The 114,084-nt window shown below is 52.6% G+C and carries 107 protein-coding genes, 16 tRNA genes, 1 rRNA gene and 1 pseudogene (1 of these 125 running past the window's edge); 98 read left to right on the forward strand and 27 right to left on the reverse strand.

Features of this window, described 5'->3' with window-relative positions; genetic code table 11:
* Positions 1-1,211, reverse strand: the 5' portion of a protein-coding gene (locus tag QY311_02160) for a CCA tRNA nucleotidyltransferase (protein WKZ26927.1). Its footprint begins 265 nt before the window's first position; only the first 1,211 of its 1,476 coding nucleotides appear in the window; its start codon is at positions 1,209-1,211; its stop codon lies beyond the left edge, outside the window.
* Positions 1,212-1,219: 8 nt separating this feature from the next.
* Positions 1,220-1,291 (reverse strand) — tRNA-Arg (locus QY311_02165).
* Positions 1,292-1,364: 73 nt separating this feature from the next.
* Here QY311_02165 and QY311_02170 point away from each other — a divergent pair.
* From QY311_02170 to QY311_02195, 6 genes are all read left to right on the forward strand, one after another.
* Positions 1,365-1,437, forward strand: a tRNA-Ala gene (locus QY311_02170).
* 45 nt (positions 1,438-1,482) lie between these two features.
* Complete coding sequence (locus QY311_02175) at positions 1,483-2,184, forward strand: TIGR00730 family Rossman fold protein (protein WKZ26928.1); 702 nt, start codon at positions 1,483-1,485, stop codon at positions 2,182-2,184.
* 140 nt (positions 2,185-2,324) lie between these two features.
* Positions 2,325-2,408, forward strand: a tRNA-Ser gene (locus QY311_02180).
* A gap of 14 nt (positions 2,409-2,422) precedes the next feature.
* A tRNA-Ser gene (locus tag QY311_02185) sits at positions 2,423-2,512 on the forward strand.
* 199 nt (positions 2,513-2,711) lie between these two features.
* Positions 2,712-3,341: a hypothetical protein gene (locus QY311_02190; GenBank protein WKZ26929.1), complete on the forward strand. Its 630-nt coding sequence runs from the start codon at positions 2,712-2,714 to the stop codon at positions 3,339-3,341.
* Between the two features lie 4 nt (positions 3,342-3,345).
* Positions 3,346-3,420 (forward strand) — tRNA-Arg (locus QY311_02195).
* A 54-nt stretch (positions 3,421-3,474) separates the two neighbouring features.
* On the opposite strand, the gene QY311_02200 is transcribed toward QY311_02195, so the two are convergent.
* Both QY311_02200 and QY311_02205 read right to left on the reverse strand, forming a co-directional pair.
* Complete coding sequence (locus QY311_02200) at positions 3,475-3,633, reverse strand: hypothetical protein (GenBank protein WKZ26930.1); 159 nt, start codon at positions 3,631-3,633, stop codon at positions 3,475-3,477.
* A gap of 53 nt (positions 3,634-3,686) precedes the next feature.
* Positions 3,687-4,610, reverse strand: coding sequence for a tyrosine-type recombinase/integrase (locus QY311_02205; GenBank protein WKZ26931.1), 924 nt, complete (start codon positions 4,608-4,610; stop codon positions 3,687-3,689).
* 150 nt (positions 4,611-4,760) lie between these two features.
* Between QY311_02205 and rpsO the strand changes: the two genes are divergently transcribed.
* The 6 genes and pseudogenes from rpsO to QY311_02235 all read left to right on the forward strand — a co-directional run bounded on the left by rpsO (position 4,761) and on the right by QY311_02235 (position 12,007).
* Positions 4,761-5,030, forward strand: coding sequence for a 30S ribosomal protein S15 (gene rpsO, locus QY311_02210; GenBank protein ID WKZ26932.1), 270 nt, complete (start codon positions 4,761-4,763; stop codon positions 5,028-5,030).
* A 49-nt stretch (positions 5,031-5,079) separates the two neighbouring features.
* A pseudogene (locus tag QY311_02215) lies at positions 5,080-5,565 on the forward strand (NYN domain-containing protein).
* 474 nt (positions 5,566-6,039) lie between these two features.
* A complete protein-coding gene (locus tag QY311_02220; protein WKZ26933.1) occupies positions 6,040-8,241 on the forward strand; it encodes a polyribonucleotide nucleotidyltransferase in 2,202 nt (733 codons plus the stop codon).
* Between the two features lie 59 nt (positions 8,242-8,300).
* Positions 8,301-9,641 (forward strand): hypothetical protein, encoded by a 1,341-nt coding sequence (locus tag QY311_02225; protein ID WKZ26934.1) that lies wholly within the window; start codon positions 8,301-8,303, stop codon positions 9,639-9,641.
* 457 nt (positions 9,642-10,098) lie between these two features.
* Positions 10,099-10,458, forward strand: a complete 360-nt coding sequence (locus QY311_02230) for a TraR/DksA C4-type zinc finger protein (protein WKZ26935.1) — start codon at positions 10,099-10,101, stop codon at positions 10,456-10,458.
* A 25-nt stretch (positions 10,459-10,483) separates the two neighbouring features.
* The gene (locus QY311_02235) at positions 10,484-12,007 is read left to right on the forward strand and encodes a YifB family Mg chelatase-like AAA ATPase (GenBank protein ID WKZ26936.1); all 1,524 of its coding nucleotides are present in this window, start codon (positions 10,484-10,486) and stop codon (positions 12,005-12,007) included.
* Positions 12,008-12,264: 257 nt separating this feature from the next.
* Here QY311_02235 and QY311_02240 read toward each other — a convergent pair whose 3' ends face one another.
* Positions 12,265-13,455 (reverse strand): peptidoglycan DD-metalloendopeptidase family protein, encoded by a 1,191-nt coding sequence (locus QY311_02240; protein ID WKZ26937.1) that lies wholly within the window; start codon positions 13,453-13,455, stop codon positions 12,265-12,267.
* 69 nt (positions 13,456-13,524) lie between these two features.
* Here QY311_02240 and QY311_02245 point away from each other — a divergent pair, with 69 nt between their 5' ends.
* The 9 genes from QY311_02245 to QY311_02285 all read left to right on the forward strand — a co-directional run bounded on the left by QY311_02245 (position 13,525) and on the right by QY311_02285 (position 22,987).
* Entirely contained in the window at positions 13,525-13,938 is a 414-nt protein-coding gene (locus QY311_02245; GenBank protein WKZ26938.1) for a YraN family protein, read from the forward strand.
* A 248-nt stretch (positions 13,939-14,186) separates the two neighbouring features.
* A complete protein-coding gene (locus tag QY311_02250) occupies positions 14,187-15,032 on the forward strand; it encodes a deoxyribonuclease IV (GenBank protein WKZ26939.1) in 846 nt (281 codons plus the stop codon).
* A 140-nt stretch (positions 15,033-15,172) separates the two neighbouring features.
* Positions 15,173-15,805: a hypothetical protein gene (locus QY311_02255; protein ID WKZ26940.1), complete on the forward strand. Its 633-nt coding sequence runs from the start codon at positions 15,173-15,175 to the stop codon at positions 15,803-15,805.
* Positions 15,806-15,829: 24 nt separating this feature from the next.
* Positions 15,830-16,252 (forward strand): hypothetical protein, encoded by a 423-nt coding sequence (locus QY311_02260; GenBank protein WKZ26941.1) that lies wholly within the window; start codon positions 15,830-15,832, stop codon positions 16,250-16,252.
* Positions 16,253-16,383: 131 nt separating this feature from the next.
* Complete coding sequence (gene tsaE, locus QY311_02265; protein WKZ26942.1) at positions 16,384-16,854, forward strand: tRNA (adenosine(37)-N6)-threonylcarbamoyltransferase complex ATPase subunit type 1 TsaE; 471 nt, start codon at positions 16,384-16,386, stop codon at positions 16,852-16,854.
* Between the two features lie 6 nt (positions 16,855-16,860).
* Complete coding sequence (gene polA / locus QY311_02270; GenBank protein ID WKZ26943.1) at positions 16,861-19,461, forward strand: DNA polymerase I; 2,601 nt, start codon at positions 16,861-16,863, stop codon at positions 19,459-19,461.
* 4 nt (positions 19,462-19,465) lie between these two features.
* Positions 19,466-20,464, forward strand: coding sequence for a DUF3048 domain-containing protein (locus QY311_02275; protein ID WKZ26944.1), 999 nt, complete (start codon positions 19,466-19,468; stop codon positions 20,462-20,464).
* Entirely contained in the window at positions 20,461-21,462 is a 1,002-nt protein-coding gene (gene holA / locus QY311_02280; GenBank protein ID WKZ26945.1) for a DNA polymerase III subunit delta, read from the forward strand. The genes QY311_02275 and holA overlap by 4 nt, the downstream gene beginning before the upstream one ends.
* Complete coding sequence (locus QY311_02285; protein WKZ26946.1) at positions 21,413-22,987, forward strand: glycosyltransferase family 2 protein; 1,575 nt, start codon at positions 21,413-21,415, stop codon at positions 22,985-22,987. The genes holA and QY311_02285 overlap by 50 nt, the downstream gene beginning before the upstream one ends.
* Here the strand turns inward: QY311_02285 and QY311_02290 are convergent.
* The 13 genes from QY311_02290 to QY311_02350 all read right to left on the reverse strand — a co-directional run bounded on the left by QY311_02290 (position 22,971) and on the right by QY311_02350 (position 40,344).
* Positions 22,971-25,100, reverse strand: coding sequence for an ATP-dependent DNA helicase RecG (locus QY311_02290; GenBank protein WKZ26947.1), 2,130 nt, complete (start codon positions 25,098-25,100; stop codon positions 22,971-22,973). The two genes, QY311_02285 and QY311_02290, sit on opposite strands and share 17 nt — an antisense overlap.
* Positions 25,101-25,121: 21 nt before the next feature.
* Complete coding sequence (locus tag QY311_02295) at positions 25,122-25,496, reverse strand: hypothetical protein (protein ID WKZ26948.1); 375 nt, start codon at positions 25,494-25,496, stop codon at positions 25,122-25,124.
* A gap of 4 nt (positions 25,497-25,500) precedes the next feature.
* Positions 25,501-26,133 carry a hypothetical protein gene (locus QY311_02300; GenBank protein ID WKZ26949.1) on the reverse strand — a complete coding sequence of 211 codons (633 nt, stop codon included), beginning with the start codon at positions 26,131-26,133 and terminating at the stop codon, positions 25,501-25,503.
* The gene (locus tag QY311_02305; GenBank protein WKZ26950.1) at positions 26,130-28,775 is read right to left on the reverse strand and encodes a hypothetical protein; all 2,646 of its coding nucleotides are present in this window, start codon (positions 28,773-28,775) and stop codon (positions 26,130-26,132) included. The genes QY311_02300 and QY311_02305 overlap by 4 nt, the downstream gene beginning before the upstream one ends.
* Positions 28,772-29,215: a hypothetical protein gene (locus QY311_02310; GenBank protein WKZ26951.1), complete on the reverse strand. Its 444-nt coding sequence runs from the start codon at positions 29,213-29,215 to the stop codon at positions 28,772-28,774. The genes QY311_02305 and QY311_02310 overlap by 4 nt, the downstream gene beginning before the upstream one ends.
* Entirely contained in the window at positions 29,188-33,225 is a 4,038-nt protein-coding gene (locus QY311_02315; protein ID WKZ26952.1) for a hypothetical protein, read from the reverse strand. Before QY311_02315 ends, QY311_02310 begins: the two co-directional genes overlap by 28 nt.
* 53 nt (positions 33,226-33,278) lie before the next feature.
* Positions 33,279-33,941, reverse strand: a complete 663-nt coding sequence (locus QY311_02320; GenBank protein ID WKZ26953.1) for a sortase — start codon at positions 33,939-33,941, stop codon at positions 33,279-33,281.
* Positions 33,942-33,989: 48 nt separating this feature from the next.
* Positions 33,990-36,767: a hypothetical protein gene (locus QY311_02325; protein ID WKZ26954.1), complete on the reverse strand. Its 2,778-nt coding sequence runs from the start codon at positions 36,765-36,767 to the stop codon at positions 33,990-33,992.
* Positions 36,768-36,855: 88 nt separating this feature from the next.
* Positions 36,856-36,930 (reverse strand) — tRNA-Arg (locus QY311_02330).
* A gap of 69 nt (positions 36,931-36,999) precedes the next feature.
* A tRNA-Leu gene (locus QY311_02335) sits at positions 37,000-37,086 on the reverse strand.
* Between the two features lie 529 nt (positions 37,087-37,615).
* A tRNA-Cys gene (locus tag QY311_02340) sits at positions 37,616-37,687 on the reverse strand.
* A 9-nt stretch (positions 37,688-37,696) separates the two neighbouring features.
* A complete protein-coding gene (gene infB, locus QY311_02345) occupies positions 37,697-39,262 on the reverse strand; it encodes a translation initiation factor IF-2 (protein WKZ26955.1) in 1,566 nt (521 codons plus the stop codon).
* Positions 39,263-39,303: 41 nt separating this feature from the next.
* Positions 39,304-40,344, reverse strand: coding sequence for a hypothetical protein (locus tag QY311_02350; GenBank protein WKZ26956.1), 1,041 nt, complete (start codon positions 40,342-40,344; stop codon positions 39,304-39,306).
* Between the two features lie 93 nt (positions 40,345-40,437).
* Here QY311_02350 and QY311_02355 point away from each other — a divergent pair, with 93 nt between their 5' ends.
* The 3 genes from QY311_02355 to QY311_02365 all read left to right on the forward strand — a co-directional run bounded on the left by QY311_02355 (position 40,438) and on the right by QY311_02365 (position 41,477).
* Entirely contained in the window at positions 40,438-41,106 is a 669-nt protein-coding gene (locus tag QY311_02355; protein ID WKZ26957.1) for a hypothetical protein, read from the forward strand.
* A gap of 107 nt (positions 41,107-41,213) precedes the next feature.
* Positions 41,214-41,305 (forward strand) — tRNA-Ser (locus QY311_02360).
* 85 nt (positions 41,306-41,390) lie between these two features.
* Positions 41,391-41,477, forward strand: a tRNA-Ser gene (locus QY311_02365).
* A gap of 187 nt (positions 41,478-41,664) precedes the next feature.
* Here the strand turns inward: QY311_02365 and QY311_02370 are convergent.
* Entirely contained in the window at positions 41,665-42,396 is a 732-nt protein-coding gene (locus QY311_02370; protein ID WKZ26958.1) for a double zinc ribbon domain-containing protein, read from the reverse strand.
* Between the two features lie 23 nt (positions 42,397-42,419).
* Between QY311_02370 and pilM the strand changes: the two genes are divergently transcribed.
* The 23 genes from pilM to QY311_02485 all read left to right on the forward strand — a co-directional run bounded on the left by pilM (position 42,420) and on the right by QY311_02485 (position 62,640).
* On the forward strand, positions 42,420-43,469 hold the full coding sequence (pilM, locus tag QY311_02375) for a type IV pilus assembly protein PilM (GenBank protein WKZ26959.1): 1,050 nt from the start codon (positions 42,420-42,422) through the stop codon (positions 43,467-43,469).
* Positions 43,470-43,510: 41 nt separating this feature from the next.
* On the forward strand, positions 43,511-44,140 hold the full coding sequence (locus QY311_02380) for a hypothetical protein (protein ID WKZ26960.1): 630 nt from the start codon (positions 43,511-43,513) through the stop codon (positions 44,138-44,140).
* Entirely contained in the window at positions 44,137-44,724 is a 588-nt protein-coding gene (gene pilO, locus QY311_02385) for a type 4a pilus biogenesis protein PilO (GenBank protein ID WKZ26961.1), read from the forward strand. The genes QY311_02380 and pilO overlap by 4 nt, the downstream gene beginning before the upstream one ends.
* Positions 44,725-44,739: 15 nt before the next feature.
* Positions 44,740-45,024: a hypothetical protein gene (locus QY311_02390; GenBank protein ID WKZ26962.1), complete on the forward strand. Its 285-nt coding sequence runs from the start codon at positions 44,740-44,742 to the stop codon at positions 45,022-45,024.
* Between the two features lie 6 nt (positions 45,025-45,030).
* The gene (locus QY311_02395; GenBank protein ID WKZ26963.1) at positions 45,031-46,791 is read left to right on the forward strand and encodes an ATPase, T2SS/T4P/T4SS family; all 1,761 of its coding nucleotides are present in this window, start codon (positions 45,031-45,033) and stop codon (positions 46,789-46,791) included.
* Positions 46,788-47,858 (forward strand): PilT/PilU family type 4a pilus ATPase, encoded by a 1,071-nt coding sequence (locus QY311_02400; GenBank protein ID WKZ26964.1) that lies wholly within the window; start codon positions 46,788-46,790, stop codon positions 47,856-47,858. Before QY311_02395 ends, QY311_02400 begins: the two co-directional genes overlap by 4 nt.
* Before the next feature lie 2 nt (positions 47,859-47,860).
* A complete protein-coding gene (locus QY311_02405) occupies positions 47,861-49,069 on the forward strand; it encodes a type II secretion system F family protein (protein WKZ26965.1) in 1,209 nt (402 codons plus the stop codon).
* Between the two features lie 62 nt (positions 49,070-49,131).
* Positions 49,132-49,644, forward strand: a complete 513-nt coding sequence (locus tag QY311_02410) for a type II secretion system protein (GenBank protein WKZ26966.1) — start codon at positions 49,132-49,134, stop codon at positions 49,642-49,644.
* A 74-nt stretch (positions 49,645-49,718) separates the two neighbouring features.
* Positions 49,719-50,219 carry a type II secretion system protein gene (locus QY311_02415; GenBank protein ID WKZ26967.1) on the forward strand — a complete coding sequence of 167 codons (501 nt, stop codon included), beginning with the start codon at positions 49,719-49,721 and terminating at the stop codon, positions 50,217-50,219.
* 62 nt (positions 50,220-50,281) lie between these two features.
* On the forward strand, positions 50,282-51,037 hold the full coding sequence (locus tag QY311_02420) for a prepilin peptidase (protein WKZ26968.1): 756 nt from the start codon (positions 50,282-50,284) through the stop codon (positions 51,035-51,037).
* Positions 51,009-51,473: a hypothetical protein gene (locus QY311_02425; GenBank protein WKZ26969.1), complete on the forward strand. Its 465-nt coding sequence runs from the start codon at positions 51,009-51,011 to the stop codon at positions 51,471-51,473. The genes QY311_02420 and QY311_02425 overlap by 29 nt, the downstream gene beginning before the upstream one ends.
* Positions 51,466-52,692: a prepilin-type N-terminal cleavage/methylation domain-containing protein gene (locus tag QY311_02430; GenBank protein ID WKZ26970.1), complete on the forward strand. Its 1,227-nt coding sequence runs from the start codon at positions 51,466-51,468 to the stop codon at positions 52,690-52,692. Before QY311_02425 ends, QY311_02430 begins: the two co-directional genes overlap by 8 nt.
* Positions 52,683-53,165 carry a hypothetical protein gene (locus tag QY311_02435; GenBank protein WKZ26971.1) on the forward strand — a complete coding sequence of 161 codons (483 nt, stop codon included), beginning with the start codon at positions 52,683-52,685 and terminating at the stop codon, positions 53,163-53,165. The genes QY311_02430 and QY311_02435 overlap by 10 nt, the downstream gene beginning before the upstream one ends.
* Positions 53,152-53,670: a prepilin-type N-terminal cleavage/methylation domain-containing protein gene (locus QY311_02440; protein WKZ26972.1), complete on the forward strand. Its 519-nt coding sequence runs from the start codon at positions 53,152-53,154 to the stop codon at positions 53,668-53,670. The genes QY311_02435 and QY311_02440 overlap by 14 nt, the downstream gene beginning before the upstream one ends.
* A complete protein-coding gene (locus QY311_02445) occupies positions 53,657-54,013 on the forward strand; it encodes a hypothetical protein (protein ID WKZ26973.1) in 357 nt (118 codons plus the stop codon). The genes QY311_02440 and QY311_02445 overlap by 14 nt, the downstream gene beginning before the upstream one ends.
* 24 nt (positions 54,014-54,037) lie before the next feature.
* Positions 54,038-56,074, forward strand: a complete 2,037-nt coding sequence (gene ligA / locus QY311_02450; GenBank protein WKZ26974.1) for an NAD-dependent DNA ligase LigA — start codon at positions 54,038-54,040, stop codon at positions 56,072-56,074.
* A 30-nt stretch (positions 56,075-56,104) separates the two neighbouring features.
* Positions 56,105-56,395 (forward strand): Asp-tRNA(Asn)/Glu-tRNA(Gln) amidotransferase subunit GatC, encoded by a 291-nt coding sequence (gatC, locus tag QY311_02455; protein ID WKZ26975.1) that lies wholly within the window; start codon positions 56,105-56,107, stop codon positions 56,393-56,395.
* A gap of 3 nt (positions 56,396-56,398) precedes the next feature.
* Positions 56,399-57,778 carry an Asp-tRNA(Asn)/Glu-tRNA(Gln) amidotransferase subunit GatA gene (gene gatA / locus QY311_02460; GenBank protein WKZ26976.1) on the forward strand — a complete coding sequence of 460 codons (1,380 nt, stop codon included), beginning with the start codon at positions 56,399-56,401 and terminating at the stop codon, positions 57,776-57,778.
* Positions 57,779-57,787: 9 nt separating this feature from the next.
* The gene (locus QY311_02465) at positions 57,788-58,429 is read left to right on the forward strand and encodes a hypothetical protein (GenBank protein WKZ26977.1); all 642 of its coding nucleotides are present in this window, start codon (positions 57,788-57,790) and stop codon (positions 58,427-58,429) included.
* On the forward strand, positions 58,426-60,213 hold the full coding sequence (locus tag QY311_02470; GenBank protein WKZ26978.1) for a VanW family protein: 1,788 nt from the start codon (positions 58,426-58,428) through the stop codon (positions 60,211-60,213). Before QY311_02465 ends, QY311_02470 begins: the two co-directional genes overlap by 4 nt.
* A 135-nt stretch (positions 60,214-60,348) precedes the next feature.
* Positions 60,349-60,849 carry a hypothetical protein gene (locus tag QY311_02475; protein ID WKZ26979.1) on the forward strand — a complete coding sequence of 167 codons (501 nt, stop codon included), beginning with the start codon at positions 60,349-60,351 and terminating at the stop codon, positions 60,847-60,849.
* A gap of 812 nt (positions 60,850-61,661) precedes the next feature.
* A tRNA-His gene (locus QY311_02480) sits at positions 61,662-61,733 on the forward strand.
* Position 61,734: 1 nt separating this feature from the next.
* Positions 61,735-62,640 carry a hypothetical protein gene (locus tag QY311_02485; protein WKZ26980.1) on the forward strand — a complete coding sequence of 302 codons (906 nt, stop codon included), beginning with the start codon at positions 61,735-61,737 and terminating at the stop codon, positions 62,638-62,640.
* Between the two features lie 154 nt (positions 62,641-62,794).
* Here the strand turns inward: QY311_02485 and QY311_02490 are convergent.
* Positions 62,795-62,866 (reverse strand) — tRNA-Met (locus QY311_02490).
* A 96-nt stretch (positions 62,867-62,962) separates the two neighbouring features.
* Between QY311_02490 and QY311_02495 the strand changes: the two genes are divergently transcribed.
* The 5 genes from QY311_02495 to QY311_02515 all read left to right on the forward strand — a co-directional run bounded on the left by QY311_02495 (position 62,963) and on the right by QY311_02515 (position 67,632).
* Positions 62,963-63,038, forward strand: a tRNA-Met gene (locus tag QY311_02495).
* Positions 63,039-63,042: 4 nt separating this feature from the next.
* A complete protein-coding gene (locus QY311_02500; protein ID WKZ26981.1) occupies positions 63,043-64,329 on the forward strand; it encodes a pitrilysin family protein in 1,287 nt (428 codons plus the stop codon).
* Positions 64,316-65,368 carry an AI-2E family transporter gene (locus QY311_02505; GenBank protein ID WKZ26982.1) on the forward strand — a complete coding sequence of 351 codons (1,053 nt, stop codon included), beginning with the start codon at positions 64,316-64,318 and terminating at the stop codon, positions 65,366-65,368. Before QY311_02500 ends, QY311_02505 begins: the two co-directional genes overlap by 14 nt.
* A 1-nt stretch (position 65,369) precedes the next feature.
* Positions 65,370-66,107, forward strand: a complete 738-nt coding sequence (rsmI, locus tag QY311_02510; protein ID WKZ26983.1) for a 16S rRNA (cytidine(1402)-2'-O)-methyltransferase — start codon at positions 65,370-65,372, stop codon at positions 66,105-66,107.
* Positions 66,097-67,632, forward strand: a complete 1,536-nt coding sequence (locus QY311_02515) for a class I tRNA ligase family protein (GenBank protein WKZ26984.1) — start codon at positions 66,097-66,099, stop codon at positions 67,630-67,632. Before rsmI ends, QY311_02515 begins: the two co-directional genes overlap by 11 nt.
* On the opposite strand, the gene QY311_02520 is transcribed toward QY311_02515, so the two are convergent.
* Entirely contained in the window at positions 67,610-67,942 is a 333-nt protein-coding gene (locus QY311_02520) for a hypothetical protein (GenBank protein WKZ26985.1), read from the reverse strand. The two genes, QY311_02515 and QY311_02520, sit on opposite strands and share 23 nt — an antisense overlap.
* 42 nt (positions 67,943-67,984) lie before the next feature.
* Between QY311_02520 and QY311_02525 the strand changes: the two genes are divergently transcribed.
* The 10 genes from QY311_02525 to QY311_02570 all read left to right on the forward strand — a co-directional run bounded on the left by QY311_02525 (position 67,985) and on the right by QY311_02570 (position 76,612).
* Entirely contained in the window at positions 67,985-68,782 is a 798-nt protein-coding gene (locus QY311_02525; GenBank protein WKZ26986.1) for a TatD family hydrolase, read from the forward strand.
* Between the two features lie 13 nt (positions 68,783-68,795).
* Complete coding sequence (locus tag QY311_02530) at positions 68,796-71,135, forward strand: leucine--tRNA ligase (protein ID WKZ26987.1); 2,340 nt, start codon at positions 68,796-68,798, stop codon at positions 71,133-71,135.
* Between the two features lie 105 nt (positions 71,136-71,240).
* On the forward strand, positions 71,241-71,552 hold the full coding sequence (locus QY311_02535; protein ID WKZ26988.1) for a KH domain-containing protein: 312 nt from the start codon (positions 71,241-71,243) through the stop codon (positions 71,550-71,552).
* A gap of 92 nt (positions 71,553-71,644) precedes the next feature.
* On the forward strand, positions 71,645-71,914 hold the full coding sequence (locus QY311_02540) for a hypothetical protein (protein WKZ26989.1): 270 nt from the start codon (positions 71,645-71,647) through the stop codon (positions 71,912-71,914).
* 271 nt (positions 71,915-72,185) lie between these two features.
* On the forward strand, positions 72,186-72,887 hold the full coding sequence (gene trmD / locus QY311_02545) for a tRNA (guanosine(37)-N1)-methyltransferase TrmD (protein WKZ26990.1): 702 nt from the start codon (positions 72,186-72,188) through the stop codon (positions 72,885-72,887).
* 97 nt (positions 72,888-72,984) lie between these two features.
* Positions 72,985-74,468: ribosomal RNA gene (locus QY311_02550) — 16S ribosomal RNA — on the forward strand.
* A 257-nt stretch (positions 74,469-74,725) separates the two neighbouring features.
* Positions 74,726-75,001 (forward strand): hypothetical protein, encoded by a 276-nt coding sequence (locus QY311_02555; GenBank protein ID WKZ26991.1) that lies wholly within the window; start codon positions 74,726-74,728, stop codon positions 74,999-75,001.
* Positions 74,998-75,570 (forward strand): PH domain-containing protein, encoded by a 573-nt coding sequence (locus QY311_02560; protein ID WKZ26992.1) that lies wholly within the window; start codon positions 74,998-75,000, stop codon positions 75,568-75,570. Before QY311_02555 ends, QY311_02560 begins: the two co-directional genes overlap by 4 nt.
* Before the next feature lie 162 nt (positions 75,571-75,732).
* Positions 75,733-76,065, forward strand: coding sequence for a hypothetical protein (locus tag QY311_02565; GenBank protein ID WKZ26993.1), 333 nt, complete (start codon positions 75,733-75,735; stop codon positions 76,063-76,065).
* A gap of 184 nt (positions 76,066-76,249) precedes the next feature.
* Positions 76,250-76,612 carry a hypothetical protein gene (locus tag QY311_02570; protein WKZ26994.1) on the forward strand — a complete coding sequence of 121 codons (363 nt, stop codon included), beginning with the start codon at positions 76,250-76,252 and terminating at the stop codon, positions 76,610-76,612.
* 59 nt (positions 76,613-76,671) lie between these two features.
* Here QY311_02570 and QY311_02575 read toward each other — a convergent pair whose 3' ends face one another.
* Positions 76,672-77,412 carry an SIMPL domain-containing protein gene (locus tag QY311_02575; protein WKZ26995.1) on the reverse strand — a complete coding sequence of 247 codons (741 nt, stop codon included), beginning with the start codon at positions 77,410-77,412 and terminating at the stop codon, positions 76,672-76,674.
* Between the two features lie 86 nt (positions 77,413-77,498).
* On the opposite strand from QY311_02575, the gene QY311_02580 reads away from it, so the two are divergent.
* From QY311_02580 to QY311_02615, 8 genes are all read left to right on the forward strand, one after another.
* A complete protein-coding gene (locus QY311_02580) occupies positions 77,499-79,250 on the forward strand; it encodes a hypothetical protein (GenBank protein ID WKZ26996.1) in 1,752 nt (583 codons plus the stop codon).
* Positions 79,247-79,873 carry a ribonuclease HII gene (locus tag QY311_02585; GenBank protein WKZ26997.1) on the forward strand — a complete coding sequence of 209 codons (627 nt, stop codon included), beginning with the start codon at positions 79,247-79,249 and terminating at the stop codon, positions 79,871-79,873. Before QY311_02580 ends, QY311_02585 begins: the two co-directional genes overlap by 4 nt.
* Positions 79,874-79,880: 7 nt before the next feature.
* On the forward strand, positions 79,881-80,915 hold the full coding sequence (locus tag QY311_02590) for a glyceraldehyde 3-phosphate dehydrogenase NAD-binding domain-containing protein (protein WKZ26998.1): 1,035 nt from the start codon (positions 79,881-79,883) through the stop codon (positions 80,913-80,915).
* Positions 80,915-81,169, forward strand: a complete 255-nt coding sequence (locus tag QY311_02595) for a hypothetical protein (GenBank protein ID WKZ26999.1) — start codon at positions 80,915-80,917, stop codon at positions 81,167-81,169. The genes QY311_02590 and QY311_02595 overlap by 1 nt, the downstream gene beginning before the upstream one ends.
* A complete protein-coding gene (locus QY311_02600) occupies positions 81,166-82,026 on the forward strand; it encodes a transketolase (GenBank protein ID WKZ27000.1) in 861 nt (286 codons plus the stop codon). Before QY311_02595 ends, QY311_02600 begins: the two co-directional genes overlap by 4 nt.
* A 353-nt stretch (positions 82,027-82,379) precedes the next feature.
* The gene (locus QY311_02605) at positions 82,380-83,348 is read left to right on the forward strand and encodes a transketolase C-terminal domain-containing protein (protein ID WKZ27001.1); all 969 of its coding nucleotides are present in this window, start codon (positions 82,380-82,382) and stop codon (positions 83,346-83,348) included.
* 60 nt (positions 83,349-83,408) lie between these two features.
* Complete coding sequence (locus QY311_02610; GenBank protein WKZ27002.1) at positions 83,409-85,433, forward strand: MopE-related protein; 2,025 nt, start codon at positions 83,409-83,411, stop codon at positions 85,431-85,433.
* Between the two features lie 9 nt (positions 85,434-85,442).
* Positions 85,443-85,955 carry a hypothetical protein gene (locus QY311_02615; GenBank protein ID WKZ27003.1) on the forward strand — a complete coding sequence of 171 codons (513 nt, stop codon included), beginning with the start codon at positions 85,443-85,445 and terminating at the stop codon, positions 85,953-85,955.
* A 63-nt stretch (positions 85,956-86,018) separates the two neighbouring features.
* On the opposite strand, the gene QY311_02620 is transcribed toward QY311_02615, so the two are convergent.
* Positions 86,019-86,564, reverse strand: coding sequence for a uracil-DNA glycosylase (locus QY311_02620; protein ID WKZ27004.1), 546 nt, complete (start codon positions 86,562-86,564; stop codon positions 86,019-86,021).
* 219 nt (positions 86,565-86,783) lie between these two features.
* Between QY311_02620 and QY311_02625 the strand changes: the two genes are divergently transcribed.
* The 5 genes from QY311_02625 (at position 86,784) to QY311_02645 (ending at position 90,799) form a co-directional block, all read left to right on the forward strand.
* Positions 86,784-86,855, forward strand: a tRNA-Ile gene (locus QY311_02625).
* A gap of 251 nt (positions 86,856-87,106) precedes the next feature.
* Positions 87,107-87,179 (forward strand) — tRNA-Ala (locus QY311_02630).
* Between the two features lie 56 nt (positions 87,180-87,235).
* Positions 87,236-87,646 (forward strand): DUF1761 domain-containing protein, encoded by a 411-nt coding sequence (locus QY311_02635; protein WKZ27005.1) that lies wholly within the window; start codon positions 87,236-87,238, stop codon positions 87,644-87,646.
* Positions 87,647-87,720: 74 nt separating this feature from the next.
* A complete protein-coding gene (locus QY311_02640) occupies positions 87,721-88,746 on the forward strand; it encodes a DNA recombination protein RmuC (GenBank protein WKZ27006.1) in 1,026 nt (341 codons plus the stop codon).
* Between the two features lie 43 nt (positions 88,747-88,789).
* On the forward strand, positions 88,790-90,799 hold the full coding sequence (locus tag QY311_02645; protein WKZ27007.1) for a sodium-translocating pyrophosphatase: 2,010 nt from the start codon (positions 88,790-88,792) through the stop codon (positions 90,797-90,799).
* Between the two features lie 123 nt (positions 90,800-90,922).
* Here the strand turns inward: QY311_02645 and QY311_02650 are convergent, their stop codons facing one another.
* From QY311_02650 to avd, 3 genes are all read right to left on the reverse strand, one after another.
* Positions 90,923-91,819 carry a hypothetical protein gene (locus QY311_02650; GenBank protein WKZ27008.1) on the reverse strand — a complete coding sequence of 299 codons (897 nt, stop codon included), beginning with the start codon at positions 91,817-91,819 and terminating at the stop codon, positions 90,923-90,925.
* Between the two features lie 343 nt (positions 91,820-92,162).
* The gene (locus QY311_02655; protein ID WKZ27009.1) at positions 92,163-92,438 is read right to left on the reverse strand and encodes a hypothetical protein; all 276 of its coding nucleotides are present in this window, start codon (positions 92,436-92,438) and stop codon (positions 92,163-92,165) included.
* A gap of 17 nt (positions 92,439-92,455) precedes the next feature.
* Entirely contained in the window at positions 92,456-92,806 is a 351-nt protein-coding gene (gene avd / locus QY311_02660; GenBank protein WKZ27010.1) for a diversity-generating retroelement protein Avd, read from the reverse strand.
* A gap of 4 nt (positions 92,807-92,810) precedes the next feature.
* Here avd and QY311_02665 point away from each other — a divergent pair, with 4 nt between their 5' ends.
* The 3 genes from QY311_02665 to QY311_02675 all read left to right on the forward strand — a co-directional run bounded on the left by QY311_02665 (position 92,811) and on the right by QY311_02675 (position 95,384).
* A complete protein-coding gene (locus QY311_02665; protein ID WKZ27011.1) occupies positions 92,811-93,860 on the forward strand; it encodes a reverse transcriptase/maturase family protein in 1,050 nt (349 codons plus the stop codon).
* A gap of 50 nt (positions 93,861-93,910) precedes the next feature.
* Complete coding sequence (locus tag QY311_02670; protein WKZ27012.1) at positions 93,911-94,642, forward strand: CBS domain-containing protein; 732 nt, start codon at positions 93,911-93,913, stop codon at positions 94,640-94,642.
* A 61-nt stretch (positions 94,643-94,703) separates the two neighbouring features.
* Complete coding sequence (locus tag QY311_02675) at positions 94,704-95,384, forward strand: hypothetical protein (GenBank protein ID WKZ27013.1); 681 nt, start codon at positions 94,704-94,706, stop codon at positions 95,382-95,384.
* 43 nt (positions 95,385-95,427) lie between these two features.
* Here the strand turns inward: QY311_02675 and pth are convergent, their stop codons facing one another.
* The gene (pth, locus tag QY311_02680; protein ID WKZ27014.1) at positions 95,428-96,015 is read right to left on the reverse strand and encodes an aminoacyl-tRNA hydrolase; all 588 of its coding nucleotides are present in this window, start codon (positions 96,013-96,015) and stop codon (positions 95,428-95,430) included.
* A 75-nt stretch (positions 96,016-96,090) separates the two neighbouring features.
* Between pth and lepB the strand changes: the two genes are divergently transcribed.
* The 20 genes from lepB to QY311_02780 all read left to right on the forward strand — a co-directional run bounded on the left by lepB (position 96,091) and on the right by QY311_02780 (position 113,980).
* Entirely contained in the window at positions 96,091-96,732 is a 642-nt protein-coding gene (gene lepB, locus QY311_02685) for a signal peptidase I (GenBank protein ID WKZ27015.1), read from the forward strand.
* Positions 96,733-96,747: 15 nt separating this feature from the next.
* Positions 96,748-98,046, forward strand: coding sequence for a histidine--tRNA ligase (gene hisS / locus QY311_02690; protein WKZ27016.1), 1,299 nt, complete (start codon positions 96,748-96,750; stop codon positions 98,044-98,046).
* A gap of 2 nt (positions 98,047-98,048) precedes the next feature.
* Positions 98,049-98,396: an HIT domain-containing protein gene (locus QY311_02695; GenBank protein WKZ27017.1), complete on the forward strand. Its 348-nt coding sequence runs from the start codon at positions 98,049-98,051 to the stop codon at positions 98,394-98,396.
* A 70-nt stretch (positions 98,397-98,466) separates the two neighbouring features.
* Positions 98,467-98,733 carry a hypothetical protein gene (locus QY311_02700; GenBank protein ID WKZ27018.1) on the forward strand — a complete coding sequence of 89 codons (267 nt, stop codon included), beginning with the start codon at positions 98,467-98,469 and terminating at the stop codon, positions 98,731-98,733.
* A complete protein-coding gene (locus QY311_02705; protein WKZ27019.1) occupies positions 98,733-99,278 on the forward strand; it encodes a GatB/YqeY domain-containing protein in 546 nt (181 codons plus the stop codon). The genes QY311_02700 and QY311_02705 overlap by 1 nt, the downstream gene beginning before the upstream one ends.
* Before the next feature lie 3 nt (positions 99,279-99,281).
* Positions 99,282-99,728, forward strand: coding sequence for an rRNA maturation RNase YbeY (gene ybeY / locus QY311_02710; GenBank protein ID WKZ27020.1), 447 nt, complete (start codon positions 99,282-99,284; stop codon positions 99,726-99,728).
* Positions 99,728-100,975, forward strand: a complete 1,248-nt coding sequence (ftsA, locus tag QY311_02715) for a cell division protein FtsA (GenBank protein ID WKZ27021.1) — start codon at positions 99,728-99,730, stop codon at positions 100,973-100,975. The genes ybeY and ftsA overlap by 1 nt, the downstream gene beginning before the upstream one ends.
* A gap of 107 nt (positions 100,976-101,082) precedes the next feature.
* Complete coding sequence (gene ftsZ / locus QY311_02720) at positions 101,083-102,258, forward strand: cell division protein FtsZ (protein WKZ27022.1); 1,176 nt, start codon at positions 101,083-101,085, stop codon at positions 102,256-102,258.
* A 212-nt stretch (positions 102,259-102,470) separates the two neighbouring features.
* On the forward strand, positions 102,471-105,305 hold the full coding sequence (locus QY311_02725; protein ID WKZ27023.1) for a vitamin B12-dependent ribonucleotide reductase: 2,835 nt from the start codon (positions 102,471-102,473) through the stop codon (positions 105,303-105,305).
* A gap of 140 nt (positions 105,306-105,445) precedes the next feature.
* Positions 105,446-106,921: a ComEC/Rec2 family competence protein gene (locus QY311_02730; GenBank protein ID WKZ27024.1), complete on the forward strand. Its 1,476-nt coding sequence runs from the start codon at positions 105,446-105,448 to the stop codon at positions 106,919-106,921.
* A complete protein-coding gene (locus tag QY311_02735; GenBank protein ID WKZ27025.1) occupies positions 106,899-107,768 on the forward strand; it encodes a ComEC/Rec2 family competence protein in 870 nt (289 codons plus the stop codon). The genes QY311_02730 and QY311_02735 overlap by 23 nt, the downstream gene beginning before the upstream one ends.
* A gap of 5 nt (positions 107,769-107,773) precedes the next feature.
* A complete protein-coding gene (locus tag QY311_02740) occupies positions 107,774-108,289 on the forward strand; it encodes a nucleoside-diphosphate kinase (GenBank protein ID WKZ27026.1) in 516 nt (171 codons plus the stop codon).
* 277 nt (positions 108,290-108,566) lie between these two features.
* Positions 108,567-108,854, forward strand: a complete 288-nt coding sequence (locus QY311_02745; protein ID WKZ27027.1) for a hypothetical protein — start codon at positions 108,567-108,569, stop codon at positions 108,852-108,854.
* A gap of 72 nt (positions 108,855-108,926) precedes the next feature.
* Positions 108,927-108,997: transfer RNA gene (locus QY311_02750), tRNA-Pro, on the forward strand.
* A 543-nt stretch (positions 108,998-109,540) separates the two neighbouring features.
* Complete coding sequence (locus tag QY311_02755) at positions 109,541-110,155, forward strand: site-2 protease family protein (GenBank protein WKZ27028.1); 615 nt, start codon at positions 109,541-109,543, stop codon at positions 110,153-110,155.
* Positions 110,156-110,229: 74 nt separating this feature from the next.
* Positions 110,230-110,640, forward strand: coding sequence for a 30S ribosomal protein S12 (rpsL, locus tag QY311_02760; protein WKZ27029.1), 411 nt, complete (start codon positions 110,230-110,232; stop codon positions 110,638-110,640).
* 12 nt (positions 110,641-110,652) lie between these two features.
* Positions 110,653-111,120 (forward strand): 30S ribosomal protein S7, encoded by a 468-nt coding sequence (gene rpsG / locus QY311_02765; protein WKZ27030.1) that lies wholly within the window; start codon positions 110,653-110,655, stop codon positions 111,118-111,120.
* Positions 111,121-111,188: 68 nt separating this feature from the next.
* Positions 111,189-113,294 (forward strand): elongation factor G, encoded by a 2,106-nt coding sequence (gene fusA, locus QY311_02770; protein ID WKZ27031.1) that lies wholly within the window; start codon positions 111,189-111,191, stop codon positions 113,292-113,294.
* Between the two features lie 105 nt (positions 113,295-113,399).
* Positions 113,400-113,609: a hypothetical protein gene (locus QY311_02775; protein ID WKZ27032.1), complete on the forward strand. Its 210-nt coding sequence runs from the start codon at positions 113,400-113,402 to the stop codon at positions 113,607-113,609.
* Positions 113,610-113,686: 77 nt separating this feature from the next.
* Positions 113,687-113,980 carry a hypothetical protein gene (locus QY311_02780; protein WKZ27033.1) on the forward strand — a complete coding sequence of 98 codons (294 nt, stop codon included), beginning with the start codon at positions 113,687-113,689 and terminating at the stop codon, positions 113,978-113,980.
* The last annotated feature ends 104 nt before the right edge of the window (positions 113,981-114,084 follow it).

The following is a 114,084-nucleotide window of genomic DNA, read 5'->3' on the forward strand; positions in this document are numbered from 1 at the left end:
ATAAGCGTTTCCCCGTTTACCGCAAGCATTTTTACTGAGATGGGATCGCTTGATACTTTGTCGATCATGTACTTGAGGTGGCGCAGCTTATAGGGCACCGCCTTGGGTGTGCCCGAGCCAATACGATCTCCCTCCCGTACGCGCAACAGGTCGTCCATGTTTTCTTTCCCCACTTTCGCAAGGAGGCGGCGGACCGAAGACTCGGTGACCTCTCCCACGTTGTAGTAGAACAAGTGATAGCGCACCAGTGTGGTGACGCGCTCAACGATCTCTTTTGAATACTTCAAGCGAGAGAGGATTGCTTTTGTCATGCGTCCACCAACAACGTCATGGCCATAGAACGTGGAGCGTGTCCCCTCCCCCCGTTTTGTGCGGGGCTTGCCAACATCATGAAGAAGACACGCGAGACGCACGACAAGTGAATAGTTTTGCTCCGCTGCGTACTTCAGTGCTCGCGCATTATGTTCCCAGACGGTATAAATGTGATGCAGGTTCTGGGAAACGCCGACCCCCTCAAGGAGCTCCGGTATGATGTGGCGAAGGAGACCGACCTCTTGAAGGAACGCTACCCCTTCATAGGCGCGGGGCGATACGACAATTTTTGTGAATTCATCTCGGATGCGCTCTACAGAGATAGCATCGAGCGTTGACCCAAGCGCCCGCATTGCGGCAAGTGTCTCTGGTGCAATACTAAAACCGAGCTCTGCGCCAAGGCGTGCTGCGCGCAAAATACGCAATGCATCTTCCGAAAAGCGCTCATGCGGGTCTCCGACCGTGCGGATGGTGCCGTCTCGAATATCTTGGGCGCCATGGAATGGGTCAATAATTTCTCCACTCTCACTCAGTGCGATGGCATTGATAGTGAAATCTCGCCGCGACAGATCCTCCGCAAGCGTTTTTGCGAACGTAATTTCATCCGGATGGCGTCGATCAGAATACTTTCCCTCGATGCGGTATGGAGTGACTTCAACGAGTGCTAGAGTTGGTTCTTCTGATCCAGTTTTAACGCTCACGGTGCCAAACGTGTTTTCGTAGACGTGTTCCGGGAATAGTTTTTGGATTTCCTCTGGTCGAGCGTTTGTGGTGACGTCCCAATCTTTTGGCGCCACGCCGCGGAGCATGTCGCGCACCGATCCGCCTACAACGAATGCCTCAAAGCCAGCGCTTTTGAGCGTGGTGAGAACATTCTGAATGGGAGAAGGAATATTCATGCATGGTGTGCCCTCGGTAGGAATTGAACCCACATCAACGCCTTAGGACGGCGCTGCTCTATCCGTTGAGCTACAAGGGCTCGGTGCCTGCGTGGGCGTTGCGCGAAATCGTTGCTATCCTAGCACTTTTGTGGTACTTTTTCAAACGTTTTCGGGCCGTTAGCTCAGCTGGTAGAGCGCCTCCATGGCATGGAGGAGGCCACCGGTTCAAGTCCGGTACGGTCCACACATTGCTTGTCGTTCCCGCGGCCTCACGTGATATACTGCGTGTATGCCAAATGGAAATCTCAACGTTCCCGTTCAGAAGCTCCCCCACCAAGAATCAGCTCCAGATTTTCGCTCGTCATTCCAGTGGCGCGTGTTTCGTATCATGGCAGAGTTTGTCGATGGGTTTCAGTTTATTGCAGATTTTAAAAAATCGATCACTATTTTTGGATCAGCACGAACGCTCCCCGGCACGAAGTGGTATGAAGAGGCGCGGAAACTTGGGAGCATGCTCGCGAATGCTGGATTTGGTGTTGTGACCGGCGGCGGCCCAGGCATTATGGAGGCCGGGAATCGGGGCGCGGCTGAAGCGAACGGAGAATCGATTGGTATAAACATCAAACTTCCCTACGAGCAGCGCATTAATCCGTTCGTGCGTAAGGCAGGGAGCTTTCATTACTTTTTCGTGCGTAAAGTTATTATGTCGTATTCTGCGTGGGCATACGTTTACTTTCCAGGCGGCTTTGGTACGCTCGACGAATTTTTTGAGCTCGTAACGCTTATTCAGACCCGAAAAATCTCAACTCGTATTCCTCTTGTACTCGTGGGGCGTGAATTCTGGGAGCCGTTTGCCACATGGATTGATGAGGTGCTCTATAAAGAGTATGGGTCTATTGATAAAGACGACATGAGTATTTACCGTATCGTGGATACCGCAGAAGAGGCCTTCGAGATTCTCAAAGATGCTCCAGAGCGGCGAGAGTTCTAGCCCTCCCCTTTCTCTGAGACCTGTGGTACACTGGCACAGTTTTATTGGAGGGTTGGCCGAGTGGGCCCATTCCGAATACTTGGAGGAATGGGCGGGCCCTAAACAAGGGCCCAGGAACCACGAAGGCTCGCAGTTTTATTGGAGGGTTGGCCGAGTGGTTTAAGGCGCCTGTCTTGAAAACAGGTGGGCGAAAGCCCTCGTAGGTTCGAATCCTACACCCTCCGCAGTATGTAATCACGGAAGCGTGGCTGAGTGGTTGAAGGCACCACACTCGAAATGTGGCATGGGGGTAACCCCATCGGAGGTTCGAATCCTCCCGCTTCCGCCAGACAAAAAGAGACTGCCGTTTGGCAGTCTCTTTTTGTGCTGTGTTACTAGGGCGGAGGATTCGAAGGGCGGACTGATATGTCATCAGTAGATGACATCAGGAGCCCTGGGGCCCAGAACCGAGATGCCGCGGCGGCGGCATCGAGAGTGGCGGGCGAATCCTCCCGCTTCCGCCGTTGGGTTGTGTGGTATGATGGGGTATGGCTCGAGTTGTTAATCTACGTCGGCAGCAACAAGAGGGGGCGCAAAAAAAAGACGCTCACCGCCCTCGTCCACTTCGTGCTCCCATGCGCCAGTGGGCTGGCGTGCCACATGCGCGCGCACCAGAAGCTCCAAAACTACCCCAACAAGAGCAGCTCTCGTCTCAAGAGGCCTTAGGGGGACAAGAGCTTCTTTCGTGGAGCGTTCCTGCGCGCATCGCTGGGCCACGTGCGCTTTTGCTGCCCGGCGGTCTTTCTGCCGGAGCTCTCGCGTCGTGGCTTGCGCTCGGTGACCCTGCGCTTGCGATGCTTTGCGGCGCTTCGGCGGCCACTACGTTTTTAGTGGGGCGCGAGGGCTCGCGCCTTATTGTCCAGCTTTCCGACACAGCGATCATCTTAAGAGATCGCGTTATCCCATTTACATCACTGGTCGGGTTTTGGGTCCACTACATTCCCGGCGGAGAGAAGGAGTTGATTTTTCACCCAAAACAGTGGTATGCTCCCCTATTAGTCGTGCCCCTAGGCGACGCTGATCCGGTGGCGGTGAGGACGTTTCTCGCCGAACGGTTAATCGAAAAAGAAGTAGAGCCATCTCTGTCCGCGGCAATTGCAAGGCGGCTTGGATGGTAGTGCAGCCCTCGTCGTTCAACGGATAGGACACAAGATTGCGGATCTTGTAATTGAGGTTCGATTCCTCACGAGGGCACCAAAACACAACACTCCCGGATTTCGGGAGTGTTGTGGCATAAAGAGCTACGAAAGACTACATTGCTGGCTGTTCTGGTGCGGGAGCTGGCACTTCTTCAGATGCGCCGCAAGACGCGCAAGTCATCTTACAGGTTGCCGCGTGCTCACCTTCGTGTGCTGGTTCGCACTTCATTTCCATTGTTCCACCGCATGATGCGCAAAGTTTGTTTTCCATAGGGCACCCCCTTTCTAATATAGAGGGACCATATCACACATTAGCAGATATGCCTACCCTTTTTTTCTATTATGAAAGCGTTCGTGCACTTCGCGAAGCTGGCGATCCGTAACGTGGGTGTAAATTTGCGTTGTGGTAACGGATGCGTGTCCGAGCATCGCTTGTACCGAGCGGATGTCCGCCCCGTTGCGCAAAAGGTCGGTTGCATATGAGTGGCGCATGGTGTGCGGGCTTACATGCTTCCCTACGATGCCGGCCGCAACCGCATGTTTCTGTACGATGCGTTGCACGCTGCGTGGCGTGATGCGAAGGCGCTCATTCTTGCCGTAACCATTTTTCGGTATGCGGATAAAAAGGGCTGGGTCGACATCCTTGCGCGCAGCGAGATATGCTTTGATGTTTTGTTGAGCGTCCGAAGAGAGAAATACGAGTCGGATCTTCCCCCCTTTACCCCTTACGGGCACTTCACCGCGGGCTACATCAATGCGGTCTCGCTCTAGGGAGCATAGCTCTGACACGCGCATGCCGGTGCTGAAAAGCGTTGCGAGCATTGCCCGGTCACGTAAGGCCGCAAGCCCATCCCCCTTCGGAGCAGACATGAGGCGAGCGACCTCGTCACCCTCAAGAAATGTTACCTGCCGCTCTTCCTGCTTTCCTAATTCAATCCTTTCAGGTGCTACAGACTGTACGTTTCGTTTTACGAGATAGGTTAAAAAATTACGAATAGCAATGATGTGATAGTTTTGTGTTACGCGCTTGAGCGGTTTTCCGTCAGCATCAGCTAAGCGGTTGAGGTGGAGACGGTATTTTCGGATAAGATCTTCGGAGACGTCAGAGATGTCGTTTGTGTTCGCGAAGCGCACGAATCGCTCAAGATAGCGTCCATAATTTTCGACAGTTTTAGGTGACCGATTGCGCTCGATCTCAAGGTACTCAAGATATTCGTTTTTGAGGTCTTTAAGACGCTCTTTGGCCATATGTGGGTAGTATACACGCTTTTATGGCGCTCGTCTGGGCGCGCTTGCAGCACTGCCCCTTTTATTGTATAATGGACGGGTACTGATTGTCCCTCGAGTGGTCTGGCCCGCAGAACGCGCCTTACTCCTCCTGTGGCATGCATGTGTAGCATGGCATTATCAACACAACAGAAATCGAAGATCGTTTCCAAACATCAGACGCACGGCAAAGATACGGGCTCCCCTGACATTCAGGTCGCCCTTTTTTCATCGGAAATTGACCGCCTCGTGAAGCACCTTCGCAAGCATGCGAAGGATAACAGTTCCCGAGTTGGGCTTTTAAAAATGGTTGCTAAGCGCCGCCGCCTTCTTGAATATCTCAAGCGCACAGAACCAAAGCGCTACGAGAAGCTCATTAAGGATCTCGATTTGAAGAAGTAACAACGGGCGCGGACGGCACTGCCGTCCGCTGTTCGTTTCTATCACAATTATGAATCATAAACTTTCAGTTCCCCAGCGAAAAACGCACCGCGTTGGGGTGTTTGTGGATGTGCAGAACATGTATCATTCCGCAAAGCATTTGCACGGTGCGCGAGTAAACTTTAAAGAACTCCTCTCCATTGCCACAGCTGGCCGAGACCTCATTCGAGCTGTTGCATACGTGGTAAAATCAGATACAGAAGAAGAGCGTGCTTTTTTCGATGCACTCGAAAAGTCGGGCTTTGAACTCAAAATGAAGGACCTCCAAGTGTTCGCCGGTGGCATGAAGAAAGCCGACTGGGATGTGGGTCTTGCTATCGACGCTATTTCCCTGTCGCGACAGCTCGATGTGGTCGTTATTATTTCTGGAGATGGAGACTTTGAGCCGCTGGTAAATTATTTGAAACACCAAGGCCTCATTGTGGAGGCAGTTGCATTCCGTCGTTCAACGAGCTCTCGTCTCGTAGATGCTGTACACAACTTTATCGATCTCGATGAGACTGCAGCCCTCATGCGCTCTCGCCGAGCTTTGGCGCGTGGCCGTCGTAGCACGCGCACAGAGCGTCCGGAGCGGGAGGCGTCCGAGCCCCGCGCTGTAGGTACTGATACTGATGGTCTCGACGATGCTATCTCATAGATTTTACGCAATTCTTGCTGTTGTTGTGGGCGTTGCCGCGCTCCTTTTGGGAGCGCGGCTTGCCCTCCGCGATGCGCACCAAGATGGCGCCGCGTCACCTACCCCTGGGTGCTACTACCAACAGGTGCAATGTATTCGCGCTCCATGTGATCCGGTGCTTGTGTGTCCAACGCCAAGCTACTAGTAATTCTCTTATTGTTTCGGTATAGTCTCTTTGTATACCGCTTGTCGCACCTCCGCCATTGTCCGCATGGGGCGCTAGCCTTTTTTGTCCTCTTTGCGAGGACTAAGGTGGCCAGCTTCCGATGGGAGTGTGTGTGATCGCGGCAGCATATGCAGGAAAAAACATATACACGCACAATTGCCGGGAGAACGCTCTCTGTGCAACTGGGAAAACTCGCACAGCAGGCGAACGGATCTTGTTTAGTTCAGTACGGTGAAACCACAGTCCTTGTGACTGCGGTCATGGGGGCGGACGCTAAGGACGTTGACTACCTCCCCCTTTCTGTAGATTACGAAGAACGCTACTACGCTGCGGGAAAGATGAAGGAGTCTAAGTGGATGAAGCGCGAAGGGCGTCCGCCAGAAGAGGCCATTCTCACGGGGCGACTCATTGATCGTGCAATTCGACCCCGCTTTAACCATGATATGCGCAACGAAATTCAAGTCGTTGCGACGGTTCTTTCATTTGATCGTGAAAACGACCCCGATATGGTTGCAATGTTCGGCGCTTCGCTCGCGCTCCTCATCTCCGACATCCCCTGGGACGGGCCGATCGCCGGCGTTCGCGTAAGTCGCGATGGGTCTCGCATGATCGCTCACCCAACCTATTCGGAGCGCACTGCCGGTGATTTCGATATCGCAATAGCTGGGACAAAAAACCGCATCAATATGATCGAGGGTGGTGCGCGCATTGTCCCTGAAGCGCAGATTAGTGAAGCTGTTGCCTTTGGATTCCAGGCAATGCAAGAGCTTATCGCTTTTCAAGAGGAAATCGCCGCGGAGGTGTCCGTCAAAAAGCGTCAGGGCGCCCTCGCTTCTATCCCCGACGATGTGTCTGCGCTTGTTGCTGGGGTGGCGACGCCGCTTTTAGATAGGGCGGAGGGTGGGCTCTACGCAAAAACTAAAGAGGCGTTTTACACAAACGTTGCCGATGCGCGGGCAGAGGTGAAAAACGCAATTGACACCGCATATGCTGGCCGCGCTGACATCGCGAAGGTACACGAGCAGGCTATGGTTGCCTTTGAGCGCGTTGCGGATGCTGTCGTGCATAAAAATGTACTTGATCGCGATATGCGACCCGACGGGAGGTCTCTCACTGAGGTGAGGGATCTTTCTGTACAAGTTGGCGTCTTGCCGCGTGTACATGGCAGTGCCCTATTTCAGCGGGGGCAAACGCAGGCCCTATCAGTACTAACACTTGCGGCGCCCGGTATGGAACAGTGGATTGAGACAATGGAGATCGAGCTTACGAAAAAGCACTTCATGCACCACTATGTGTTCCCGCCGTTTTCAGTTGGAGAAACGGGGCGCATGGGATCTCCTGGGCGTCGTGAGATAGGCCATGGTGCTCTTGCCGAGCGTTCGCTTGAGCCCATCATCCCCTCTCGAGACACGTTCCCGTACACTATCCGTGTAGTCTCTGAAATTCTCGGCTCAAACGGATCGTCGTCTATGGCATCGGTCTGTGGGTCCTCTCTTGCTCTTATGGAGGGTGGCGTTCCTATTGTTGCGCCAGCCGCCGGTATCGCGATGGGCATTATGTTTGATGGTGCTGGAGAAAAATATAAAATCCTCACCGATATTCAGGGGCCCGAAGATCACTATGGCGACATGGATCTTAAAATTGCAGGCACGCGCACCGGCGTTACCGGCATGCAGATGGACGTAAAAGTTGAGGGGATCACGCCGGCCATCTTTACAGAAACCCTTGCTCAGGCTCGCGAGGCCAGAATTCATATTCTTGACGCTATGGAGCGCGTGATTGCTGCGCCCCGTGCCGAGCTCTCGCCCCTTGCGCCACGCGTTCATACGCTGCACATTGACCCCAAGAAGATCGGCATGGTTATTGGATCTCAAGGAAAGACTATTAACGAGATTACTGAAACCACTGGTGCATCCATTGATATTGAGGATGATGGGACCATCTTCGTGGCGTCACCAGATGCGAGTAAGGCAAAGCAGGCAATTGATTGGATTGAGGCCATAACCTATGAGCCAAAGCCAGGAGATGCTTTTCAGGGAACAGTGACTCGCATTCTCGATTTTGGCGCCTTTGTTGAGTTTATGCCTGGCAAGGAGGGCATGGTGCATATCAGTGAGATTAATGGCGAGCAGCTTGATCATCCGAGCAAGGTCCTCCGTGAGGGACAATCAGTCTCCGTCACCGTAAAAGAGGTGGATGCCATGGGAAGAATTAATCTCACGATGCTCCCCCCAGGAGTCGCGCCTGCAGAGCGCCCCGCTCGACACAGTAGTGGGCCCCGCAGAGATGGCGGCCGTAGTCGCCCACCGCACCAAAAGAAGCGATACTAAGACATACACACACCGCGCAAAAGCGCGGTGTGGTTTTCTCGTGGTACAATGCAGGTGCTATGGCAGATGCATCTTCAACGGGAAGTCTCGATGAACTCCTCCGCTCTCTTCAGGAAGAGCAAAAAAAGCAACCACCGGTTGCGGCTATGCCGCCCGCCCGCGAGCAATCTGCCGCCCCGGCGAACACCTCTCAGATCCCCCCTGTGCCAGTGAGCGTTGGGCAAGACCAGCTCGCCGCCCGTCGTACTCAAAAAAGCGATGTCCCCTTTCAGCGTAAAAAAATTGATATTGCATCTCTTCCGCCGCTTGGGGGCAAGGCTTCCGCTCCGCAACAGAAACAGCCGTCCCAAGCAAGTGGAGCCCTTGAAGTAAAGGAGGAAAGCATCCCTGTTCCTCAGGGCCAAAAGACGATCATTCGTACTATGGCGCAAGATATCGCGAGCGCTGGCTCGGGGGGTGTCCTCTCCACAGGGACTCCCATGGAGGCACCAGTCGTTCTCCCTACACCTTCACGCCCGAAGCCTCAGGAGGCGGCTCAGTCGCCCAGCGAGCCCTCTTTGACCGCGCCAGCGCCACAAGTGCCGCCCGCGTCTACGCATCACGGCCGCGTTGGTTCAAGGACAATTGCATACGTTGTCGTTACAGCTATCGCCCTCGGCGCTGGCGCGGCATATTGGATCTCCCAATCGCCAGAAGCTTCTCGCATGATTCCGCGTGAATCAAAAATCCCAGAGACACTCCCCATCCCCTCGGGAGAGCGACAACAACTCTCTGTTTTGTTGGGCGGTGCGCTGGAAACTGTGACGCTTTCAGGCGAAGTTTCCGGCACATCAATACACGACGCCGCATCGTCACTATTGCCAGCTCCACAGCGTCTACGAAGGTTCCAAATCGCGGGGCTCGGGAACGAGGCGCCCGTAAGTCACCCGCGGGATATTTTTGATGCGCTTGGCGTCGTGCGTCCTAGCGAGATTGATACTATGTGGGGAGAAGAGGGGGCGATCCTAGTGTTTGGCCAGCCATCGATTTTTAATTCCCGTGGGGTGCTTGTCTCCCCTCCTCCTACACAGGAGACGCGCCTTATTTTAATCGGAGAAGTACTCGATGTGGCACAAGCATCTGCAGCTATGGATGTGTGGCGCGCGACGGGCGTAGACAAGTCGCTCGCAGATCTTCTGCGCTACGACATACTTAAGGCGAGCACGCCCGATATTCAAACTGGGACCTATAAGTCATACACAATTCACTACAAAAACTTCCCCTATAGCGACCGAGCTCTCGACTACGCGCTTGCGGATGGTCCCGATGGCCGAGCATATCTTCTCTTTGCAAGCTCAAAAGAGGCAATGAGCGCGGCGCTCGACCTTTTCCACGCACAGGCCGGCGAGACTGCTCTCTAGGATGTTGGTGACACAGTTGGTGACACAGTTGGTGACACGTGTCATGGCACTAGTGTCACGAAAACCACGTGACACTATATTTCGTGACACCATGAAAAAGTCATTATATTTTGGCCGTTTCTCCATACAATCGTCAGGGAGATGACACCAAAGGTGTCATGGTGTCACTAAATATATTGAGGTGTCACACATGGTGTCGCGTGACACCATGTCACCTATCGTGACGCTGACATATCCACATTTTTGTGTTGACGCTATATTTCCGTCGCGTATACTGGCATTAGTTCCTTGTAGTTGATACGCGTTCGTTTTGTTCCTTCTGGCCGCGCGCAGCGTGCGCCGGTCGGTATATTCCCCCTACACAGGGGCCCGCCCACTTGGAGAATCAATCCTTATTGTTTCCGGGGCTCGAGGCCCCTGTTTTTGTTTTTTATTATTTCGTATATAATCCATTTCTATGGACCACGCATCGCTAAAGGCGTTACAGCAAAAACTCGAAGCAGAAAGGGGCGTACTCAAAGAGCGCCTGCGTGAGGTTGGAGTTGAAAATCCAGCGGTTCCCGGCGATTTCGAGCCAACGCTTCCTAATTATGGCGATGAATACGACGACACAGTAAACGAATCCACTGATTTAGACGCAAATATAGCCGTTGTTTCCGAGCTTGAGCGGCGATTAAAAGAAATAGAGATTGCACTTGGGAGAATCGAGAACGGTACCTATGGGGCGTGCACGACCTGTTCGACAAAAATAGCAGAAGAAAGGCTCCACGCGGTCCCTACCGCTGCGCTCTGCAGCACGTGCGCCCAGAAGCTTTAAAAGCCCCAATGCGGGGCTTTTGTGTATGCCAACACGTATTCGATCAGCTGGCATTGTAGGCATAGAAGCATCTCCTATCGATGTCGAGGTAGACGCTGTCCCAGGAATACACTCTTTCCTTCTCGTTGGATTGCCCGATAAAGCAGTGCAAGAATCGAAAGATCGAATAAGCGCGGCTGTGCGCAATAGCTCTTTCGCTCCGCCAAGCGCAAAGCACAAGCGTATTACGATCAGCCTAGCTCCAGCTGATTTACGAAAAGAAGGGCCCGCCTTCGATCTTCCCATTGCCCTTGGATACCTCGCAGAAACCAAGCAAATACAAGGAGATTGGAGTAACACGCTTTTTGCTGGGGAGCTTGGACTTGATGGCTCACTGCGCCCTATCCGCGGAGCGCTTCCGCTTGCCCTGTGTGCTCGGGCGGAGGGCGCTCAAGAAGTTGTATTGCCCGTCGAAAATGCTCGCGAATGTGCGTGGATTGAAGGGATCTCCATAGTTGGCGCCAGGTCGTTGGGGGAAGTTGTTGCGCACATTATGCAAACAGTACGATTAACAAAATGCACGGCGACTATCCGTGATGAGGTAGACGTACATGATCCCTTTGAACATATTGTAGGCCAGGATTCTGCAAAGCGCGCGCTCGTTGTCGCGGCGGCAGGAGGGCACAACGTGCTGATGTTCGGAGCTCCAGGGTCCGGGAAGACGCTCCTTGCGCGGGCTCTTGCGAGCCTTCTTCCTCCGCTTGAACACCAAGAAATGCTGGACGTAGCACGCATTTATAGCGCCGCAGGCCTACTCTCCGGAGACGCTGTTCCACGAAGGCGCCCATTTCGTAATCCGCACCACACCGCCTCGGCAACTGCTATTATTGGCGGCGGAGCCATCCCCCGCCCTGGGGAAATTAGCTTAGCGCACCGAGGAGTCCTGTTTCTTGATGAACTGCCCGAGTTTCCCCGCTCGGTTTTAGAAAGCCTACGCCAACCACTCGAAGATGGTGTTGTGACAATCGCGAGAGCTTCTGGGTCAGCAACGCTTCCCGCCCAATGCATGCTCGTTGCTGCGATGAATCCATGCCCTTGCGGCAACGCTGGGGATCCAGAGCTTGAGTGCGTGTGCTCTGGTGCGCACATTGCGCGGTACGCAAAGAAAGTTTCAGGACCGCTACTGGACCGACTGGATATTCAGGTGCGCGTTCCCCGAGAAGTGCGCGCATCATTTAAAAAGGACGTAGCGCCTAATGCTGTGATAAATATGCGCGCGAGGGTTGCGCTTGCGTGGCAGATGCAAAAGGAAAGGAACGCTCATTTCGGTATTTTGCGAAACAGCGACATTCGCCACGGTTTTATTCACGATGTATGCGCACTTTCTGATGGCGCCGAGCGACTACTTGAGTCTTCTGCGAGGGCATTTAAGCTCTCGATGCGGAGCATTCACCGGATTCAAAAAATTGCTAGAACTGTCGCTGATTTAGACGGCAAGGCGTGTGTTGAAGAGGGGCATGTAGCCGAGGCGGTGCAATTGCGCACATCCGACATGGTGTCAGCAACCTGACTAGTGTCACGATAGGTGACACTAGTGACACCGTGTCACCACAGAGATGACACCTATAGTGTCACCAATGACACCAATCGTGACACCATGAAAAAATAGAGCAAATAAGCCATATTTTGCATCGGTGAGTGGTGCCAAAAATGTTGGTGTCACCTACCGTGACACCCATCGTGACACTAGTGACACCGTGACACCCATTGTGACACTTATGGTGACACCTAACATTGGTGACACAAAAATAACCGCCAAGGTGGCGGTTATTTTTGTGCGAGCGGGTTCTTCGCTCCATGGACCTCAAAGTGTAAGTGGCATCCTGTCGACTTTCCCGTTGTTCCCATAAGGGCTATGACATCCCCCTTCTCTACAGTATCGCCAACAGCCACTAGGAGTCGCTGAGCGTGAGCATAAAGCGTCTCTGTTCCGTTGTTGTGCTGCACCTTAATATATTGGCCAAAACCACCATTATACCCCTCTGCGTCGCTGACAGATACGGTACCGCTTGCTGCCGCATGGATGGGGGTGCCACAGGTATTCGCTATATCAACGCCATTGCGTCCATGAACTCTCCCCCAATTGAATCCTATAGTCGGAAGTTTGAAAAATGAGCCTAAGTCGGGCAGGTATCCAAAACGATTCGTTGCTGAGGCAACGTTTCTCTGTGCACTCATCTTGCCGTCCGGAACGGCAATTTCTTTACCTATCTGAAGCCTTCCATCACGGGGGATGCCATTAAATGTTATGACAGCGTCCTCAGTAACGCCGTACTTCTTTGCAATGGAGGCGATCGAATCCCCTTTCTTTACCGTATGCAATACACCAGAAATAGGAGGAATGCGTAGTGTTTGATTTGGCTTTATACTATCGGCATCGCGGAGGTTGTTTGCCCACAAGATTGATTCTGTAGAGACGCCGAAATCAGAGGCGATGAAAGAAAGAGTGTCCCCCTTTTGGACGCGATATGTAACGGTTCCACTACGTTTTTCAGTGATAAGAGCTGCGGCATTTTCGTCGGCTGGCGCGACGGTAAGAATTGCGCTCTCGCTAATCATGGCAAGGCTTGGCGATGTGGCGGCCTGCCCACCCCAGCCAGGAATCGCCCCAATAGACGATACTGGAGTTTCCTGGGTGACCGTGTGCTCTGGGGACCCAACGAGCGCGGCAAGGTGCGCTTGCGCAAGGCGCAGGGGCTCTTGAGGGACAAGCGCAAAGCGCTCGCCCTGTGCACTAACCCCCGCGAATGAAAACAGAAGAGCGCTTGCGCCCATAAGTGCAAGAATGGCCTCTTTTTTTGTACCGGATGGCACACGAATATCTCGTGTTACGCCCTGGTCCGGCGTGGCGTGCTCAAACGACGAATTGTCGGTGTGAGTATAAATAGTACGTGCGTTACCCTCTCCCTCTTCGCGTTCTGGTCTGTCGTTTCGTTCATGTGTGGGAAAGAGGCGCATCTCCCCTAGGAAAACAAAAGCCCCCGTGGGGGGAGAATTGCTCCCGCCATGGTAGCATATAGGGAGGGTATGCGTCAACGACCTTCGTCCACACGCGGCTTGAGTGAAAATGGGCAAAAAACGAGCGCTTTTGGCAACTACGCAGAAGATATGGCGGCGCAATTTTTGGTACGCAGGGGCTATGAGGTACTTGCACGCAATTGGCGCCGACCGTGGGGTGAATTGGACATCGTTGCGCGTGTTCGTGGGCTTCTTGTGTTTGTAGAGGTGAAGGCAGGAAAGGGTGGGGGAGCTGCTTTTGAGCCAGAGCTGCACGTAACTAGAGAAAAGATACAGAAACTACTGCGAACCGCGCGCACCTACCTTGCGGCACATAACTATAGCCCCGAACAGGAGTGGCAGATTGACGTCATTTCAGTAATGGTAGATGCGCCAGCGCAGAAGGCGCACATTCGGCACTATAAAAATATAGAAGTAGGGTAGGAGGGCTGGGTGGGTTCGTGAATGCTCGCGCTCCTACTCGCCCTCACCTTATACTAAGGAGCAATCCTTACCGTTCGGGCTGCGGGAGGGTAGGATCGGGGGCATGCACAACACTGCGAGAACTAGCTGCGCCGCCAGTAGGGTGGCGACGGCGTGCTGAATCTTGGGGTGGGGTTTTGCAGAATATACGTTCTACGTGCGCGTTACACACATAGTAAGGCTGACATATATCGTGTACGCTAGGGGATATGGCAAAGAATGCTATTGGTGTACACGTATCAATTGCAGGGGGCATAGAAAATGCTCCTAGTCGTGCGGCAGAAGAAGGGTGCGAAACGTTTCAATGCTTTACGCGCTCTCCTCAAGGCGGCCCGGTAGCTGAACTCACCAAAGAAACAATTACAGCTTTCCAATCTGCAATGCGCGAGCACGGCTTTTCTCGGTTTGTGGTCCACGCTCCATACATTATTAATCTCGCATCTGATACTCCGCGTACGCGCCATGGGTCGGTAAGTATCCTTCGGAAAGAACTTGAGCGCGCCAGCGTACTCGGTGCGCAGTATGTCATGTTCCACCCCGGATCCTACGGAGAAGCAACGCTTGAAGAGGGGATGGAGCGAGTAAAAAAGTCGCTCCATGAAATTCTCGATGGCTATACCGGAATGACACAACTCCTCATAGAGATCTCGGCTGGTGCGGGACATGTGATGGGCAGCACGTTCCAAGAGGTAGGGGAGATGGTGCGCTCTGTTTCCCGGTTCGATGCATTTGGCGGCGTCTGTTTTGATACGTGCCACGCGTTCGCATCGGGGTATGACTTTCGGACGTCAGAAGGCGCAGCGGCAATGCTTTCAGATTTTGATACTCACATTGGATTGCGCTTTTTAAAGATGAGCCACGTGAACGATTCACAAACGCCGCTTGGCGGAAAGAAGGATCGGCACGAACACATAGGCGCCGGGCACGTGGGGGAGGATGGAATAAAGACCATTCTTACAACTCCCGCATTCTCTGCGATAGATTGGATTCTCGAAACAGAGCCAGGGGGGAGAGAGGGAGATCTCAAAAAGCTCAAAGAAATGCGCGAAAAATAAGGGTTTTAGGCGCTTTTGAGGGCCTTGACTTTTCATACAGTTTTGCTATAATATACACATGCTGAGTGAGTTCACTTGGCCGCAATTTTAAAACCAATTCCCGCCATTCCGAGAGGGGTGGTACAGCCCAGGAGGGCGCAATGGAGAAGATGCTGAAGTTGTTCGCGGCCGCGCTGGTCGCGATCCTCTGCGCCCCCGTCTGGGCGCAGGAGGTGTACCCCCGCCACCGCACGGAAGTGCGCGTTGGCGCCGACGTCCGCGTCGGCGACGCTCGGTTCCGTGTCGAAGTTCGGCGCGGTGACCGCGATCGTCGCTATGGCTCTCGCTACGAGCGTCGTTCGTGGGAGCGATCCCACTACGATGACCGTTATGGCCGCGGCTACTACCCGCCGCCGGAAGTCCGGGTGCTTCGTGCGCCCGTGACGTTCGGTGTCGGGCGGCCGGACGACCGCCGTGAGGTGGTCAGCGTTCCGCAGCCCACCGCCCCCCGCACCCCACGCGTCGAAGAAGCGCGAGAGCAGGACGCTCCCCGCTACAAGATGAAGGCGGGGGAGGTGTTCCTCACCAACGAGACGTCGTGTCTCGTGGTGGTGAAGAACAACAGGCTCCAGGTCTCGAGAACGTTCGAATCGGGCGCCGGGACCATCGTCGTTGGGTGGGAGCTTGCGGACCTGTCCGCGTTCGCCTACGACGGAGAGACGAAGAAGTACTATCCGATGGAGATCATCTTCTCGGATTCCGGTCCGGCGAAGTACCGGATCGTGGCGCAGTAGATAGGGCTAGGGAGGCCTGAGATCATGAGCGATTCGACCCGTAACATTCTGATCGCCGTTGCCGTCGGTTTGCTGGTTCTGGCGATCGCGTTCTGGTTCTTCGGGGGCTCCAGCTGCCCGGAGAAGGGATGCAGGGACTACGGTGGCCTGTCCATTGCCCGCATCCAGCCCGTCAACGACGGCGAGGCACTGGCCGTGGCCGCTGCTCAGCTGGCAACCGCCGAAGATCGCCACGCGAAGGCGATTGCCGTCGAGACCGCGAAGGCTCGCGCCGAAGCGGATCGCGACAAGGCGGCGTTCCTCCTGCGCTTCATGGAGAAGCAGCAGGAAGCCGCCGAGCAGTCCGCGAGGAGGGCGGACGAGGCGATCGCCATCTCGGCGGGTGGACTGGCTGGCCGTCGCCGCGGCATCCCCTGCGGGCAGGATCGTTTTCTGCCCTGCAGGTAGCACTGACCCCTCCTTCGCACACATACGTTGTGTAGCGGAGGAGGGACGAAGGTCCCGTGTGAGCTGAGTGGTTTTACCACCGCGCTCCACGGGCCTTTTATTTTTTTTCATACTCATGCCACAATGCATACATGCAGATAACGACCCACTCAGCGCAGGAAACACAAGCGGTGGCGGCGCGTATTCTTGCCTCTCTTGATGCACTTCCTTCTTCTGGCAGTGCCCTGGTGATTCGCTTGGAAGGGGATTTGGGTGCTGGAAAGACGACCTTTGTGCAGGGGCTTGTGCGTGCCATGGGCGTTACCGATGCGGTGCGAAGCCCTACGTTTGTACTTATGAAGCGCTACCCACGCCAGGGTGCGCGTGATGTGGTGCACATGGACTGCTATCGCATTCATCGTCCTGATGAAGTTGCTTCGCTCGATTTGCCCAGTCTTTTTACCGACCCTGATGTCCTCATGCTCATTGAGTGGCCAGAGCGCATCGCCGATATATTGCCATCATCGACGCTTACCATTTCACTTGCCCATGCAGGGGGAGATGCACGCACTATCACTATTCCCGACGAGCTCTCCCAAGGCATGGAAAATAGTGTAAGCTAGCCATATATGCGAAAGCTTGTTCTCATTGATGGAAATGCTCTGGTGCACCGAGCATTTCATGCGCTTCCGCCTCTTACGGCGCCCGACGGCCGCGTGACCAATGCGGTGTTTGGGGTTGCTTCTATTTTGATCCGTATGATTGCGGATGTGCGCCCTACGCACATCATCGCCACGTTCGACCGCCCAGAGCCGACATTCCGCCACGAGCAGTTTACGGAATATAAAGCACATCGAGAGAAGGCTCCTGACGAACTTTACGCGCAGATCCCGCTCGTGCAGGAACTGATGGAGGCTATGGGCATTCCCGTGCTCCAAGCCCCCGGGTTTGAGGCTGACGACATCATCGGAACTCTCGTGCATCAACTCGAGAATGAAGAGGACATGCAGATTGTGATTGCGACAGGAGACTTAGATACTCTTCAGCTAGTGAAGGGGGAGCGTGTTGTAGTGCTTACACCTAAAAAGGGTCTTGGTGAAACGGCGCAGTATGACGAAAAGGCTGTACACGCTCGATTCGGCATTACCCCTGACCAAGTCCCTGATTTTAAAGGATTAAAAGGGGACCCTTCAGATAACATTCCCGGCGTGCCGGGTATCGGAGACAAAACCGCGTCAGCGCTCTTGGGAGCGTATGAAACGGTTGAGGGTGTCATTGAGGCGGCGACCACATTTGAGAAGGGGGCTAAAAAGGAGAAGAAAAAAGGCATCCTGACAGAGAAGCTGGCTGAGAAACTGGTGCTCCACGCAGATGAAGCTCGCTTTTCGCGAGAACTCGCGACGATTCGCACCGACGCACCCGTGTCGTGCTCGCTCGAGAGCGCCTTGTGGCGGGAGCGAGCAGATGCCGCAAAGGCCCGCGCGCTTGTTGAGGGGCTTGGGTTCCGTTCGCTCGTGCGACGCGTCGAAGAGCTCTTCCAAGATCCAACAGAAGCAGTAGATGAGCAGCCTGCAGAGGCGTTAGAGCTTTTTCCGGCGCAGGCATCGGGAAGCCTTTCTGATCTCACGCTTGGTAGTGTGATTGCGGTGATGCCAGGGGGTCCTGACGTGTGGGCTATGACAGAGGACGGTATTCCTGTGCGTGTCCCAGAAGAAAAAGTTGGGGAGCTTACTCCCTTTCTGGAAAAGGCGCCGCGTATTGTAGGGTACGACATTAAAGAGATACTCCATCGAGTGCGTGCAGCTGGTCTTAAAGCGCTCCCCCGTGCGCCTCTCTTTGATACGCATATTGCGGCGTGGCTATGCGCTCCTGATGTGCGCGCCCACGATCTCCCGAGTGTTCTTCGTACACATCTCCGCAAAGAAGTCGGGGAGGAGGCGCTGAGCGAACAGTGTGCGTTGCTTTTTGACCTTTCTCTAGCGCTTGAGCGCGCGCTCGCCACTGCAAAGATAGAGCATATCTACACAGATCTGGAAGCCCCACTCATTCCCGTGCTTGAGCACATGGAGGAGCGGGGCATTTTGGTGGACAAAGCGGTAGTTGAATTGTTGCGCAAAAAATCCCAGAAAGAACGGGATGATCTTTCAAGAGATATTTTTAAACTCGCAGGAGAAGAATTTAATATTAATTCGTCACAGCAGATGGCGAAAATCTTGTATGAAAAACTGGCGCTGGGAGGAAAGATTAAAAAAACGAGCACGGGACGCGCCTCAACTGCAGCGGGGGAGCTTGAGAAACTTCTCGGGAGTCACCCTATTATCGAAAAGATTCTCGACTATCGAGAACTTGAAAAACTCATTTCGACATACATTGAGCCATTTCCAGCGCTCATAGCTGCCGATGGCCGCATCCATACGACGTATAATCAAACTGTGGCGGCAACGGGAAGGCTTTCGTCGCAAGACCCCAACCTGCAGAACATTCCCACGCGCACTGCGCTTGGCCGCGAATTCCGAAAAGCTTTTGTTCCCGCCCCGGGGAGCGTATTGGTTTCGTGTGACTACTCACAGCTTGAGCTGCGCCTGGCGGCACACATTGCCGAAGATCCGGTCATGATCGAAGCCTTCCGCACTGGACAAGACATTCATGCCCGCACTGCGGCAACTATTTTTAAAGTTCCCCTTGAAGAAGTAACAAAAGACATGCGTCGCCAGGCAAAAGTGCTCAACTTTGGCATTCTCTACGGTATGGGTTCTCTTGGGTTTGCGCGCGCCGCGGGGGTCGACCGCGCAACCGCAACCGCGTTTATTGAGCAGTATTTTAAGGAATTTGCCGGCGTTGCGCGTTATGTAGAGCGCATGCATACCCAGGCACGCGAAGAGGGGTACGTTGCGACACTCTGGGGGCGCAAGCGCTTTACGCCAGATGCGCGTGCAACATTTCCTCAGATGCGCGCTCAAGCCGAACGCATTGCGGTGAACCATCCGCTCCAGGGGACAAATGCAGACCTTATTAAAAAGGCAATGATTCAAATAGAGAGCGAGCTTCCAGGATACATGCTTCTCCAGGTGCATGATGAGCTCGTCTTTGAGCTCCCGAGGGATCGCGTTCTCGAGCTGGCGGGCCGCGCACGCACTATTATGGAATCAGTGGCCAAGCTCTCGGTACCTTTGGTTGTTGATGTATCCAGCGGCTCTTCGTGGGGCGACCTTGAACCGCTTTCGTTGTAATCCCATGTATACGTTCTTACCTCCATGGATTCGGGGCTGGAAAGGCATTGCGCTCTTGGGCTGCCTTTTCGCCGTTGGTATATTTTTCTTGTTTTTCAACTCTACCGCCATTCCTATTTTGGGGGGAGGAGGGGGTGGCACTGTGCGCTCAGAGAGCACTGCGTGCACTACCGCGCGGCCATGGGCGGTGATGCTTTCAGGCGATGTGATAACGCGACCCCTCTCGGGCATTGCGTCAGCGAGTATGGTCTTTGAAATGCCGGTAACACCAAATGGCGTTACGCGAACGATGGCAATTTTTTGCAACCTTCCAGAGCGCATCGGCTCGGTGCGCTCGGTGCGTGCCGAGTTCGTGCCGCTTGTGGCGGCGACGCACAGCATTCTCGTACACTGGGGAGGTGAGGCGGGGGCTTTAGAGCTGGTGCGCGAGCAGAAGCTCGATCGGGTTGATGGGATGCTCTATGATGGGACATATTTTACGCGCTCAAAGAGCGTGCCGGCGCCCCACAATGGCTTTACGGGCAGGACGCTTCTGGTGAAGGCGGTAGAGCGGCTAGGGGTACCTACATTAGGGGCTCTTAAAGATTTCCCGCGTGGGGACGTTGCCCCTACAAAGAAGCTGGGAAGTATTGTGTCGCGTATCGATATTCCGTTTCTCCCGCCCTTTGACGTCTCTTGGACATATGACCCACAGACGCAACGCTACGCGCGCATGCGCAACGGGACCCCAGAGATTGATGTGCGCAACAACGCCGCCGTCTCCGCAGATGTTGTAGTAGTGGTGCGTGCTCCCGCAGAGCAATTGCGTGACCAGTATCTCTCCATCGCTCTTTCTGGGGAGCGTCAGGCGACGATATATCAAAAGGGGGCAGTCATGAGCGCGACATGGAGCTTGCGTGATGGGGCGCTTGTGTTGCAGGGTGCGAGTGGCGACCCTATTACCATCCAGCACGGAGTCGTCTGGGTGCATATTGTACCCGAAGGCATTGCGAGCACGCTATGATTATTGCATTCTTTGGAACTGATAGTTATCGAATCACCCGTGCGGTAGGCGATGTGATTCGTGCGCATGAGAAAAAGCATCCACATCACGGTGGAGTTCTGACTTGCGATTTTTCATCAGAAGAGGGGGTCCGTCTTGCGCACGATGCGCTACAGACAACCTCGCTTTTTGGGGGCGTTCGCTTGGTGCGTTTTCCTCCGGTGGCAGGGAAAAAAGACCTCGTTCATGTGGCCACTAAGCTTTTGAGTGATTTCCGCCTAAGCGAGGTGCGTGATGTTGTTGTGATCATAGCCGAGCAATCGGAAGAGGCTGCACTGCGCAAAGAACATCCTGCGTATGCAGCAGCGCTCAAGGGGGCGCAGCTGGTAAAGACGTTCGCATTACCTCCTGCAGCACGCATGGAGACGTGGGTGCGTCAGGAGTGTGCCATACGCGGGCTGCAGATAGGTCCTGATGCGGCGCGAGCCCTCATCGAGCGTCGGGGAGTTGATCCATGGGCTCTTGCACACGAGATTGACAAATTGCAGAATTATGTCAATAATAGTGAGGTTTTGCGGGCGGATATTGACGCCCTCATTTCCCCTTCGGTATCAGAAAATGCCTTTGCACTCCTTGACGATGTAGCCGATGGGAGAGTCGATAGCGCCCTTGCACGCTGTACGCGTCTTTTATCTGGCGGCGAGGACCCGCTTCGACTCTTAGGGTTACTTGCGCATCATGTGCGCACAACGATCATTATTGGAGACCTTGCTCGTCGAGGGAGTCCTCCGGAGCGCATTGCTCGTGATGCTGGGATTCATCCATTTGTAGTGCGTAAATCCTACGCACGAGCTACGCGTATTCCGCAGGAGTACGGCGCCCGTTTGATGGAATTACTTGCTCGAGTAGATCGGGCGTTGAAAGAGGGGGGAGGAGCAGGGGTTGATGAGCTCGCTCGTATTACATTGCATGCTGCCACATTATCTCCACATCGGAAGCGCGCAGGATCTTTCGCATAATCGTCGCGCGTATTGGACGTATCGCGCCCTGGAAATGCTCCCGGGCTTTTTAGCGTGGGGGACGCTTCTTGCAACGTTAGTTTTGCCGTTTTTTGCACCAACCCCCATAGCTCTCTTCATTATTGCGTTCGATGTGTACTGGCTCCTGAAAGCGATGTATCTCTCGGCGCACATGCGCGCCACATTTAAAACGATGCGTGGGTATGTGCATCGCGACTGGGACGCTGAGGTGCGCACCATAGTTGCCCAAGGACCCGAGCTCAAAGGGGCGCGATGGGAGGACATATATCATCTTGTTATTCTCCCAATGTATACAGAGCCCCATGCACTTGTTCGCGAGAGTTTTCTTGGTTTATTACGCTCTACATACCCACGAGAAAAAATGATTGTAGTGCTTGCGACAGAGGAGCGGGCCGGCGCTCCTGCTCAAGAAACGGCGGCGCGCATTGTCGCAGAGTTTGGATCTGCATTTCATGCATTGCTCGTCACAACCCACCCCGCCAATCTTCCAGGTGAAATCCCCGGGAAGGGTTCGAATGATGCGTGGGCGGCTCGAAAGGTGGTTGCTGAATACATCGATCCGCATCATATCCCACACGAACGCGTCCTCGTTTCTGTTTTCGACGTTGATTCTATAGTGCATCCCAGCTTCTTTTCAATGCTTACTTGGCACTACCTTACCGCAGAGAAGCCAACGAGATCATCATTCCAGCCCGTGCCGCTTTTTACTAATAATATCTGGGAAGCTCCAGCATTTGCGCGCGTCTTTGCCTTTGCGACGACGTTTTGGCAAATGATCCAACAGGCTCGGCCAGAGCATCTGGTAACCTTTTCCTCGCACTCAATGAGCCTGGCACCACTCGTAGATATAGGGTATTGGCAAACAAATGTTGTTTCTGAGGACTCGCGTGTATTCTGGCAGTGTTTACTGAGATTTGATGGCGACTGGCGCACAGTTCCACTCGCTTTTCCTATCGCCATGGACGCAAACGTGGCGCCTACCTTCTGGCAAACACTCGTAAACCAATACAAACAGATTCGGCGCTGGATGTTCGGCGTTGAAAACAACCCATATTTTATGTATGGGTTTCTCCACAATAAACGAATTCCAATTCGCACAAAGCTCCGCGCTCTTTTCTTTATGATCGAGAGCTCTCATTCGGCAGCAACTCACTCACTTGTCATTTTTCTTCTTGGGTGGCTTCCTGTTATCGTCGGCGGGAGTGCATTTGCGAGCACGGTTCTTTCGTATAATTTGCCACAAATTACTCGTTTTATTATGACGCTTGCCGCGGTCGGACTTGTGGCAAACGTGGCAATTAGCATCGCTCTTCTCCCGCCGCGCCCACCGCAGTATGGCAAGCGGGCATTTCTATGGATGGCCCTGCAGTGGCTTCTCCTGCCCATTAATCTCATGGCATTCGGAGCGCTTCCGGCCCTTGAGTCACAAACAAGACTTATGCTCGGCAAATATCTTGGGTTCTGGGTGACTCCAAAAGCACGACACACTACTGCGGGTGAGTAATTGCGCGCACTTCTGCGACGCGGGCCTTGAGTTCCGGATAGCGTGAGAGGCGCGAGTCTTCATGGAGAAGTATTCGAGCGACATTTCGTGCGCGAGTGACCGTGCGGGATGATGCGCTGAGTGCGAGGCGCAGATCAGAGGTTCCTGACTGCTTAAAGCCGAAGAATTGGCCAGCGCCACGGAGCTCGAGGTCGTGTTCCGCGAGCTTGAATCCATCGTCGCAAGACGCAAGCAGCGCGAGGCGCTCATGCTCTGTTTTTTCTGGGGATGAGGCAAAGAGAAAGCAGTGTGACTGCCCTTCGCCACGACCCACGCGTCCACGAAGCTGGTGTAGTTGGGCGAGACCGAAGTGGTCGGCGTGTTCAATTGCGATAATGCGTGCATTGGGGACATCAATACCGACTTCAATAAGCGTTGTTGCAACGAGTACGTGGTGCCAGCCATCGCGAAAGCCAGCCATCGCGGCGGAGCGCTCTGCCGGCCTCATGCGTCCGTGGATGAGCGAGACTGAAAATTCTGGGAATACGTCTTGAGCGAGGACCGCGTGTGCCTTCTTTGCTGCTCGGAGATCATAAAGTGCCGATTCAAGTGGCGCATCGTCGGCCTCCTCATGAATGCGCGGAGATATAAAAAATGCCTGGGCTCCATCGCGGATAAGCGTGCGCATATGCTCCATTGCTTTTGCCCGATCTTTTGGCGCGACAATGTGGGTGATAATTGGATTGCGCCCCGCAGGCTTGGTGCGAATTGTTGAAATGTCCAAATCGCCAAGGATAGTGAGAGCTAGCGTGCGTGGAATGGGAGTCGCGGTGAGGGCAAGGAGGTGGGGCGCCTGTTTTGCTGTTGCGATTAGGGCGCGGCGCTGGTCTACACCAAAACGATGCTGCTCATCAATGATGGCAAGTCCTATGTGGGGGAGTGTGACCCCTTTTGCCATAAGCGCATGCGTCCCAATAATAAGATACGGAGCCTTTCCTTTGATGGCTGAACGGGCGCGAGCTTTCGGGACGGTGCGTCCATCAAGGCTCGTTTCTTGCGCAGTAATGAGCGCAACATGAATATTGAGGATGTTCCTGAGTCGCTCTGCGCTTTGTGCGTGTTGACGTGCTAGGGCATCTGTTGGCGCCAAGAAAACCGCGTGATGGCCCGCGTGAACGGCGTGTGCAGCTGCAAGAAGTGCAACGATTGTTTTTCCACTTCCCACATCTCCCTGTAAGAGTCGGTTCATGGGGAATGGCCGCTCCATGTCAGTAATAATTTCGAAAAGCGCCACACGTTGGTCGTCGGTGAGTTTCATTGGGAGTTTATTGATGCGCGCCTTGAGAAACGCATGGTCCTGCGGGACTGGTATCCCTGGTATCGCGTGAGTAATGCGACGTTGCTGGAGTGCACCGATATGCAGTGCGAGGACGTCATCGAAAGCGAGTCGTTCTTTGCCTCGCTTTGCTTCGCTTACTTCGGCGGGCACGTGAACCATACGGAGCGCTTCTTTAAGAGGTGGGAGAGACTGTTCTACGCGGACTGCCTCCGGAAGGGGATCTGGCACATGCCAGAGTGCCAATATTTTTTTAACATAATTGTGTAGTCCGCGAGAGGTAATCCCTTCAGTTTCGGGATATACGGGGACAAGCCCAAGGGGCGCAGGTTCACCTCCGTCAAGCGAGATCGTCTCATATGAGGGACTTGCGAGGTATACGCCTTTTTTATCACGATACGCCTTTCCAGCAACGCGCACTCGAGTTCCTTCGGGGAGTGCCTTTACGAGATATGATTGATGAAACCAGCGGATGCGAATTCGTTCCCCGTTATTTTCAATGACCGCCTCTGTTGCGGTCATACGTTTCGGGAAAATGTAGGTATTAATAATGGAAACAATGGTACCAACGCAGGTGACAATATCTCCTGGGCGCACGTGGCCTGGCGAGCGGGGAAGTCCAAAATCTTGATATCGATGAGGTAGATGCCACAGAAGGTCTCTGGGTGTTTTAATGCCCAGTTTTTCAAGTTTGGCATAGTGCGCGGGGGCAATGCGGATCCACAATTGCAGAGACGTGCGTGCTTCTTCCCACGTGGTAATTGAGCGACTAGGCATGGCGTGCGTTAGAAATACCATTCAAGAGTGAATGGTGCAAGGCTAACGTACTATAACGGAGCACCGGGCGGTTTTTTCTCCGCTGGTTACAATGATTTCTTGTCGTCCTTCTGTTTCTGCAGAGAAAGCGATGATAGCAATTGATTCCGCGGTGGTGATGTAGGCAATGTTTGCGCCGGGGACATCCCAACGATAGGGTGGGCGGCCTCCTTCTGCAAAAACAATGAGGTCTTGCTCAGGCGCGACGTGCGTGCTTTTGGGGGAGCAGACAAGAGGCTGCTGATCCGCGCCCGAAGAAGAGATTTCGGGAGTAAAGAGCGTTTGTTGAAACAACGCAAGCATACCAATGGTACCAGCAAACGTAGTGGCAATTACTGAAACCCATGTTCGTGATACGGAAAAAGAGTAGCGACCCATAGTGTTAGGGGAGCGGCGCTTGAATGACTCCTATGCCACACTCCGCGAATTGTCCAGAAGCGGAAACGCGGACGCTGTGATGTGTTACGCTCTCTTGTGGCGTTGTGGTAAAAGTATTCCCAGTTCCGCTGGCAGGATTGGTGCTTTGAGAACTCCATGCATAAGCTCCACTCCCGCCGGTAGCAAAAATGCGCGCACTTTGACCTTGGAAGAGAGTTTGGTAGAGCGGCACACATCGCAGCGGCGGCGTCGCTGCTTCTTGTGGGAAGGCTGCTTCGGTGACATATACTTCACAAAATGCGATGTCGTCTCCGCTTCGTACCACGACTGGTTTCCGGTGCGGGTCACCATCAATGGATCCTTGCATATATCGTGTTGTAAATGTGGCGTCAGATCCAGAGTTCTGTTCCGCATCTTCAGCAACCCAGGTATACACTCCACTACCACCGCTTGCCGAGAGGGTAACTGTGTCTCCAGCAATAACTGACTGGTATAGCGGGGAACAGCGCAGACTACCCGAAGAGCCGCTACTTTCGGACGGGACGGATTCCACAAGTGTGCGCGCAACCCACACCCCTCCTGCAGAGAGCAAGAGCAGTGCGACAACGAGAACGTTTTTTTGGGTGAAGGATATCATTGCTTGAAGTTCTCACGCGCCCTCTCACGAACCAGTTCCTGGGCCTCTTTCGTGCGGAAGCGATTCGTGTGTGCATATGCGGCATATGCGGCACCTGCGAAAGAGCCGAGCGCAAGTGCTAGGAACAGCGTTTCTGCCGGGCCTGTTTGGACTTGGGCGACGATGGCAATGGCGCTAGGGAGGAAGATTGGGAGCTCTGCTACGATGAGTGGAATGTTGTCTGCGCGAGCTTGTGATCGATTGATAATTGTGCGTCCCAGTGTTCCGAGACTTGCAGGATCGCGCATGAGCGCAGAAAAGCGCACTACACTTTCCTGGTTTGCCTGGAGCGTGCCTAGTGAGATTCCGGCTTCAATATTTGCATCAGGACGGGAAACCCCATTAATACCAACAGAGCCAAACACGAAACTCATTTCACTTGGCAAGGTGTCTTGCACTATGACATTTGTGGCCGCTTGAGCACCTGCGCGCACGCGGAGCGTGAATTCAATTGTATCTCTTGCGCGTGCCTGTACTGGCGTTGTGGAAACTAGGTCTCCTTGAGTTATATTACGCCCCTCTTTTATCAACTGCATTGAGACTGGAGAGCCTCCAACCCCTGGTGTGCCCGCCGTAGTGATTTGGACGAAAGCCTGATCACTCACGTTGAGGGCGTTAGTGGATCGAGCAAAGGCGGTGTTGATATGAGTTGATGTTCCCGCTGGGAATGAGCCGGCCCCAGCTACGCGTGCCTGGAAGCGGATAGTAGTACTCTGCCCAGGGACCATGTCTCCTATCACAATGTCGCCGTCTCCTGCGGGGGCTCCGTCGCGGGTCGTTGTCCCCGCCATACGAATGATAGTGGCCGGTTGCTCATCGGAGAATACGACACTGCGCGCCGTATCATTCCCAACAGATCTGATCCGAATCGTATAAAACACGAGGTCTCCTGGTGCGGCGACAATGCTCTCACTGTCTGTGGCGCCAACAATATCGCGCCGTACCAATTTCTCTATCTCAAGACGAACCGTTGGACCAGTACCTCCACCTCCGCCACCTCCTCCGCCCGATGGAGGGGGGCTCGTTGGCGTTGCCGTAGGTGTTGGACTTGCGGGCGGCACCGTAGGTGTCGGAGTGGGGGATGCGGGTGGATCAGTGGGTGTTGGTGTCGGAGTTACCGGTGGTGTTGCCGTAGGTGTTGGACTTGCGGGCGGGTCAGTAGGGGTTGGTGTTGGGGTTGGGGAGGAGAGAGGCGCAATCGCAACAATACAAGTGACGGTTGTTGCTCCATCTGAGAGTACGACATCCTGACTTGAACTGGCAAAAGACGATGAAAAGGCAACAGAAAAGACGGGCCCAGTGCCTGTTGCGGGTTGGCCATTTACTGCACTCCATGTATATATGCCGCTTCCGCCCGAGGCCACTACATGGGCTTCTTGGTTTGTATCAACGAGTTGCGAGAGCGGCTCACAAGACAAGGGGATCGCCGTAGGTGTCGGAGTGGGGGATGCGGGTGGATCAGTGGGTGTTGGTGTCGGAGTTACCGGTGGTGTTGGCGTAGGAGTGGGACTTGCGGGCGGGTCAGTAGGGGTTGGCGTTGGGGTTGGGGAGGAGAGAGTGACGGGGCATACTGCAGAGCGGCCTGTACGGCTCTCTACGACGACCTCTCGTTCTGCCGGGTCTGCGTCCGCGAAGGTGACTGTAAATGTATCTCCTTCGCCATCTTGCGGGTCAGCATCGTCGTCAAATGCTTGCCAGAGGAAAGGAGGAATTCCAGAACCAGAAAGACTAAATGTTATCGGGACTCCGGGGAAGAACGGGCCAACAGGAGCAACGCAGGCAAAGTCTTCAAATGCGAGGACGACCTGACATGTGGCGGACTGGCCATCGCTTGCAACGGTTACATCAAAGATTGCTCCGCCGGCAACATTAGGATACTGCACACCAACAAGCGCGCCGCTTGTGCTGCTTAGACTACCTCCCGGAGCTGTCCACGTATATGTCCCACTCCCGCCGATTGCGCCAATAAATGCCTGATTATTTCCATTTCCTGGAGTAACAACTTGTAATGCGGGAACGCAGGTAAGTGTGGTAGGAGTCGGTGTGGGGGTAGGAGTCGGTGTGGGGGTAGGAGTCGGTGTGGGGGTAGGCTGTGCATATAGCTCATCACAGTAAAGTTGAGTGTTGTCTACATCCCCAACATCGCGGAACTGAACCCCCAAGAATTGACTCGAATGGAAGGATGGTGGCTCTGGTGCTGGGCCAAAAATAAGATCAACTTGTGAGTAGCATGCATCAATTGAAACAGAGAGATCAACCCAAGATCCTGGCGCAACAGACCGCGAATCTTCGTCATAAATAGTCTGCTGTGCGGTGTAGTGTGGGGGCGTTCCGCCACGATCTGACCAAATGCTATAGGAAACTAAAGTGATAACGCAATCAACATCGTTATCATTGCGAACTCGCGAAGACGCTGAGCCACCTGAGATATTTACTTTGCTACCCTGTGAGAAAATAAGGTTTTTATCACATACAGCAGCGTCCGATGATTGGAAGCGATCCAGTGTTGCTGGTATTTGAGTGGCGGCAATAACGGCAAGCGCGGTGATGCTTGCAATACCGATGTACCCCAAAGCCTTTTTTATAGATGGGCTTAAAGTCATGGTGTTAGCGTACAGTCATCTGTTCTCGTGGGTATCGTAGCTTGCGCCGGATCTCCACTGATAAGCAGCAGCCCATATCCAGGGAATGAAGTATTGATGGATGTGCTAAAAGTGCTACCCGAACCAGACGCTGGGGCTCCCCCGAAAGCGCGCCATGTAAATGTTCCATTTCCGCCACTTGCTGTTGCTGAAACGGAAATAGTGCCCCCCGCTTCTTCTAAAGAGGTAACCGTGCATAGGACGGGTTCTATGAGGTCAGAGAGTGAAATGTCGGCGGGGATTGAAGCGCTTCCGCGTTCGACATTGACGGCAACATCAGGAGCTCCAGAAAGCGCGAGCGCGAGGACAATGCCTATTGCAAGGAAAATCAAGAGTCCTGCGACCTTGCGTTCGTGGATTTGGACCCACTGCACTATTTGTTCTCGGGAGGGAGTGCGCATGTTATTGACCCATCGCTTTGTATATTACATTCTATCACATTTGCTGCCTGAGATCCTGAGAAATCAACATCTCCTGGCGGCGTAATCGCAATAGACGCAATGCCAAGGAGTACGAGCGTTAGGGGTGCGGTTGCAAAATTGAACGTTGTTGATTGTGCGGCTAGCTCGCGAGCTTCTCCAGTCTTCCATCTGTGCAATCGTGTAATACCAAGCCATGTGCCAGCGACAATAAATGCTCCTCCAAGGGCAATGAGAAGTGACTCGGCGATGCCCGTTGACACGGCGCTTGCGTCCCGCAGGCCCCCTCCCATGAGAATAGTGGCGTGTTCCGCCTGAACTCTGGAAAGGTTGGTTGCTTCTACGGCTGCGCGAGTGACAAGTGCCTGTGTCCCAATGCCTGCTCGCAGCTCCGTTTTAGTAGAGAATCGGACACTCACCGTGTCGCCAGCTCGCAACGATCCTAGTGCAATATTGCGACGTATGTCCGCGTTAGCGTCCTGTACACCGTTGATAGAGAGGGTGCCAGGTACAAACGTGAGGTATTCAGGAAGAGTGATTGTGGCAGTTGCGTTGTTTGTGGTATGTATTGCGCGCACGAGAAGGGCGAGCTCGAGTGTTTCGCCTTGCATGGCGCGGGTTTCTTGCGAGAGTTGCGTGGCTCCTCGCGAAAGATTACGCCCACTGAGCGAGAGAGTGATGGCGGGTATCCCTGGGGAGATGTTTTCTCCGCCTTGATTATTCGAATTACCTATCTGTGGAGAGGCCCGGAAGATGGAAAGTGTTCCTGCGTGGGCGATGCGGCCATGTGTGTCGCTGGTGAGGGATGCGGTAATGGGAATGACCGTTGTCCCGATTGCAAATGCGGACTCATTTGCTACGGAGAGGGTCCCAGAAATTTCTATCGTGCGCGTTCCAGAGATGCTCCCAATACGAACGGTGCGCCCGTCGACCGCCCCTGAAGATGTGCGCAATGAATTTGGTACGAGGGATACTGTGCTTGGTAGCGCAAGTGTTAGAGATGCATTTGTAAGCGCACTAACAGACTGTGTTTCCACAAGGATGCGCATAGCAACGTTTTGTCCAGGAGTGCGGGAAAGGGTGTTCGTGAATGCTCCCGTAGCTTCTGGTTCGCGGAATCCAATAGCGAGAGAGATGCTGTCTGCTTGGGTGGTTGGGTTTTGTGATGTAGCAGTGGCTTGCCGCACAGTGACGCCACACACTGCCGACCGCGTTCCATCAGAGACGGTGACGGAACGGGATCCAGGGGCACTAAAGCGTGTGGTAAACGATGCTCCCGTACCCTGTGAAGGGGTACCCGCCCCAGAGCTCCATGTATATGTTCCGCTGCCGCCACGAGCCCGAATGAGAGCATCATCTCCTACTGAGACAGACTGAGAAAGCGGCTCACAGGCAAGGGTCTGATTGTTTTCTGATGCGGGAGTTTCTTGTACAACAATACTGCATGCCTGCGATACTCCACCGCTAACAACGGTGACTATATGTGTTCCTGGAGAGTCTGGCGTTGTGCGGAAGACAGATGCGCCGCCAGTGCGAGGGATGCCGTTGGATGTTGACCATGCGTATGCCCCCGTGCCTCCGGTGGCGAATATATTTGCTGCTTGTCCGCGAGTAATAATTTGATTAAGTGGTGTACACGCGAGGGGTGCGCTCGGAATTTGTGGGGGAATGTTGACAAGTGTCGTTGGGCTTGGTGTTGGCGAAGGCGTCGCTTGCGACGACGGGCTTGGCGTTGTGGTCACGGGCGCTGTCGGAGTCGGGGTTATTTGTGAGGTGGGTGTTGGTGTGAATGCAGGCGTGCTACTTGGCTGGATGCTTATGATTGGGGTCGGTGACGAAGAGACTGGCACCGGTTCTGGGGCAACAAGGACGAGGCATGAAGTTGTCTCCGCGCCACTGCGCACAGTCACCGTGTGTTGATCAAGGCATGTCGGACCTAGGAGCTGTGCATTAAAAATCGGAATTGTGTCTGACGAAATAGGACAAAGGAGCCGAGGAGTATTCAGGGTGTAGCGCGTACTAAAGCTTGTCCCGGTGCCGGCGGACGTGGTCGCTCGTGGTGCGCTCCATTGATACGTTCCCGTGCCTCCAGTTGCGGTGAAAATTACCTCTTGTCCCGGTGCGACAACTCGTGATGAGGGTACGCAGGCAAGCGTTTGTGGGCCAGGTGTTGCACTGGGAGCCGGTGTTGTAGTGGGCGTGCGCGTTGGGGTTGGTGTGGCGCCAGAGCAGGGGATGCCAAGTATCTTATATCCGATGGCGCGATGCACTGCGCGAAGCGTGTCTCCATGTTCGCGCGTACCAGATGGACGACCATATGAGAACATGGTGATCGCTTTTACGCGGCGGTCGTTATAAGCCGCATAGTATGCCGGAGCCTGAAGGTCTTTGAGTGTAGTGAGATTTGTCCACGAACCATTCCTCGCGTACGCCATCATGACGATAACTATGTCTTTCGATGCTGGAACGCGTTGTTTCGCGCGAGAAAGGAATGAGGAGAGGGCTCCCACGTTTGTGCTCGAGGTGTTGCTACCTGGCGGATCGATATAGGCCTCAATGCCGACCCAATCGAGGCCGTCAGAGAATAGCATGTCTTGTTGCATGAGCTGATCATCTGTATAGACGACCCCCACTGGTCTCTGAGCAAGGTTTCGCGCTCGCAACTTTGCCTCAATGTCTTTTATGCGCTGCTCTGTTTGAGCTCGTGTCCAGTTTGGTTCGTCTCCGAGCTCAATGCGGGTCACCTTGCTCCAGTAGGGGCGCATCATGTCGAGCACACGGTTGATCGTTGTATCTGTGACCTGGTCGCGCTCCATGCCGAGGGCAAGGTAAATATTCTTATTGTCCTCAAATGCTCGGCGCACTGCCGCATCCATTTTTGGGATCCAGACATCATCGCTTTCTTCAGAGTGGGATTCATATCCACGTCGTACCCATGCGTGATATGTGTTGGTGAAGCTTGAGACTTCGTTATATACATCCCCATAGCGTCCATCGGTAAAGTAGTATGCAAAATCAATGGGATGGTTGGGGTTGGGAAGCGCGGCACACGTACTTGGGAACGGAGTCGCTATAGGCGCTGGGGTTGGTGTTGCCTGATTGCAGGATATGCCATAGTTAAACACTACATTAAAACCCTCTCCAGTACCTTCGCCATCGATAAGCCATTCGGCGCCTTGCACAATGCGGCCACAGTTATATGCGCCAGTGTCGTAGCTGATGCGCCATTGCTGATTTTTTCCTTGGCCAAAGTGCGTTTCGCCACGATCAAATCCTTGCGCCCACGTTGTGCCAGGCTCGCTGTTATTTCTACTCCACCCAGCAGTCGGTACGTGATCGGCATAGAATTTGAGGTTTACTTCTTTTCCAGTAGTGTTGTCCAACAAGCCTCCTGCAAAAATTTTGGAACACGAAGAGAGGGGATCGGTATTTTCCTGATCGCCAAATTTAGAAAAACTACACTCATCTGTTGAGCGCGAAAGATCCCACGAAAACGATCCTGGGGCCTGTGATGGAGGGTTGCATTCACCGTTCGAGCAACCATACTCACATGCGGGCTCTAGATTTTCTCCATTGCAATTACTGTAGTGCTGGAAAACATATTCTTTCCTCCCTACGCCATTGCATGAGCGATAGGTTTCTTCACACGCTTCTCCACTTCCGGATAATCCAGGATTCTCTACGTTTTCCGCGTTGGTAATGATGCTCTGGCTGCCTGTGGAATTGTATGGATCAGTAGGGCACGAACCAACCTCGGCGTAGGTGCCGTCCGGACATTCTTCAAAGCCACTTTGCTCGAATGGTCCAGGCGCTGCACGGAACTCAGACAAACGGATAGACAGAAGTGTCCCACCGTAAGCGACGGCAACAATAGCGAGCGTAGCGATACTAATAGTGAACCACCTTACTCTATGCAGTGCGTGCACAAAGAAGCCAATGCGCGAGGCTATGGCGCCAAAGAGTTCAACGAGAGAATCTCGCCCTGATTGCATTACTCACAGTATACCTCTGTGCATGCGAGATTGCATGCATTTTTGTCCACATCTTACTCAAAGACGCGCTCTGCATAGACCGCGATGCGACGATAGTTTGTGCCAACCGGCCAGCAACTGAGGAGCACAAGGCTGGGGGTGTTTGTCTGCTCGAGCTCGGTGAGGCGCGCATCATCGGCAAACGGGTTAAAGACAATAGATTTTTTCATTTCAAATACAAACGTTCTCCCGTCTTCATATCGCACATAGAAGCGCTCGCCTGGGTGGAGCTTGCCGAGCAAGGCAAACACGGAGCCGTATGCTCCACGATACCACGGATACGCTGAGCTGTGTCCTAAAACGATTGCGATGCCGTCTTGTCCCGGTTTCACGCTATTACCATAGTGGACAACGCCGTCTTCGAGGCGCTCATAGATATCATCGTTCTGTGGCGGAACGTTAAAGACTATTGGAGCATCAACGCCGAGCCGATCAATAACGAGGCGGGCGTTATGAGGGAGCGGACGCTGGGCGATGTCGTCGGCGAGAGGAAAGAGCGTCGGGATTCCAGCGAGAGAGTCGTCTCGGATAATAGTGCCCGGAGCAACGAAGTACCGAATGTTTGCGCCCACAAAGCGAATATTGAGGAGGCTAAAAATAATAATGAATGAAAAAGTAAAAATGCCCGCAAAGCGAATTTTCATGGCACGCGCATGGTTGTGGAGATGTGGGGGCATATAACACACAGCGCCCTCGCGGGCGCTGTGTAGTGTGCATCACAAACGTTATGCCGTTAGTGACCGCCCGCGCTGGCGAAGTAGCTGAGCTCCAGTATAGCGCATGTGGCCGTAGGTGACGAGCATACTGCCAACAAGTGCGAGCACGGCGGTGTCTGCTGGTCCTGTGGGAACCTTTCCAACAGTACCAATCGACGTACGGGAGATGGGCAGCGTCGCGGAAACCTGGGACGCATTATCTGCGCGCGCATACCCAACATTAATGACGTTATATGTGCCAGAAGGGAATGTGGTCCCTGTGTTTGTGCGCGTCGAGAAGCGAACGCTCGCCTCTTGATTTGGTGCGAGTGAGCCGATTTGGATACCTCCGCTGGTGACGCCATCGCCAACGGCAATACTGTTTACACCGGTTGAGCCACCGAGATACGTGAATCCTTCGGGAAGCGTATCCCATACCACGACGTTTGAAAGCGTCGTGCTGGTTGTATTGCGAACGCGGAGTGTAAATTCAATTGTTTCATTTGATCCAACGACGAGAGATGAGGACTCCGTAACCTGTCCACGCGAAATATTGCGTCCAGTTTTCTGAATAGACATCTGTCCGTTGCCCGGGTTGCCATAGCCTCGTGAAACATTCACGAGAGCGGTGTCGGAGACGCTCCCCGTATTGTTCGCAGTTGCAGTTGCAGTGTTGACGAGCGTGGTTGTGCCGCTTGAGAATGCAGAGTCGTTGTCGACAGTTGCGCGGAATCGCACTGTGATCGTGCGCCCCGAGCTATAGGATCCGAGGTTGAGACCGGAAGACGTGAGTGTGTCGCCAGTGTAGGAGCCATCGATAGTGGTGCTTCCCGAAACGTAGGTTGCGCGATGGGGCAACGCATCGGTGAGACGCAAGTTTTCGACATATGTGCCGCCATGAATATTAATGCGAATGACGTATTCCAGTGAGTCGCCCGGGTCGGCGGCAACGACGTCTTGCTCATTTGTGCCATCCGAGATGTTGCGTACCTGTTTCGTAAGGGAGATATTTGCGGATGAGTTATTGTTGCCAATGCGAACGGAGCACGTTGCGGTCTGGTTTCCGCTCGAGAGATACACCATATTCGTGGTGTCGTATGAGCTATACCACCGTGTCGAGAAGCTCGAGCCCGTGCCATAATTCGGATCGCCACCCGAGGCGTTCCATGAGTAGGAGCCAGTGCCACCGTTTGCGTAAAAGTACACCGTTTGGCCGCTCTGAGCGTTCTGATATGACGGTGAGCAGGAGAGAGATTGGTTCTGCGTCGGCTGTACGTATACGGAGCACGTTGCGGTCTGGTTTCCGCTTACCACCTGCACATTGCGTGTGCCAGAATATGAGAACGAAGAGGTGAAGTTTGAGCCGCTGCCAGTTGTTGGGTTGCCATCATACGCAAACCATGAATATGTTCCGTTGCCACCCTGTGCGAAGAAGATGGCGTTTTGGTTGATAGTAACTGTTTGGTTCGCTGGCGAGCAGGTAAGAGTCTGGTTCTGCGTCGGCTGTACGTTCACTGAGCATGCTGTGCTTTGGGTGCCGCTCACTACGTACACATTGCGTGTGCCTGGAGTACTAAACGTTGTGGCGAAGGACGCGTTTGAGCCAAAACTTGGGTTGCCGTCGTATGCGTTCCAGATATATGAGCCAGTGCCACCGCTTGCCACAAATTGTGCCAACTGTCCTACAAACACTGTTTGGTTTGCTGGCGAGCAGGTAAGAGTTTGATTTTGTGCGGGCTGCACTGTTACAACGCAGGTAGCGCTTTGAGTGCCACTGACAAGATACACATTGCGTGTGCCTGGAGTACTAAACGTTGTGGCGAAGTTTGAGCCGGTTCCGTATGTTGGGGTGCCATCATACGTGTTCCAGACATAAGTGCTCGCTCCGCCTGAGGCAGAGAATTGCGCGAGCTGCCCCACGACAACCGTTTGTGTGGTGGGTGAGCATGAGAGAACTGTTGGCGTTGGAGTCGGGGTTGGTGTGGGAGTGACGGTTGCGCCACAAGCTTGAGCGGTTACGGCAACGGCGACCGTGTTTGAAGAAACGAGCGGGTGAGCTTTTACACGGTAGGTGTATGTGTTGCCGAGAGAAACTGCGGTGTCGGTGTAGATGTTGCTGTTGTATGCCGGTCCTGGCGTGATGAAAAATCCCTCGCCGCCGTTGATGGTTTTAATGACTCCGTTCGAATTGCGATTCGCAACAAGATTCCACGTAAGGTTAATGCGTGGATTTGTGCCACCAACGCATTGCGCTGAAAGCGTAGGGGAGGTAGGGAGAACTGTTGGCGTTGGGGTCGGGGTTGGTGTGGGGGTTGGTGTTGGAGTGGGAGTTGCGATGGCGCCACAGTAATTTGGGTGTTCAAATTTATCTATCGATGCTACGAGATAGTGCCCACTTGTTGGTCCACCGAAAAATGGAGGCGTGAGCGGCTCGCCCTGGAACAAATCTAGCTGGTATTTGCAGGTTGTCGGGACGCTTACCTGCAGACGGGTTGAGCCAATGGTTTCTCCCGGTGCAAGAGTAAACGTCTTTGCATCATGAAGCGTTTGGTTAGCGAGTTCGCCATTTGGATTAACGCGATATGACGCAATGCCAATGGTGTATGTGCATGATGTAGAACGGTTCTCGATCCACGCCATTGCACGTGGGTCCTGGGCGCTACCAGTTGCGGTGAAATGTCCAAAAAGATGTTGAGACGCATCGTCACAGACATCGGCAGCAGTGACAGGTGTGCCAGAAAGGGCCCCAGAAAAGAGGAAAATGGCAAAAAAGACACCGATTCCTGCCCATGGAGTGAGTTTTTGCATATGCTTGTATTCTACAATAAAATGTTTTTAAAGTCAATTACGGCGGGTGGCGAAAACCAAAGGTTTTTCAAGCATTATATCACACCACTGGTGCCCTCGCGTGGAATCGAACCACGATTACAAGTTCCGGAAACTTGCGTCCTATCCGTTGAACGACGAGGGCTTTCATGAACTCTAGTATGCGCCACTCGGTGCTGACAAGCAAAAACCCGATACATCGGGTTTTTGCTTGTGGTGCCCGGGGTGGGAATCGAACCCACACGGCCTTTCGGCCACATCATTTTAAGTGACGTGCGTCTGCCAGTTTCGCCACCCGGACTTTGCTTTTGTTTTTTCCTCGATGCGTTGCCTGAAGGCTATGACAATTAGGGCAAAGAATGCGTAAGTTTTCAATCCTATTATCGCTGTGGTCGCCGTTTATATGATCAAGCTCGACTGGTATTCTGCCATCTTTTGCAGTTTTTGCCCAGCTGCACTCCTCGCATTGTGGCTGTTTTAATCCTGCCAAGAAAAGACGCTTTTTTAACTTAAAACTTTGGAAAGCGCTACCACGCACAAGGATGTCTTCTAGTGTTCTACGTGGTTTCCCGATGCCTCGGAGACCCTTATTCCACGCAGATCCAGTGAAATGATCTATGGGAACTTGTAGCGCTGTTAGCCTCGCCTTAATGCTTTGGTAGTTCCCGCCGGCGGGGATGAGGTTGAGGCGACTAATAACTTCACGGATGCTTTTGCTCCGTTGTGTGGCTGTGCGAAGTTTAGCGTCGCTCCACGTGCGTCCTCTTGGCATAAAGCTATTATACCACAGGTAAGCGTTTTAAAAAATGATGCGACTACCTAAACGAATGAGGCGCAGGTGGGAATCGAACCCACGCGTGGGAGTTTTGCAGACTCCTGCGTTACCACTTCGCCACTGCGCCAGAGATGAGTTATGAAAGTGCTTGGGCAACTTTCTCTTCAGTGTATGCCTCTAGAATGTCTCCTTCAGCGATTTCGCGTTGTGCGCCGGTGATATCAATGCGCAGACCCGCTTCTAACCCCTCGCGGACATCTGCGGCATCTTCCTTATTATGCTGGAGCTGGGTGAGCTTGCCAACATATGCATCGCCAACGCGTAAGAGGGTGCCGCGGCTCATCTTTCCTGAAGTTACGCGCCCACCCACAATACATGACCGCCCCTCTTTTTTAAAGACTGCTAAAATGCGCAACTTTCCTTGGGCGGTTGCGATTGTTTCGGGTTCGAGAAGTCCTGCCATTGCCTCTCGCACGGCATTGACCAATTCATAGATAATATCAAACGTGTGAATCGAAACTTTTTCTCGTTCTGCGAGCTTTTCAACGGATGCGCCAGCGCTTACACGAAATCCAAAAATTGCTGCTTGGCTTGTACGTGCTGTGCGCACGTCAGCATCGGTGATAGAGCCAACGCCGTAATCTAAAACCGTAATACCTACGCGAGTAGAGCGGATCGCGCGCAGTGCACTCTCAAGCGCCTCAAGAGAACTCGTAACGTCAGCGCGGAGAATGATGGGAAGCGTTTTCTCATATGCTGGCGTATCTGCCATCGCTTCTTTCAAAAACTGGAAGAGGGGAGCAATGTTTATGTTGGTATCGCGAGCTTCTTCCGCTTCTTCCTTTGTGGCTCGCGCATGGAGTTCACGACCAATAATAGGGGCCTCATTCCAGCCGGTGATGAGTATTGGTTGTGAGGGAACCGCTTCGGTCATAGACGCGCCCGTGAAGTCTTCGAGTGAGCGAATCTTTGCAACCATAGTGCCCACCGACACCCAGTCGCCAGTGTGTACGGTACCTTTCGTGACGAGCGCCGTTGCTACAAATCCTCGGCGCTTGTCGAGGTGTGATTCAATAATAATGCCTTCGCCGGGAACGGCTCGTTCATCGGGGAGTTCGGCGAGGTCTGCTACCAACAGCACCATGTCGAGTAGCTCATCAATGCCCGTGCCGTTCTTGGCGGAAATTTCTACAGCGGGCACGGTGCCGCCCCATTCTTCTACGAGCACTGACTCTTGGGCTAAGTCTTGTTTGACCTTTTGAGGGTTTGCGCCCTCGCGATCTACCTTATTAATAGCAACGACAAACGGAATTCCTGCCTCTTGAATGATAGAAATCGCTTCTTTCGTTTGTGGCTTGACGCTTTCATCGGCAGCAACCACAAGGATGGCGACATCGGCGACACGTGCGCCACGAGAGCGAATGGCGGTGAACGCCTCGTGCCCGGGGGTGTCCAAAAAGGTAATGAGACGGTTCCGTGCGGTGGCTTGGTAGGCTCCAATATGCTGGGTGATGCCTCCTGATTCGCGCTCAGCAACGCGCGTCTTACGAATGGTATCGAGAAGCTTTGTTTTGCCATGATCCACATGCCCAAGTACAACCACGATAGGTGGGCGTGCGGCTTGTGTGTTTGGTGTAGATGCTGGTGCCATAGTGAGCGACTCACCATACCACGCTTTTTTGGCGTTGACAATGAAACTCATAAAGAAAAGGCGGCTAACCGTGCGTGGGCACGATTAGCCGTTTAGAAAAGGCTCCGTTGCGCGGGGTGCTCCCGGAGGCCGCGGATGATCAGCTCACCGCGGACGTAGTACGGAGCAGCCGGGATAGTGAACCGGCACGTGTCTTGCACGGGACACGTGCGACACGATCGTTCGAATGCCCGGGTTTGGGCTTCATCCCACGTGACTGCGAGCGGGGTGAGCTCTGTTTTTCTTCCGCCGCCCTTTCCGCGGTACACAGTTGTGTTGCCGGGATGTTGTGTGCAGACTGCGCGGGACAGTCCCCACACAACCTCGGAGAGGTGAACGGGATCTGTGGCGTGTGTGTGGGCGTACCACGAGAAGAAGTCACGCAGTGCCGAGAGGACGATCGGATGGAAGTAGTTGAGTTTTCCATTCTTTTCGCCTCCCTCGATGATGCGCACGATGTCGTGTGCGACCATGACGCGGAGCACATGGAAGTCGATGGGCGCGGGGAAGGTGAATGGATCTCCAAACCCGGCTTCAACCAAGAAGTAGATCAGCATGCTGACCATCTTTTCTTGGAACCCAAGGAACCCGTGATGGTGCGGCTCGTACGCGCGCGCCTTTTTCTTCTTGTTTTGAATGCGCAGACACGCTTCTTCAAAGGTGGTAACGCCGTTCATGAGCGTGCGCGGGTCTGCGTCCCAGTGGTCGCGTAGCCGTCGGAAGTTCTCAACCCAGAACGAGCTAATCTCTTCACTGTTGAAGTTCAGGCCGTTACGGGCGAGGATGTCTCGAATCTCTACCGGATCGCAAGTACTCACGACTTCGGGACGAACCAGTTCCGGGCGCACTTCGTAGATGCGACTCAACGACTGTGCAGCCCTGTCACTTGTGATACCCCCTCGCATATAGAAACATAATGCGAAGAGGTAGCAGGCGTGGTCTCGATTGTCTGCGAACCCACCTCGGGGCAGATTCTCAGGGATCTGTGGCGGGAGAGCTTTCTTCAGAGTGAAGGGGAAGCTCTTTTCTCGAAACGCGCGCATGAGCGTGGTAAGGATCCGCGCACCATGTTCACGATCTACAACTATGCGCATTGGCACGGGCACCTCCTTTTCCTGCCAATAGGGCGGATTGAACCACAATGTTTAGCGTGATGCAATCATTGACCTCACGATGCACTTTTGTTAATGCGATATGGAGGAGGTGAAACAGTGCCTGCAGTATACACTGACGCACAACGCTCTGCGTTGATCGGTCGTTTTTTCGTATTCGCCACGCGCAAGATGTTCGGGGGAAACCCTGCGCGCACGAAGGCTCTTGGGGATGGTGATCTCTGGAACTTCGCGGATGAGTGGGCGATCGAGGTCAAGGCAACCAACCACCTTGATAAGCCAAAAATCTTCTTGTGCCAGGCTCGCGCGTTCGCCGATGGCGGATGGCCGCTCCAGCATCGTGTGGTGTGTACGTGGTTCTACCTGAACGGCTTGCGTCACAATGAGCGCATTCTCCGCGGCGCAAAGACGACACATCGGCTCGATACGCTTCTTGCGCACCGAACGCGACTACTGGTTGTGTGTGATGCGACGACACTGCTCCGTTTCGCCGAGAGGTATGGGACATACACTGTCGTGCGCGATGGCGCGAGTGCTGAGATCGTTCACATGACTTATGCACGCATGCGCCAACACGCCGAGAATCCGCAATGCTTGCGATCCGAACTCGGGCTCGATAAGAGCCACGTGGCGAGCACACGCGAAACAACACTTCGCTTTCGTGGGCGAGGGATGGCATTCACTATGTTGACGCTTGTCACGCGAGCAACGTACGATGCTCTGCGCTTTTCGGAAAAGTTCTAGCTCGCGCCCGCATTTCCTACGAAATGGGGGCGCGCTTTCTATAGCGCATGACTCGTTGCGTAAAGCCTATAATTCCAGTATAGTGTGACCCTAGGATGCGGATATATGGAGGCGTGTCAGAGTGGTCTAATGTACCTCTTTGCTAAAGAGGCAGGGGCGTTAAAACCCCTCGGAGGTTCGAATCCTCCCGCCTCCGCCACACTAACAGAGACTGCCAAATGGCAGTCTCTGTTAGTGTTCTAGTGAATCCTTCCGCCGCTTTTGCTATAGTTCCTTCATGCATTGGAGAGGTGGCTGAGTGGTTGAAAGCAGCGGTTTACTAAACCGCCGGGCTCGCAAGAGCCTCGTGGGTTCGAATCCCACCCTCTCCGCATATGCTTTTGAACATGCCTTTAGGCATATTTAAAAGCATCTAGTGTGGAAAGTGGGGCGGCATTCGAACGGCCGGAGTGATGTTGCGTCACCAGATGCAACCACGAGGCCCGGCCCTGAGGCTATGACGAGCGACGGCGAGTCAGAGACCGAAGGCGAACCCCACCCTCTCCGCCAAAATTGAAGTTATATCTCCCGCGCGATGACGAGCGCGGAGACAGAGGAAGCGCCTGCGGCGCGTAAAGCTGTGGCGCACGCATCAAGTGTGGCGCCAGTCGTGCATACGTCATCAATGAGCAGAATACTTTTTCCTTTTACGAGCGAAGGGTGTGGGCATGAGAATAAATTCTGCACTGATAAGAATCGCTCGGTACGCGAATGGTGCACTTGGGTTTCAGTGTGGTGGGTGCGCATAAGTGTGGCCGGCGCGTAGATCTGCTGTGTGGCGTGCGCAATAATCTCTGCAATGCGCCCTGCTTGGTTGAACCCGCGCCAGTTTAGGCGCCGCGTGTGGAGAGGCACGGGAACAATGAGGGGGTTTTCGGAAAAGATATTGCGCGTACGCGACATGCGCTTGAGTGCGCGCAACACTACGCGGCCGAGCGGGCGGTGCAAGTCTTCAATGCATCCATACTTATATGCGTGAAGTGCGGTGCGCACGGCAGGGTGTTGAAAGTGGGTGGCGGCGTAGAGCGCACTAATATTCCATTCTGGAGCGCACGAGGAACACGCTACGCCTTGTGGTGTGGCGCGAGCGCAGCCAATACATTGTCCGGATGCGCTCACAGGAATGCGGCCGGCACACGCGCGACAGAGGTAGCGATCGCGGGGATCGTAGGGGAGCGCGTCACACGCGACGCATCGCGGCGGGAAAATGGCATCGGCAAGGGTGGTGCACAGCTGGGCGATGGAGGGCATGGTATACTACAGGTGACGTTACCATGTTCAAACTTTTTCAGTCAAAAGGAAAACTCGGTGTCGATATCGGGACACATGCTATTAAAATTGTCGAGCTTGGGAAGGATAACGGGCGCTTTACTCTTTTAAACTATGGCATCTTCGCATTTCCCGAAACGGGCACAGGCACAACGCCCGAAGAGCGCGATGCATTCCTTACGCAGGGGATTAAACAACTCATCGAGCAGTGCAAGTTCTCTAGCGTAGATGCCGTTGCCGCAATTCCACCGTTTTCACTGTTCACGACGGTGATTGAAATGCCGTATCTTTCGGAAGACGATCTTGCAAAGGCGATTCCCTTTGAGGCGCGTAAGTATGTTCCTATTCCATTAAGCGAGGTGGTGTTGGATTGGTCTATTATTGGCGTGAATGAAGCGGCGCCAGGATCTACTACGCCACCAACCGTCGAGATTTTTATTGCTGCCGTACCTCGCGAAGAAACAGCTCGCTATCAGGCGATCATGCAAGCGGCTGGTTTAAATCTTGTTGCACTCGAATTGCAGAACACGGGGCTTATCCGTGGACTACTCGGTAACGATTTAAGTCCCACGGCGGTCGTTGATATCGGAGGGCGGGGCACAACTATTATTGTCGTGAATAAGGGATATGAACGAGTGAATCGTTCCTATGAGGTGGGGAGTTTTGAAATTACGAAATCCATTGCTCGCGCGTTGAGCATCAGTGAAGGGAAGGCAGAGGGATTGAAGATGCAGTATGGTTTGCGCGAGGGAGATGACAATGTTATTCGCGATTCAGTAATTTCGCTTGTCGACCTCATTGTATTTGAAGCAAGCAAAACAATCGCCGGATATGAGGAGTCTAAAAATACAAAAATCGGCCGCGTTGTCGTTACCGGAGGGCTCGCAAATATGCCAGGTTTTGTTGCATATTTTACAAAGCGTCTCGCGCGCGATGTTATTGTGGGGAATGCGTTCTCTCGGGTTGTCTACCCACAGCAGTTGGCGCCGGTGATTCAAGAGCTTTCAAACACGCTTGCGGTAGCCACAGGTTTAGCCATGCGCGAAGAAAGCTAATGGTATACTAGCGACAGGGAGCATTCCGCTCTCTCTTTCCTATGCCAGGCCGCGGCGGCATTCAACTTCTACCTACACTTCCCGGCACCAAGAAAATCGACGTAGCAACGCCGGGGGAATACACCGTACTCATTATTGGAGTACTTATTTTCGCTGTGGGCATTGGGTTTTCGCTGTTCGCGTGGCTACAGGTGAAGGCAAAGGAAGAAAAAATTGCAGCATTGAACGTAGAAATCGAGCAGATTGAAAAATCACGTATTGTAAAAGATGAGCAAACAATTATTGCGTTTCGCAAGCAGCTTGCTCCCGTGGGAAGCATTCTCGACAATCACATATTTGTATCTCAAGGCTTAACGGCTCTTGAGAGCCTTATCCACTCTAAAGTGCAAGTAAAAAACTTATCAATACAAGCACAGCAAGGCTCTGTGTCGGTGAGGGGATTTGCTCCAGATTACACAACGATCGCGCAACAGCTTGCTACGTTCTTGCGTAAAAATAAGCATGTTACCTCTGCGGTGCTTGGCGGCATGCAAACAAACAATGCGGGCGGACTTGATTTCGACGTATCGCTTTCAGTGAATAGCGATGCATTTTTCAAGAAGCAACCATCGCCAACGCCTCGGCCGAGCCCTTCTGGTAAGCCATCTCCCGCAGTTTCTCCTCAGCTATGAATCTCCCCGCTGCGCCAAAAGACATGATCGGTGCGACGCTTGCGGCCATTGGCGTCGCGTTGGGTTGGGGCTTGGGATACGCACACATGAGCACCTTGGGCGCCCATGATGATGCTATAGCTGAGCGCGAGAGCTTTGTAGAGAAACGCCTTCAGCAAAAAGCGAATTTTGAGGATCTGTTTGCGGCATACACCTCAGCGAGTGATATTAAGCGCGCAACGCAGGAGATTTTGCCCACCGAAGAAAATATTCCCGAACTTATTTCTGCGTTGCAGCAAATGGCTCGCGACTCTGGCGTCGGGGTAAAATCAATTTCAGTGACAGGCGCAGGAGGGGGGAAGGGCACACAGGCATCAGTGACGATCCAGCAAGTGGGTATTTCGCTGAGTGTGCAGGGTTCGTATAGTAGTATCAAAACTCTCCTCTCGTTTATAGAGAAGAATCGTCGCATCATTGATGTCTCAACAATAGATTTTGCTCCAAGTGCAATTGATACGACGATCATTGATACGACGATCTCCGCGAGTGCTTACGTTGCACCCGAACAAGCGCAGCGTGATGAAGAAACGCCGACGAAGAAGTAAATTCTTTTCATACCAATGACACAGCAATCTTCCGGATCACAAATATACATTATTCTCGGCGCGATTGTGCTCTTGGGGGCCGTTGCGGGATACATTGTTTCGGGCATGGTGAGTCAGGGTGTAGATATCCCTCCATACACTGTCCAAAAACCTGATACACTCAAAGAGCTTGATGGCCCCGGATTTCAATTTGGGTTGTTGCGCGGCAACGCAACATATACTTCGTTGCAGTCGTTCGGTGAGTCGACAGTAACAATCCCAGCAGGAGGTCGTCTCAACATGTTCGCGCCCGTGCAGTAATCATGTATGGCAAATCGTACCCCCATTCTCCTGATTCAAGAATTAGTTCGTCAAAACCTCATTACCGAGGATGCGGCGCTTGCGCTTGACGCGCGCGCACGTCAGGAGCGGAAAGATCTTTCAGATTTGCTTGTCGAGCAAAATATTATTTCAGAAAAGGATCTCACCGCACTTCGTTCAAAGCTATATAAATTGCCGAGCCTCGACGCAGGCACGCTGCAGCCAAACCCAGACGCACTTGCGCTTATCCCAGAAGATGTTGCTGCTTTTTATCGCATTGTCGCATTTGATCGGGATGACACTACACTGAAGGTGGCATTGGTAAACCCAGAGGATATCGATGCCCTTGAGGCGTTGAAATTCGTTGCTGTAGGAAAGGGGCTCCGCCTTGAAAAATACATTGTATCCGCCCAAGGGCTCGAAAAGCTTCTCGCGAATAATCGCACATTGAGTGGCGATGTTGGACTTGCGCTTGATGCGCTGGCACAAGATGCTACCGAAGTGAAGGCAGAAGCAGAGGCGAGTACGTTGCAGCTTGAAGAGATTACCGCAGAATCTCCGGTTATTAAGATTGTTGGCGCTATTTTAAAACATGCCGTTGAGTCTCGTGCTTCGGATATTCACATCGAGCCGTTTGAAGAGCGCGTACGAGTACGCTATCGCATCGATGGTGCGTTGGTGAAAACACTGCAACTCCCGCGGCAGCTGCACCCCGCAATTGTCACGCGTGTCAAAATTCTCTCCGAGCTCAAGATTGATGAAACGCGCATCAGTCAAGATGGTCGATTCTCGCTTCGCGTTGGTAGCCGCAAGATCGATTATCGTGTTTCCACGCTACCCACGAAACATGGTGAAAAAATTGTGATGCGTATTCTTGATCCATTCGGGAATGATGTCGGCATGGAACAGTTGGGATTTCAAGACGAACCGCGCGCCGCGCTGGAGCGTGCAATCGCAAAGCCATACGGGAGCATCCTTATCACCGGTCCTACAGGCTCTGGTAAATCAACAACGATTGCTGCGGTGCTGCGACGATTGAACACGGAAGATGTAAACATTGTGACCTTGGAAGATCCGGTAGAATATTTTTTGGATGGAGTAAACCAGTCTCAGGTGCATGAAGAAATTGGCTACACGTTTGCCACCGGGTTGCGTAGTATTTTGCGCCAAGACCCGGATATCGTAGTGGTCGGTGAAGTGCGTGACCATGAAACGGCGGGTCTTGCAACACAAGCCGCACTCACTGGCCACCTCGTGCTCTCAACGCTGCACACGAATGATGCGATCGGAGTCATTCCTCGTCTCATTGATATGGGAATCGAGAAATATCTTATTCCGCCAACCCTTAATGTGGTGGTGGGGCAACGGTTGGTGCGCAGACTATGCAAAGCGTGTGCGCTCACCGAAAAAGCGAACGCAACCGAGCAGGAAATGATTACTAAAGCGGTGCAAGAAATGCCGCGAGCGTATCAAGAGACATATGCGGTGAAGGACGGTTACACAATCCAAAAGCCAAATATCAATCCTGGCGGGTGTCCGGAGTGTGGCGGGAAGGGATACAAAGGCCGTGTCGGTGTTTATGAGGTGCTCGAAATGACCCCCGCAATCGAAAAGCTAGTGCTCAGCACCTTTTCCGAGGCTGCGCTTCGTCAGGAAGCGGAGCGACAGGGGATGCTTACTATGTATCAAGATGGTATTCTCAAGGTGCTCCAAGGCATGGCGTCGCTTCAGGACATCTTAGAGCTTGTTGGCGATTCTTCATCATGATTGATCCAAAAGCATTTCTTGCAGAGTTGCTCACTATTACCGCACAACAGGGTGCGTCCGATTTGCACCTTTCACCTGGGTACTATCCCGTGGTGCGCGTTGATCGTCGTCTCATGCCGCTCACTAATAAGCCGATCCTTGATCGAGAGACTTTGGAAAGTCTCGCCGACCTTCTCATGGGACCGGAGCGAAAGGAGCGTTTTAAGAAGGATCGAGAGCTCGACTTCTCATTTAGTTTTGAAGATAAGGCTCGCTTTCGCGTAAATGCCTACTATACCAAAGGGAATATCGCTGCCGTGCTACGTTTTGTCCCCGATAATATCCGGACCCTTGAAGAGCTCAAGTTGCCCCCGATACTGAATGTGTTCACGAAGCTTTCACAAGGTCTTGTGTTGGTGGTTGGGCCGAATGGACACGGCAAATCAACGACGCTCGCGGCCATGATTGAGCGGATCAACCAAGAGCGTGCGGAAAAAATTGTCACCATTGAAGACCCGATTGAGGCTATTTATAAATCGGAGAAGAGTATTATTGACCAACGTGAGGTGGAGCAGGACACCCTTTCATTCTATAAGGCGCTCCGCGGGACATTTCGTCAGGATAACAATGTGATTGTGGTTGGTGAAATGCGCGACTATGAAACGATGAGCGCTGCGGTCACTGCCGCAGAGACGGGCCGCTTAGTGTTCGCATCATTGCACACCAACAGTGCGCCCCAAACAGTGGAGCGTATTATTGACAGCTTCCCACCGGAGCAACAGCCGCAGATTCGCGTTCAGCTCGCAAATATTCTTTCTGGAGTTGTGTCACAGCGTCTCGTGCCGCGTATCCAAGGGGGGCTTGCCGCTGCCGTTGAAGTGATGATGGGCACTACCGCAGTGCGCACGATGATTCGAGAAAATAAGATTAAACAATTAGAGCAGGTTATTGAGACAAGCCAAGATGTGGGCATGATCTCGCTTGATCGATCGCTTGCCGACTTAGTGCGCAAGCAGGAGGTGAGTATTGAGAATGCTGAATTCTACGCCACAAACCCACAGAACCTGAGGTCAATGCTGCGCATATAATTATGGAATTTCTCTATCAAGCCAAAGACCAAACGGGTCGCGTGTTGCAGGGTGTGGTTGACGCGCCAAACGAGGGGATCGCAGTTGATACTCTGCATAATAAAGGGCTTACCCTCCTTTCTATTCAATCAGCGAAAAAACCTCTCGTCTATTCTGATATCGGCCTTCTTTTTTCTAAGCCAAAGCAGAAGGACATCGTTATTTTTACGCGCCAGTTAGCAACGCTCATTGAAGCGGAAATGCCGCTCGCCGAAGGCTTGCGTACGCTCGCAAAGCAGACAGAAAAGAAAACATTCCAGAAAATCATCAATGACATAGCTGATTCCGTTGAATCGGGCGTAGGGCTTGCTGACTCCATGAATGCTCATGTGAGTCTTTTCTCTCCTTTTTATGTCAAATTGGTAAAGTCAGGAGAAATCTCCGGTAAATTACAGGAATCACTTCAGTATCTTGCTGACTACTTAGAGCGAAGCTACGCCCTTACGGCAAAACTAAAAGGGGCCCTTGCATATCCTGCATTCATTATTTTTGCGATGGCTGTTGTCGTTATTATTATGATGACCTATGTGCTCCCGCAGCTACTCGTTGTCTTTGAAGAGGCGGGGAACATTGAACTCCCGCTCCAGACGCGCCTTCTTATTGCCACTTCAAACTTCATGACGGAGTACATCGTCTATATTCTTGTAGCCTTAGTGTTGGGTGCGGTTGGTCTTTGGCGATATATAAAAACGCCGACGGGCCGCGTACAATTTGACGCGCTCCAACTGCGCGTGCCTGGGTTTGGAAAGATTTTCCGTAACGTATACCTGTCTCGCATCGCAGAAATTTTTTCCACGCTTATTAAGTCAGGTGTGGGCATTTTGGACGCTATTAAACTTGTTGCAGATCTTGTTGGCAACAAATCCTATGAAGCTTTACTACTCAAGGTAGAGCAAACGGTTCGAGGCGGGGGAGGTGTTGCCACTACGCTTGCAGAAAATCCAACGCTTATTCCTGCGCTCATGAGCTCCATGGTCGCCATCGGTGAGAAGACTGGTAAGCTCGATAGCATGCTTACGTATGTGGCAAAGTTTTATCGTGCTGAATCTGAGTCAAGCGTGCAGTCCATCTCTTCGCTTGTGGAGCCTGTGCTCATGCTTTTCCTTGGTTTTGGTGTTGCAGTGTTGGTTTCTGCAATTCTTTTACCGCTCTACAGCCTTACTGCGCAATAGTGTTGTTGATAATATCCCTTGTGCCTCTGTGCGGTAAGCGCGATAATACAATGCAGCGATATATGAAACATTCCCACCTCCGCTCTCGGTTTGCTCGAGGCTTCACGCTCGTTGAGTTGCTGGTGGTCATTGCCATCATTGGTATTTTGGCAACTACTGGGCTGACGCAGCTCGGATCTGCACGCGCGAAAGCGCGCGATGCCCGTCGCATTTCTGACATACGTGAAATAGCGCAGGTGATCGAGTTTTATAATAATAGTGAAGATGATGGATATCCCGCCGACATTACTGCAGGTACGCTCGATGCGTATATTTCAGGCAATGTGGTACCAACGGATCCAGCGACCGGAGACCCATACAACTACGCGACGTCCGTAGGCGCCCCCCGCCGCTACTATCATCTCTGGATTGAGCTGGAGGCGTACTCCCGAGTTCTTGAGAGCGATGCGGACATTGATTCAGAGACCCTCACCGAATGGACCGGCGATACTATCGATGCGTCTGATAGCGCCATAACCGAGGCTTGCACAACTGCTGACAATGACTGCGTGTATGATGTGGGGCAGAAGTTATAATGTAGTTATAAACAATAATCGTGGCGAACCGGGCGGTCTCTTGAGAACACACGGCGCGCCACACCATTTCTAGTATGCGAAAAAAATTACAACAAGGATTTACACTGATTGAGCTGCTGGTGGTCATTGCCATCATCGGTATTTTGGCAACAACAGCACTCACTCAGTTGGGAAGTGCGCGCGGACGTGCACGTGATGCAAAGCGCTTAAGTGATATTGCGCAAATCGCACAGGCGATCGAGATCCACAATGATCAAGTGGGTGGATATCCGGACGATATCTATACAGATCTTATCAACTACATCTCTGGGACGACGGTCCCAATAGACCCCTCAACCGATGGGGAATATAACTATCTGTATCGTGGCGGTTCGGCTGGTAAGCGAACGGCGTACCACCTTTGGGCTGAATTAGAGTCCAATAATAGGGCGTTAAATAGTGATGCCGACATCAATTCGAGGGAAGTCTTAACGCCAGCATGGACTGTTGGCAGTGGTGCGGCGGAAGATGGCGCAGCAGAAACATGCACAAACTCGTCTTCTATTGACTGTGTCTACGACATCGGACAGAAGTAATTGTACGCACAAAAACAAAACGGCCCATATCGGGGCCGTTTTGTTTTTGGTATGATGACTCTATGGATATTATGACGCTGATCCTCGCCGGAATATGCGGTGCGTTTCTAGGAAGTTTTGTGAATGTACTCGTTATGCGCACGGGCAAGGGAGAGTCGTGGATTTCCGGACGCTCTCACTGTGTCGCGTGCGGGTCTCGCATCGCATGGTACGATCTTATCCCGATTCTGAGTGCTCTTTGGCTTCAATTTCACTGCCGTACGTGCAAGCAGAAGTTCTCTGCAGAATATGTGTGGGGTGAGGCTGGTATGGCCGGTCTTGCGATGCTCTGGGCCTCCGCTTACTGGCCGCCAGCTGAACCAATCGTCATTGCATATGCATGTGCACTGGTTCTCTTTGTTGCTCTCATGCGACTTGATGCAAGATACTTATGGCTTCCCGATGTGTTTACGGGGTGCGTGGCTGCTGTTGCAATAGTGGGGCACGTTGCTAGTGGGCATCCATTGCCAGAATATCTACTTTCTGGGGCTGGGCTTGCAGCTTTTTTTGGTATACTACATGGAGTATCGCGTGGTCGATGGATTGGTCTTGGTGATGCAAAGCTAGCGGGAGGCATTGGATTGCTTCTTGGATACCCGCTTGGATTTTTAGCAATTGTTGGTGGCGTGTGGCTTGCGGCGGCATGGGCGCTCGTACTTGTTATAACAAGGCGGGCAACGCTTCAGACCGCTATTCCGCTCGGAACATTTTTGTGTGCTGGTGCGAGTATTGTAATTCTTTTTCCTTCTTATGTACGATCACTGGAACGACTTTTCTAGTAAGGCTGCAACTGCAGAGCTTGTAGCGCGAACGCGCGCCGATGAAGTGCGTCCCCCCAGCATGTTCGTGCAGCTGCTCATCGTCGCAGTGTTTCTGGGCGCTCTTATCGTTTCGGGGGGCGGCGATCAGGGCACCGCACAGGTTGCATTTGCGTTACCGCAGGGAACGCGAGTATTTGAGGGAGATGTTGTTCGGGGCATGACGCTTGTCGATGCCTTGAATGCCGCTGCAATGGCTGGGAATATTACGCTTCGCTTCGCTATCGATGAGGGACGCGGCATGCGCATTATGGCACTCGATGGTATTGCAACGCGATCAGCTCAGGTAGCGGTGCCGGTAAAAATAATGCGCAACACGCAAGCCGTTGACGTGAGTAAAGCTCACGCGGTGCCTATTCGTCCCGGCGACATGGTGAGCGTTTCACTTGATGAATAATTTTCGTCGTTCGCTCGGCTTTACACTCATTGAGATTCTCGTTGTCATCGCAATTACCGGCGTTGTCACAACCGGTGTAGTTACCCGTTTCAATAAAACGACGGTTGTGACGCGAAAAGCCGCCGAACGATTTGTCACCGATGTGCGCTCAACACAATCGCGTGCGCTTTCCGGGACTCAATACGAAAATGCGTTTCGTTGTGGTTTTGGTGTCACCGTAACAACGGAAACAACATATGCGCTTTACGCAGGACCCGATGCAGGGAGTGTGGTGTGCGCAAACGAGAATAGAAATTATGAAGAAGGAACTGACGCGATCATTGAAGAATTTTCGCTTCTTGATCCAACTCTTTCATTTAAAACCGCGGTAGGAGATGTTTTCTTCGAGCCACCAAGCGGCACTGCGGCCCTCGATAATACTATTGGAGCGGACCAGGCTCCCATGGATGTTGTTATTGGGCCGACGGATACAGACTGTGATGCTTCTGCGGAGCAGTGTCAGCGTGTATGTATATTCGCAACCGGGAAAGTCGATCTTATCCGCGCTGATGCAAGTTGCGCCACGCCGCTATCATCTGGCCCACCCCCCACCCCAACGCCGACACCAACACCCACTCCGACCCCCACCCCAACGCCGACACCAACACCCACTCCGACCCCCACCCCAACGCCGACACCAACACCATTTGCAACTCTTTCCGCCCCAGCGAGTACGACAGGGGGCTCATCTATTCAGGTTTCCTGGCAACGTTTTTATTTTTCCGGGTATGCGTCTGATTGGATTGCTATCGTGCCCTACGGACAAACGTGGGTGAATACTAGTGCAGGCCTCCGCACGTGGCGCTACCTGAATAGCTCACAGTCGATTCCCGGGTCTACTGTGTCTGGCCCGAGCTCTATCACGATACCTGTTCCTACCACCGCTGGGACATATTGGGCGCTATTTTATATCAATAATAGTGTTGCTGACGGAGATATCATGGGGTCAAGCGCAGCGATTTCGGTTTCTGCGGCACCAACACCAACCCCAACGCCGACTCCAACTCCCACACCAACACCAACCCCAACGCCGGAGCCAATGACGTGTGCGGAAATGGGATGGTATGACGCTGATGCACTTGACCAGTGTAATGATGAGTGTTCTGGAACGTGCGTGAGTAAGCAGTGGTGCGGCAATGATTTTTGTCCGTGGCCAGGGTATTGCTGGAAATGCCAATGACACTCCCTCGTCCCAATGGTTTTTCATTGCTTGAATCGCTTGTCGCGCTTTTTCTTTTAACTATGGGCATCTTGCCCGCGCTTCTCGTTGCGACGGCCTCTTCTCGATCATCGGACAGCATTCGCAATAGCCTAATTGCATCGCAACTTGCACAAGAGGGCGCAGAGATTGTGCGCGCCTTACGAGATGCTGATTGGTTTGCTGGTAGTGCGTTTGGTACCCGTGTTACTGCAGGAGATTGGGAAATCGCATGGAATGAGGATACGTTAGCAGCGGCAACTAGCCAGCCATTGCTCGTCAACGCATCGGGGATCTATTCGTATTCCGATGGTGTTGCAACGCCTTTTGTGCGCACGATCCGCATATCGGCCGAAAGTGCTTTCGAATTTCTCGTACAAAGTGAGGTTGTGTGGGAAGAGCGTGGAAGGACTCGGAGTATCGTAGTTGAATCTCATATCTATGACTGGTACTAAAAATAAAAACGGGTTTACACTTGTTGAGACGGTTGTAGCTATTTTTGTTTTTTCCGTTGTGGTTATTGCGTCTCAGGGAGTTTTCGGTAAGGCGCTCACGGTGGTGAAGAGCGGTGCTGCGGCACAGCGCGTGCAGGAGAGTGTGCAATATGCACTTGAGCTTATGGCCCGCGATATCAGAATGAGTAGTATTAGCGCTGATCAAGAAGACGCATCGTGTGCGCTCTCTCAGCTCACTCTCGTACATCCAATCTTGGGTGCGGTCATTTATCGTCACGATGGCGTCGCGATCGAACGTACGGTCGATGGCGTTTCAGGACACATCACCGCAGGTGAAGTACTGATTCAGGACCTTTCTTTCTGTGTGCGCCACGCCGGTCTTGATGGCGAGCAGACGCGCGTCACCATTCTCATAAATGCGGTGTATGATAGCGAGAGGGTTTCCGAACAGAAAGAGCTGAACGTTCAAACGACCGTTTCTCTTCGAGACTATGAAACAGAATAATCAGAGGGGTTCTATTATTATATTTACAGTGCTCTTGCTTGCGGTGATGATGACCATCGTCCTCGCGTCGCTGGGTGGGTTTGCGGTAAGTCAGCGCTCTGCCGCGCAGGCTACGGAAGCGGTAATTGCGCTTTTTGGTGCGGACAGCGCTGCAGAATTTTGTTTATATGAAGCGCGTCGTGGGGCGGCTGACCTTGTGTTTACAGATCCAGACCTCTCCTATGAGCTCATCGATATTGCTACTGGAATTGCGTTAACAAGCTGTGAAAATCAGGGGGCGGCTGCATTTCGTGCGCAGGGCATATACCGTGGCACGGGTCGCGCCCTTGAGCTTGGTCAGTAGTGTTTGGTGTGATAGTGTAAAAACATGGTTTCTCGAGCCATAGAGCAGCGAATCGCAAAGCTTCGTGAGGCGATCAATCGACACCGCTATCTTTACCATGTTGAGGATAGGCAGGAGCTTTCTGATGAGGTACTCGATTCTCTTAAAAAAGAGCTTTTTGATCTGGAGCAACAGTATCCTGAACTCGTAACCCTTGATTCACCAACTCAACGTGTTGCCGGCGGTGTGCATGATGGCTTTAAAAAAGTGGTGCGTCCCGCGTCACGAAGCAGGATGAACTCATTGAACGACGTTTTTTCTCCGGATGAAATGAGGAGCTGGTTTGAACGACTTTCTTCTCACCTCAAGCGCGAGATTCCTGCAGAGTTTTATTGTGATCTCAAAATGGATGGCCTCGCTATCGAGTTGGTATACCGCGATGGGGTATTAGTCCAGGCGTCAACGCGGGGCGATGGATTTGTGGGCGAAGATGTTACGCAAAATGTACGTACTATTGAAGCGATCCCACTGCGGCTCGAAGGCGCACATGTGGGCGAGCTAGCTATTCGTGGCGAAGCTTTTGTCACAAAAGAGGAATTAGAGCGCATTAATAGAGAACAAGAGAGCAATGGACAAAAGGTGTACGCAAATCCCCGGAACCTTGCTGCCGGTTCTATCCGACAACTTGACCCGTTGGTGACCGCGGCGCGTAGGCTAAACTTTTTCGCATATGGCATTGTTGAAGAGGGGGAGGGGGGCGCTTTACGTTACCCAACCCGCAAGGCTCAATATGACGCCTTGACGGCGTGCGGGCTCAAAGTGAATCCGCACGGTACTATTGCTCAATCGCTCGATGCAGTTATTGAGTTTTGGGAGCGGTGGGAGAGAGAGCGAGAGCGCCTTCCCTATGAGATCGATGGGATTGTGGTGTCACTCAACGATCTCGCCCTCTATAATGAGGCGGGGATTATTGGGAAGGCGCCGCGGGGCGGGGTCGCCTTTAAATTCGCGCCTCGTAATGCGCAGACTGTTGTTGAAGATATTGTTGTGCAAGTTGGTCGCACTGGCGTCATGACGCCCGTTGCCATATTACGTCCTGTGCGTATTGGCGGCACAATGGTATCGCGTGCGACTCTCCATAATATCGATGAGATTGAGCGTCTTGGCGTACGTATTGGCGATACGGTAGTGGTTGGGCGCGCAGGTGACGTGATCCCTGATGTCATGCAGGTGCTACACGAATTGCGAACAGGAGAAGAGCGTCAATTTGTGATGCCAAAAAAGTGCCCTGTGTGTGCGACGCCGCTCATACGAGAAGATGGATTCGTCGCGTTTCGGTGTCCGAATCGTGAGTGTCCAGCGCAGCAGCGTGAGCGACTTTATCATTTTGTGTCCCGACGCGCCTTTCATATCGAAGGCGTTGGCCCTAAAATCATCGACCAGCTTATGGACGCGGGCCTTGTGGGGGACGCGGCAGATCTCTTTGCGCTCACTGAAGCTGATCTTTTGAACCTCGATCGTTTCGCAGAGGTGTCTGCGCACAATGTGGTATCAGCTATCCAGAAGCGCAAGCGTATTTCACTGGAGCGCTTTATTGTTGCTCTCGGGATCCCTCATGTTGGAGAAGAGAGTGCGCGTGTGCTTGCTCGCACATTTGAGTCTCTTGATCGTCTCCAGCAAGCGCCACGCGAAGAGCTCGAGCGTGTTCCTGATGTGGGCCCGATTGTTGGCGAGAGTATTGTCGCGTGGTTTAGCGACGCAGCTCACGTAAGACTATTGGAGCGACTTTTCGCAAAAGGTGTGCATGTCGAACAATATAAAAACGCACCCGATGCTAGCAAACTTTCCGGCCTTACCTTTGTTCTTACGGGGACGCTTTCTCGAGCTTCTCGCGATGTTATAACTGCTCATATTCGTGCGTCGGGAGGAAAGGTTGCGAGCGCTGTTTCTCGCGCGACTTCGTATGTTGTTGCCGGTGCGGATCCCGGGTCGAAACTTGCGGATGCGCAGCGTCTTGGCGTTGCAGTACTTTCCGAAGATGCGTTCCTTGAGCTATTACAACGTGCGGGCGCACCATTGTGATGCCGGAGACTTCCTGATAGGCTAGGCAATATGTCAGAGCGTATTGATATTAATCACGTAGCTCGCCTCGCGCGACTCTCGCTGGCGCCAGAAGAGAAAGAGAAGCTCGCCAAAGATTGCGATGCGATTTTGGCGTACATTGACCAACTTGCCGCGGTTCCCACAGAGGGAATCGAGCCGCTCTTACAAACGACGGGTTTACGCAATGCGTGGCGCGCAGATGACGGCGTGTCGATTGCCAGCAGCTCACTCGTGGACTCAGCGCCGCGTCACGATGAGGCCTTTGTGCGCGTGCATACAGTGTTACGAAAGAAAAAATAATACATGCAGCACACGCTTACTACATTTAAAGAAGCACAGCTTACGGAGGGCCTTGAAAGGCTCCTTGCTGAATATCGCGCTGCACGGGAGGCCCGAGCGGATCTGAATGCATTCATTTCAGACGCTACTGTGATGCCTGCACATACTCAGGGGCTACTGGCCGGCGCCCCGATTGCGGTGAAGGACAACATTTTAGTGCGTGGCGAGGCGTGCACTGCCGGCTCCCGTATTCTTGAGGGATATATTGCCACATATCACGCAACGGTCGTTGAAAAACTTCTCGCGGCGGGCGCGACTATCTTTGGAAAAACAAACTTAGATGAATTCGCAATGGGTTCATCGACAGAAAATTCTGCGTTTGGTGTAGTGAAAAATCCACTCGATACTTCACGCGTGCCGGGAGGATCTTCTGGTGGTTCTGCAGCTGCGGTTGCTGCGGGGTTGTGCGTGGCGGCGCTTGGCACTGACACTGGCGGATCAATCCGCCAGCCAGCGGCATTCTGTGGAATTGTTGGCCTTAAGCCAACGTATGGACGCGTGTCACGCCACGGCGCAATAGCTATGGGGTCGTCTTTGGATCAGATAGGGCCGCTCACTCGCAATGTGGCTGATGCTGCGCATATACTCGAAGTAATTGCTGGGCATGACCCATATGACGCTACAACAGTAGAGCGTCCAGTTCCCGCATATACAGAGAAGATGCTTGAAGATATTTCAGGTCTTCGCGTTGGTGTGGTGCAGGAGCACTTCGGAGACGGCCTTGCTCCTGAGGTGCGTGAAAATGTAGAGCAGGCGATAGAGGCATTGCGCGCACAGGGTGCGCAGATTGTCGATGTCTCATTGCCACATGCGCCACTCGCGCTTGCCGTGTATTATGTCGTGATGCCGTGTGAGGTTTCAGCGAACCTTGCACGCTTTGACGGTGTGCGTTATGGGTTCTCGGACACGAGCGCTGAGACTGTGTTAGAGGCGTATGAGCGTGCACGAAGTGGTGGTTTTGGCGCAGAGCCGAAGCGGCGTATTATTCTGGGAACGTATGCGCTTTCCGCCGGGTATTTTGATGCGTATTATATGAAGGCACAACGCGTTCGCGCTCTTATCTCGCAAGACTATGATCGTGCTTTCGAGAACGTTGACGTCATTGTCGGCCCGACAACTCCAACAACGGCGTTTCGCATCGGAGAAAAAAGCGACGATCCTTTGGCGATGTATCTCTCTGATATGTACACGGTCCCAGCAAATTTAGCCGGACTTCCAGCGCTTTCTGTGCCGTATGGCGTTGGACGTGAGAGCGGTATGCCGGTTGGCGTTCACATCACTAGTAAAGCGTTTGACGAAGAAACAATGTTGCGCATTGGGTATGCGCTCGAACGTGCGGTATAATAGAACTCTATGCAACCGGAGGGATTGCTGAACGATATTGTCGGAGAGCTGTATGCGAACATTGCTTCGGCGAGTCTTCCCGCGGCAAATATTCCGGCGCTCACTTCAGAGATTGCATCGAGAGCAAGTGCTTTTGAACAGGCACGTTTTTTATTCGATACATTCTCTGTTGCGTTCTCTGTAGTGAAGGGCATTGGCATGATTCTTTCAGTTGCTCTCGGGGCGGTGCTTATCTGGATTGCGTATAAATGGATTCTATTAAACAGTGAGGCAGTTGCCACGCCGGAAGCGTCAACTCCAGACGCACTTCCCGAACCAGCAGAGGGAGGGCCTTTCCAGGCGCGGTGGGACGAGATTGTGCGTCACATGGAGTCACCTCAAGAAGCGCAGTGGAAGCTTGCTATTGTGGAGGCGGACACGCTTCTTGATCTTGCGCTTGCACGAGCTGGATTCCCAGGATCTTCAATTGGCGATCGTCTTATGCGTATCACTGATGGACAGCTTCCTGGTCTCGACGACATTTGGGGTGCGCACAAAATTCGTAACCGGATCGCGCACGATATTGGGTTTACGTTATCATATGCTCAGATGCGCTCTGCTTTGAATGCGTATGAACGTGTCCTGCAAGATTTAGGAGCTATCCGATCATGATGAAAAGAATCTTCCTTTTTGTGGGCGGTGGCGTTGTGGTCCTTGGCGTGATCGCGGGCTTTGTGTTGCTTTCTCTTTTTTCAGACCGCTTTTTACCAGGAACGCACATTGGCTCGCTGCCTGTCGGCGGCCTTACCATGGGAGAGGCGGAAGGCGTGGTGCGCGATCGAGTAGAAGCACTCCTTGCGGAAGGCGTGGTGCTGCGCATCGATAATGAGCGCGAAGAGCGCGTGATGCTCTCTACTGAATCGTTCGCCGTAGATCAGGCGGCAAGCATCGCGCGTGCATGGAGTGTCGGCCACCGCGGCCCATGGTATGAGCGCCTTTGGGATCGGGCACGTGCGCTTGCGTCTCCTCGAATCATTGCCCCTCTCGTGACGCAGGATGCGTGGGCGCTCGAGCAGGATATCGCCCTTGTTTCACAAGTAGTCGATCAGCCGGCAAAAGACGTGCGTCTCCATGTGCAGGGAACCAGGATTTCTATTCTTTTAGATACAGAGCCTGGGTTGCGCATGAATGCAGAGCAAGTGCTTTCTGATGTCAGTGCACGCTTGTACCTGCTTGATGCTACTCCAGTTGTTGCGCTACGTACGCCGCATGCGCCGATTGCTGACCCCGTAACCGCTGCTGAGGCCAAGAGCGCTGCTGAGCGCCTGATTCGGACTCCATTGACGCTGCGCATCCAAGATGCAGAAGATGTCCTTATTACTCGCACACAGCTCGCCTCTTGGTTAGTTACGAAGTATGAGGGCTCGCGCGTAGTTGCTGGTATCAACGATCGTATGGTGAGTTCGTTTGTGACCAACGTTGCTGGGCGCACCAATATTCCAGCTCAAAATGCGGCGCTGACAATTGCTGATGGCCGCGTGACGTCCTTCACGCCCCCTCGTTCAGGCCTTGCTGTTCAAGAGGAAGACCTCGTGCGTGCTATCCTTGCCGAACTCGACGCTCGCGCCACGGGGTCGTCAGCGCGTGCAGCTATTGATGTGCCACTCAAAGTAACAAGGCCACAAGAAAATGAGCTCGATCCTGCTTTCGGTATTACTGAGCGCATTGGAGGCGCTACAACTAGCTTTAAGGGGAGCCCATCAAATCGCGTGGGGAATATAAAGAATGGAACGAAGTTTTTGAGTGGCGTTATCGTGCGCCCTGGTGAAGAGTTCTCTACGATCAAAACGCTGGGCGTCATTGATAATACACAGGGCTACTTACCTGAGCTGGTGATTCGAGGCGATCAAACAATCCCAGAATTTGGCGGAGGGCTATGCCAAGTTTCGACAACACTCTTTCGCGCAGTGATGGATGCGGGTCTGCCGGTGACGGCGCGTCGCAACCACTCTTACCGTGTTTCATACTATGAAAATGATGGTGACGGAAAATATATCGGGCCCGGCCTTGACGCAACGATCTACGAACCGTATCCCGATTTTCGATTTAAAAATGATACTGCACACCCCATATTGCTTTATGGCTTTGTGAAAGGGGATCGAGTGACGTTTGAATTGTATGGAACCGCAGACGGCCGGTCGAGTAAGATTGTCGGCCCCACAACGCTCACCGAAGTCCCTGCAGGGGAGCCTATTTATACAGATACTGACACATTGCCAAAAGGCGTTGTGAAGCAAACTGAAACACCGCACCCTGGCGGCACTGCAGTTGCCAGCTATTTCATTACCTATGCAGATGGAACGGAAAAAAAGCAAGAGTTTACGTCCGTCTATCGTCCGTGGCCGGCCCGCTTTCTCGTCGGCACAGGGGAGCCGGCTACTCCTGCAGCGCAGTAGAGATATGCACATGAGTGCTCCACGGCATGGGGGTGCATGCTATACTTTTTCTATACGTAGTGCGCACGCCATGTCCGCACCGCGCTCCGAGGGAGCGCATGTGCGTCCGCATTCGTTGCTTCCATCTAACTAAGCATGCAATCGAATATGAAATATCTTTGGTATGGTATCGGAGCCCTTGTGGTGCTCTTCGTCGTGTTTAATGTTACGTCAAATAGTCCGGTAACAGCGCCCGATGCAAATAATCCTGGTCAGGCGATGAACGCAACGCCAGTGCCGTCATCGGCGCCGGCACAAGCAACGCCAAAAGTTGCTGCAAAGCCGAAGAGCACAACGCCTTCGTCTTCGAGCAATATTTCGTATGAAGAGGCGCTTCGTTTGTACAGCAAATCGCGCATTCAATTTGGAGTGACGTGCCAGGCGAGCCCAAATTCAATTACGGTTTTGAATGGTACGAATGTGATGTTTGATAACCGTTCAGGAGATGCGCGCTGGATTGCCCTCAATGGCCAAGCATACTATTTGGAGGGGTATGGCTTTAAGATCCTCCCGATGAAGAGCCAGACGTTGCCGCAGACAGTCGTGCTTGATTGTGGTGCAGCAAAGAATGTTGGTAAAATCCTCATCCAGCAATAACCATCTGCGAGCACAGAAACCAAAACGGGGCACGTGCCCCGTTTTAGCTTCTGTTGACAAAATATTAATAGCGTATATGATGTGGCGTGCTTGAGTAACAATTGCCTGGCGGCCACCTCGTCGTAGAGAGGCGTTTGGGTTCAAGTCCCATTAGTTGGGGATTGCGGAGAGTATACGCGGTGCGCAGTATAGGCGGGAGGCATTGAAGCAAACTTTTCGGAGCTTGCTGAGCCGACAGTGAGATACCGCCCTAAGCGTGGAAACCCAATATCCTACTCAAGCACACCCTCATGCCCCGCACATCGCGGGGCTCTTTTTTAACTGGTCTCGTAGAGCTGGATTCACCCGCATACGTCTCTTGACGTATTATTATAATGCGAGTATAATCGCTTTATTAACAATTAAATATTAATTCAAACGCATTGACGAAGAAAGAGTAGGATTGAGCTAGAGAAAAGCGAGCCCAGGACAGTGTGAGCTGGGTCTCAAATTCTTTCCGAACACATCTTCCGAGCGGCTAGTGAGAAAGCCATACAGCAAAAACTAGACGGGGGTCACTCCTCGTGAACGCAAAATCGAGTGCTTAGATTTACCGAAAGGGCGTCTAAGAATAAAGGATGGGACCGCGGGCAGTCGTTAAGACTCTCGTTCCTTTTGTTTGCTATTCAATTTTTGGATAGTGCAAAAGGAATGGGAGTTTTTGCGTTTTTAAGGCGAAAGGAGGCCTATGCGCAAGCAACACCATCGAGCGCTGGGCGGCATGGGACCGCACTAGGCTCGGGGAGGAGATAATCTCTCCTCCCGCCGTTCTGGTTCTGGTAGCTCAATAGAAGAGCGGTGCCCTGTGAAGGCATTGGTTGCGGGTGCAAGTCCCGTCCAGAACCCATGAGTTATAAAAAGAAGAAACAACAAAAGAGCATTGTTAACCAACTCAGCTATCGCGTTGGGTTGGTTAAAGCTGCGCTTTTGAAGTTCTGGTCACAGTTTAACAGAAAGGAGAAATGTGTGCGCTTACCACAAACGCAACGCGTAATGGAAACGCTCCGGATTCTCAATCGGGGCGTTCGCAAAAACAACAAGCGGGTCGATGGTTGGGTGGATGAATATGTAAATTCATGCGCTCTCAATGGACAGCCAGTCGAGGTATTACTTCAATGGTGCACCGCCCTAGGATTGGAGCGGCGGAAGGCTCAGCAGGGAGGCAGATTCATTCCACTTCCCGCAGAGCGTGAGCTTATTGAGAAAGAAATGCCACGTATCCTTAATCTCTTTACTCAAAACAGCATCGAGGTGACGTGGTTCGTCACGTTCAACCGTTCCTATGTGCAAGAACGACGTTTGCCGGCAGAACCCTTCCGAGAATATATGGACATGATCCGAGAGCTCGCTCAAGACATTCCTGAGCTATCTCGTGTTGTCTTTCTTGACTGGGAGGCTGATGTCCTTGGAGGGGAGCCGAAGCCAAGTCCTGCAGTGCTCACTAACTTCGATGCCTTCATCTCGAAACAGGCGCTTTTAGTGGAGCTTCAAAACTTCACTCGCATGCTTGCGGCATATCCTGGGAAGCAGGCAACTCCAGAAGAGCTTAAAGAAGAAGCAAAGCTTCGTATTGCTTGCGAAGCTGAAGAAGCTCGCTTCTTGACGGGCGGTGACTCACCGTTCCGAAAAGGGGAGTTCATCCTTATCCCACTGGAGGTGCCAGAGCGGTACGCTTTCTTCCGAACGCTGGTTCCAGACTTCGATAAGAGGATTGTCTCGGTCGTGAAGCAGTATCCTTGGCGAGTGTCGTAGCAGTGCAAAGGGCTCCGCAGTTACGGAGCCCTTTTTTCTTGTACCCGCCGCCTACTGGCGCGGGGCACTGCGTCGCCTTCGCTCGCATTACGCTTGTACCCCTTCGGGGCACTGCGCAAACGGCCATTTGTTTTTTCTATTGAGCGTTTGCTTGTTGCGGGGGCTGGATTCGAACCAGCGACCTCCAGGTTATGAGCCTGGCGAGATACCACTTCTCCACCCCGCGATATAAGTGCCCTGTGAATATACCAGCAAAAAGAGGGGAGGGCAAGTCGGCTCCGTTGAAAAAACAAAGGAAATCGTGTACGATGCTGATACTTTTGCCGGCGTAGCTCAGTGGTTAGAGCGAAGCATTCATAACGCTTAGGTCGGAGGTTCGATCCCTCCCGCCGGCACCACACTATGAACCTTATCCATTCCACCCACACGTTTCCTTCAGGTTTGCGCGTTGTCACTATCCCCATGCCTGCCACGCAGACGGCAACCGTGCTCGTGCTTGTGGGTACGGGTTCTAAATACGAGGCAAAGGAAATCGGAGGAATTTCGCATTTCTTGGAACACATGATGTTCAAGGGAACAGAGCGTCGCCCTGGTCCGCTTGATATCGCGCGCGAGCTTGATGGCATTGGTGCGGATTACAACGCATTTACGAGCAAGGAAGTCACGGGTTATTACGCAAAAGCAAGCGTCGCGAAGCTCGATGTGATTACTGATGTTGTTTTCGATATTTTTCAGAACGCGCTTCTTGATGAGACGGCGATTGAGCGTGAAAAAGGTCCGGTGATTGAAGAGATCAACATGGATAAAGACAATCCTATGCGCCATGTGGCTGATGTGTTTGAAGACGCAATGTATGGGGATCAGCCGGCAGGGTGGGACATTGCGGGGACGAAAGAATCAGTTGCTGCACTCACGCGCGATCAGGTCGCTGATTATTTTCATTCACACTATGTTGCAGCAAACACGGTGATCGCAGTGGCGGGGAATGTGAGTCACGAAGACGTTGTTGCTCGTGTCACAAAAGCATTCGTGCATGTCCGAGAAAGCGCAGCGCCCACGAAACTTACAACGCGCCATGCAGACGCTGGCCCAGTTGTGCGCGCCATAAATCGCGACACAGATCAGACACATTTTATTCTTGGCCTGCGCGGCATCGATTTAAAAGACGAACGTCGCTATGCTATGGGTCTTGCGAGCACTATTCTTGGTGGTGGTATGAGCTCGCGTCTCTTTACCGAAATTCGGGAGAAGCGAGGGCTCGCATACTATGTTGGCTCACGACATACTACGTATACGGATAGCGGATATCTCATGATGCGCGCTGGCGTGAATGCTGAAAAGGTGCAGGAAGCGGCGACGGTCATGCTTGAGCAATGTGCCGACATAGCAATGCGTGGCGTTTCTGAGGAAGAGCTCAAGCGCGCAAAAGATAATATGGAAGGCTCACTTGTGCTGGGTCTTGAGCACTCGGACACGGTTGCCGATACATACGCTATGTCGTGGCTCCTTGACGGTTCTATTTTGACGCCCGAGCAAGAACTCGATAAACTAAAGGCTGTAACTGGCGAAGAAGTTCGTGCTGCAATGCGTGAAATTCTTGCTCCTGAACGCGCTGCACTCGCACTCATTGGCCCACAGAGTAACGAAGGGTCATTACAAGAGCTCATCATTCAGTATGCCAAACGATAATACTCTTACTCTTGAAATCTCTGCCGCGAGCATTATGCGCGCTCTGGCACTGACTGCCGGGGCGCTTTTGCTCTATGCGCTTAAGGAGATCTTCGCCATTGTGCTCTTTGCGATTATTATCGCTTCGGGCATTTCTCCGTTTGCGTCTTCGATGGAGAGGCGGGGCATTCCGCGTATCTTTGCCGTACTTCTCTTATACGTAATTGTCTTTGGGCTCCTGCTCTTCTTAGCATCCCTCGTGATCCCTTTCTTGTCTCAAGATCTTGCACAACTCACGTCAGCGTTCCCGCGCATTCTTGAGGGCGTTACATCTTCTCTCGATACAGTACAAAATGGTTCTCCGCGGTATTTTGACTTCGTGAGCGAGCTACAAAATATTCTCGCCATCTTTAGTAGCTATTTACAGCAATTTTCGCAATCGAGCATCAGTTTTGTGATCAGCATCTTCGGTGGTCTCTTTGCGTTTGTCGCTACCATTGTGATCTCATTTTACTTCTCTATCATGAAGGATGGTATTGACGCGTTCATTCGTTCAGTAACTCCCACAAAATACGAGAACTATCTCATTGACCTATGGCACCGTGCGGAGGTGAAAGTCGGACGTTGGCTCCAGGGGCAAATGCTCCTTGCGCTTATTGTTGGCTTGCTGGTGTATGTGGGCCTCGAGCTCTTCAATGTAAAGTTTGCGCTCTTGTTGGGCATCCTCGCTATGGCGCTAGAGATTGTTCCATTTGCAGGTCCCATCCTTGCGGCGATTCCCGCTATCGGCCTCGCGTTTCTTCAGGATCCGATGCTTGGTGTGTGGGTATTCGTTTTCTATGGCTTGGTGCAGCAGATTGAAAGTCACGTGTTGGCTCCTCTCGTGTTAGGAAAAACAACCGGCATGAATCCGGTCGTGGTTATTCTAGCATTATTGATCGGTGCGAAACTCTATGGAATTGCAGGGGCGCTCCTTGGCGTGCCCGTAGCGACGGTTGTGGTTGAGGTGATTGATGACCTTGCGCGCCGTAAGGAGCTCCGCCGACAGCAGTCGGCATAACATGGGAACTCTTTTTATCGTTGCAACGCCGATAGGGAATCTTGACGATATTACCTTGCGTGCAATCAATACGCTCGCAAGTGCAGACGTTATCTTTGCGGAAGATACGCGCACTACCCGGGTGCTGTGTGAGAGGCATGCCATTAAGACGCCACTCGTTGCTTTCCATCAGCACAGCAGCGCACATGCTTTTCGGAAGGTTGCTGATGCGCTCCGTGGAGGTCAGCGCGTCGCGCTTGTTTCTGACGCAGGGACTCCAGGGATTAACGATCCGGGCGGCATGCTCATTGCGTTTATCCGTGAGGCGGTTCCTGACGCGCACATCGTTCCCATTCCGGGTGCCAATGCAGCCGTTGCTGCGCTTTCGGTGAGCGGGTTTCCTGCAGATCGTTTCGTATACCTTGGTTTCCCACCACACAAAAAGGGCCGTCAGACCTTCTTCCGCTCTCTTGCAGAGATGCATGATACATTGGTACTCTACGAGTCGAAGCATCGAATCTTAAAGACGCTTGAAGCGTTGCGCGATGTTTCACGCATAGGAGAGCGGCAACTGCTAGTGGCCCGTGAACTCACGAAACAGTTTGAGACTATTGTGCGAGGCACTATCGAAGAGGTGATTCGCGAGTTCTCTCGAGGTGATCCACGCGGAGAGTTTGTGGTCGTTGTTGCTCCAGAGAAGCGAAGTGTGCGGAAGAATAAAGAGTCAGAAGAAGACCCAACCGAAGAAGATGCAGAATAATCGCTTTTACATTACGACAGCTATACCATATGTGAATGCCCAACCCCACATTGGTTTTGCGTTGGAACTCGTGCAAGCTGACGCACTTGCGCGATATCATCGCATGCTTGGCGAAGACGTGCGCTTGGTAAATGGCAGTGATGAGAATGCGCTCAAAAATGTACAAGCGGCGGAAAAGGCCGGTGTCTCAGTGCAGGCATTTGTAGATGAGCATGCCCAGCGGTTCCAGGGCCTCTCAGATGTGCGGGTGCTTAATATTTCAAATGATGATTTTATCCGTACCACGGAAGAGCGTCACGTGCGCGGTGCTCAAAAGCTTTGGGCGGCATGCAAAAAGGAAGACATTTATAAGAAGACATACGATGGGTTGTATTGCGTCGGGTGCGAAGAATTTAAGACCCCCAAAGAACTTATTGACGGGCTGTGTCCTGAGCACAGAGTAGCGCCAGAACGCGTTGCTGAAGAAAATTATTTTTTCAGACTTTCTCACTACCAAAATGCACTGCTCGAGCTTATCGAGTCGGGCGCGCTTACTATTACGCCAAGTACCCGCAAGAACGAGGTGCTCTCATTCATTCGTGAAGGGCTCGAAGACTTTAGTATTTCTCGGAGTGTCGCCCGCGCAAAAGGGTGGGGCATCGATGTGCCAGGAGATTCAAGTCAAAAAATGTACGTCTGGTTTGATGCGCTTACCAACTATATTACCGCACTCGGATATGCGGATAATGCCGAGTTGTTCCAGCGCTACTGGCTAGAGAATGACCAGCGGGTGCACTTGGTAGGCAAGGGGATCACGCGCTTTCACGCTATTTACTGGCCCGCCATGCTTCTCTCTGCTGGCCTTCCCGTGCCCTCAACTATTTTAGTGCACGGATATGTGACTGTTGACGGAGAAAAGATTTCTAAATCACTGGGCAACGGTATTGATCCCTATGCTGCTGTAGAGCAGTATCGCACTGATGTCGTGCGCTACTTTTTATTGCGCGAGATACCTTCCGGCGAGGACGGTGATTTTTCTTTCGAAAAACTAAAGGCACGCTATGCAGGCGATCTTGCAAACGGGTTGGGAAATCTTGTACAACGCACCGCGGTTTTGGCTCAGACTAAAATCGGAGATTCATTTATGTGGGACCTTGCGGGGGAGCGACGCTCTGAGCACTGGCATTTTGTACATGCTGACGAAAATTATCACGCCGCATTTCAAGAGTTCCGCTTACATGATGCTGTCGCCGACGTATGGAAAAAGATCGCTACAGTGAACCAATACATTAATGAAGAAAAGCCGTGGGCTCTTGAAGCCGGAGAGCGTCAACGCGACATTCTTTTGCACATGATTGGTATGGTTGCGCACATTGCGTGGCTCCTTCAGCCATTGATGCCAGAGACTGCGCAAAACATCTTTGCATTGTTCGGTATTGAGTCAACGAAGGAGCTTATTCCTGGTACGGAGTTGCGCATAGAAAAAGGCGAGGGGTTGTTCCCTCGCCTCCAGCGGGCGATGCTTAATCGCCCTCGGTGTCGCTGAGCTGTTTGTCCGCGACCCCGCTTTTGTGGACGTAGTAGCCGAGCGGCCAGATCACGAGCGTGAGCCACATGGCTCCCGTCACGGTGACGCGTTCCCACTTGTTCTTCCAGTTTGCCCGCGAAAAACCACAGAGCAGGGCAAGGTCTTCGCGCCCCCACGTCTCGTATCGGTGCAGGAACCAGAAGCCGAGAGCGAAGTAGCAGGCTAGGCCGATGGCTACCGAGCCGAACAGCATGCCGACGACGATCGGCGTGAGCGGCAAGAACCACCACCACGCATCGGCGATGCTTTGACAGGTTGCTTTGAACACTAGCGCCTCCTTGGTGCGGTATGGTACGCTTTTCCTTACATTATGCAATACCTGTTCGATACCCACGCACATCCGCAGATGAAGAACTTTGATCGCGATCGCGACGAGGTACTTGCACGCGCAAAAGAAGATGGAGTGCGCATGGTGTGCGTTGGCGTTGATTTGGATTCTTCACAGGCTGCAATTGAGCTTGCGGCGGCACATGATCATGTTTGGGCTTCGGTGGGTCTTCATCCTAACGACAACCTTGCTGAGGTGTATGATCAACGTGTCTATGCTGAACTTCTGGCTTCGCCACGCGTTGTTGCTGTTGGAGAGGTTGGGCTCGATTATTATCGCACGCCGGACGCCGCACAACAGCGAGTACAGTATGAGCGGTTAGTGCAACAGTTATCGCTTGCCCGTGATTCGGGTAAATCGCTGATTATTCACTGCAGAGATGGAGCACATAAAAATGCGCACGCTGATATGCGCGCACTTCTCGCGTCTTCCGAGTTTGTAGGGAAGGTGAGGGGGGTGGTTCATAGTTTTACGGGCACGTATGCAGACGCAAAGGCGTACATTAATCTCGGCTTCATGATTGGCCTCAACGGCATTATTACCTTTGCGCGACAGTATGACGATACGGCTATGGAAATTCCTCTTGAGTATATCGTGCTTGAAACCGACTCGCCCTACTTAACGCCTGAACCACATCGCGGTGAACGCAATGAGCCGGCATTTGTGCGGTTTGTTGCAGAGCAGCTCGCGCGCTTGCGCCGCACCTCTTTTGAGCGTGTTGCAGAACAGACAACGCGGAATGCAGAAAAGCTGTTCACTATTCCTTCCGTTTTGGTATAGTGCGCATACACCTATGACCTCATATCAGCCGAACGATATTGAAAAAAAGTGGCAGAAAGTGTGGGCGGAAACGGAGGCGTATACAACGCCAGACCATATCGAGGGCCGTGCGAACAAGATGGTGCTTGTAGAGTTCCCATATCCTTCCGGCAATTTACACATTGGCCACTGGTATGCATTTGCGCTTCCCGATATGTACGCGCGCTACTGGAGGATGAAGGGCTTTAATGTGTTGTACCCTATGGGATTTGATGCGTTTGGCTTGCCTGCAGAGAACGCTGCACTGCAGCGCGACATTCACCCAGGAGAGTGGACGAAACAAAACATTGCGTACATGACAAATCAACTCCATAGCATGGGGGCGATGTTTGATTTCTCGCGCACTGTTTCAACCATAGATCCGGAATACTACCGCTGGACGCAATGGATGTTCCTACGCATGTATGAAAAAGGTCTCGCATACCGCGCAAAGACGACCGTAAACTGGTGTCCAAAGGATCAAACGGTACTCGCGAATGAGCAGGTTGTCGATGGCCACTGTGAGCGATGCGGTACCGCGGTGCAGCAACGCTCTCTAGAGCAGTGGATGATGAAAACGACTGCGTATGCTGATAGGCTCATCTCTGGGCTTGATGGCCTTGATTGGCCAAACACGGCGCGCACTGCTCAAGAGCATTGGATCGGTAAATCAGAGGGCGCGATCATCACATTCCCGCTGTCGGGAATTTCTGGCCAAGAAGACGGAAAGCATTCTGTTGACGTATTTACTACGCGACCCGACACTTTATTCGGTGTAACCTTTCTAGTAGTTTCACCAGAGCTTGCGCAGAAATGGATTGATGTCGGATGGCAGGCGAGTGATGCAGTGCGCGCATATATTACTGAGAGTCGCTCTAAGCGAGAGCTCGAACGTCTTGAGGGCGCAAAGGAGAAGACGGGTGTCGCTCTGGGTATCTTCGCAACACATCCACTCTCTGGAGAAAGTATTCCAGTGTGGGTTGCAGACTATGTGCTCGGTAATTATGGCACGGGAGCTATCATGGCGGTGCCCGCACACGATGAGCGGGATCGTGCATTCGCCCTTGCTTTTGACCTTCCGATCAGCGACGCTCCACTACGTGATGCGCAGGAAGTAATAGACCAGCTTATTGCGAAGAGTGCCGGACATGTCAAAACAACTTTCAAGCTTCGCGATTGGGTGCTCTCTCGCCAGCGCTATTGGGGCGTACCCATTCCAATCATTCACTGCGCGACATGTGGTTACGTTCCTGTTCCCGATGATCAGCTACCTGTAGAGCTGCCACCCCTTCGTGATTTTAAGCCTGCAGACGATGGGCGTAGTCCGCTCGCAAAAGCGACTGAGTGGCTTTCGGTCCCGTGCCCGAAGTGCGGTGCGAATGCGCAGCGTGAAACAGACACTATGGATACGTTTGTAGACTCTTCGTGGTACTACCTTCGTTATACGGATCCGCACAATGCTAAGGAGTTTGCGAGTAAAGAGAAAATGGCACAGTGGCTTCCGGTGCCCATATACCTTGGCGGGTCTGATCACAATACGATGCATCTTTTGTACTCTCGCTTCTTTGCTAAGGTGCTCTATGACCTCGGCTATATTGCGTTTGAGGAGCCGTTCTTGAAGCGTGTAAATCGCGGATGGGTGCTTGGTCCTGATGGGCAGAAAATGTCAAAGTCTCGCGGCAACGTTATCGATCCCGATAAAGAAGTAGCGCAATATGGCGCTGACACGGTGCGTATGTATCTTGCCTTTATGGCGCCCTACGAGCAGGGCGGTCCGTGGGATCCACGTGGTATTGTTGGAGTGCATAGGCTGCTTTCGCGTATCTGGACGTTGTTTTCTCAAGAGCCAGCAGGCGAAGCATCTCCTGACGTAGAGCGCGCATTGCATGAGGCAACGCGGAATGTGAGTAGAGATGTTGAGCTCCTTTCTCTAAATACCTGTGTAAGTGAGTTCATGAAATTTATGAACGTAGTTGATGGCGCGAAGACAACGCTTACCGTTGCACAACGAGAACACTTTGCTCGACTTCTCGCACCGTTCGCGCCGCACCTTGCTGAAGAAGTATGGCATGGTGCGTGTGGGCATAGCGAATCAGTACACCAAGAATCGTGGCCAGCGTTTGATGCGTCGCTGCTGGATTCGCAGCTGATTACCATCCCTGTTCAAATAAATGGCAAGGTGCGTGCGACTATCGAAGTTGCTCCAGACGCTTCAGAAGAAGCATTGAAGGCGCTGGCGCTAGCGGCAGATGGTGTGGTGCGTGCGCTTGGCGGTGCGCAAGTACAGAAGGTCATTGTTATACCGAAGCGCATGGTAAGTATTGTGGCACGTTGACGCCAGCGGGCGAATCTCTATACTGGTGGGCGATAGCATGATGGTACGTGTTTGCGCGTGGGCATGACATGACCGGCGCACGCATATTGCCATTCTTTTCTCTCTATGGCGCAGGAAGCCGACCGTGATTTTGTAGCATATGTTGTGCAATCGATCGTGAGTAAGCCTGAAGAGGTGCGGGTTACTCGTACCGTTGATGAATTGGGGGTTTTGATTTCAGTCAAAGTGCACCGTGATGACATGGGCCTCCTTATCGGTCGCAGCGGCGCAACAGCGAAGGCAATCCGAACGCTTGCGCGGATTGTTGGTATGCGTCATGAAGCTCGTGTAAATTTGCGCATTGAAGAGCCAGATGGCGGGAAGATGGCCGGAGCCTCAAAAGACGTTGATGCGGTAGTGAGTGAGCTGGGCATGTAGGCATAGGGGATACAAACAGCGGCATCTTGCAAGATGCCGTTTTTTATTGCATAATAAGACGTTCACTCCATGGGAGTGATGGGAGGCAGCACATGAGCATGAAGATGACTCGTGAGGAGCAAGAAATGCTCCGTCAGATGTTCGCGGAAGTTGCGACTGTCTTTCTCGAATGCGATGGGATTCGGGAAGGGGAGCCGGCCTCCGTATTCATTCCGGACGCCTCGTGCGTGAAGGTTTTCGTCCTCGAGGTGCTTCGCCAAGAGCTTGCTGAGGCGGGGCTCGAGGTGGAGGTCAAGGAGTGGCCATACGATGCGAGCCCAACGTTCCTCGAGATCTCCAAGGCGCCCATGCTGGAGAACTAGCATGAATAAGCGCCGGCCACGCTGTAGACGGCGCCGAGAGGGCGGGGCAGAAAGCCTCGACGATCTGCTCCTGAGGAGCGTGGTGGCGGAGCTTCAAGCGGCTCTACAGCCGCCCCTCACTCTTGCCGACGCCGTGCGCCAGATGGTGTGGGAGGGCCGCCGGCGACCAAGAAAGACGCCACGGCCACGACCCCATTACGGCGCTCGCCGTAGTAGATAATTCCTTCGCGCCGTCTATCCCATGGGTGGGCGGCGCACTTCTTTATACGATATGCGTATTGATATTATTACTATTTTCCCAGACCTTTTCTCAGGATTCCTTAGTGAATCCCTTTTAGCGAAGGCGCAAAAGCCTCGACGCGTGAAAGGGTCGGGGTCCCGATCGCAAGCATCGGGAAAGCCATTGTTAACTATACAGACTCACTATCTGCGTGACTGGACGCACGACCGACACCAAACTGTTGACGGCAAGCCCTATGGTGGTGGCCCCGGTCTTGTGATGAAAGTAGAGCCGATCTATGCGGCTGTTCAAGAACTATTGAAAAAGAAAATTACGAAGGTCGCGAAGCCAAAACGGAAGGTTATTCTCTTTAGCCCACGAGGAGAACAGTTCTCACAAAAGTATGCTCAAAAGTGGGCGAAGGTTGATCAGCTTATTCTCATTTGTGGACGCTACGAAGGCATCGATGAGCGTATCGCTGACCACGTCGCGGACGCGGTTGTCTCTATTGGCCCCTATGTTTTGAACGGTGGGGAAGTCCCTGCGATGACGGTTATTGAGGCCGTGGCGCGTCTCCTTCCAGGCTTCATGCATGACCCCGAGAGCCAGACAAAAGAAGATCACGCACAGTACACAAAGCCTGAGATTTTTGAGCCCAAAAAGGGTACGCGTTGGCGCGTGCCAAAAGTGCTGCTTTCCGGCAATCACGCTAAGGTCGCGGAGTGGCGAAAAAGGGGCAAAAAGAGCTCTTGACGGGCGCAATGCCACTAGGGTATACTGCTCGGGCCCCTGAACTATCTATTCAGGTGTTGCACTTTCCCAATTCATACTCGCACACCAGTCTATTAAATTTGAAGAGAGTTTGATCCTGGCTCAGGATGAACGCTGGCGGCGTGGATAAGGCATGCAAGTCGAACGGGCCATGTTTGCGATTACATCAAGATCATGGCTAGTGGCGAACGAGTTAGTATCACCTTGGTACGTACCCCCGAGTCGAGCATAACGGGTCGAAAGATCCGCTAATTCTCGATGGCCTCGCAAGAGTAAAGTCGCAAGACGCTTGGGGAGCGGCCTAGGTCCTATCAGCTAGTTGGCGGGGTAACGGCCCACCAAGGCTATGACGGGTAGGAGGCGTGAGAGCGCGACCTTCAACGACGGAACTGAGACACGGTCCGTACACCTACGGGTGGCAGCAGTCGAGAATATTCGACAATGGGCGAAAGCCTGATCGAGCGACGCCGCGTGCAGGAAGAAGTCCCTCGGGATGTAAACTGCTTTTGCGTGGGAAGAATTTTGACGGTACCACGAGAATAAGGGGTTGCTAACTCTGTGCCAGCAGCAGCGGTAATACAGAGACCCCGAGCGTTATCCGGAATTACTGGGCGTAAAGCGCGAGCAGCTGGTTATATTAGTCTGATGTTAAAGCCTCCGGCTCAACTGGAGAATCGCATCGGAAACGGTATAGCTTGAGCAGATGAGAGGTACGCGGAACGTGCAGTGTAGGGGTGAAATCCACTGATATTGCACGGAACACCAAAAGCGAAGGCAGCGTACTGGCGTCTTGCTGACAGTCAATCGCGAAAGCGTGGGGATCAAAAAGGATTAGATACCCTTGTAGTCCACGCCCTAAACTATGCACACTAGCTATTGGGAGCATCGACCCTTCCAGTGGCGAAGCTAACGCGTTAAGTGTGTCGCCTGGGAAGTACGATCGCAAGATTAAAACTCAAAGGAATAGGCGGGAACTCGCACAAGCGGTGGATCATGTGGTTCAATTCGACACAGAGCGAAAAACCTCACCAAGGCTTGACATCTAGCTGCATGCTCTGGAAACAGAGAGGCCTTCGAGGGTGCTAGACAGGTGCTGCACGGCTGTCGTCAGCTCGTCTCGTGAGAGGTATCCTTAAGTGGATTAACGAGCGCAACCCCTATCGTGTGTTACAAGTGTCACACGAGACTGCTTCGGTAACGGAGAGGAAGGTGGGGATGACGTCAAGTCAGCGTGGCCCTTTGATGCCTTGGGCTACACGCATGATACAATGGACGTTACAATGGGTCGCCAAGTCGCAAGACGGAGCTAATCCCATCAAAGGCGTCCCCAGTTCGGATAGGAGGCTGCAACTTGCCTCCTTGAAGCCGGAATCGCTAGTAATCGCGGATCAGCACGCCGCGGTGAATACGTTCTCGAGTTTTGCACTCACTGCCCGTCAACTCAAGGGAGTCGGTAATACCTGAAGACCCATACTTTCATGTGGGGCCATGGTAGGATCGATAACAGGGAGTAAGTCGTAACAAGGCAAGGGTAGCGGAAGCTGCTCTTGGATCACCTCCTTTCTATTCAAGCAATTCACTTCGGTGGGTTCGGGATAGAAAACCAAAGGTGTCGATAGAGGGTATGCACAGTTTGTTTGTCGATAGACAGATTCTGTGCATGGTCTCTGCCGGGTCCGACGGCGAAATCGGAGATCAATGACTGTCTGATCTGAATGTCAGTCATGACTGGTGGGCGAGTATGAATGGGGAAGGGAACTGAACACCCCGCGCACATGCGCGGGGTGTTCTTGTTTCTTGCCCATGGTACAATGCAGGGGATGGCAGACTTCTCAGCTATAGCAGAGCGCATCCCGTGGGGGCTGTTGATAAGTGCGGGAGTGTTTACAGTGTTTTGGATTGGCGTGTTTGCACTCCTATACCACCTCATTCGCTTTGGCATTGGTGTTGCACCCAAAATTGCGTCACTGACGCTTTTTATTGGTGCGCTTTTGTTGTTTATGATTGCAATTGCAGCGCTACAGAATGTGCATCTTGCTATTGCCGCCGACGCGCTCACTCCCCGCTTCCCTCTTCCTGATATTCTTACACCATGAAGACACTCGACGCACTCACCCATTCTGAAAATTCTTTTGAGGGCCAGAAGTCATATGAAGTGACGAAGATTGTATTGCGTCGGCATCCGTTTGTTCTGCTCGTTCGTTTTGTGGGGATGGCGTTCCTCGCGCTTGCGCCGCCGTTTCTGTGGGCGCTCTTGGGCGATCTTCTTACCACGCTGGGACTGCGATCGGTTGCCATCGCCGCCGGTGCACTCTATGCGCTCGTTTGGTGGTACGGGTTATTCTACCGCATCACCATGTACTTGCTTGATGTATGGATCGTAACAGACCACCGCGTTATTGATAGCCAGCAATTCGGGCTCTTCCGTCGTACGCATGCCGAACTAAACCTCGGAAAGATCCAAGATATCTCCGTATCGGTAAAAGGTGGCATGCCAACCCTCTTAGATTACGGCGATGTAGAAATTCAGACAGCGGCGGCAGACAAGAAATTCCTTTTTGAACAAGTGCCTCATCCACATCACGTGAAAGACCTCATCATGAAAGCGCATACGCGGTATGTTGCGGATCACCCGCACGGCAAAGAGACGCATATGGAAGTGTAAGTGCTAGCCACTGCGCGAGCATATTGACGCCGCTGTCGTATGGGCGTACCATCCCGCCAGTCCTTTTAAGGAGCAATAGACATGGCGAAGGCATGGTTGGTCCAGTTTACGTTCGAAGAAGAAAGCTTCGACCAGTGCAAGGGTCGACGTACGCACATCGAAATGATGACCGGGCTGGAGATCGAACTTCTCGACGGTTCCCGCGTGATCTTAGCAGGTCGCGCTCAGGATGTGGGCCAGCCCGGATACATGTTCCTGATGCGCGGGGATGAGATCGAAGCTCTCGAAGATCCTAACCTTCGCCCAAAGGTGGAGCGTATCCTCGCTGGGAAGTGCGAAGTACTGTGGAAGTGTCGCGATTTCTCAGACGATGCAGCTATCTGTTTGGCCGCTCGCATGAGGGACAGGCGACGCTTTCTTGACTCCAAGCTTACTGCGCTTCGAGTCTTGGACGAGGAGCGGGAGGAATATCTTCGCGGCGACGTACCGTTCTAGCGCTCTGTGCAAAAGGGCACCCCACCGAGGTGCCCTTTTTCTTTAGGGATCTTGACGCCCTCGCACCAGAGGCGTACCATCCCGCCAGTCCTTTTAAGGAGCAATAGACATGGCGAAGACGAGGTTGGTTCGGTTCGAGTACGAAGCTAGTAGCTACGACCCGTGCAAGGGCACCACCAGGTACATGCAGAAGGTGCTTGCCCTTGAGATCGATCTCCCCAATAACCATCGTTTGGTTTTCGCGGGGTATGATCAGGATCTTAGCAGTCTCGGCTACCTGTTCTTGATGTGTGAAGAAGGTCTTGCTGCAGTTGAATGTCCCGCACTAAGAATTGATATCCATCGCATGCTCGCTGGAACGCGCACGGTTCTTCAGGAGGGTCCCGAGTTTTCTGATGATGCTGCACAGCGCATCGTCGCTCGCATGGAGGGCGAGATGGCGTTCCACAATGCAAAGGAGGGCGGAATCTTCGCCCTTCAAAGTGAGCGCGAGCGATATTCGGAGCGCTTGCGTTCCGAGCGCACCAAGGACAGCCTGCGCCTCTAGCCGGTCTCGCAAAAAGGGCACCCCACCGAGGTGCCCTTTTTCTTTTCTAACACTACCAGCTACTTGATTTGATACGTGATCTGAACGTTTACGGAGATTTCATTCTCTCCGCCCGGGATTGCTGGACCACCACCACCCATGCCGTAGGCACGTTCCGACATAGCATCTTTATACATCGGCACTGGCATTCCAGCACCGCTTTCAGAGAAGTTCACGATGCGACCGAGTTTTACGCCAAGCTGGCGTTCCAGTGCGCGAGCTTTCTCTTTTGCATCCGCGATTGCTTCATCACGCGCGTCAGCGAGAAGCTCTTCAGAATCATCTACGGTCAGTTGGAAGTTGTTGATCTGGTTTGCGCCAGCAGAAACAACGCCATCAAGAATGGTATCAACCGCATCAAGGTTGCGGACGCGGACCTGAATCATTTGGTTGACCTGGTATCCAGTGATGCGAGCCTTCTCATACTGGGGATATGTGTACTGCGGGTAGATGTTATATCCCGTTGTCTTAATGTCTTTGTCTTCGATGCCTTCCTTTTTCAGGAACTCAACGAGACGCTTCGAGCGATTCGAGTTCTCATTCTGTGCCGCCTTTGACGTCTCTGCTTCCGTAAGAATAGAGAGATCAAGGAGTGCGATGTCTGGTTTGGCGACTACCTTGCCTTGGCCAGAGAACGAAATAGTGTTTGTGGTTGCTGCGGTGTTGGCTGCCTGATTGGTGCTTACCAAAAGGAACAGCGTGAGCGCCACAAGAACTGCCGAACCGAGCCAGAACAAGATGTTCTTTTGCTTTGGATCCATAGTGTGTGCGCACAACGCGGGTCTGGCGTCAGGAGCTCTGCCGCTCGTCCCTAGCGTTCAGTGCACGGGCAGTATACCATAGTTCCATGGACTTGGTGAGGCGCTATGCTGTGCAGCTCAAAATACACTGGAGGCTCGTCTTTTCGCTCGCTCTGGCCGCGCTTTTGTGCTGGGTGCATATTGTCATTATTCTTGATACGTTTGTTATCGATGACTCGGGCGCAATGCGCACCACGTATTCGGGATACGGTGATATCCCGCTCCATTTGACGCAAGTTTCTCGCTTCGCCTTTGGACAATGGGGAGATCTTGAAGAGCCTATTTTTGCGGGAACACGCATTGCGTATCCTTTCGGAATTAATGCTGTGAGCGGTCTTTTGTTGCGCGTAACGGGGGCGTGGCACTTTTCTTTTCTCATGCCGATCGTGATCTGCGTGCTTTTGGCGCATGCGCTTTTGTTTGCTGTAGGGCGCATGGTGACTGGTAGTGTGTTGTGGGCACCGGCCCTAACCATACTGGTGCTTCTTGGTGGTGGGTGGGGCGGATGGTCGGTAGCGCGGGACGCTATCCAAAACGAATTTTCGTGGAGCGAATTTAAACAGCATCTTATCGAAAACAACATCTCGACGGTTAACCGCTGGGATGCGCAGTGGCCAGAACAAAATATCGCCTTTGGGGCGCCGCTGGGCTTAGTATTGGTGCACCAGCGGACATTCTTTCCCGGGCTCGTAGGTGTTTTATTGATGTGTGTCTTGCTGTGGGAGGGCGCTGCGCGTCATTCGCGTGCTCTTATGTATGCGGGGGGTATTGTTCTCGGCATACTTCCCATGTTTCATACACACTCATTTGTCGCTGGTGGTTTGGCGCTTGTCTCGGTGACACTTTGGGGGATGTTTCGTGGCATGTGGTGGTGGCGAGCATTTCTAAAAGTAGGGGTGCTTGCACTCGTGCTTGCTATACCACAGTTGTGGTTTCTCATGAGCGGAAAGCCACTTGGGAGCGATGGGGCATTTTCAGCAATGCGCCTCGGATGGATGGTCGAGCCTACTATTGGTAGTTTTAAGCCAGAGCCGGGGCACGCGCCTAGTGTGTTTTCAATGGCATATCTCCATTTTTTATGGACGAACTTGGGCGTTCCGTTTCTCGCGCTTATCTCTCTGTCCGTGGCCTATCTACTACGCAGTGTTCGCGCGCGTTTTCCGTATGCGGGCATTTTGGTTGTAACTGCCTGGGTTTTCTTTGTCGTTGCGCAGACAATTCGTTTCCAGCCTTGGGATTATGACAACAATAAAATTCTTGTATATATGCAACTTGCAATCATGTGCGGAATTTTATACGTGGGTGCGCGCATGAAGTTGCGCGCACTTGCAGGCATTGGGGCTGTGCTTTTCGTAGGGGCTTCTGTGTTTTCTGGGGTCATTGATGTCATTCCGCGCCTGAGTATGCCCGCAGAGCGTCTCCCCGTTATCTTTGATGCTCATGCACAAAACATTGCCACCTTCATTCGAGAGGCGTTGCCACGTGAGCCCATTATTGCATCGACGACTCATACAAACCCGATACCCGCACTCACGGGCAAGTCTGTATTTGTTGGATACCCTGGCTGGCTGTGGACGCGTAGCCTTCCGTATGGTTACCGTGAATCGTTGGTGCGAAACTTTTTCTATGATCCGGTTAGAGGCGCACCGCAGCTCGATGCACAATACCCAGCGAGATATGTGCTTGTGGATGATGCGGCGCGTAATGATTTTGGTGCGCGCGATGACGTATTCCAAAAGGCATTTCGACTCATTGTGCAAAGCGGGCAGTATTCGCTCTATGAGCGCGTGAGACCATGATAACTCCCACCACAGAGCGGGAACTAATACTATGCGCCTCTGGTTACGAGCGTGTTATTGGTGTTGATGAGGTGGGGAGAGGTTGTCTCGCGGGGCCCGTCGTAGTGTGCGCTTTTTCGTGCTCCGCAGAATCTCTCGCCTCTCCATTGGCGGGGGTCCGTGATTCTAAGCTGCTCTCGCCTCGTCAACGCACCCGCATTGCCGAAGAACTTCGAAAGCTTCCCGGAGTATCCATTGCTATTGTAGAGGAAAGCTCGGCTACAATTGATCGCGTGAATATTCTTCGCGCAACTGACATGGCGATGCGCGGTGCAGTGGTATCGGTACTCACGTCCCACAAGAGCATGGTGCTTCTTGATGGTAGCCATACCGTTCCAGATCTGCCGTGTGCTCAGGAGGCAATTGTCGGAGGGGATAGGAACGTCTATGCGATTGCGTGTGCTTCTATTCTTGCGAAAGTATTTCGTGATGAGCTTATGGAGCGCATGGCGAAAAAATGGCCTGAGTATGGATTTGAAGCTCACAAAGGATACGGTACTTCAGCACATCTCGCTGCTTTAAAAAAGCATGGCCCTTGTCATATACACAGACGTACGTTCGCGGGAGTGAGAGAGCTGGTATAGTGAAGGCATGGCAACCGTCGCAATTAACGGATTTGGTCGTATTGGCCGAGCATTTTTTAAGCTTGCACGTCTTCATCGCGAGCTTAACATCGTGGCGATCAATGATCTTGGAGACCCAGAGGCGCTCGCATATCTTTTGCGGTACGACTCTACCTATGGACGCTTTGATAAGCCGGTATCGGTTCAGAAAAGTGGTTCACAAACATTTTTAATCGTTGATGACGTAGCCTATCAGCTTATTTGTGAAAAAGACCCAGCAAAACTTCCTTGGGACGACATGGGCGTTGACCTTGTCGTCGAGGCAACCGGAATTTTTGAGAGCTACGAAAAAGCAAAAGTACACATTGATGCCGGAGCTCAGCGCGTTGTACTTACTGCGCCTGCGAAGGACGCAGATTCAGAGAGTGCGCGCACGGTGCTTATGGGTATCAACGCAGATGCGCTCCAAACATGCACCATTTCCTCTAATGGTTCATGTACTACAAATTCTGCAGCCCCCATCATTCGCATTCTTCAGGATGGCATAGGAATCCAGAAGGCATTTCTTTCTACGGTGCATGGATACACTGCGACACAGAGTCTGATTGACGGCCCTGTGAAGGGTGGCGATGTGCGTCGTGGGCGAGCGGCGGCAGTGAATATCGTACCTTCAAGCACAGGGGCGGCCATTGCGGTGACGCGCGCAGTGCCAGAGCTGGTAGATCGCTTTGATGGCGTGGCTATGCGCGTGCCAACTATTACCGGGTCTCTTTCAAGTATTACGTTTCTCGCAAAGCGTAAAACAAGCGTTGAGGAAATTAACGAGCTTCTTAGCGCGGCTGCGAAGCGTGATGAGTGGAAGGGTATATTCCGCGTGAATGCGGACCCGATTGTATCGACTGACATTGTTGGCGATCCTCATGCGGCTATCGCAGACCTCACGCTTACCAACGTAGTTGATGGAGACCTATGCACTGTGTACTCGTGGTATGACAATGAGTTTGGCTACACGAACGCGCTCGTGGAGCACGTTCGCGCAGTCGCTGCTCTTATTTCTCAATAATGTTTCGAAGATATCGCGCATTTGTAGAGGCATTTGGATGGTACGGCGTTATCGCTGTGGTGCTTGCATATGCGATGCATAACGTGGGCGTATGGACCGCTCGCGACATTCCCTATGTCTTTCTCAACATTTCTGGAGGAATCGGTCTTATGATTGATAACTGGATGCACAAGGCGTACCAATCCATGTCTGTAAATATTGTGTGGATCGTTGTTGGGTCATACGCTTTTTGGAACATTATTACCGGCGCATGAAGCATCTCCACGATGAAGATATAAAAAAGCTTGAAGTGATCGCGAATGATATTCGCCAGTCTATTATCGCGATGCTTGAAAGGGCAAAGAGTGGCCACACGGCAGGCCCGCTTGGTATGGCGGATATCTTCACCGCATTTTATTTTCATATCTTAAACCACGACCCTGCGAATCCCGAGTGGGCGGAGCGCGACAGGCTCATCCTCTCCAATGGACACATCGTGCCGGTGCGTTACGCAGCGATGGCGCATGCCGGCTATTTTCCGAAAGAGGAGCTCATGACACTTCGAGCTTTTGGCTCGCGTCTGCAAGGACACCCAGAGCGCGAGCGATTGCCCGGTGTGGAGACGACATCTGGTCCTTTGGGGTCCGGCCTTGGACAAGCTGCTGGAATCGCGCTTGCTGCGCGTATGGATGGCAAATCGTTTCGAACCTACTGCCTCATGTCTGATGGCGAACAAGATGCGGGGGCTATCTGGGAATCAGCACTCTTTGCTGGTAAATATAAGCTAGCGAACCTTACCGGGGTTATTGATCGGAATATGATCCAGATCGATGGCTCTACTGAAGTGGTTATGCCCCTTGAGTCATTGCGTGCAAAGTGGGAAGCATTCGGGTGGTATGTTCTTGAATGTGATGGGCACAATTTCGCGGAGTTTATTAGCGCCATTGGGCAGGCGCACGCCGTTGTTGATCGGCCGACGCTGATCATTGCCCATACGATTCCTGGAAAAGGCGTCCCAGAAATCGAGTATGATTTTAAATGGCACGGGACGCCTCCAAATGCGGAGCAGGCGAAGCGATTTTTGCATGCGTTGCGTACGTTACACGGCAAAATTGTCAGTGAGCATGAGTAGTATGTGGTATGCTATGACTATGAACATCAGAAAGGGGGTGTCGGCATGAAGCAATGTAATTGTGGTCACCACGCGCTGGCGCGCGTGATCCCTGCTTTGTCATGGGTGAGCGGTATCTTATTTTTCTGGGCTTCGTTTAGCGAAGGATTTGTATTTGGCTTTGACACCCAGTTTTACTTTGAGGCGGCGGTTTTGCTCGTACTCTTGGGTATGGGTATGAGAGCGTGTGGATGCTGCTGTGAAAGTGGCTCGTGCGGGAAGATGATCTGTGGCTCGTGTGGCCCAGACGAGAAGCGCTAACCTATGGCGCCGGCCGCCTTTTGGGCGGCTCCGCAATAGGTGAGTGATTGTATATGCTCGCAGATAACATAACACAACGAGATGCACTACAGCAGATTCCTATCCGTGACGGCTACGGTCGCGGGTTGGTGCGCGCAGGAGAGGCCGACGAGCGCGTGGTGGTGTTGTGTGCAGATCTTACTGAATCGACTAAGTCGCATTGGTTCGCGGAACGGTTTCCAGAAAGATTTATTCAAGTGGGTGTTGCAGAGCAGAATATGGCACTCGTTGCTGCTGGTATGGCTCAGTATGGGAAAATTCCATTTATTGCGTCATATGCAGCGTTTAGTCCTGGGCGCAATAACGAACAGATTCGCACGAATGCATGCCTCAATAATGTGCCGGTAAAGATCGCGGGATCTCATGCGGGCATTTCTGTGGGCCCCGATGGAGCAACGCACCAAGCACTTGAAGATATTGGGCTCATGCGCATGATCCCTCGCATGCAGGTGGTGGTACCATGCGATGCGTTTGAAGCAGAAAAGGCGACCATAGCTATTGCTCAGAATGGTGCCCCTTCATACATTCGCCTGGCACGAGAAAAGACCCCCGTTTTCACGCTCCCTGACACACCGTTTGAGCTTGGCAAGGCGCTCGTCTTACGCGAAGGGCCTGATGTCGCCCTTATCGCGTGTGGTTCGCTTGTGTATGAAGCGCTTCTTGCCGCCGAGCAGCTTCAGAGAGAGGGTATTTCATGCACGGTAGTCAATAATCACACCGTGAAGCCTTTAGATACAGAAACAATCAAGGCCGTTGCGCAGCGCTGTGGTGCGGTGGTCACTATAGAAGAGCATCAACGGGCGGGTGGCATGGGTTCTGCGGTTGCGGAATATCTGATTCAACATGCACCCGTACCCTTAGCGTTTGTAGGCATGGCCGATTCGTTCGGGGAGTCGGGAGCTCCAGAAGAGCTTCTCAAACATTTTAGGCTTGATGCAGAGGGAATTATTGCGTCCGCCCGTGCGGTTTTGAAGAATAAATAGGCTCAGTGTTGATAACGGTGCTTTTCCGTTGTGTGAAAAGGGGCGTATACTGGATGGAATATGTATAAACGCCTCATCATCTTTTTTCTCGCTCTTGTAGTAGCTAGCCAACTTGGTTCTGTAGCGCTCGCGTACACGCCAGATGATATAGCCGCCGAAGCGCTTGCAGCGCAAGCGCAACCACAACAAATAGCTGGGTGGAAAATCCTTCTTAACAACATTACCAAGATTTTCGGCTTTGAGGCGTTTAAAACAGAGTTCTCGGGAAGTTTTGCGTCTAGGGGCTATGGCAACGACCCTGCGCGATGCGAAAAGGCTGGTGGTACTTGGACGACCGATCCTGAGGGTAATAATGGCAAATGTAGCGTTGTGTATACCGAAAGCGGGACTCCAGTTCAAACTAACCCATTTATTCCAAATAATCCGAGCAACGCTGGTGGTGGAGGTGGTGGCGGTGCCCCCGTTCCGAACGATCCAAGTGGAAGAGTCCCTGGCGCTGGAGGCGCTGGCCCTGGTGCTCAAGACATAGATAGCGATGGATATCTCTTGCGCAACGACTGTAATGATCGGGACCCAGAAGTAAATCCTGGCCGTCCCGAAATTCCTGGCAACGGGAAGGATGATGACTGTAATCCGGATACTCCCGATGATCGTCCTACTGCCAGCAATGACGATCCGCAGAACGTGGTAGTCATCGCAACACCTGTTGCAACGCCCGCGGCAACACCAAAGACTGTCACTGGAAAGCCGACAATTGATGGCGCGGTAAATCCTGTTGCTGTGCGCGCAGTTGAGCGGAGTAATACATCCCCATCTCTCTCCATTAGAGAGTCTGGTGATAGTGTTCAGGTGTCGTGGAGCTTTGGTTCCGGAGAAGCTTGGCCGCTTGATTGGATCGCGGTCTTTGATGCCCAATCAGGATTTCCTCTTGATTCTGGAGCATGGAGTAGGGTAGAGCAGCGCATTTGGAAATATGCCCACAATGGCAAGGATGTTCGCACCACAAGTGCTGGCGCATCGGGATCAGTTGTTCTTCAAAAGCCCGAAGGAGCAGCGGATGTTATTGCGGTGTATTACCGCGACAATGGATTTACGGTGCTTGCGAGTGCCGTATTGCGTGGTGCGCCAATCCGTCCGCAAATAGTTGAACCTACGGCGGTAGTTACTGCACTGCCAACTCCATCAAGGGTTCCTGTGGCAAGCGTTGCTCCAGCTGAGGAGTTTGCCGACTGTTCACTTGTTGAAGCGAAGAGCGCCTCAACCAGAAGGCTTACTTCTAATATGGGCCTCTTTGAGAGAATCCGCTCTGCGGTGTCTGGGTCATCAGCCTCACAGCTTCCTGAAGATAACTGTCCCCGTATTACATCGGTGACACCGTCTGCTACCTCTCGAGATGGCGAACGTGTCGTGATCGCGGGCTCAGGCTTTACCACCAAGGGGAATGTAGTGTATTTCTTGCAGGGGAGAGTTGAAAAAGCGCGCGTTGCTGGTTCGGTTTCATTTAATCGCACTTCGCTAACTGTTGCCGTCCCTACTTTAACGCCAGGCTTATATGATGTGCGCGTTATGAATGAGGCGGGGAAGATAGGAAATGCTATGCAGGTAAACGTACTCGGTGGGGTTGTGGGGCCAACGATGCTGCCAGCTGCAAGTGTTGCCCCCCTCCCCACACAAATTGCATGCGTCCAAGTCATAACCCCAGCACGCAACAATGAGACGGGAGTGTGTCGTGAATTCGCTACACCATGCGATGTGCCCACGGGATGGACTGTACTCCAACAAGGAGAGCAGTGTACTCGTACCGCAACACCCGCCCCTACCGTACGCCCAACCGTAACACCTCGCCCCACACCAGTGCCCCGTGTAGGTTGCTCACCAACAACACAAACTGTTCGCGTGGGAGACCCTGTAACACTCACTGCTCTCGGTGGCTCGGGAAGGTACACGTGGCGCGCACCCAAGTCAGCTGTCCTTGCTGGCGACGGACAGACCTTCACCACAGTATATGAAAAGAAGGGCCGTTATTATGTGAGTGTGAGTGATGGTGCCCGCTCTCGCAGTTGCCGCGTTATCGTAACCCAATAACAGATGCTCATGAAACGAATTTTTATTCCCCTACTCCTCTTGTGCGCACTGGTAGCTCCTGCCTCTGCCGCAAACGACGCAGCGCAAGATCCCGGACAGGTTGCTCGCATTCGGATTCGGATTAATAGGGTCATCTCGTGGCTTTTTGGAGTACAGCTAGAAACATCCTCTGGATTTGCCTCGCAGAGGAGTGGTATCTCATGCTCCCCAAAGACACAGACTGTTTTTTCTGACATCCCCACACTGCTCATGGCTCACGATGGCGTGGGTCCGTATACGTGGCGAGTCGGCGACACGGTTGCGCAAGGCGAGGGTCGTGATCCATCGCTCCGCGCATCATTTGCAATGCCTGGAGTTTACACCGTCTCTGTGACTGACAGTGCGGGCGATTCGGCAACGTGCTCGGTAACTGTTCGCAGAAATCCTGCCGTAACATCTTCCAGCGTGGACCTTTCATTTGGAGACACGCTCGCCCATATGCTCTCCGTCATGACGAAGAGCTTCCTTGGTGTGCAGGAATAAGCCTTCGGTGCAAGAAAAAACCACTCACATGAGTGGTTTTTTCTTGCACGCACTATGCGCGTATTATGCAGTGTGCGTAGCGATGATCTCTTTCAATCTCATAAAATCTGCCTCTAGTTGTGCCCGTGATGTTGGATCTGTAAGAGCTGCGCTTGGGTGGGCGGTGGGGAATACAGAGTAGCTGCCCATATTGAGCGCTTTGCCTCGTACATTGGCGAGGGGCTGACGGAGCCCAACGCCGTTAAGGGCGAGCGTCCCCATAGTAACTACAATGCGAGGAGCAATCGTTTTGAGCTCCTCTTTGAGAAATGTTGCGTGGAGACGTAGCTCTTTTGGATGCGCCTCAAGGTGTGACCCAAGCGAATGCTTCATCGCGGTAGTAATGTAAATTTTACGAGGCGTGAGCCCTGCATGCTTAAGAAGCTGATTGAAAAGCTTCTTTGCCGGACCTGCAATTGGCGCTCCTTCTTTCTCTTCGTGTGGTCCAGGTGCTTCAGTTACAAAAACAACTCGTGCATTGAGGTCGCCGCTGCCGAGGACGAGGGTGCGGTCCTTAAATTTTTCTTTCAGCTCAGCATGGATGTGCTTGAGGGTCTTGGGAGGTTGCATAGCTTCTTAACTAGACATATTACATCATTTCTTTTATTTTGGCAAGGTTTTCTGCGGCGTGCGTGATCTTGCGATATTTGCGCAGAGTGCGCATGTCTGGTATGATTTTCGTGCCTTTTTGGCGTCGGTTTGGGCGATTAGTTCAGTGGTAGAACGCTGTCCTGATCAAAGGCACTTTGTCACTGGTTCGTTCGGCTGTCATACAACCTTCTGTTTCGGGGGCGATTAGTTCAGTGGTAGAACGCTGTCCTGATAAGACAGAGGTCCTAGGTCCGATTCCTAGATCGCCCACATTCAGGTTGTATGCAGTCTCACTGCCAGTGATAAGACAGAGGTCCTAGGTCCGATTCCTAGATCGCCCACACGTAGTACATGATGTGCCTTGAGGCACATCATGTACTCGTAGCATTGGAAGATCTAGGAAGCGGACGCCGGAGCAATGCCCCGCAAGCTTGCGGGGCCGCGAGGCGGTGCCTAGCCCGAGACTTGCGGCGGCAAGTCGAGAGGCGAAGGAGATTCCTAGATCGCCCACAGATAGTGTTGGGCTCATAGCTCAGCTGGTAGAGCGCCTCATTTGCAATGAGGAGGTCACCGGTTCGAATCCGGTTGGGTCCACAAACCGTCCACTGACACTTCTTGTACTGCACACTGTGCGCAGTACAATGAGGCGTATGGACATATCTTTAAACATCTGGGCAGTTGTTGGTGCCGCAGTTGCGTATGTGGCGTTGGGTGCGCTTTGGTATGGCCCGCTGTTTGGGAAAAAGTGGCGCATGCTCGCAGGAATTTCTGAAGCGGACATGTCGCGCATGCCCCTTACTCCTTGGCAGGCAATGGGCATGGGATTAGTGTCGGCCGGCATTATGGCGTATGTCCTCGGCGCGTTCATGCAGGTTTGGGGCGCCTTTAGTAGTGGCGACATCGTCAGGCTCGTTTTTTGGATTTGGATTGGCTTTATAGCCGTCGTGCACCTCGGGAGTTTTCTCTGGGAGGGAAAGCCCTTGAAGCTTTTTGTGCTGAACGCGTCGTATAGCTTCTTCGCGCTCTGGCTCATGGCGTGCATTTTGGGACGTTGGGCATAAGCTCCGAATATGCGGATAAACAACAACGGGAATAGCCCGTTGTTGTTTTTATAGAGCCACGGTACACTGCGTATATGGAAACAGTATTTTTGATACTCGGCATTGTTATTGGGCTTGGTATCCTTGGCGCCCTCCTACTTTTAATTAAGCGCTCTCGTGAGCAAGGGGGCGCGGGAGATGCGGTCAGTGTTTTACATCAACGCCTTGACGCCCTCACGCAGCTAATTAGTCAGCAATTAAGTGAAGGGCGACAATCGACAGAGCGCGCAACACAGTCGGTGCATCGGCAGGTTCAGGATTTTACGGCCGGTATGACGCGCCTTCAAGAAGAAGTGAGGCACATGCAAGATCAGGTAAAACACGTTGTTTCATTCCAAGATATTTTCCGTGCTCCAAAACTGCGAGGGAGCTGGGGTGAGTATTCGCTTGAGTCTGCTCTCGGGCAGTACTTTCCGCGTGCGAGCTGGAAAATGCAGCACATGTTTTCTACGGGCGACATTGTAGATGCTGTTGTGACGCTTCCTAATGGGCTTCTTGTTCCCATTGATAGTAAGTTCAACTGGGAGAATTTTAAGAAAATGATCGATGCAGAAACAGATGTAGATCGTGATCCGTTTCGTAAGCTTTTTATTGCTGACGTCAAAAAGAAAGTTGATGAGATCGCTGCAAAATATCTTTTGCCCGGCGAAGGTACGACTGACTTTGCGCTCATGTATGTGCCTGCCGAGACGGTGTATTACGAAATGATAAACAATATCGGCGATACGGACATTGCCGACTACGCGCGCAAACGGAAGGTTATTCTTTGTTCTCCAAATACATTTTACCTGACCGTGACGGCTGTGATGCATTGGTTCAAAGATGTGCAGTTCGCCCAACAGACTCGCGATATCTTCAAGCGCTTAAAGCAGTTAGAGACCGATGCGAGTAAGTTGTCAGATGAGTTTCGAGTCCTCGGTAAACACCTTTCTAATGCGCAGGGCGCCTATGATGAGAGCGAAAAGCGTGTGGGATTATTTGTAGACCGCGCGCAGCGAGTACTGGAAATGGCAGACGAGCAGGTTCCTCCTGGGAAGGATTCCCCAACTACTTTAGAGTAAAGTCTCTTGATTGAAGTGCCCGTGATGCGGTATGCTGTCCGCCATGGATATTCTTCAATTTTCGTTCCTGGCGTCCCTTGCGTCGCTGGGATATGGCGCCATACTCATTGCTGGCGTTTTAAAAAAGTCGGCAGGGAATGAGCGCATGCGAGATATCGCCAATGCCATTCAAGAGGGAGCGGAGGCATATTTACGCCGCCAGAATATGACCGTTCTCGCGGTTGGGCTCGTGCTCATGCTCGTTTTAGGAACGTGGCTCGGCACCGCAATGGCCGCCTCGTTTGCGGTGGGCGCATTTGCGTCTGCACTCGCCGGCTACATTGGTATGATGGTTTCTGTACGTGCAAATGTGCGCGTTGCTGAAGAAGCTCGTCATGGAATTTCTCGGGCATTTGCTCTTGGATATAAGGGTGGGGCAGTAACCGGATTTTTCGTAGTTGGACTTGCTCTCCTCTCTTTAACGGCAGTATTTTGGGCTACGGGAAATGTAAAAGATCTCATCGGTCTCGGGTTTGGGGCGTCCCTTATTTCTGTTTTCGCACGACTTGGCGGCGGCATTTTTACAAAAGGCGCTGATGTTGGTGCGGATATTGTAGGAAAAGTTGAAGCAGGCATTCCAGAGGATGATCCGCGCAATCCAGCAGTGATCGCGGACAACGTCGGTGACAACGTCGGTGACTGCGCTGGTATGGCTGCCGACCTTTTTGAGACCTATGTTGTCTCGGCGATCTCTGTCATGCTGTTGGCCCATCTTTTAGTGCCCGCTGCTCCGGCGCTCGTCTATGTGCCGCTTCTTATCGGCTCCGCCGCTGTTCTCGCCTCGCTTATCGGCTCCCTCTTTGTTCGCCTCTCTTCTGGAGGATCTATTATGGGTGCGTTGTACCGTGGCTTGGGCGTTGCCTCTTTGATTTCAGTGGCATTTTTCTGGTTTATCGCTCAAGGCATGGACGGCCTTTCTGAGCTCTCTTTCGCGATTGGCATGGAGGTTACCGCGCTTCAGGTGTTTTGGTGTATGGTAACAGGCATTGTGGTCACTGCGCTCATGATGATGATCACGGAGTACTATACTTCAAAGAGCTTTTATCCTGTGCGCGCTATTGCGCACGCCTCGACAACGGGTCATGGCACGAATGTGATTATGGGTCTTGCTATGAGTAAGCAATCAACCGCGATGCCGCTCATCGTCATCGTAGCTGCTATGTATGGTGCCTATTCGCTTGCTGGTCTGTACGGTGTAGCGCTTGCAACAATGAGCATGCTCTCTCTTGCGGGCATTGTGGTCGCTATTGATGCGTTTGGCCCTATCACCGACAATGCTGGTGGGATCGCAGAGATGGCGGAGCTTCCTGATGAGGTGCGTGACGTAACCGATCCGTTGGATGCTGTTGGCAACACTACTAAGGCGGTGACGAAAGGGTACGCGATTGCATCTGCTGGGCTTGCGGCAATTGTGTTGTTCGCTGCGTATACTCAAGAGCTTGCCGAGTTTGGACGCATTGTGCAGTTTGATCTATCCGATATCCGCGTGCTTGTCGGGCTCTTTATCGGAGGCATGATGCCGTACTTGTTTGGCTCTATGGCCATGCAGTCTGTGAGTCGTGCGGGCTCTGCTATCGTTGATGAAGTGCGTCGTCAGTTCCGGGAAATCCCTGGTATTATGGATCGCACCGCGATTCCAGAATATGGTGCTGCGGTAGACATCGTCACTCGTGCGGCAATCCGTGAAATGACACTCCCAGCACTTGTGCCCATAGTATTTCCTATTGTGGTCGGCTTCACATTGGGTGCAGAGGCGCTCGGCGGTCTTCTCGTGGGCGTGATTATCACGGGCTTATTTGTTGCCATCTCAATGACTTCAGGCGGGGGCGCTTGGGATAACGCGAAGAAGTTTATTGAAGAAGGCAACCACGGTGGCAAGGGATCGGATGCCCACAAGGCAGCGGTCACGGGTGATACGGTAGGAGATCCGTACAAAGATACCGCGGGCCCTGCGATCAACCCAATGATCAAGGTGGCAAACATCGTTGCTCTGCTCATTGCTCGGTTTATCTAAAATAAAAAGTGGCTACCCTCAGCATGGCTGTGGATAACCACATTTTTCGACCGCCTGCGGCGGAACTCAAGGATCAAGAAACCAACAGATCCAAGGGTTCAAGACCGCAAGGGTCGATTACTGCTACACGAAGCCCGAGACGGAACCGTAGTAGCCGTGCGCATAGTCGAACCAGTACGTGCCGAACTTGGCCTCGCCGTCGCTGAAGTAGAAGACCGGCGCGTGCGAGAAGCGGCCATCGCCGTCGGGATCGTCGAACTCGTCACCCGAGCAGTCCATGTCCAGCTCCTCCCAGCGAACGAGTCGCTCGGGGTGAACCAGCACGATGGAACCGACCGCGAGGCTGGTCAGACCGAACTCGTTCTGCACAAAGACCTCGCGCGCCCGGCGAACCGAACGACCGCGATGCCGAAGCCCCAGCTGTGCTGCGATGATCAGGATGTCGCCCGGCTGCTTCTCCGCGACGAGATCGAGCGCATGCGCCGTGCGAGCCGAAACTCGCAACTGCGCCGGCGTGATCTGGCCGTCACGGTAGTTGTAGAACGAACGCGACTCCCCGATCTTCGTGTGCACGAGCTGAACGGCCCGGCAGTACTTGTCGGCGGGATCGGTCACCTCCGGGAAGTACTTCACGGCGATGGCGTCCACCGAGGGAACCGCGAACCATCCTTCGGCTCCTTCGGGGAGCGCGGGCAGGTTCTTGGCGTACTCGAGCGCCTGGGTCGGATCGAGACCGAAGATCGTGGCGACTGCCTTGATCTGGTCGACGATCGGCTTCGGGCCCTTGTACTCCTTCGGGTACGTGTAGCTGGAACGGACTTCCTCGTCGGCGTACCGATCGGACTGGGACAGCTCGGCGATGAGCTTGGCAATCCCGTCCTGCAGTTCGCCGCCGCGCTCGTTGAGCCGCTGTGCGCGGGAGTCATCGAGCTTGGACTTGTTGTACGCGGCCTCGAAGAGACCGGTTGCGTGGAGACCTTTCGGGTCTCTGCTGGTGATCAATGTCTGTGACATCGTCATCCTCCTTCTTCGTTGAATTACCCGAACCGCTCGGGCGAGCGTCTTGCCTCAACATGAGACGAGCACGATAGGTACAAGAGGTCTTTTACCCATTGTGCTCGGCTCAAATAAGGCCTTTTCAAAGAACTAACTTTGACGCTTAAGTATAGCAAAAATAAGCGGTTTTGTCAAGAATGGAACCTGTCCCCTTCTATGCTGTATAATATGCTTGAGCTTAGGCTAATGTACAGCCGTCCACGGATTGCTGTCGCCGAACTCTATCATTTCAACGATAACAACCAGAGTCCCGGAGACTACGGTTTCCGCGAGCGTGTTGTGTTGAGGAGATACTGCTTGCTTTCGCCTAGTGCAGGTTCCTTACCGGATGCTGCCGAATTAAATTCAGGACTGAGAGAATATAGGTCTGTTTCCAACAGGCAGTAAATCTCAAGGTTCGGTGCCACGGATGGGTGGAAGCAATTATCCCGACGACGATGACCGCTTCTCGCACGCGCCGATCTTCAACTTCAACGACGGCAAGGCCAAGTTCGACACGAACTGGTTCGACAATGCGAACGACAACTACGGTTCCGTCTCGGGCTTCGTGTCGAAGTCTCTCCAAGACAGAAAGGGTATCCATTTTGGATACCCTTTCGTTTATTCGGCTTTGATTGAGCGTATCCACCCGCCCAACATTCGGCCTATCTCATCTATTGGTGCTTCAAGCGCAATGTACTTCTTATTGTCTATGGTTTTCACATCCTTCATGAGTCGGATAAACATGCGAAGCATATTGAGTTTGAGGCTGGCACGTTCAAGTGTTGGGAGTTTTTTCTCCCGGTGCTCTCCGCTCGCCTGCATGATTGCTTCCAACACATCGAGTATCGCGCACTCGCATCGTTCGAAGACCGTGAAGCGATCTTGTTTGGGTACGAGTTTCCGGTACTGATTGAAGGTTTTGTACAAGTCGTAAGACTTTTTGAAGATTGGTATATCGAATTCGTTCATAGTTATGAAGGTTTATAAGAATCTATTTCAACAAATCGTCTCGCTAGAAAACCTATTCACGGCATGGGAAGAATTTCGAGCTGATAAGCGGCACAAAGAAGATGTCCAGGAGCTTGAATTTAATGTGGAGCAAAATCTTTTTGCGCTTTATCGAGAGCTGGTCTCGAAAAAGTACACTCACAAGCCGTATTTTGGCTTCTATATTCGTGACCCTAAGGTGCGACATATCCATAAGGCCACGGCCCGGGATCGGGTTTTGCATCATGCGGTGTTCCGCATTTTGAACCCGCTTTTCGACAGGACTTTTATCCCCACTTCCTTTTCTTGTCGGGTTGGTAAGGGATCGCATAAAGGAGTTATGGCATTGGAACAAATGATTAGGGCTGAGAGCAGGAATTTCACTCGGCCGTGTTTTGTCCTGAAGTGCGACGTGCAAAAGTTTTTTGATTCGATTGATCACCAAACCCTTCTGGCCATTCTTCGTAAAAAAATAGCCGACATGGACACCATGTGGCTGATGGAAAGAATTATTGAAAGCTTTTCGACCGGACGGACTACCTTGTTCGACCGCCAAGGTGTGCCGATTGGCAATCTCACCTCCCAGCTCTTCGCCAACGTGTACATGAATGAGTTTGATCAGTTCGTCAAACAACAATTGCGAATCAAACACTATGCCCGCTACACGGATGATTTCGTGATCGTCTCCACCGATAAAAAAGAGCTGACGAATTTGCTTGATCCTATACAGCAATTTCTCGGTGGCTGTCTGAAGCTGAAACTCCACCCCAAGAAAATATCTATTCGCCCCTGTCATCAAGGCATCGATTTTCTTGGTTATGTGGCCTTGCCTTACCATCGGCTGATGCGCCCCAAAACAAGGCGTCGAGTATTCCGCAAATTGAGAATACGGATTTCCCAATACCGGGCCGGAGCGATCAGCGAGGACGCTCTTTCCCAGTCTCTGCAATCTTATTTGGGTGTGCTCTCTCATGCGAATACTCATCAACTGAGCGAGAACCTAAAGAACCAGTTTTGGTTTTGGCTGCATATGTAACATTCTCCACACTCATTCCGTGCTCTTAGTGGTACAATGAAAGCATCTTTATGCCTGACCTCGCGAAAGTGCGAGACATCATGACGACCAAAGTATTGACGGTCGGCTCTGATGACACGCTCGAAGTTGCTACAAAATTATTCGAACAGTATGACTATGACGGTATTCCTGTCATAGATAACCAACGCAAACTCGTTGGTATTATCACTGCATATGACATGGTCGTGCAGAGCTCAGGTATGCACTTGCCGACCCTTATGGAAATTATGCGCCAGATGTCAGCGAATAAGGCGGATAAAAAGGACATCGATGAACACTTTACTAAATTGCGGCAGATAAAAATAAAAGAGGTGATGAATACGCAGCCCTTAGTGGTGGGGCCTGACCTGAGTATCGAAGAGCTCGCTCGCGTGTTTGCAGAGCATCACCGAGTAAATCCTATTCCCGTCGTTGATGATCAAGGCATTCTCGTCGGTCTTTTAAGTCGCTACGATATCATTAGGTTTTTCAACGAACGTTATTTCCAACAAGTAGTGGGCGAGGTGAGCACGGTGCGTGGCGGAAAGGGAGCCCCGGAGGCTATCAACGCGACAGTTCAAGACATCTCGAAGGAGTTTCTCATTGTGAATCGTCGCCGGCCCCGTATTTGGAAATATGCGGCAATTGGAGCTTTTATTGCTGGACTTGTGGTGGCGACCGCTATGATTATTCGGATCGTGCGGGACGAAGAAACCGTATTCATGCCCCGTACCATTGCGGTTGTGATATCAACATTACGCTAACGTTATTTTATACACAAACGCTATACTACAAGCGTGAGATACATCAGAAAGGGGGTGCGAAATGATTGAAACATCAGCTCCGGATATTGTCCGAGCATCGCTTCTGACGCTCTGGTCGGGTGTGGCCGGTTTTACGCCGCGCCTTATCGCCGCCATTATCGTGTTCGTTGTTGGGTGGCTCGTCGCATCACTTCTTGGTAAGGTGGCGTTCCACATTGTACGCGTGTTGCATCTCGATGCAGCGCTCTCCCGCGTTGGATTCCGTCAAGCATGGGAGCGAAGCGGTTTTCGCCTCAATAGTCCGGTATTTTTTTCTGATCTTGTCCGCTGGTTCTTTGTTGTCGTGTTTCTTATGGCGTCAACGAACATCCTGGGCCTTGATCAGGTGAGCCGATTCCTTGAGACTGTCGTTCTCTACATACCAAACGTTATCGTAGCGACGGTCATTCTCTTGATCGGTATCTTGGTTGCAAAGTTCTTGGAGAATGCGGTTCGTGCATCCGTGCGTGCAGCGGGGCTCGCATCCGGGAATTTCCTTGGTTCGCTAACAAAGTGGGCGGTATTCACGTTCTCTCTCCTTATTGCGCTAGTGCAATTGCGAGTAGCAGAAGATATTATCCGCATTGTTATTATTGGCCTTGTGGCAGCAGTGTCACTGGCGATCGGGTTATCCTTTGGTCTTGGTGGCGTCAAGCATGCTGAAGAGATGGTGGCATCGCTTCGTCGACGCATTGAGGACTAGCGTCCGAACGCATAACAAAGAGCGCCCATATGGGCGCTCTTTGTTATCGGACGGCAAGTGGGGTTGATGCTAATTTTTTCCAAATACTTGCGTGTACGTGAGTGAGCTTCGTGCGTTCTGTGGGTGAGAATTTTTTTAGTACAAATGTTTTGATCGCCTCATCTTTTACGCGAGCGGTTTGTGAGTGGGCTTTTACAACGGCACGCGTGGCTGTACCAACGCGTACTCTCCAAAACTTCTTGGTCTTCAGAGCGCGCATAACACTCTCTACGCCTTTATGACCTCCCGAGTTCTTATCAAATGAGACCTTGCCACCACCAAAGGGAATATCGAGGTCATCGTGTGCGATAAGGATGTGCTCTGGCTTGATGCGGAGTCGTTCGGCAATGGCCTTCACAGGTTTTCCGCTCTCATTCATAAAGCATGTTGGGAGAAAAAAGTGTGCCTTGTAGCGGGCAGATCCAATGGTGAGTGTCCCTGTTGCTTCCATGCCCTGAGGCCCCTCTTCCCACGCCGAAGCGCCCTCGTGGCGCGCAAGCCATCGCGTCCACAGCTCTCCTGCATTATGGCGCGTGTTGGCATATTCTTCGTCAGCATTCCTGAGTCCTATGACAAGCAGTGTGGGTATCATAGGAGCAAGTATACTGCCTTCCTCACGACTGTCTATCCTTTTCTAGGCTTCGTTGGCGTGGTATACTTGTTTCGCATGAATGAACAACGTCCTCCTCTTTCTGGGCACGGCGTGACGGATGGCGTAGGCGGAGAGGTTCTCGCCTTTATTTGGGAGACTGCCAAGATCGTTTTGATCTCTCTTGCCATAATCGTCCCGATTCGGTATTATCTTGTCCAGCCGTTTTTTGTAAAAGGGGAGTCAATGCTCCCTAATTTCGAGGATAAAGACTACATTATCGTTGATAAACTCTCGTATCGGTTCAGCGAGCCGCGGCGGGGTGATGTGGTGATATTCCGTTATCCTCGTGACCCACAAGAGTACTTTATCAAGCGGATTATTGCCCTCCCAGGCGAAACCATCCTTATCCATAAGGGGCGCATCATTATCTACAATGAGCTTTTCCCTAATGGTGGTGAGCTGGACGAATCCTTGTATTTGCCGAAAGGCGTTGAGACGCAACTCTGTTCTATACAGATGCCATACCGCCTTGATCAAAACGAGTACTTCGTGATTGGCGATAATCGAGATCACAGCTCGGACTCACGGTGTTGGGGACCTGTAAATGAGTCATTTGTTTCCGGCCGCGCATGGCTGCGCCTCTGGCCCCTTGATCAGACATTCTTCATTGAAAGATTGAATCCGTTCGTAGAACGCTTAACCGAGCCACTCCGTTAGTCTTTCTTGCACCATATGACCAAACCTAAAAAGGCGAAATCCTACCAAGCGCCGCGGGGAATGCACGACATTCTTCCAGAAGATCAAAAGTACTGGCGCTATCTTCAGAAGAAGGCCGAGTCGCTCCTTGAGGACTACGGCTTTGATCGCATTGATACTCCTATATTGGAAGACGTCGATGTCTTTTTAAAGGGCGTTGGTGATGCGACCGATATCGTTTCTAAAGAGCTCTATACGTTGAGTACAAAAGGTGGAGATCGTTTTGCTCTGCGCCCTGAGGGGACCGCATCTATTGCGCGCGCATACATTGAGCACGGTATGCACGTGCGTCCACATCCATTAAAGCTCTACTACTGGGGAGCTATGTTTCGCCACGATCAACCGCAGCGCGGTCGCTACCGTCAGTTCTTTCAGTTTGGCCTTGAAACCATTGGTGACGCGTCCGAAGCGGTCGACGCGGAGCTTATTTTTGTAGGATGGCGCTTTTTGGAGAGCATTGGCCTGAAGGGAATAAACGTACACATCAACACAATCGGAGACCAGAACTGCCGTCCCGCATATATTCGCGCCCTCCGCGATTTTTATAAGGCGCGCACGAAGAAAATTTGTGATTCATGCAAAGAGCGCGTGAAAGAAAACGTATTGCGCGTGCTCGATTGTAAGGAGCAGGGCTGTCGGGCGGTGATGCAGGAGGCTCCGCAGATCATGGATTTTCTTGATGCTGAGTGTAAGAACCACTTCCGTCGCGTGATGGAATTCTTGGATGCGGCTAATGTGCCCTACGTACTCAATCCGTATCTTGTACGCGGCTTAGACTACTATACGCGCACCGTGTTTGAGTTTGTCCCCGAGGATCGTGCTGATGGTGCGCCAGCACTGAGTGTCGGCGGTGGAGGGCGCTACGATCGTCTTATGGAACTTTTGGGCGGTTCAAAAACTCCCGCCGCTGGTCTCGCGCTTGGCCTCGATCGCATCGTCGCAGAATTAAAAGAGCGCGAAGTGAGCGTCCCTGACGCTGTGCCAAAGCCGAAAGTGTTTCTCGTACAGCTCGGCGATGCGGCAAAGCGAAAGAGCCTCCCTTTATTTGAAGAGATTCGTCGCGCGGGTATTCGCATCAAATCTTCGCTTGGACGTGATAGTGTTAAAGCGCAATTGCGCATCGCGCACCGTCTGGGAGTAAAGTACGCACTCATTTTCGGACAGAAAGAAGCGCTCGATGGCACTGTAATCGTGCGCGAGATGGAGACGGGCGTACAGGAGAATATCCCATTGGAAAAAATCGTCGACGAGCTTAAGAAGCGTTTGCGCGAATAAATATGCAAGATATTTTTTGCTCCATTATCTCCGGAGACGTGCCAGGTGAATTCGTTTTTCGCGACGAAAAGGTTGTGGTATTTAAGGATATTCATCCACAAGCTCCTGTTCACTTGCTCGTAGTTCCCGTGCGCCACGTTGAGGGTATCGGAGATGCGGATCAAGAGATGCTTGGTATTCTTATGAGTACGGCACATCGCGTGGCGCAAGAACAAGGATTGGTCGACGGCTATCGTCTTATTGTGAACGATGGCGAGCACGGTGGAAAGCTTGTACCACACCTACACATTCACGTACTTGGGGGCAAGCACCTAGGGCCTAAGATGGTCCGAGAGGGCGACGCGATATGATGCAAGCGAGGGGCCGTAGACGCGGCTCGTCGCTTGCGGCATATACCGCAGGCAAGAAAGGAGGTCTTCTATGGTTGATGTAAAACGAAAACCAAATGAAAGCACGGGCAGCCTTCTGCGCCGTTTCTCTCGTTTTGTGCAGGTAAGCGGCGTGGTATCGAAGGCAAAGCAGTCCCAATTCCGTCCTAAGAAGCAGAATTTGCGACGCATGAAAAATAGCGCCATTATGGGCGTGCATTTAAGCGCGCTCCGAAAGCGTCTTGAAAAGATGGGCGTTTATTCCGATGAGCGTTTTGAAGAGGAGAAGCGTAAGCTGAAGCAGACAATCAAGTTGTAATGAGTGCCAGGCGCGCCATCTGGCGCGCCGCGCGCTTTTTTGAAGATATGAGCATCACCGAACAGGTGTTAAAAGATGAGCTGAAAGCTGCGATGAAGGCGGGCGATACTTTGCGTCGATCTGTTATTGGTCTCATCCTTTCTGTTGCAAAGAACCGTTCTCTGGAAAAGCGCATGAAGATGGTAAGGGGTGGTGCAACTACCGAAGCTGCCGATGCGGAGAGTGTGCTTTCTAGCGATGAGCTTATGGATGTCGTCGCAAGCGAGGCAAAAAAGCGTCGCGAATCTATCGCAACATATGAGCAGGCGAATCGTCCCGAGCTCGCGCAAGCCGAAAAAGACGAGCTTGGTGTTCTCCTTTCATTCTTGCCGGAACAAATGAGCGATGAGGAGCTCCGTTCTGTCGTCGCTGAGGTAGTGGCCGCTGCTGGTGCGGTTTCCGCAAGTGACCAGGGTAAAATCATCGGCCAGGTGGTCGCGCGCACAAAAGGCCGCGCAGACGGATCGCGGGTGAGTGCGTTCGTTCGCGAGGCGCTTTCGTCATAGCTCATGCAGTCACGCATTGATCTTGTGTTTCGCAATGAGGCGCGTGTGAAAGGATTTCCATCCTCATTCTTTCAATCTCTTATCGCGCAGACTCTACACACTGCTGGTATTTCTGGTCAGCGTGGCATAAGTGTGAGTTTGGTGTCCGCAAGGCGTATGCGCACTCTGAATAAGGAGCACCGGGGAGTTGACACAACAACAGATGTCCTCTCATTTCCTCTAGGCGATGGGCCAGAAAATGCGTATACTACACCTGTACTTGGAGACCTCTTTATTTGTGTCTCTTATATTCGCATTGCCGCAAAAGCAAGGGGCGTTCCAGCAAAACGCATGTTGGCATGGGCAACTATACATGGGACGTTACATTTGCTGGGGTATGACCATGAGCGTTCGCGGCATGAGGCAGAGAAAATGGAGAGACTTGAAGAGCAAATCCTTGCTGCACTGTAATGACCAAGCAACCTATTATCACGGGCATTGATGTCGGAAACGCCAATATTAAGGTGGTGGTTGCGACAATTGACGCTGAAACATTTCGTCCCGTGGTAATTGGCGCAGGGCTTGCTCCGTCGCATGGTATGCGTAAGGGTATGGTGACGGACATGGAGGAGATTATTCAAAGTGTTCGTGCTGCTGTGCAGCAAGCTCATGCAACGGCGCAGACCTCTATACGTCGAGCCTTTCTCTCGGTGAGTGGTATGCATATGCGCACGCAGATTTCCCGTGGCGTTATTGCCGTTTCGCGTGCCGATAATGAGATCTCTCAACACGATATTGATCGTGTCATTCAGGCTGCCTCGGTTATCAGTCTCCCGCCAAATCGAGAAATTGTGCATGTCATCCCTCGTACCTTTATCGTTGACGGCACTGAACATGTGAAGAATCCACTTGGTATGAAGGGCGTGCGCCTTGAGGCTGAGGTGTTGATTGTTGAGGGTATGGCGCCGCACATTCGTAACGTCGTGAAATGCATCAATGAGGCAGGTATTGAAGTTGCCGGTCTCGTGTATGCGCCTCTTGCCGCTTCTCTTGGCGCCCTTGATAAGAATCAAAAAGAATACGGTGTGGTGCACCTTGATATTGGAGGCGGGACATCGAGTCTTGCCGTGTTTGAGGAGTCTGATCTTATCCATACAGCGCTTTTTCCTGTTGGTTCCCGACACATCACCAACGATGTTGCCATCGCGCTCCGCACTTCTATGGACGTCGCTGAGCGTATAAAGCTGGAGCATGGCTCAACATCTGATGCGATTGATCTGCGTAAGAAAGACGAAATTGACCTCTCGGTACTCATGCCGGACGAGCCTCGCACATTACCGCGTAAGCAGTTGGCGCGCGTCATTGACGCTCGAGCTCACGAGGTGCTCGATATGACCATTGCTGAGTTAAAAAAGATTTCTCGCGAAGGCAATCTCCCGGCCGGCGTTGTACTTACTGGGGGAGGCGTGCATCTTCCGGGATTCGCGGCGCTTGCGAAAGAGAAGCTGCGTCTCCCCGTGCGCATTGCCCACTCTCCTCACGTTGATGGAATGCCCGAAGTTATCGCCGACCCAACGTTTACGGTTGCTCTTGGTTTAGTTATGTGGGGTCTCGATATGGAATATGGTTCGGGTAAGACGCGTATAAGCTCGGTGCACGGCGAAGGAGATGGGCTTTTAGGCCGTGCCGTTCGATGGATTAAAAACTTCCTGCCGTAATACATATCCCCGAGGTTATCCACAGTAAAAACGAGCTTCCTTGCGCCCGTTTTTCTTTTGTGATAAGACGCACCTACGCTTTTCAGGAGACTGTAGCGTTTCTGCATATGCCACAAGTGAAACCCCAATTTGAAACATTTGCCCGCATTAAAGTATGTGGTGTCGGGGGCTCGGGCGGTAATGCGCTTGCACGAATGATTGAAGCGCGTATTCATGGCGTTGAGTTTATCGCAATTAATACGGACGCACAGGCGCTCCACAACTCGAACGCTCCGGTGAAAATTCACATCGGGAAGAGCCTCACTAAGGGTCTTGGGGCTGGGATGAATCCAAACGTGGGCCGAGAAGCTGCAGAGCAAACTCGTGAGGATATTCTCACCGCATTAAAGGGGGCGGATATGGTATTTATCGCATGCGGCCTTGGGGGTGGTACAGGTTCCGGCGCATCACCCGTGATCGCTGACATGGCCCGTGAAGTTGGGGCACTTACGGTTGCCGTAGTGACAAAGCCTTTTAGCTTTGAGGGCGCTCAGCGCATGCGCATCGCCGAAGAGGCGCTACAAACGCTTCGCGAACGTGTTGATGCGATCATTGTCATCCCGAATGATCGACTCCTTTCTATTATCGATCGCAAAACTCCTCTTCTTGAATCTTTTGCCATTGTCGACGATGTGCTGCGACAGGGCGTGCAAGGTATTTCCGACCTCATCACTATTCCGGGTCTTATCAATGTAGACTTTGCTGACGTGAAGGCGGTAATGTCAAGTTCTGGTTCCGCGCTCATGGGCATCGGTCGCGCGAGTGGAGAGGAACGTGCTCTTGAGGCGGCGCGGCAGGCGATTAATTCACCGCTGCTTGAGCTTTCTATTGATGGTGCGCGCGGCGTCCTCTTTAATGTGACGGGTGGGGATGATATGACGATGGCAGAAATTTCTGAGGCTGCACGCGTTATTACCGAGCACATTGATACCGATGCGAAAGTTATTTTTGGTGCCGTAGTAAGCGATAACCTCAAGAAGGGCGAGATGAAGATCACGGTTGTTGCAACTGGCTTCGTGAACGGCGGGATTGGCCCCATGCCACAACGTCAGATGACCGGAGATGGACTCTTTGACATTCTCAAGAAGCCTGAACCTATTTCATCTCCATCCTCACAGGCGACGCTGAACGGCTCGGCACAGCAACCACAAAAGGATCCAGTCAAAGAATTTATTGATTCTTCAGTTGAGGATGATAGTCAATTCGACATTCCTGCTTTTATTCGACGTAAAATGCAAAAATAGCTTGCGCATTTCAAGAAAGTGATACAAAACATACCCCCACGATGCGTGGGGGTATGTTTTTTCCTGTGTTTTAGCGCATGTACATTATCAACAGTGCAGAGGAGCTCGCACTATGGTTCAATAGTGTCAGGATTTGTTCTCGGGAGTTTCTATGTAGCGATGCTCGCACCGTGTTTGTGCGAGCGGTTACGTCATAGGCTCTCGTTCTGTCTATGACTGCACCACACATACACTCCCCATTGCCATCGTCGGAACGGCAATCGGGCAATGGTCACGCTTCCGACGAAGCACGCGGTTCTGCTATGCCAGCGCAAACTTCAAGAGGGCTCTCGTGGGAGCGCCGTTTTGGCGTTGGCCACCCGTACGATGCCATCTCGTGGGAGCGCCGCACGGCAAAAATTACCAAAGGCGATGGAACGGTTGTGTTTGAGCAGCGTGATGTTGAAGTGCCGGCATTCTGGACACAAACAGCAACCGACATTGTTGCGTCTAAGTACTTCCGTGGCAAGAAAAATACCCCACAGCGTGAAGCGAGTGTAAAACAGATGATTGATCGCGTTGCAAAAACCATTGGTGCGTGGGGTTTGCAGGGCGGTTACTTTGCCACGCCGCTTGATGCACAAAACTTTACCTTCGACCTCACTTATTTACTGGTAAACCAGTACTTCTCTTTCAATAGTCCCGTATGGTTTAACGTCGGTGTTTCTGATCATCCCCAATGCTCCGCATGTTTTATCTTGGCAGTTGAAGACACAATGCCATCGATCCTTGAGTGGTATCGGGAAGAGGGACTGATCTTCAAGGGTGGTTCGGGATCGGGATTGAATCTCTCAAAGCTGCGCTCATCAAAAGAACAGCTTTCAAAGGGCGGTTATTCATCGGGGCCGGTTTCATTCATGAAGGGGGCTGACGGCGTTGCAAACACCATCAAGTCAGGCGGCGCGACGCGTCGTGCTGCAAAAATGGTGGTACTGAACGTTGACCACCCAGATCTCAAGGATTTTATCTACGCTAAGAAGCACATTGAGGACATGACGAGCGCCTTGGTGGCAAGCGGGTTCACGAACAATCTCGATGGCGATCTTTTTAGCCCGTACACGCTCTTGCCGTATCAAAATGCGAATAATTCCGTACGTGTTTCTGACGCGTTTATGCAAGCAGTCGAGGCAGACGGTCCCTGGGAGTTTAAAGCGGTGACAACAGGGGAAACAATCGAACAAGTTCGTGCCCGCGAAGTTATGGACTGGATTGCCGATGCGGCATGGCACAGCGCAGATCCGGGCATGCAGTATGACACCACTATTAATCGCTGGCACACCTGTCCGAATACAGGTCCTATCACTGCATCGAATCCGTGCAGCGAATATATGCACATCGATAACTCAGCATGCAATCTCGCGTCACTCAATCTCTTAAAATACGTGCGTGAAGATGGTGTGTTTGAGACTGACTTCTTCCGCAAATCTGTCGATACGATCATCCTGGCGCAGGAGATTATCGTTGGCTTCTCGTCATACCCGACGGAAAAGATTGGTCGCAATGCTGTTGACTATCGTCAGCTCGGGTTGGGGTATGCAAACCTCGGCGCCCTTCTCATGGTGCTTGGCCTGCCTTACGATTCCGATGAAGGCCGCGCTCTTGCGGGCCAAATTACATCTCTGATGTGTGGTGAGGCGTACCGCATGTCGGCAGATATAGCATCTCGCATGGGGCCATTTGCGGGATACGCAAAGAATCGCGAGCCTATGCTCCGTGTGCTAGATATGCACCGTGCTGCTGCGGAAGATCTCTATCGTGTTGCTCAGAACTCTGGAAAAACCGACACGGCACTCGCCCATGCGTCGCGTACTGTGTGGCATGAAGCGCGCGAGCTTGCTGAACAGTACGGAGTGCGCAACGCGCAAGTTACCGTTCTCGCACCAACAGGAACTATCGCGTTCATGATGGATTGCGATACGACGGGCATTGAGCCAGATCTCGCACTTGTAAAATACAAGAAGCTTGTCGGTGGCGGCATACTCAAGCTCGTCAACGGTCAGGTGCCGGCGGCACTTGCTCGCCTCGGCTACAGCGACTCTGAGATTCAAGACATCACCGCGTACTTGATGGAAAAGGATACTATCGAAGGTGCGCCACACCTCCGTCCTGAGCACCTCGCCGTATTCGATTGCTCATTTAAAGCTCAGCATGGCACTCGTAGCATCAGCTATATGGGCCACCTGCGCATGATGTCAGCAGCACAGCCGTTTATTTCGGGCGCCATCTCAAAGACGGTCAACCTTCCCCATGATGCAACCGTAGCCGATGTGCGTGATGCGTATATTCAGGCGTGGAAGTTGGGCCTCAAAGCTATCGCGGTCTACCGTGATGGATCGAAAGGTGTTCAGCCACTCAATACGAGCAAGGAAGACAAGAAAGACCCGGCGGGTGATGTCATGGCAGCTGGGACATATCGTCGCGATCGACTTCCAAATGAGCGACCGTCAGTGACGCATCGCTTCTCAGTGGCGGGCCATGAAGGCTATTTGATCGTCGGCCTCTATCCAGAGTCGCGAATGCCTGGCGAAGTATTCATCTCAATCGCAAAGGAGGGGAGTACCGTATCGGGGCTTCTTAACACAATCGCTATTCTCATTTCAGTCGCACTTCAGTCTGGAGTTCCGCTCGCATCACTTGTCCGTAAGTTCAAGGATATGGCATTCACCCCCGCTGGCTTTACAGAGAATCAAGATATTCCTACGGCAAAATCGATCACAGACTATGTGTTCCGATATTTAGGCCTGAAATTCCTGCCGCCAGAGGAGCGTGAGGCAATCTTTGGTCCTGGATTTGATCACGTTGCACCTGTGAGCGCCCCGCTTGCAGAAGTAATGGAGAGCACTCAAGCGCCGCTGCCTATACCAACCGCTACTGAGCATGTCACTAATCGTGTCGCTGCTCAGACGAGCGTTGATGCTCCCGTGTGCCAGTGCGGTACTCTTATGGTGCGGGCAGGCTCCTGCTACTCATGCCCCAACTGTTTTGCGACTACGGGGGTGTGTAACTAGTATCTGTAGGGTGGGCGAAAAGTGGGCGAAAGCCCGCTTTTCGATTTACCAAGGACGCGCTACACTGGTGCATGCATTCTTCCGTCTGGCTGGCGTGGCTCGGCGTCAGCTTCCTAGCAGGTGTCGCATTGGTATCGTATATGCCTTGGGTTGTTGGTGCGTTGCTATGGGTTATCTTGCTGGGCACTGCGATTCTCTGTATCTCCGTGTGGCGTGGTACGTTTGGTGAGTCGCGGAGCGGCATACAAAAGCGTCTGCGGGGCGTCCTCATAGGCCTCTGCGTGTTGTCGTGCGCTTTCGGTATGTGGCGTTTTGATACCACCGCCACGCTTCGTTCTCGACTTACTGTTTTTGCTGATCGGCGCGCTGGCGATATTGCTGTACCCTTCTCGCTCCATGGCTTCGTTGACGGAGCGTTTGTGACACGAGGAAACGACGGCACATTTTCGTTGTATGTTACTGCGGTGCAGGCTGGGGAGCGTCTCGTACCCATCGGTGAGCGTGTGCTTGTCGAAACAAGTGCACTACCCGTGCATGTGCCGGGTACTCGGATGCAGGTTGACGGAAGTATCGTGACGACCACCGATCGCGATGTGTGGTTGTTGCGCGATGGTATTCGGATGAAGGTGCGTGCGGCGGCGGTTCGCCCCTATGACCATACGCCGTATGAAATAGATGCGATACAAAATATTCGCATGCATGCACTCGGAGGCGTCATGGGTGTCCGATCGCTGTTTGAACGCGCCATACGCGCGAGTGTCCATGAGCCCGCGAGCGCACTTATTGAAGGCGTGTTGCTCGGAACGCGTCAATTTCTGCCCGACGCTATCCGTGACGCATTCCGCGCTACAGGAATGACGCACATTCTTGCAGTGTCTGGATATAATATTTCCGTTGTTGGGGCGGGAGTGCTTGCGCTCTTGTTACGCTGGGTGCGAAGGCGTCGAGCTTTTTGGTTTACGCTTGCTGTACTCGTGCTCTTTACACTCATGACGGGCGCTTCTGCGTCAGTGGTTCGTGCGGCGATTATGGGCGGCCTCTTATTTTTCGCGCAAAGCTATGGGCGATTACCCTATCTTACCAATGCACTTATTCTGGCGGCATGTGCTATGGTATTCGTACAGCCATTTGTATTGCGCTATGACGTTGGGTTTCAGCTCTCATTTCTCGCGGTGGTAGGTTTGTCATGGGGCGCTCCCGTGTTGACGAAGATGTTTGAAAAGACGCGGATGCCGTCCGTCTTACGCGAACCTCTTGCGGCAACACTTGCCGCGCAGGCGGCCGTGCTCCCTCTTATTCTCGTGGTCTTCGGATCGCTTTCTATCGCAGCGCCCCTCGCTAACATTCTGACGGTACCCATTGTGCCGTTCGTCATGGCAACAGGGTTTTTTGCTGGTGTTGGAGCTATGCTTATTCCTCCGCTCGCGCCATTACTGGGTCTCCCCGCGTGGCTGGGATCTTCGTATGTCCTTTGGATTGTTGAACACATTGCGCGCCTTCCAGGGGCATCTATAAGCGTATCCTTGCCGTGGTGGGGTGGTCTCCTTCTTGCGTGTGGTATATGGGGCGCGTGGAAGTATCTTTCTCGATCATATGCAACTGTGGCTTCGGCGTGAATGGGCGCGTATCGCCCTCTTATTGGTGTTGGGCGTTCTCTGCGCGCTTGTTGCATACGCGCCCGACGCAGGCTCTGAGCGTCTTGTTGTATCGCTTCTTAATGTTGGGCAGGGGGAAGCGCTTTTTATACAGACGCCGCAAGGTCGGCAGATACTCATCGACGGCGGTCCAGATGCTTCGGTATTAGAAGAATTGGGATCAGTCATGCCCCTTGGAGACAGGACTATTGACCTTGTAGTGCTTACTCATGCGCACAGTGATCATGTTTCGGGCTTAGTACATGTCTTAGAACGGTACAACGTTTCCGGTATTCTTGAGACGGGCGCTCCGTATACAACAGGAGTATATAGTGCGTGGCGAGAGGCAGTGGCGCGCGAAGGTGCAACAGCAGTTCAGGCGCTTCCAGGACGACGCATTGTACTTGATAGCGACACAACGCTTACCGTGTATGCGCCAAATCCTACACGTGCGGCGGCGGAAAAGAACCCAAACAATGCATCGGTGGTACTCATGCTGCAACATGGTGTGGTGCGGATGCTGCTGACAGGCGATATTGAGGCGCCAGTCGAACAGCGTCTATTGGCGCAAGGTGCGGATCTAGCCGCAGACATCCTAAAGGTGGGGCACCAGGGTTCGCGCACATCGTCGACCTTACCTTTTGTCATGCGCGTTTCTCCGCGCGTTGGAATTATGAGCGTTGGAGCGGGTAATACGTACGGACATCCTCACCGAGTAGTTACTGAACGCCTTGCGAACCTTGGGATTCCATACTATCGTACAGACGTACACGGACGAATAACCATTGAAAGCGACGGCACCGCATTCGCAGTCCGTCCGCAACACTAACACGCATGCATACCGAAAACGGATTAGAACGAACGCTGGTTCTGTTAAAGCCCGATGCCATTGATCGCGGCATCGTAGGAGAGGTGATGACGCGCTTTGAGCGCGTGGGCCTTAAAATGGTGGGTCTCAAAATGCTTGTGTCGGAAAAAGACACCGCAGAGAAACACTACACTGAAGATCTTGCGCGGCGCCGTGGAGAGGCGATTCGTAATCTCATGATCAGCATGCTCACATCGGGGCCGATTATCGCGCTTGCTCTTGAGGGTGTCGATGCCGTTGAGGTGGTGCGCAAAATGATCGGCGCCACAGAGCCAAAAGCTGCGGCTCCTGGAACGATTCGCGGCGACTACACGCATGTGAGCTACCGGTATGCCGATGCAAAAGGCATGGGTATATTTAACCTTATCCACGCGTCAGACTCTTCAGAGAACGCACAAGCTGAATTAAGCGTGTGGTTTAAGCCAGAAGAGCTCGTATCCCACAAGCCGGGATATACGAAAATGACCTTGCGCGAGGACTAGTTGCGCAGGTTGTTTGGGAGAGTATACTGAGGGTACCCTTTCGGGATTTGTAAAAGCCTTACCGTATTTAATGCACAGGGAGTCTTATCCGGGCTTCGGCCCAATCCGAGAGTGCCGGTGAGCGAGCAATCGTTCCGACGTCCTCTCATGCGGACACCCACCAAAGCCTTAAGGTAAAGCGCTTTTACAGATTGCGGGAGGGCCAGAACGTCACCCATAAGGGTGGCGTTGTGTTTTAGAGGATAAGTTGGTAGTGTGCCATGCAAGGAGGCAGGAAATGACACTGCACGATTACGAGCAAATTGGCCCCATTCATCCTCGGGATGATGAGCCGGATAACCCGAGTGACCACGGCGAATGTGTCGCCGCTTCCGAGTTGCTGGCGCTTCGTGCTGACGAAGATCGAGACGAGGTAGTCGAAGCACTCTTCATACTCACGACCTGCGAGGGTTCTGATCTTCAGAAGGGCATCGAGGCGCTGCACGAAATCCTCTCGCAGCGCTGGAGCGAGTGCGGATCTGTCCCGCAAGGCCTTGCGAGTCTCGTGCGCATGAGGATGCGCTAGGCGTTTTGAGGAGCCCCCCACGGGCTCCTCTGTTCTTTTTAAGAGTTCGTTGATACGCTAGAGAAGTTCGTGCGGGCTGTAGTATACCGGTAGTACGCGTCCATGGGGTGGATGTAGACCGGGTTCGATTCCCGGCAGCCCGACTTATGAAATAAAACAAGCACCATTTGGTGCTTGTTTTATTTTTATGATATGGCGCTGTGGGGAATCGAAGGGCGGAGCGCTTCTGTTGTTCAGCAGAACAACAGCGCGAGCCCTGGCCCGGAGCGCGCGTTGAGCGGCGGCGAAACGCGACGCGAAGGGGATTCCCCGCGGTGACCGAGCGCGAGCGAGGAAATACCAAAGCCAGTAGGCGTGGTGCCCGACAGTAGATACCAAAAGAGACCCTCACGGGTCTCTTTTGGTTATACGATGTGCTTAGGCTACTGCGCCTTTTGCGATGGTCTTGATACAGTCTGTGCAGATCTTCAAGCGCTTGCCGTTTACGCGAGCCCACTGGAGGTTCGGATAGCGGCGGGAGCGGCTGGTCGGGTTGTAATGGCCACGGTGAAGCTTACGGGTGGTGACCATAACGGATCGCTTTGCACAAGTTGGACAACGTGTTGCCATAGAGATTTGAAAGCGCCCTTTGGGGACGCGAAGTACGTGGACAGGATAGCAGAACATTGGTACGCTGGTCAAGAGATATGCCTGACAGCTTCTTTCTTGGCGCCATTTCCATCGCAATGCTTGTGATGTCTGTTGTTGCGCACGAATATGCGCACGGCGCCGTTGCCGATGCCCTGGGTGATCCAACGGCTCGACTTTCTGGGCGCCTCACTCTCAATCCTCTCAAGCATCTTGATCCATTCGGTTCCGTTATCCTCCCATTTCTGTTGGTGGTGAGCGGTTTGCCAGCTTTTGGCTATGCTCGGCCAGTGCCGTATGACCCGCTCCTACTCTCTGATAGGCGGCGTGGGCCAGCTATGGTGGCCTTTGCGGGGCCAGCGACAAATATCATTCTCTCGCTCTTGTGCGCGCTTGCGCTACGAGCGGGGGTTGTTTCAGTGGACACAATCCCCGGAGCCCTAGTGGCGACTGCCGGCTTTATGAATGCCATTCTCGCGCTTTTTAATCTGATTCCAATTCCGCCGCTTGATGGCCACTGGATCGCCGGAACGCTTGGAGGACTTACGGGTGCGCGCCTTATGGCTGCGGCTCGCCGTATGCAGGTTCCGCTTTTTCTTGTCGCCCTTTTCTTTGTGGTGCCTATTTTGGGCAACATAGCGTATGCGATCTTCGCTGCCCTTGCTGGGATTTGACGGTCGTTTCTGTTTCTGCTACGATGCACACCGCACGTTGTGCGCTGTTTCTTGCGCACGACGCTTACTGGCTCATGCCAACATTGAATCAATTACTCAAGCGTCCGCGTGTCGCGGTCCGCGCAAAAACAAAAGCACCAGCGATGGTGTTCGGCTTGAATACTCTCAAGAATCGTCCTATTCGCTATCCAGCCCCATTTAAGCGCGGCGTGTGTGTGAAAGTCACTACGATGACCCCGAAGAAGCCAAACTCGGCTATCCGTAAGATTGCTCGCGTTCGTCTCTCAAATGGCATGGAAGTAACCGCATACATTCCAGGCATCGGCCACAATCTCCAAGAGCACTCTGTAGTGATGATTCGCGGCGGTCGCGTAAAAGACTTGCCAGGTGTCCGCTATCACATTGTGCGCGGTGTCTTGGATGCAGCTGGCGTAGACGGTCGCAAACAAGAGCGCTCGAAGTATGGAGTGAAGCGTCCTAAGTAATCTTAATATTCTATGCGTCGTCCTATAAAAAAGCGTCCGATTGTAGATCCAGATTCTGTATATTCTAGCGCCCTTGTCGCGCGCATTATTAACTCCGTCATGAAAGACGGAAAGAAATCTATTGCGCAGCGCACTGTGTATGCTGCGTTGAATGATCTTGAAAAGCGCGCCGAAAAACCAGCGCTTGAAGCCCTAGAGCTTGCGGTTCAGAATGTCGCCCCAAACGTCCAACTCAAGTCTCGCCGTGTCGGCGGTGCGAACTATCAGGTTCCGGTAGAGGTTGGGCCAGCTCGTCGCCTCGCGCTCGCAATTCGTTGGATTGTCGGCTCCGCGCGCTCTCAGAAGGGCAAGCCGATGAACGTGAAGCTTGCTGATGAACTCTTTGCCGCATTCCAAAATACTGGTTCTGCAGTGAAGAAGCGCGCCGACATGCATCGCATGGCAGAGGCAAACAAAGCATTCGCACATTTGGCATGGTAATGATGATGTGAGTACTCGCGGAGCGACCACCCTATGTTGGTCGCTCCTGCGCTCTACTCTCCACGTGTATGGCTGATTATCCTATTGAGAAAATTCGTAACTTTGGTGTCATCGCACACATTGATGCTGGTAAGACGACAACGTCTGAGCGCATTCTTTTCTATACAGGCATGAGCCATAAAATTGGCGAAGTGCACGAAGGCGATACGGTCATGGACTGGATGGAGCAAGAGCGTGAGCGTGGTATTACGATTACCGCCGCCGCAACGACTGCGTACTGGACTCCTACCGATGCGGCAGGAGATGCGAGCAAGAAGGTTCGCATGAATATCATTGATACCCCGGGCCACATCGACTTCACGATTGAAGTGAAGCGCTCTTTGCGCGTACTCGACGGCGCCGTGGTGGTGTTCGATGGTGTCGCTGGTGTAGAGCCACAGTCAGAAACCAACTGGCGCTACGCAGATGACTACAAGGTGCCTCGCATCTGTTTTATCAATAAACTCGACCGTCTCGGTGCTTCATTTGAGCGATCCTATCTCTCCATTCTTGATCGTCTCTCGCCGAATGCAGTAAAGGTGCAAATTCCTGACGGCCATGAAGATCAGTTCAAGGGAATTGTTGATCTCATGACCATGGAGTATGTTTCGTTTGAAGGTGAGCGCGGTGAAAAGATTATTAAGGGCGAAATCCCAGCACACCTAAAAGAGGCCGCTGAGAAAGAGCGTGCAGTGATGATCGAGCGCATCGTAGAAAATGACGATGTTGCGATGAGTGAATATCTCGAAGGCAAAGAAATCCCACTCGCGCGTCTTCGCGAAATCCTCCGCAAGGCAGTCATCGAGAACAAAATTTTCCCCGTATACTGCGGTTCTGCTCTGAAAAACAAAGGTGTGCAGTTGGTGCTTGATGCTGTGGCATACTACCTCCCATCGCCAATTGATATCGCTGATACAAAGGCAAAAGACGGCAAGACCGGCGAAGATACAACGGTGAAGCATGACGATAACGCTCCGTTTACGGCGCTCGCATTTAAAACGGCAACCGATCCATTCGTTGGATCGCTGACGTTCTTCCGTGTGTATTCCGGGAAGCTCACCGCGGGTTCATACGTCTTAAATACTCGCTCGGGCAATCAAGAGCGCATCAGTCGTATCGTGCGCCTCCACGCAGATCAGCGTGAAGAAATTAAAGAAATTTTTGCAGGCAACATCGCCGCAACGGTTGGATTGAAAGACACAAAGACGGGAGATACGCTTTGTGACCCAGCAACGCCAATGTTCTTAGAGGGCATCGATATCCCAGAGCCAGTCATCTCACTTCGCATTGAGCCAAAGACGAAGGCAGACCAGGAAAAAATGGGCTTGGCACTTAAGAAGCTTTCTGATGAAGATCCAACGTTCCGCATCCGCAGTGATGAGGAAACTGGCGAGATGATCATCGCGGGCATGGGTGAGCTCCACCTTGAAATTCTCGTGGACCGTATGAAGCGCGAATTTAGCGTTGAAGCGAATGTCGGTCGCCCACAGGTTGCCTATAAAGAAGCTATTACTGATAAATCACAGGCGGAAGGTAAGTATATTAAACAGTCGGGTGGCCGCGGTCAGTATGGGCACTGCTGGTTGCGTATTGAGCCGCTTGAACGAGGCGAAGGCTTCACGTTTAAGAACGCCATTAAAGGCGGATCAATCCCTCAAGAGTTCATTCCAGCTATTGAAAAAGGCGTGCGCGAAGCGCTCGATAAGGGCGTTGTCGCAGGTTTCCCACTCGTAGATTTGAAGGTTGAAGTGTACGACGGCTCCTACCACGACGTTGACTCTTCTGAAGTCGCATTCAAAATCGCGGGCGCTATGGCACTCCAAGAAGCGGTACGGCGTGCAAAGCCAGTCATTCTTGAGCCGGTCATGAATGTTGAGGTTATTGTTCCTGACAACTTCTTGGGCTCCACTACGGGCGACCTCTCCAGCCGTCGTGGCCAGATTGTTGAAGTGACTGATCGCGGCTCGCTTGGGCTGAAGGTGATCCACGCCCACGTGCCACTTTCTGAAATGTTTGGCTATGCAACTTCGATCCGCTCGTTCTCTGAGGGCCGCGGCACGTTCACTATGGAATTTAGCCACTACGAACCAGTGCCCGCAAATATTGCGACTCAAATCGCTGCAGGAAAGAAATAAAGCACACAACCACTCGCCCAAAGAGCGCCCCATGTGGGGCGCTCTTGCTCGTTTATGGAATGCGTGGTATTAATGCATAACTCTAAAACGAGAGGAGGTGATAGTATGGAGGCACTGTTCTGGTACAGCGGCGTGATGACTCGCGCGAGCCGTGGCGAGTTGCGTGCACGCTGTATCCGCGCGGCCATTCTTGCAACCAGTTTCGGTTTGCTGGTGGTGCAGGCGCAGTTGCAGTGGATCATGACGGATTCTCCCGGCATGCACCACTTCCTGCGGGCCCACTGGACGCGCGTGGCGCCCTGTTACGGCCACTAGCCCCCCCGCCCGCAGTCACTCATCATGAGTGGGTGCGGGCTTGCTTTTTTTAGCGGGTGCGGTAGAAGGAATGTACTATGCTTGATATGCGCGAACTCAAGCCGCTCTTGCGGCAAAGCGGATCTGTCGTGGTAGTAGAAGATGGCCAACCATCTGTGGTGATCGTTGATTATGGTGTGTATCGGGGCCTTGTGAGAGCTCCCGCAGAAAGTGCCGTCCAACAGGGCTCCTCGCTAGCTTCGGCGGCTCCAAGCACCGCGGATGCGGAGTTTGTTGAGCGCCTCAATAAAGAGATTTTAGCCCTGAAAAACCAGATTGAATCAGAAGAGCGAGCTTTGGTAGGGGCTGAGGTAGGGGCTGAGAATGAGTAGGCATTGACTTTCGTTTAGTGTTTGCTAGAATAGTCGGTACGCGTTTTATATTAAACAGCGCGGTACCGTGGTGGTTACTACACGAACGGCTTTCGAGCGGGTTT

The sequence above is a fragment of the Candidatus Paceibacterota bacterium genome, from assembly GCA_030583765.1.
Taxonomy (GTDB): domain Bacteria; phylum Patescibacteriota; class Minisyncoccia; order 2-02-FULL-40-12; family GWA2-44-9.

What these genes read in the sequence shown, in the direction of transcription:
- QY311_02240 (WKZ26937.1), bottom strand. Translation starts at nt 13,455, where the DNA reads ATGCGCCTCTTTCCCACACATGAACGAAACGACAGACCAGAACGCGAA.
- QY311_02650 (WKZ27008.1), bottom strand. Translation starts at nt 91,819, where the DNA reads ATGACGATGTCACAGACATTGATCACCAGCAGAGACCCGAAAGGTCTC.
- QY311_02600 (WKZ27000.1), top strand. Translation starts at nt 81,166, where the DNA reads ATGAAGCATCTCCACGATGAAGATATAAAAAAGCTTGAAGTGATCGCG.
- QY311_02695 (WKZ27017.1), top strand. Translation starts at nt 98,049, where the DNA reads ATGCAAGATATTTTTTGCTCCATTATCTCCGGAGACGTGCCAGGTGAA.
- rsmI (WKZ26983.1), top strand. Translation starts at nt 65,370, where the DNA reads ATGGGAACTCTTTTTATCGTTGCAACGCCGATAGGGAATCTTGACGAT.
- QY311_02310 (WKZ26951.1), bottom strand. Translation starts at nt 29,215, where the DNA reads ATGCGCACTCCCTCCCGAGAACAAATAGTGCAGTGGGTCCAAATCCAC.
- rpsL (WKZ27029.1), top strand. Translation starts at nt 110,230, where the DNA reads ATGCCAACATTGAATCAATTACTCAAGCGTCCGCGTGTCGCGGTCCGC.
- QY311_02205 (WKZ26931.1), bottom strand. Translation starts at nt 4,610, where the DNA reads ATGGCCAAAGAGCGTCTTAAAGACCTCAAAAACGAATATCTTGAGTAC.
- QY311_02555 (WKZ26991.1), top strand. Translation starts at nt 74,726, where the DNA reads ATGGCAGACTTCTCAGCTATAGCAGAGCGCATCCCGTGGGGGCTGTTG.
- QY311_02295 (WKZ26948.1), bottom strand. Translation starts at nt 25,496, where the DNA reads ATGGGTCGCTACTCTTTTTCCGTATCACGAACATGGGTTTCAGTAATT.
- QY311_02645 (WKZ27007.1), top strand. Translation starts at nt 88,790, where the DNA reads ATGGATATTCTTCAATTTTCGTTCCTGGCGTCCCTTGCGTCGCTGGGA.
- hisS (WKZ27016.1), top strand. Translation starts at nt 96,748, where the DNA reads ATGACCAAACCTAAAAAGGCGAAATCCTACCAAGCGCCGCGGGGAATG.
- QY311_02320 (WKZ26953.1), bottom strand. Translation starts at nt 33,941, where the DNA reads ATGCCCCCACATCTCCACAACCATGCGCGTGCCATGAAAATTCGCTTT.
- QY311_02605 (WKZ27001.1), top strand. Translation starts at nt 82,380, where the DNA reads ATGCTCGCAGATAACATAACACAACGAGATGCACTACAGCAGATTCCT.
- gatC (WKZ26975.1), top strand. Translation starts at nt 56,105, where the DNA reads ATGTCAGAGCGTATTGATATTAATCACGTAGCTCGCCTCGCGCGACTC.
- QY311_02535 (WKZ26988.1), top strand. Translation starts at nt 71,241, where the DNA reads ATGGCGCAGGAAGCCGACCGTGATTTTGTAGCATATGTTGTGCAATCG.
- ftsZ (WKZ27022.1), top strand. Translation starts at nt 101,083, where the DNA reads ATGCCACAAGTGAAACCCCAATTTGAAACATTTGCCCGCATTAAAGTA.
- QY311_02670 (WKZ27012.1), top strand. Translation starts at nt 93,911, where the DNA reads ATGCCTGACCTCGCGAAAGTGCGAGACATCATGACGACCAAAGTATTG.
- ybeY (WKZ27020.1), top strand. Translation starts at nt 99,282, where the DNA reads ATGCAGTCACGCATTGATCTTGTGTTTCGCAATGAGGCGCGTGTGAAA.
- QY311_02255 (WKZ26940.1), top strand. Translation starts at nt 15,173, where the DNA reads ATGGAGAAGATGCTGAAGTTGTTCGCGGCCGCGCTGGTCGCGATCCTC.
- QY311_02275 (WKZ26944.1), top strand. Translation starts at nt 19,466, where the DNA reads ATGTATACGTTCTTACCTCCATGGATTCGGGGCTGGAAAGGCATTGCG.
- QY311_02635 (WKZ27005.1), top strand. Translation starts at nt 87,236, where the DNA reads ATGGACATATCTTTAAACATCTGGGCAGTTGTTGGTGCCGCAGTTGCG.
- QY311_02400 (WKZ26964.1), top strand. Translation starts at nt 46,788, where the DNA reads ATGATTGATCCAAAAGCATTTCTTGCAGAGTTGCTCACTATTACCGCA.
- tsaE (WKZ26942.1), top strand. Translation starts at nt 16,384, where the DNA reads ATGCAGATAACGACCCACTCAGCGCAGGAAACACAAGCGGTGGCGGCG.
- QY311_02500 (WKZ26981.1), top strand. Translation starts at nt 63,043, where the DNA reads ATGAACCTTATCCATTCCACCCACACGTTTCCTTCAGGTTTGCGCGTT.
- QY311_02665 (WKZ27011.1), top strand. Translation starts at nt 92,811, where the DNA reads ATGAAGGTTTATAAGAATCTATTTCAACAAATCGTCTCGCTAGAAAAC.
- QY311_02435 (WKZ26971.1), top strand. Translation starts at nt 52,683, where the DNA reads ATGCCAATGACACTCCCTCGTCCCAATGGTTTTTCATTGCTTGAATCG.
- ftsA (WKZ27021.1), top strand. Translation starts at nt 99,728, where the DNA reads ATGACCAAGCAACCTATTATCACGGGCATTGATGTCGGAAACGCCAAT.
- QY311_02315 (WKZ26952.1), bottom strand. Translation starts at nt 33,225, where the DNA reads ATGCAATCAGGGCGAGATTCTCTCGTTGAACTCTTTGGCGCCATAGCC.
- QY311_02225 (WKZ26934.1), top strand. Translation starts at nt 8,301, where the DNA reads ATGGCAGATGCATCTTCAACGGGAAGTCTCGATGAACTCCTCCGCTCT.
- QY311_02540 (WKZ26989.1), top strand. Translation starts at nt 71,645, where the DNA reads ATGAGCATGAAGATGACTCGTGAGGAGCAAGAAATGCTCCGTCAGATG.
- QY311_02675 (WKZ27013.1), top strand. Translation starts at nt 94,704, where the DNA reads ATGATTGAAACATCAGCTCCGGATATTGTCCGAGCATCGCTTCTGACG.
- polA (WKZ26943.1), top strand. Translation starts at nt 16,861, where the DNA reads ATGCGAAAGCTTGTTCTCATTGATGGAAATGCTCTGGTGCACCGAGCA.
- QY311_02530 (WKZ26987.1), top strand. Translation starts at nt 68,796, where the DNA reads ATGACCTCATATCAGCCGAACGATATTGAAAAAAAGTGGCAGAAAGTG.
- QY311_02590 (WKZ26998.1), top strand. Translation starts at nt 79,881, where the DNA reads ATGGCAACCGTCGCAATTAACGGATTTGGTCGTATTGGCCGAGCATTT.
- QY311_02305 (WKZ26950.1), bottom strand. Translation starts at nt 28,775, where the DNA reads ATGACTTTAAGCCCATCTATAAAAAAGGCTTTGGGGTACATCGGTATT.
- QY311_02300 (WKZ26949.1), bottom strand. Translation starts at nt 26,133, where the DNA reads ATGATATCCTTCACCCAAAAAAACGTTCTCGTTGTCGCACTGCTCTTG.
- avd (WKZ27010.1), bottom strand. Translation starts at nt 92,806, where the DNA reads ATGAACGAATTCGATATACCAATCTTCAAAAAGTCTTACGACTTGTAC.
- QY311_02595 (WKZ26999.1), top strand. Translation starts at nt 80,915, where the DNA reads ATGTTTCGAAGATATCGCGCATTTGTAGAGGCATTTGGATGGTACGGC.
- pilO (WKZ26961.1), top strand. Translation starts at nt 44,137, where the DNA reads ATGAATCTCCCCGCTGCGCCAAAAGACATGATCGGTGCGACGCTTGCG.
- QY311_02565 (WKZ26993.1), top strand. Translation starts at nt 75,733, where the DNA reads ATGATGACCGGGCTGGAGATCGAACTTCTCGACGGTTCCCGCGTGATC.
- QY311_02465 (WKZ26977.1), top strand. Translation starts at nt 57,788, where the DNA reads ATGCAACCGGAGGGATTGCTGAACGATATTGTCGGAGAGCTGTATGCG.
- QY311_02420 (WKZ26968.1), top strand. Translation starts at nt 50,282, where the DNA reads ATGGATATTATGACGCTGATCCTCGCCGGAATATGCGGTGCGTTTCTA.
- QY311_02740 (WKZ27026.1), top strand. Translation starts at nt 107,774, where the DNA reads ATGCATACCGAAAACGGATTAGAACGAACGCTGGTTCTGTTAAAGCCC.
- QY311_02470 (WKZ26978.1), top strand. Translation starts at nt 58,426, where the DNA reads ATGATGAAAAGAATCTTCCTTTTTGTGGGCGGTGGCGTTGTGGTCCTT.
- QY311_02445 (WKZ26973.1), top strand. Translation starts at nt 53,657, where the DNA reads ATGAAACAGAATAATCAGAGGGGTTCTATTATTATATTTACAGTGCTC.
- QY311_02175 (WKZ26928.1), top strand. Translation starts at nt 1,483, where the DNA reads ATGCCAAATGGAAATCTCAACGTTCCCGTTCAGAAGCTCCCCCACCAA.
- QY311_02405 (WKZ26965.1), top strand. Translation starts at nt 47,861, where the DNA reads ATGGAATTTCTCTATCAAGCCAAAGACCAAACGGGTCGCGTGTTGCAG.
- QY311_02640 (WKZ27006.1), top strand. Translation starts at nt 87,721, where the DNA reads ATGGAAACAGTATTTTTGATACTCGGCATTGTTATTGGGCTTGGTATC.
- QY311_02575 (WKZ26995.1), bottom strand. Translation starts at nt 77,412, where the DNA reads ATGGATCCAAAGCAAAAGAACATCTTGTTCTGGCTCGGTTCGGCAGTT.
- QY311_02705 (WKZ27019.1), top strand. Translation starts at nt 98,733, where the DNA reads ATGAGTGCCAGGCGCGCCATCTGGCGCGCCGCGCGCTTTTTTGAAGAT.
- QY311_02190 (WKZ26929.1), top strand. Translation starts at nt 2,712, where the DNA reads ATGGCTCGAGTTGTTAATCTACGTCGGCAGCAACAAGAGGGGGCGCAA.
- QY311_02780 (WKZ27033.1), top strand. Translation starts at nt 113,687, where the DNA reads ATGCTTGATATGCGCGAACTCAAGCCGCTCTTGCGGCAAAGCGGATCT.
- holA (WKZ26945.1), top strand. Translation starts at nt 20,461, where the DNA reads ATGATTATTGCATTCTTTGGAACTGATAGTTATCGAATCACCCGTGCG.
- QY311_02250 (WKZ26939.1), top strand. Translation starts at nt 14,187, where the DNA reads ATGGCAAAGAATGCTATTGGTGTACACGTATCAATTGCAGGGGGCATA.
- QY311_02485 (WKZ26980.1), top strand. Translation starts at nt 61,735, where the DNA reads ATGAGTTATAAAAAGAAGAAACAACAAAAGAGCATTGTTAACCAACTC.
- QY311_02410 (WKZ26966.1), top strand. Translation starts at nt 49,132, where the DNA reads ATGAAACATTCCCACCTCCGCTCTCGGTTTGCTCGAGGCTTCACGCTC.
- pth (WKZ27014.1), bottom strand. Translation starts at nt 96,015, where the DNA reads ATGATACCCACACTGCTTGTCATAGGACTCAGGAATGCTGACGAAGAA.
- QY311_02230 (WKZ26935.1), top strand. Translation starts at nt 10,099, where the DNA reads ATGGACCACGCATCGCTAAAGGCGTTACAGCAAAAACTCGAAGCAGAA.
- QY311_02620 (WKZ27004.1), bottom strand. Translation starts at nt 86,564, where the DNA reads ATGCAACCTCCCAAGACCCTCAAGCACATCCATGCTGAGCTGAAAGAA.
- QY311_02285 (WKZ26946.1), top strand. Translation starts at nt 21,413, where the DNA reads ATGCTGCCACATTATCTCCACATCGGAAGCGCGCAGGATCTTTCGCAT.
- QY311_02425 (WKZ26969.1), top strand. Translation starts at nt 51,009, where the DNA reads ATGTACGATCACTGGAACGACTTTTCTAGTAAGGCTGCAACTGCAGAG.
- QY311_02615 (WKZ27003.1), top strand. Translation starts at nt 85,443, where the DNA reads ATGAAACGAATTTTTATTCCCCTACTCCTCTTGTGCGCACTGGTAGCT.
- QY311_02475 (WKZ26979.1), top strand. Translation starts at nt 60,349, where the DNA reads ATGCAATCGAATATGAAATATCTTTGGTATGGTATCGGAGCCCTTGTG.
- QY311_02725 (WKZ27023.1), top strand. Translation starts at nt 102,471, where the DNA reads ATGACTGCACCACACATACACTCCCCATTGCCATCGTCGGAACGGCAA.
- QY311_02390 (WKZ26962.1), top strand. Translation starts at nt 44,740, where the DNA reads ATGACACAGCAATCTTCCGGATCACAAATATACATTATTCTCGGCGCG.
- QY311_02325 (WKZ26954.1), bottom strand. Translation starts at nt 36,767, where the DNA reads ATGCAAAAACTCACTCCATGGGCAGGAATCGGTGTCTTTTTTGCCATT.
- gatA (WKZ26976.1), top strand. Translation starts at nt 56,399, where the DNA reads ATGCAGCACACGCTTACTACATTTAAAGAAGCACAGCTTACGGAGGGC.
- fusA (WKZ27031.1), top strand. Translation starts at nt 111,189, where the DNA reads ATGGCTGATTATCCTATTGAGAAAATTCGTAACTTTGGTGTCATCGCA.
- ligA (WKZ26974.1), top strand. Translation starts at nt 54,038, where the DNA reads ATGGTTTCTCGAGCCATAGAGCAGCGAATCGCAAAGCTTCGTGAGGCG.
- QY311_02775 (WKZ27032.1), top strand. Translation starts at nt 113,400, where the DNA reads ATGGAGGCACTGTTCTGGTACAGCGGCGTGATGACTCGCGCGAGCCGT.
- QY311_02745 (WKZ27027.1), top strand. Translation starts at nt 108,567, where the DNA reads ATGACACTGCACGATTACGAGCAAATTGGCCCCATTCATCCTCGGGAT.
- QY311_02610 (WKZ27002.1), top strand. Translation starts at nt 83,409, where the DNA reads ATGTATAAACGCCTCATCATCTTTTTTCTCGCTCTTGTAGTAGCTAGC.
- QY311_02370 (WKZ26958.1), bottom strand. Translation starts at nt 42,396, where the DNA reads ATGCCCTCCATCGCCCAGCTGTGCACCACCCTTGCCGATGCCATTTTC.
- QY311_02415 (WKZ26967.1), top strand. Translation starts at nt 49,719, where the DNA reads ATGCGAAAAAAATTACAACAAGGATTTACACTGATTGAGCTGCTGGTG.
- QY311_02220 (WKZ26933.1), top strand. Translation starts at nt 6,040, where the DNA reads ATGCAGGAAAAAACATATACACGCACAATTGCCGGGAGAACGCTCTCT.
- QY311_02260 (WKZ26941.1), top strand. Translation starts at nt 15,830, where the DNA reads ATGAGCGATTCGACCCGTAACATTCTGATCGCCGTTGCCGTCGGTTTG.
- QY311_02235 (WKZ26936.1), top strand. Translation starts at nt 10,484, where the DNA reads ATGCCAACACGTATTCGATCAGCTGGCATTGTAGGCATAGAAGCATCT.
- QY311_02380 (WKZ26960.1), top strand. Translation starts at nt 43,511, where the DNA reads ATGCCAGGCCGCGGCGGCATTCAACTTCTACCTACACTTCCCGGCACC.
- QY311_02350 (WKZ26956.1), bottom strand. Translation starts at nt 40,344, where the DNA reads ATGCGCATAGTTGTAGATCGTGAACATGGTGCGCGGATCCTTACCACG.
- lepB (WKZ27015.1), top strand. Translation starts at nt 96,091, where the DNA reads ATGAATGAACAACGTCCTCCTCTTTCTGGGCACGGCGTGACGGATGGC.
- QY311_02430 (WKZ26970.1), top strand. Translation starts at nt 51,466, where the DNA reads ATGAATAATTTTCGTCGTTCGCTCGGCTTTACACTCATTGAGATTCTC.
- QY311_02560 (WKZ26992.1), top strand. Translation starts at nt 74,998, where the DNA reads ATGAAGACACTCGACGCACTCACCCATTCTGAAAATTCTTTTGAGGGC.
- QY311_02515 (WKZ26984.1), top strand. Translation starts at nt 66,097, where the DNA reads ATGCAGAATAATCGCTTTTACATTACGACAGCTATACCATATGTGAAT.
- QY311_02395 (WKZ26963.1), top strand. Translation starts at nt 45,031, where the DNA reads ATGGCAAATCGTACCCCCATTCTCCTGATTCAAGAATTAGTTCGTCAA.
- QY311_02290 (WKZ26947.1), bottom strand. Translation starts at nt 25,100, where the DNA reads ATGGTATTTCTAACGCACGCCATGCCTAGTCGCTCAATTACCACGTGG.
- QY311_02570 (WKZ26994.1), top strand. Translation starts at nt 76,250, where the DNA reads ATGCAGAAGGTGCTTGCCCTTGAGATCGATCTCCCCAATAACCATCGT.
- QY311_02735 (WKZ27025.1), top strand. Translation starts at nt 106,899, where the DNA reads ATGCAACTGTGGCTTCGGCGTGAATGGGCGCGTATCGCCCTCTTATTG.
- pilM (WKZ26959.1), top strand. Translation starts at nt 42,420, where the DNA reads ATGTTCAAACTTTTTCAGTCAAAAGGAAAACTCGGTGTCGATATCGGG.
- QY311_02245 (WKZ26938.1), top strand. Translation starts at nt 13,525, where the DNA reads ATGCGTCAACGACCTTCGTCCACACGCGGCTTGAGTGAAAATGGGCAA.
- rpsO (WKZ26932.1), top strand. Translation starts at nt 4,761, where the DNA reads ATGGCATTATCAACACAACAGAAATCGAAGATCGTTTCCAAACATCAG.
- rpsG (WKZ27030.1), top strand. Translation starts at nt 110,653, where the DNA reads ATGCGTCGTCCTATAAAAAAGCGTCCGATTGTAGATCCAGATTCTGTA.
- QY311_02730 (WKZ27024.1), top strand. Translation starts at nt 105,446, where the DNA reads ATGCCTTGGGTTGTTGGTGCGTTGCTATGGGTTATCTTGCTGGGCACT.
- QY311_02585 (WKZ26997.1), top strand. Translation starts at nt 79,247, where the DNA reads ATGATAACTCCCACCACAGAGCGGGAACTAATACTATGCGCCTCTGGT.
- infB (WKZ26955.1), bottom strand. Translation starts at nt 39,262, where the DNA reads ATGAGTTTCATTGTCAACGCCAAAAAAGCGTGGTATGGTGAGTCGCTC.
- QY311_02505 (WKZ26982.1), top strand. Translation starts at nt 64,316, where the DNA reads ATGCCAAACGATAATACTCTTACTCTTGAAATCTCTGCCGCGAGCATT.
- QY311_02525 (WKZ26986.1), top strand. Translation starts at nt 67,985, where the DNA reads ATGCAATACCTGTTCGATACCCACGCACATCCGCAGATGAAGAACTTT.
- QY311_02655 (WKZ27009.1), bottom strand. Translation starts at nt 92,438, where the DNA reads ATGGATACCCTTTCTGTCTTGGAGAGACTTCGACACGAAGCCCGAGAC.
- QY311_02700 (WKZ27018.1), top strand. Translation starts at nt 98,467, where the DNA reads ATGGTTGATGTAAAACGAAAACCAAATGAAAGCACGGGCAGCCTTCTG.
- QY311_02355 (WKZ26957.1), top strand. Translation starts at nt 40,438, where the DNA reads ATGCGATATGGAGGAGGTGAAACAGTGCCTGCAGTATACACTGACGCA.
- QY311_02755 (WKZ27028.1), top strand. Translation starts at nt 109,541, where the DNA reads ATGCCTGACAGCTTCTTTCTTGGCGCCATTTCCATCGCAATGCTTGTG.
- QY311_02440 (WKZ26972.1), top strand. Translation starts at nt 53,152, where the DNA reads ATGACTGGTACTAAAAATAAAAACGGGTTTACACTTGTTGAGACGGTT.
- QY311_02200 (WKZ26930.1), bottom strand. Translation starts at nt 3,633, where the DNA reads ATGGAAAACAAACTTTGCGCATCATGCGGTGGAACAATGGAAATGAAG.
- trmD (WKZ26990.1), top strand. Translation starts at nt 72,186, where the DNA reads ATGCGTATTGATATTATTACTATTTTCCCAGACCTTTTCTCAGGATTC.
- QY311_02580 (WKZ26996.1), top strand. Translation starts at nt 77,499, where the DNA reads ATGGACTTGGTGAGGCGCTATGCTGTGCAGCTCAAAATACACTGGAGG.